This window comes from Rhizobium sp. RHZ01, assembly GCF_014851595.1.
GTDB lineage: Bacteria > Pseudomonadota > Alphaproteobacteria > Rhizobiales > Rhizobiaceae > Rhizobium > Rhizobium altiplani.
Genome location: NZ_JACUZZ010000019.1, coordinates 1 through 113,508 on the forward strand (window position 1 = coordinate 1; position 113,508 = coordinate 113,508).

The 113,508-nt window shown below is 60.5% G+C and carries 105 protein-coding genes, 1 tRNA gene and 2 pseudogenes; 45 read left to right on the forward strand and 63 right to left on the reverse strand.

Annotation, left to right across the window (positions count from 1 at the left end; all coding sequences use genetic code 11):
• Positions 1-49: 49 nt before the first annotated feature.
• Positions 50-126 (forward strand) — tRNA-Met (locus tag IB248_RS19330).
• Positions 127-388: 262 nt separating this feature from the next.
• Here IB248_RS19330 and IB248_RS19335 read toward each other — a convergent pair.
• Positions 389-841 (reverse strand): universal stress protein, encoded by a 453-nt coding sequence (locus IB248_RS19335; RefSeq protein WP_025660092.1) that lies wholly within the window; start codon positions 839-841, stop codon positions 389-391.
• Between the two features lie 315 nt (positions 842-1,156).
• On the opposite strand from IB248_RS19335, the gene IB248_RS19340 reads away from it, so the two are divergent.
• Complete coding sequence (locus IB248_RS19340) at positions 1,157-2,383, forward strand: alpha-D-ribose 1-methylphosphonate 5-triphosphate diphosphatase (protein ID WP_018857246.1); 1,227 nt, start codon at positions 1,157-1,159, stop codon at positions 2,381-2,383.
• 87 nt (positions 2,384-2,470) lie between these two features.
• On the opposite strand, the gene IB248_RS19345 is transcribed toward IB248_RS19340, so the two are convergent.
• A complete protein-coding gene (locus IB248_RS19345; RefSeq protein ID WP_192241548.1) occupies positions 2,471-3,481 on the reverse strand; it encodes a LacI family DNA-binding transcriptional regulator in 1,011 nt (336 codons plus the stop codon).
• Between the two features lie 216 nt (positions 3,482-3,697).
• Between IB248_RS19345 and IB248_RS19350 the strand changes: the two genes are divergently transcribed.
• From IB248_RS19350 to IB248_RS19365, 4 genes are all read left to right on the forward strand, one after another.
• Entirely contained in the window at positions 3,698-5,299 is a 1,602-nt protein-coding gene (locus IB248_RS19350; protein ID WP_169682229.1) for a sugar ABC transporter ATP-binding protein, read from the forward strand.
• Positions 5,296-6,621 (forward strand): ABC transporter permease, encoded by a 1,326-nt coding sequence (locus IB248_RS19355; RefSeq protein ID WP_018857248.1) that lies wholly within the window; start codon positions 5,296-5,298, stop codon positions 6,619-6,621. Before IB248_RS19350 ends, IB248_RS19355 begins: the two co-directional genes overlap by 4 nt.
• A complete protein-coding gene (locus IB248_RS19360) occupies positions 6,608-7,576 on the forward strand; it encodes a substrate-binding domain-containing protein (RefSeq protein ID WP_018113584.1) in 969 nt (322 codons plus the stop codon). Before IB248_RS19355 ends, IB248_RS19360 begins: the two co-directional genes overlap by 14 nt.
• A gap of 484 nt (positions 7,577-8,060) precedes the next feature.
• Positions 8,061-10,340 carry a CDC48 family AAA ATPase gene (locus IB248_RS19365; protein ID WP_192241549.1) on the forward strand — a complete coding sequence of 760 codons (2,280 nt, stop codon included), beginning with the start codon at positions 8,061-8,063 and terminating at the stop codon, positions 10,338-10,340.
• Between the two features lie 144 nt (positions 10,341-10,484).
• Here IB248_RS19365 and IB248_RS19370 read toward each other — a convergent pair whose 3' ends face one another.
• Entirely contained in the window at positions 10,485-12,245 is a 1,761-nt protein-coding gene (locus tag IB248_RS19370; protein WP_018857250.1) for an adenylate/guanylate cyclase domain-containing protein, read from the reverse strand.
• A gap of 142 nt (positions 12,246-12,387) precedes the next feature.
• Complete coding sequence (locus IB248_RS19375) at positions 12,388-12,726, reverse strand: putative quinol monooxygenase (RefSeq protein WP_018857251.1); 339 nt, start codon at positions 12,724-12,726, stop codon at positions 12,388-12,390.
• A gap of 245 nt (positions 12,727-12,971) precedes the next feature.
• Between IB248_RS19375 and IB248_RS19380 the strand changes: the two genes are divergently transcribed.
• Positions 12,972-14,720, forward strand: coding sequence for a tetratricopeptide repeat protein (locus IB248_RS19380; RefSeq protein WP_018857252.1), 1,749 nt, complete (start codon positions 12,972-12,974; stop codon positions 14,718-14,720).
• Positions 14,721-14,829: 109 nt separating this feature from the next.
• The gene (locus IB248_RS19385; protein WP_245267952.1) at positions 14,830-15,288 is read left to right on the forward strand and encodes a MarR family transcriptional regulator; all 459 of its coding nucleotides are present in this window, start codon (positions 14,830-14,832) and stop codon (positions 15,286-15,288) included.
• A 139-nt stretch (positions 15,289-15,427) separates the two neighbouring features.
• On the opposite strand, the gene IB248_RS19390 is transcribed toward IB248_RS19385, so the two are convergent.
• Positions 15,428-16,369: an alpha/beta hydrolase gene (locus IB248_RS19390; protein WP_018857254.1), complete on the reverse strand. Its 942-nt coding sequence runs from the start codon at positions 16,367-16,369 to the stop codon at positions 15,428-15,430.
• Positions 16,370-16,761: 392 nt separating this feature from the next.
• Between IB248_RS19390 and IB248_RS19395 the strand changes: the two genes are divergently transcribed.
• Together IB248_RS19395 and IB248_RS19400 are read left to right on the forward strand one after the other, a co-directional pair.
• On the forward strand, positions 16,762-17,157 hold the full coding sequence (locus tag IB248_RS19395; RefSeq protein ID WP_018857255.1) for a cupin domain-containing protein: 396 nt from the start codon (positions 16,762-16,764) through the stop codon (positions 17,155-17,157).
• A gap of 24 nt (positions 17,158-17,181) precedes the next feature.
• The gene (locus IB248_RS19400; RefSeq protein WP_192241550.1) at positions 17,182-18,498 is read left to right on the forward strand and encodes an epoxide hydrolase family protein; all 1,317 of its coding nucleotides are present in this window, start codon (positions 17,182-17,184) and stop codon (positions 18,496-18,498) included.
• 59 nt (positions 18,499-18,557) lie between these two features.
• Here the strand turns inward: IB248_RS19400 and IB248_RS19405 are convergent.
• The 10 genes and pseudogenes from IB248_RS19405 to IB248_RS19450 form a co-directional block, all read right to left on the reverse strand.
• A pseudogene (locus IB248_RS19405) lies at positions 18,558-18,796 on the reverse strand (LysR family transcriptional regulator); the annotation flags it as partial.
• A 70-nt stretch (positions 18,797-18,866) separates the two neighbouring features.
• Positions 18,867-19,637, reverse strand: a complete 771-nt coding sequence (locus IB248_RS19410) for an ABC transporter ATP-binding protein (RefSeq protein WP_018857258.1) — start codon at positions 19,635-19,637, stop codon at positions 18,867-18,869.
• A gap of 12 nt (positions 19,638-19,649) precedes the next feature.
• Positions 19,650-20,654 carry an ABC transporter substrate-binding protein gene (locus tag IB248_RS19415; RefSeq protein WP_018857259.1) on the reverse strand — a complete coding sequence of 335 codons (1,005 nt, stop codon included), beginning with the start codon at positions 20,652-20,654 and terminating at the stop codon, positions 19,650-19,652.
• Positions 20,655-20,704: 50 nt separating this feature from the next.
• On the reverse strand, positions 20,705-21,550 hold the full coding sequence (locus tag IB248_RS19420) for an ABC transporter permease (RefSeq protein WP_018857260.1): 846 nt from the start codon (positions 21,548-21,550) through the stop codon (positions 20,705-20,707).
• A gap of 26 nt (positions 21,551-21,576) precedes the next feature.
• A complete protein-coding gene (locus IB248_RS19425; RefSeq protein WP_018857261.1) occupies positions 21,577-22,923 on the reverse strand; it encodes an LLM class flavin-dependent oxidoreductase in 1,347 nt (448 codons plus the stop codon).
• Between the two features lie 402 nt (positions 22,924-23,325).
• Entirely contained in the window at positions 23,326-24,108 is a 783-nt protein-coding gene (locus IB248_RS19430; protein ID WP_018857262.1) for an ABC transporter ATP-binding protein, read from the reverse strand.
• 1 nt (position 24,109) lies between these two features.
• Positions 24,110-24,970 carry an ABC transporter permease gene (locus tag IB248_RS19435; protein ID WP_018117153.1) on the reverse strand — a complete coding sequence of 287 codons (861 nt, stop codon included), beginning with the start codon at positions 24,968-24,970 and terminating at the stop codon, positions 24,110-24,112.
• A 25-nt stretch (positions 24,971-24,995) separates the two neighbouring features.
• Positions 24,996-26,012, reverse strand: a complete 1,017-nt coding sequence (locus tag IB248_RS19440; protein ID WP_018857263.1) for an ABC transporter substrate-binding protein — start codon at positions 26,010-26,012, stop codon at positions 24,996-24,998.
• A gap of 68 nt (positions 26,013-26,080) precedes the next feature.
• On the reverse strand, positions 26,081-27,415 hold the full coding sequence (gene hisD / locus IB248_RS19445) for a histidinol dehydrogenase (RefSeq protein ID WP_018857264.1): 1,335 nt from the start codon (positions 27,413-27,415) through the stop codon (positions 26,081-26,083).
• Positions 27,416-27,775: 360 nt separating this feature from the next.
• The gene (locus IB248_RS19450) at positions 27,776-28,546 is read right to left on the reverse strand and encodes a glucose 1-dehydrogenase (protein WP_018117156.1); all 771 of its coding nucleotides are present in this window, start codon (positions 28,544-28,546) and stop codon (positions 27,776-27,778) included.
• 217 nt (positions 28,547-28,763) lie between these two features.
• On the opposite strand from IB248_RS19450, the gene IB248_RS19455 reads away from it, so the two are divergent.
• Positions 28,764-29,246: a BON domain-containing protein gene (locus tag IB248_RS19455; RefSeq protein ID WP_018857266.1), complete on the forward strand. Its 483-nt coding sequence runs from the start codon at positions 28,764-28,766 to the stop codon at positions 29,244-29,246.
• Positions 29,247-29,367: 121 nt separating this feature from the next.
• On the opposite strand, the gene IB248_RS19460 is transcribed toward IB248_RS19455, so the two are convergent.
• From IB248_RS19460 to IB248_RS19495, 8 genes are read right to left on the reverse strand one after another with little or no spacing between them, the layout of a single operon-like run.
• Positions 29,368-30,300: a dihydrodipicolinate synthase family protein gene (locus IB248_RS19460; protein WP_113471484.1), complete on the reverse strand. Its 933-nt coding sequence runs from the start codon at positions 30,298-30,300 to the stop codon at positions 29,368-29,370.
• Complete coding sequence (locus tag IB248_RS19465; RefSeq protein ID WP_018117159.1) at positions 30,297-31,265, reverse strand: ABC transporter ATP-binding protein; 969 nt, start codon at positions 31,263-31,265, stop codon at positions 30,297-30,299. The genes IB248_RS19460 and IB248_RS19465 overlap by 4 nt, the downstream gene beginning before the upstream one ends.
• Positions 31,266-32,279, reverse strand: a complete 1,014-nt coding sequence (locus tag IB248_RS19470; RefSeq protein ID WP_037089755.1) for an ABC transporter ATP-binding protein — start codon at positions 32,277-32,279, stop codon at positions 31,266-31,268.
• Between the two features lie 5 nt (positions 32,280-32,284).
• The gene (locus tag IB248_RS19475; protein ID WP_018857268.1) at positions 32,285-33,205 is read right to left on the reverse strand and encodes a dihydrodipicolinate synthase family protein; all 921 of its coding nucleotides are present in this window, start codon (positions 33,203-33,205) and stop codon (positions 32,285-32,287) included.
• A 20-nt stretch (positions 33,206-33,225) separates the two neighbouring features.
• Positions 33,226-34,101 (reverse strand): ABC transporter permease, encoded by an 876-nt coding sequence (locus tag IB248_RS19480; protein WP_018857269.1) that lies wholly within the window; start codon positions 34,099-34,101, stop codon positions 33,226-33,228.
• Between the two features lie 2 nt (positions 34,102-34,103).
• Positions 34,104-35,063: an ABC transporter permease gene (locus IB248_RS19485; protein ID WP_026371800.1), complete on the reverse strand. Its 960-nt coding sequence runs from the start codon at positions 35,061-35,063 to the stop codon at positions 34,104-34,106.
• Between the two features lie 57 nt (positions 35,064-35,120).
• Positions 35,121-36,704 carry an ABC transporter substrate-binding protein gene (locus IB248_RS19490; RefSeq protein ID WP_018857271.1) on the reverse strand — a complete coding sequence of 528 codons (1,584 nt, stop codon included), beginning with the start codon at positions 36,702-36,704 and terminating at the stop codon, positions 35,121-35,123.
• Positions 36,701-37,432, reverse strand: a complete 732-nt coding sequence (locus IB248_RS19495; RefSeq protein ID WP_026371801.1) for a FadR/GntR family transcriptional regulator — start codon at positions 37,430-37,432, stop codon at positions 36,701-36,703. The genes IB248_RS19490 and IB248_RS19495 overlap by 4 nt, the downstream gene beginning before the upstream one ends.
• Positions 37,433-37,902: 470 nt before the next feature.
• On the opposite strand from IB248_RS19495, the gene katG reads away from it, so the two are divergent.
• Positions 37,903-40,083: a catalase/peroxidase HPI gene (katG, locus tag IB248_RS19500; RefSeq protein ID WP_192241551.1), complete on the forward strand. Its 2,181-nt coding sequence runs from the start codon at positions 37,903-37,905 to the stop codon at positions 40,081-40,083.
• A gap of 115 nt (positions 40,084-40,198) precedes the next feature.
• Here the strand turns inward: katG and IB248_RS19505 are convergent.
• The 3 genes and pseudogenes from IB248_RS19505 to IB248_RS19515 form a co-directional block, all read right to left on the reverse strand.
• Positions 40,199-40,315: pseudogene (locus IB248_RS19505) on the reverse strand (DUF3175 domain-containing protein); the annotation flags it as partial.
• A gap of 753 nt (positions 40,316-41,068) precedes the next feature.
• Positions 41,069-41,428, reverse strand: a complete 360-nt coding sequence (locus IB248_RS19510; protein ID WP_018857276.1) for an RT0821/Lpp0805 family surface protein — start codon at positions 41,426-41,428, stop codon at positions 41,069-41,071.
• Between the two features lie 260 nt (positions 41,429-41,688).
• Positions 41,689-42,582 (reverse strand): LysR substrate-binding domain-containing protein, encoded by an 894-nt coding sequence (locus IB248_RS19515; protein WP_025660063.1) that lies wholly within the window; start codon positions 42,580-42,582, stop codon positions 41,689-41,691.
• A gap of 129 nt (positions 42,583-42,711) precedes the next feature.
• Between IB248_RS19515 and IB248_RS19520 the strand changes: the two genes are divergently transcribed.
• Positions 42,712-43,416, forward strand: a complete 705-nt coding sequence (locus IB248_RS19520; protein WP_018857278.1) for an SDR family oxidoreductase — start codon at positions 42,712-42,714, stop codon at positions 43,414-43,416.
• Between the two features lie 60 nt (positions 43,417-43,476).
• Here IB248_RS19520 and IB248_RS19525 read toward each other — a convergent pair whose 3' ends face one another.
• From IB248_RS19525 to IB248_RS19545, 5 genes are all read right to left on the reverse strand, one after another.
• Complete coding sequence (locus IB248_RS19525; RefSeq protein ID WP_018857279.1) at positions 43,477-44,265, reverse strand: DUF481 domain-containing protein; 789 nt, start codon at positions 44,263-44,265, stop codon at positions 43,477-43,479.
• Positions 44,266-44,468: 203 nt separating this feature from the next.
• Positions 44,469-45,926 (reverse strand): CHAD domain-containing protein, encoded by a 1,458-nt coding sequence (locus tag IB248_RS19530; protein ID WP_192241552.1) that lies wholly within the window; start codon positions 45,924-45,926, stop codon positions 44,469-44,471.
• Between the two features lie 234 nt (positions 45,927-46,160).
• Positions 46,161-47,039, reverse strand: coding sequence for an aldo/keto reductase (locus IB248_RS19535; RefSeq protein ID WP_169682244.1), 879 nt, complete (start codon positions 47,037-47,039; stop codon positions 46,161-46,163).
• Positions 47,040-47,111: 72 nt separating this feature from the next.
• Entirely contained in the window at positions 47,112-47,393 is a 282-nt protein-coding gene (locus IB248_RS19540) for a hypothetical protein (RefSeq protein WP_192241553.1), read from the reverse strand.
• A 5-nt stretch (positions 47,394-47,398) separates the two neighbouring features.
• Entirely contained in the window at positions 47,399-48,196 is a 798-nt protein-coding gene (locus tag IB248_RS19545) for a thioredoxin family protein (protein WP_018117176.1), read from the reverse strand.
• A gap of 121 nt (positions 48,197-48,317) precedes the next feature.
• On the opposite strand from IB248_RS19545, the gene IB248_RS19550 reads away from it, so the two are divergent.
• Both IB248_RS19550 and IB248_RS19555 read left to right on the forward strand, forming a co-directional pair.
• Positions 48,318-49,538 carry a helix-turn-helix domain-containing protein gene (locus IB248_RS19550; RefSeq protein WP_192241554.1) on the forward strand — a complete coding sequence of 407 codons (1,221 nt, stop codon included), beginning with the start codon at positions 48,318-48,320 and terminating at the stop codon, positions 49,536-49,538.
• Positions 49,539-49,547: 9 nt separating this feature from the next.
• Positions 49,548-50,180: a PQQ-binding-like beta-propeller repeat protein gene (locus tag IB248_RS19555; RefSeq protein WP_018857285.1), complete on the forward strand. Its 633-nt coding sequence runs from the start codon at positions 49,548-49,550 to the stop codon at positions 50,178-50,180.
• A 59-nt stretch (positions 50,181-50,239) separates the two neighbouring features.
• On the opposite strand, the gene IB248_RS19560 is transcribed toward IB248_RS19555, so the two are convergent.
• The 4 genes from IB248_RS19560 to IB248_RS19575 are packed head-to-tail and all read right to left on the reverse strand — an operon-like array spanning position 50,240 to position 53,914.
• A complete protein-coding gene (locus IB248_RS19560; protein ID WP_018117179.1) occupies positions 50,240-51,388 on the reverse strand; it encodes an ABC transporter permease in 1,149 nt (382 codons plus the stop codon).
• A complete protein-coding gene (locus tag IB248_RS19565) occupies positions 51,385-52,335 on the reverse strand; it encodes an ABC transporter ATP-binding protein (RefSeq protein ID WP_018857286.1) in 951 nt (316 codons plus the stop codon). The genes IB248_RS19560 and IB248_RS19565 overlap by 4 nt, the downstream gene beginning before the upstream one ends.
• Positions 52,332-53,297: an HlyD family efflux transporter periplasmic adaptor subunit gene (locus IB248_RS19570; RefSeq protein ID WP_018857287.1), complete on the reverse strand. Its 966-nt coding sequence runs from the start codon at positions 53,295-53,297 to the stop codon at positions 52,332-52,334. Before IB248_RS19570 ends, IB248_RS19565 begins: the two co-directional genes overlap by 4 nt.
• The gene (locus IB248_RS19575) at positions 53,294-53,914 is read right to left on the reverse strand and encodes a TetR/AcrR family transcriptional regulator (RefSeq protein WP_018857288.1); all 621 of its coding nucleotides are present in this window, start codon (positions 53,912-53,914) and stop codon (positions 53,294-53,296) included. Before IB248_RS19575 ends, IB248_RS19570 begins: the two co-directional genes overlap by 4 nt.
• A 303-nt stretch (positions 53,915-54,217) precedes the next feature.
• Between IB248_RS19575 and IB248_RS19580 the strand changes: the two genes are divergently transcribed.
• Positions 54,218-54,940 carry a 3-keto-5-aminohexanoate cleavage protein gene (locus IB248_RS19580; protein WP_018857289.1) on the forward strand — a complete coding sequence of 241 codons (723 nt, stop codon included), beginning with the start codon at positions 54,218-54,220 and terminating at the stop codon, positions 54,938-54,940.
• A 28-nt stretch (positions 54,941-54,968) separates the two neighbouring features.
• Here IB248_RS19580 and IB248_RS19585 read toward each other — a convergent pair whose 3' ends face one another.
• Complete coding sequence (locus tag IB248_RS19585; RefSeq protein WP_018857290.1) at positions 54,969-55,229, reverse strand: YMGG-like glycine zipper-containing protein; 261 nt, start codon at positions 55,227-55,229, stop codon at positions 54,969-54,971.
• A gap of 188 nt (positions 55,230-55,417) precedes the next feature.
• Here IB248_RS19585 and IB248_RS19590 point away from each other — a divergent pair, with 188 nt between their 5' ends.
• Positions 55,418-55,717 (forward strand): DUF2934 domain-containing protein, encoded by a 300-nt coding sequence (locus IB248_RS19590; protein ID WP_018857291.1) that lies wholly within the window; start codon positions 55,418-55,420, stop codon positions 55,715-55,717.
• A gap of 134 nt (positions 55,718-55,851) precedes the next feature.
• On the opposite strand, the gene IB248_RS19595 is transcribed toward IB248_RS19590, so the two are convergent.
• The 4 genes from IB248_RS19595 to IB248_RS19610 all read right to left on the reverse strand — a co-directional run bounded on the left by IB248_RS19595 (position 55,852) and on the right by IB248_RS19610 (position 56,922).
• Positions 55,852-56,109, reverse strand: coding sequence for a DUF982 domain-containing protein (locus IB248_RS19595; protein ID WP_018117187.1), 258 nt, complete (start codon positions 56,107-56,109; stop codon positions 55,852-55,854).
• 139 nt (positions 56,110-56,248) lie between these two features.
• Positions 56,249-56,443 (reverse strand): hypothetical protein, encoded by a 195-nt coding sequence (locus tag IB248_RS19600; protein ID WP_018117188.1) that lies wholly within the window; start codon positions 56,441-56,443, stop codon positions 56,249-56,251.
• Between the two features lie 59 nt (positions 56,444-56,502).
• The gene (gene rpsU / locus IB248_RS19605; protein ID WP_018857293.1) at positions 56,503-56,739 is read right to left on the reverse strand and encodes a 30S ribosomal protein S21; all 237 of its coding nucleotides are present in this window, start codon (positions 56,737-56,739) and stop codon (positions 56,503-56,505) included.
• 33 nt (positions 56,740-56,772) lie between these two features.
• Positions 56,773-56,922: a hypothetical protein gene (locus IB248_RS19610; RefSeq protein WP_167354905.1), complete on the reverse strand. Its 150-nt coding sequence runs from the start codon at positions 56,920-56,922 to the stop codon at positions 56,773-56,775.
• An 825-nt stretch (positions 56,923-57,747) separates the two neighbouring features.
• On the opposite strand from IB248_RS19610, the gene IB248_RS19615 reads away from it, so the two are divergent.
• Positions 57,748-58,785, forward strand: a complete 1,038-nt coding sequence (locus tag IB248_RS19615; RefSeq protein WP_113471296.1) for a DUF3095 family protein — start codon at positions 57,748-57,750, stop codon at positions 58,783-58,785.
• 130 nt (positions 58,786-58,915) lie between these two features.
• Here IB248_RS19615 and IB248_RS19620 read toward each other — a convergent pair whose 3' ends face one another.
• Positions 58,916-59,389 carry a VOC family protein gene (locus tag IB248_RS19620; RefSeq protein ID WP_018857296.1) on the reverse strand — a complete coding sequence of 158 codons (474 nt, stop codon included), beginning with the start codon at positions 59,387-59,389 and terminating at the stop codon, positions 58,916-58,918.
• A 202-nt stretch (positions 59,390-59,591) separates the two neighbouring features.
• Positions 59,592-60,098: a MarR family transcriptional regulator gene (locus tag IB248_RS19625; RefSeq protein ID WP_018857297.1), complete on the reverse strand. Its 507-nt coding sequence runs from the start codon at positions 60,096-60,098 to the stop codon at positions 59,592-59,594.
• 153 nt (positions 60,099-60,251) lie between these two features.
• On the opposite strand from IB248_RS19625, the gene IB248_RS19630 reads away from it, so the two are divergent.
• The 7 genes from IB248_RS19630 (at position 60,252) to fabI (ending at position 67,380) form a co-directional block, all read left to right on the forward strand.
• On the forward strand, positions 60,252-60,647 hold the full coding sequence (locus IB248_RS19630; protein WP_018857298.1) for an organic hydroperoxide resistance protein: 396 nt from the start codon (positions 60,252-60,254) through the stop codon (positions 60,645-60,647).
• Positions 60,648-60,754: 107 nt separating this feature from the next.
• Positions 60,755-61,237, forward strand: a complete 483-nt coding sequence (gene msrB / locus IB248_RS19635) for a peptide-methionine (R)-S-oxide reductase MsrB (RefSeq protein WP_018857299.1) — start codon at positions 60,755-60,757, stop codon at positions 61,235-61,237.
• A 182-nt stretch (positions 61,238-61,419) separates the two neighbouring features.
• On the forward strand, positions 61,420-61,752 hold the full coding sequence (locus IB248_RS19640; protein WP_018117196.1) for a hypothetical protein: 333 nt from the start codon (positions 61,420-61,422) through the stop codon (positions 61,750-61,752).
• A gap of 380 nt (positions 61,753-62,132) precedes the next feature.
• Positions 62,133-64,382 (forward strand): DUF3141 domain-containing protein, encoded by a 2,250-nt coding sequence (locus IB248_RS19645; RefSeq protein ID WP_192241555.1) that lies wholly within the window; start codon positions 62,133-62,135, stop codon positions 64,380-64,382.
• A 31-nt stretch (positions 64,383-64,413) separates the two neighbouring features.
• Positions 64,414-65,382 carry a phosphate acetyltransferase gene (locus IB248_RS19650; RefSeq protein WP_245267953.1) on the forward strand — a complete coding sequence of 323 codons (969 nt, stop codon included), beginning with the start codon at positions 64,414-64,416 and terminating at the stop codon, positions 65,380-65,382.
• 4 nt (positions 65,383-65,386) lie between these two features.
• On the forward strand, positions 65,387-66,559 hold the full coding sequence (locus IB248_RS19655; protein WP_018857302.1) for an acetate/propionate family kinase: 1,173 nt from the start codon (positions 65,387-65,389) through the stop codon (positions 66,557-66,559).
• 38 nt (positions 66,560-66,597) lie between these two features.
• Positions 66,598-67,380 (forward strand): enoyl-ACP reductase FabI, encoded by a 783-nt coding sequence (fabI, locus tag IB248_RS19660; protein ID WP_018857303.1) that lies wholly within the window; start codon positions 66,598-66,600, stop codon positions 67,378-67,380.
• 101 nt (positions 67,381-67,481) lie between these two features.
• Here fabI and IB248_RS19665 read toward each other — a convergent pair whose 3' ends face one another.
• From IB248_RS19665 to IB248_RS19675, 3 genes are all read right to left on the reverse strand, one after another.
• Positions 67,482-67,721: a 4-oxalocrotonate tautomerase family protein gene (locus tag IB248_RS19665; protein ID WP_018117200.1), complete on the reverse strand. Its 240-nt coding sequence runs from the start codon at positions 67,719-67,721 to the stop codon at positions 67,482-67,484.
• Positions 67,722-67,801: 80 nt separating this feature from the next.
• Positions 67,802-68,515, reverse strand: a complete 714-nt coding sequence (locus IB248_RS19670) for an SDR family oxidoreductase (RefSeq protein WP_018857304.1) — start codon at positions 68,513-68,515, stop codon at positions 67,802-67,804.
• A 140-nt stretch (positions 68,516-68,655) separates the two neighbouring features.
• Positions 68,656-69,588, reverse strand: a complete 933-nt coding sequence (locus tag IB248_RS19675) for a LysR family transcriptional regulator (protein ID WP_018117202.1) — start codon at positions 69,586-69,588, stop codon at positions 68,656-68,658.
• 336 nt (positions 69,589-69,924) lie between these two features.
• Here IB248_RS19675 and IB248_RS19680 point away from each other — a divergent pair, with 336 nt between their 5' ends.
• From IB248_RS19680 to IB248_RS19705, 6 genes are all read left to right on the forward strand, one after another.
• Positions 69,925-71,691 carry a cytochrome c biogenesis protein DipZ gene (locus IB248_RS19680; protein WP_018857305.1) on the forward strand — a complete coding sequence of 589 codons (1,767 nt, stop codon included), beginning with the start codon at positions 69,925-69,927 and terminating at the stop codon, positions 71,689-71,691.
• A gap of 12 nt (positions 71,692-71,703) precedes the next feature.
• Positions 71,704-72,444: a peptide-methionine (S)-S-oxide reductase MsrA gene (msrA, locus tag IB248_RS19685; RefSeq protein ID WP_113471277.1), complete on the forward strand. Its 741-nt coding sequence runs from the start codon at positions 71,704-71,706 to the stop codon at positions 72,442-72,444.
• A gap of 217 nt (positions 72,445-72,661) precedes the next feature.
• On the forward strand, positions 72,662-72,871 hold the full coding sequence (locus IB248_RS19690; RefSeq protein ID WP_018857307.1) for a hypothetical protein: 210 nt from the start codon (positions 72,662-72,664) through the stop codon (positions 72,869-72,871).
• Positions 72,872-72,882: 11 nt separating this feature from the next.
• Entirely contained in the window at positions 72,883-73,515 is a 633-nt protein-coding gene (maiA, locus tag IB248_RS19695; protein WP_018857308.1) for a maleylacetoacetate isomerase, read from the forward strand.
• Between the two features lie 364 nt (positions 73,516-73,879).
• A complete protein-coding gene (locus tag IB248_RS19700; protein WP_018857309.1) occupies positions 73,880-74,932 on the forward strand; it encodes an alpha/beta hydrolase in 1,053 nt (350 codons plus the stop codon).
• A gap of 336 nt (positions 74,933-75,268) precedes the next feature.
• Positions 75,269-75,685 carry an Ohr family peroxiredoxin gene (locus IB248_RS19705; RefSeq protein WP_018117208.1) on the forward strand — a complete coding sequence of 139 codons (417 nt, stop codon included), beginning with the start codon at positions 75,269-75,271 and terminating at the stop codon, positions 75,683-75,685.
• A gap of 107 nt (positions 75,686-75,792) precedes the next feature.
• On the opposite strand, the gene IB248_RS19710 is transcribed toward IB248_RS19705, so the two are convergent.
• Entirely contained in the window at positions 75,793-77,127 is a 1,335-nt protein-coding gene (locus IB248_RS19710; RefSeq protein ID WP_113471278.1) for a HAMP domain-containing sensor histidine kinase, read from the reverse strand.
• Positions 77,127-77,864, reverse strand: a complete 738-nt coding sequence (locus IB248_RS19715; protein ID WP_018117210.1) for a response regulator — start codon at positions 77,862-77,864, stop codon at positions 77,127-77,129. Before IB248_RS19715 ends, IB248_RS19710 begins: the two co-directional genes overlap by 1 nt.
• Before the next feature lie 450 nt (positions 77,865-78,314).
• On the opposite strand from IB248_RS19715, the gene IB248_RS19720 reads away from it, so the two are divergent.
• The 3 genes from IB248_RS19720 to IB248_RS19730 all read left to right on the forward strand — a co-directional run bounded on the left by IB248_RS19720 (position 78,315) and on the right by IB248_RS19730 (position 81,584).
• Positions 78,315-78,602 carry a hypothetical protein gene (locus IB248_RS19720; protein WP_018117211.1) on the forward strand — a complete coding sequence of 96 codons (288 nt, stop codon included), beginning with the start codon at positions 78,315-78,317 and terminating at the stop codon, positions 78,600-78,602.
• A 354-nt stretch (positions 78,603-78,956) separates the two neighbouring features.
• Positions 78,957-79,925: a DMT family transporter gene (locus IB248_RS19725; protein WP_192241566.1), complete on the forward strand. Its 969-nt coding sequence runs from the start codon at positions 78,957-78,959 to the stop codon at positions 79,923-79,925.
• Between the two features lie 324 nt (positions 79,926-80,249).
• Entirely contained in the window at positions 80,250-81,584 is a 1,335-nt protein-coding gene (locus IB248_RS19730; protein WP_018857312.1) for a solute carrier family 23 protein, read from the forward strand.
• 193 nt (positions 81,585-81,777) lie between these two features.
• On the opposite strand, the gene IB248_RS19735 is transcribed toward IB248_RS19730, so the two are convergent.
• From IB248_RS19735 to IB248_RS19745, 3 genes are all read right to left on the reverse strand, one after another.
• Positions 81,778-82,569: an SDR family oxidoreductase gene (locus IB248_RS19735; protein WP_018857314.1), complete on the reverse strand. Its 792-nt coding sequence runs from the start codon at positions 82,567-82,569 to the stop codon at positions 81,778-81,780.
• A gap of 332 nt (positions 82,570-82,901) precedes the next feature.
• On the reverse strand, positions 82,902-84,407 hold the full coding sequence (locus IB248_RS19740; protein WP_192241556.1) for an acetyl-CoA hydrolase/transferase family protein: 1,506 nt from the start codon (positions 84,405-84,407) through the stop codon (positions 82,902-82,904).
• Positions 84,408-84,511: 104 nt separating this feature from the next.
• Complete coding sequence (locus IB248_RS19745) at positions 84,512-85,417, reverse strand: universal stress protein (RefSeq protein ID WP_018857316.1); 906 nt, start codon at positions 85,415-85,417, stop codon at positions 84,512-84,514.
• Between the two features lie 242 nt (positions 85,418-85,659).
• On the opposite strand from IB248_RS19745, the gene IB248_RS19750 reads away from it, so the two are divergent.
• Complete coding sequence (locus IB248_RS19750) at positions 85,660-86,688, forward strand: CorA family divalent cation transporter (protein WP_025660036.1); 1,029 nt, start codon at positions 85,660-85,662, stop codon at positions 86,686-86,688.
• 52 nt (positions 86,689-86,740) lie between these two features.
• Here the strand turns inward: IB248_RS19750 and IB248_RS19755 are convergent, their stop codons facing one another.
• Positions 86,741-87,367, reverse strand: coding sequence for a hypothetical protein (locus IB248_RS19755; protein WP_018857318.1), 627 nt, complete (start codon positions 87,365-87,367; stop codon positions 86,741-86,743).
• Positions 87,368-87,651: 284 nt separating this feature from the next.
• Between IB248_RS19755 and IB248_RS19760 the strand changes: the two genes are divergently transcribed.
• Positions 87,652-88,146 carry an Rrf2 family transcriptional regulator gene (locus IB248_RS19760; RefSeq protein WP_018117220.1) on the forward strand — a complete coding sequence of 165 codons (495 nt, stop codon included), beginning with the start codon at positions 87,652-87,654 and terminating at the stop codon, positions 88,144-88,146.
• Positions 88,147-88,311: 165 nt separating this feature from the next.
• Here IB248_RS19760 and IB248_RS19765 read toward each other — a convergent pair whose 3' ends face one another.
• Together IB248_RS19765 and IB248_RS19770 are read right to left on the reverse strand one after the other, a co-directional pair.
• Complete coding sequence (locus IB248_RS19765; protein ID WP_018857319.1) at positions 88,312-89,352, reverse strand: porin; 1,041 nt, start codon at positions 89,350-89,352, stop codon at positions 88,312-88,314.
• A gap of 362 nt (positions 89,353-89,714) precedes the next feature.
• Positions 89,715-90,812, reverse strand: a complete 1,098-nt coding sequence (locus IB248_RS19770) for an NAD/NADP transhydrogenase subunit alpha (RefSeq protein ID WP_192241557.1) — start codon at positions 90,810-90,812, stop codon at positions 89,715-89,717.
• Positions 90,813-91,087: 275 nt separating this feature from the next.
• Between IB248_RS19770 and IB248_RS19775 the strand changes: the two genes are divergently transcribed.
• From IB248_RS19775 to IB248_RS19785, 3 genes are all read left to right on the forward strand, one after another.
• Positions 91,088-93,139, forward strand: coding sequence for an NAD(+) synthase (locus IB248_RS19775; RefSeq protein ID WP_018857321.1), 2,052 nt, complete (start codon positions 91,088-91,090; stop codon positions 93,137-93,139).
• Positions 93,140-93,212: 73 nt separating this feature from the next.
• Positions 93,213-93,422, forward strand: coding sequence for a hypothetical protein (locus IB248_RS19780; RefSeq protein WP_018857322.1), 210 nt, complete (start codon positions 93,213-93,215; stop codon positions 93,420-93,422).
• 49 nt (positions 93,423-93,471) lie between these two features.
• The gene (locus tag IB248_RS19785; RefSeq protein WP_246779277.1) at positions 93,472-93,642 is read left to right on the forward strand and encodes a hypothetical protein; all 171 of its coding nucleotides are present in this window, start codon (positions 93,472-93,474) and stop codon (positions 93,640-93,642) included.
• Positions 93,643-93,741: 99 nt separating this feature from the next.
• Here the strand turns inward: IB248_RS19785 and IB248_RS19790 are convergent, their stop codons facing one another.
• On the reverse strand, positions 93,742-94,644 hold the full coding sequence (locus IB248_RS19790) for a LysR family transcriptional regulator (protein WP_025660030.1): 903 nt from the start codon (positions 94,642-94,644) through the stop codon (positions 93,742-93,744).
• Positions 94,645-94,780: 136 nt separating this feature from the next.
• On the opposite strand from IB248_RS19790, the gene IB248_RS19795 reads away from it, so the two are divergent.
• The 4 genes from IB248_RS19795 to IB248_RS19810 all read left to right on the forward strand — a co-directional run bounded on the left by IB248_RS19795 (position 94,781) and on the right by IB248_RS19810 (position 99,501).
• On the forward strand, positions 94,781-95,947 hold the full coding sequence (locus IB248_RS19795; protein ID WP_018857325.1) for an HlyD family secretion protein: 1,167 nt from the start codon (positions 94,781-94,783) through the stop codon (positions 95,945-95,947).
• A 113-nt stretch (positions 95,948-96,060) separates the two neighbouring features.
• Positions 96,061-97,680, forward strand: coding sequence for an MDR family MFS transporter (locus tag IB248_RS19800; protein WP_018857326.1), 1,620 nt, complete (start codon positions 96,061-96,063; stop codon positions 97,678-97,680).
• A gap of 30 nt (positions 97,681-97,710) precedes the next feature.
• The gene (locus IB248_RS19805; protein WP_018117229.1) at positions 97,711-98,952 is read left to right on the forward strand and encodes an adenylate/guanylate cyclase domain-containing protein; all 1,242 of its coding nucleotides are present in this window, start codon (positions 97,711-97,713) and stop codon (positions 98,950-98,952) included.
• Between the two features lie 84 nt (positions 98,953-99,036).
• Positions 99,037-99,501, forward strand: a complete 465-nt coding sequence (locus IB248_RS19810) for an Rrf2 family transcriptional regulator (RefSeq protein ID WP_018117230.1) — start codon at positions 99,037-99,039, stop codon at positions 99,499-99,501.
• A gap of 6 nt (positions 99,502-99,507) precedes the next feature.
• Here the strand turns inward: IB248_RS19810 and IB248_RS19815 are convergent, their stop codons facing one another.
• The gene (locus IB248_RS19815; RefSeq protein ID WP_169682259.1) at positions 99,508-100,608 is read right to left on the reverse strand and encodes a monooxygenase; all 1,101 of its coding nucleotides are present in this window, start codon (positions 100,606-100,608) and stop codon (positions 99,508-99,510) included.
• 158 nt (positions 100,609-100,766) lie between these two features.
• Here IB248_RS19815 and IB248_RS19820 point away from each other — a divergent pair, with 158 nt between their 5' ends.
• On the forward strand, positions 100,767-101,504 hold the full coding sequence (locus tag IB248_RS19820) for a metallophosphoesterase (RefSeq protein ID WP_018857328.1): 738 nt from the start codon (positions 100,767-100,769) through the stop codon (positions 101,502-101,504).
• Here IB248_RS19820 and IB248_RS19825 read toward each other — a convergent pair whose 3' ends face one another.
• The 6 genes from IB248_RS19825 to IB248_RS19855 form a co-directional block, all read right to left on the reverse strand.
• Positions 101,505-103,856, reverse strand: coding sequence for a polysaccharide biosynthesis tyrosine autokinase (locus tag IB248_RS19825; RefSeq protein ID WP_018857329.1), 2,352 nt, complete (start codon positions 103,854-103,856; stop codon positions 101,505-101,507). It abuts the gene before it with no gap.
• Between the two features lie 4 nt (positions 103,857-103,860).
• Positions 103,861-104,868: a glycosyltransferase family 2 protein gene (locus tag IB248_RS19830; protein WP_113471282.1), complete on the reverse strand. Its 1,008-nt coding sequence runs from the start codon at positions 104,866-104,868 to the stop codon at positions 103,861-103,863.
• Positions 104,865-105,791 (reverse strand): glycosyltransferase family 2 protein, encoded by a 927-nt coding sequence (locus IB248_RS19835; RefSeq protein WP_281419722.1) that lies wholly within the window; start codon positions 105,789-105,791, stop codon positions 104,865-104,867. Before IB248_RS19835 ends, IB248_RS19830 begins: the two co-directional genes overlap by 4 nt.
• Positions 105,788-106,786 carry a glycosyltransferase family 2 protein gene (locus tag IB248_RS19840; RefSeq protein ID WP_026371804.1) on the reverse strand — a complete coding sequence of 333 codons (999 nt, stop codon included), beginning with the start codon at positions 106,784-106,786 and terminating at the stop codon, positions 105,788-105,790. Before IB248_RS19840 ends, IB248_RS19835 begins: the two co-directional genes overlap by 4 nt.
• A gap of 1,247 nt (positions 106,787-108,033) precedes the next feature.
• Entirely contained in the window at positions 108,034-108,828 is a 795-nt protein-coding gene (locus tag IB248_RS19850; protein ID WP_018857333.1) for a glycoside hydrolase family 16 protein, read from the reverse strand.
• Positions 108,829-108,831: 3 nt separating this feature from the next.
• The gene (locus tag IB248_RS19855; RefSeq protein WP_210258301.1) at positions 108,832-109,911 is read right to left on the reverse strand and encodes an acyltransferase; all 1,080 of its coding nucleotides are present in this window, start codon (positions 109,909-109,911) and stop codon (positions 108,832-108,834) included.
• A gap of 589 nt (positions 109,912-110,500) precedes the next feature.
• Between IB248_RS19855 and IB248_RS19860 the strand changes: the two genes are divergently transcribed.
• Positions 110,501-111,460 carry a glycosyltransferase family 2 protein gene (locus tag IB248_RS19860; protein ID WP_192241558.1) on the forward strand — a complete coding sequence of 320 codons (960 nt, stop codon included), beginning with the start codon at positions 110,501-110,503 and terminating at the stop codon, positions 111,458-111,460.
• Between the two features lie 10 nt (positions 111,461-111,470).
• On the opposite strand, the gene IB248_RS19865 is transcribed toward IB248_RS19860, so the two are convergent.
• Together IB248_RS19865 and IB248_RS19870 are read right to left on the reverse strand one after the other, a co-directional pair.
• The gene (locus tag IB248_RS19865) at positions 111,471-112,472 is read right to left on the reverse strand and encodes a glycosyltransferase family 2 protein (RefSeq protein WP_192241559.1); all 1,002 of its coding nucleotides are present in this window, start codon (positions 112,470-112,472) and stop codon (positions 111,471-111,473) included.
• Positions 112,473-112,608: 136 nt separating this feature from the next.
• The gene (locus IB248_RS19870; RefSeq protein ID WP_018117241.1) at positions 112,609-112,875 is read right to left on the reverse strand and encodes an exopolysaccharide production repressor protein; all 267 of its coding nucleotides are present in this window, start codon (positions 112,873-112,875) and stop codon (positions 112,609-112,611) included.
• Positions 112,876-113,508 lie beyond the last annotated feature (633 nt).

Genomic DNA, 113,508 nt, shown 5'->3' on the forward strand with positions numbered 1-113,508 from the left:
GCTTCGCAGTTTACGCACCGTGACAAAACCCAAAGGGTTTTGCACTTGGCGCGGGGTGGAGCAGCCCGGTAGCTCGTCAGGCTCATAACCTGAAGGCCGCAGGTTCAAATCCTGCCCCCGCAACCAAATCTCCCGTGGTGAGCGCTTCCCGGGCGATCTAGCTCGGCGTCTTCCTGACGCGAGCGAATATCCTTATACATCGGATACATAACGTCCGCGCAAGCGCCGAGGAGCTTTCTCTTTTTGGACTCCGTGTCGAGCTCGGCTCCGCAACCTCAGACGCGGTGCCGTCCCCGATTTCGCTCGCCGATGACCGAGATTTGGAGCCAGCCGCGCTGGTCGGTTTCGGCGCAGGCCCCGCGGGACACCGCTTCCCAGAAGTGACGACTTACCGGACCACCAAGACAGGCACCGGGCTGCTCGCGAGGACTTCCGATGTCTGGCTCCCGAGCACCAGCTTTCTTAAACCCCTACGGCCGTGTGATGCCATGACGATCAAATCGCAGTCGAGAGCCTTGGCCTCCTCAACAATCGCTTCGGCCGGATAAGCCTGCGGGATATGGACAGTGTTCGCCTGCACGCCGAGCTTTTCTGCTGCTCTCTTGACCCCAGCCAGCACTCTCTCGGCTGTTTCCTTTTGACCGGCTTCATACTGGGCCATCTCTGTCGGCCCGGGAATATAGGCGCCGGCAATCCCGGCATGCGCGTAGACAGGGAACCGCTCTGTTGCCATGATTATCGTCACGCGGGCCTTGAGGCTGCTTGCAAGCGACAGCCCATGATCGACACCCTTCTGCGCTACTTCCGATCCATCGGTAGAAATGAGAATATGGTTGTACATACTTGTCGTCTCCCGTCTGGTCCAAGGCATTTGTGCCCACCACGCAAGGTACTATCGTTTCGCAACTAACGATACGGTTGTAGACGGAGAAATCGCCAGAACGGACTGGCGGAGGTTGGCCATCGCGCCACATGCAACGCACCTCCACTGTGGACGGATTACACCGCTGGGGACCTGCGCTACCGTGTCAGTCAACGTATGCCTGTGCACAGCGACATTCTCAAATCTGTCATATCGGCTGGTTCGAAGCGGCGTGGCACTCAGGCCTCCGATGAAACGGGGCTGCTGCACTCTCCTTTTCGTGGAATGACACCAATGCAGAACAATTCGGCAGTGATTATCGAGGGCGCGACCGTCATTTTTGGCGACCGTCTGGAGCCCGCTTCCGTGCGCATCGAAGACGGCCGGATCATGGCGGTCGACGGTGCACGCGACGGAGCGGACATTGTGGATGGACGCGGCTCTCTCCTCGCTCCGGCTTTTGTGGACATTCATGGCGATGCCTTCGAGCGGCAGATCATGCCGCGGCCGGGGACGATGCTCCCCGTCGCTCCTGCGCTGCTCGAAACAGACCGTCAGCTTGCCGCCAATGGGATAGCGACTGCCTACCACGCCCTGACGCTGAGCTGGGAGCCGGGGCTTCGATCTGTGGAAAACGGTTACGCCGTCGTCCGCGCTCTCGACGCACTCGGCCCGCGTCTAACGGTGGACAATCGTGTCCAGCTCCGTTGGGAAACCTTCTGCTTCGAGGCGATCGAGCTTATTCGCGAGGCGCTCGCCGGACCGCGCCTGCCGTCGATTGCCTTCAACGACCACACATCAATGGCAATGCTGCATCCCTCGATACCGTTGCAGGAGCGGCCGTTTGACCTCGATCCGGCCTTCCCGGCAGTCGACCCCGAAACGCCTGCGTTCGCGGAGAAGATGGCGGAACGCGCCAAGCGGGCCAAGATCCCGGTGTCTGACATGGTCGCGCTCGTCAGGAACATGTGGGATCGCCGTCCGCAAGTACCAGCCGCGATTGAAGAGGTGGCGACCCTCGGCCAGGCCGCCGGCGCACCGATGCTGTCGCATGACGATAGCCAGATTGAAACGCGCGACTTCTTCCGCGTCCGTGGCGCACGGATCAGTGAGTTCCCGACGAACAAGCGGGTGGCGCGGGCCGCCCGTGAGGCTGGTGACTTCATCGTCTTTGGCGCGCCGAACGCCACGCGCGGCGGTAGCCACATTGTTTCGATCGGTGCCGCCGATATGATTCGCGAGGGTCTCTGCGATATTCTCGCCTCGGACTATTATTATCCTGCGATGCTGCTTGGCCTGGCCAGGCTCAAGGCCGATGGCGTGGCACCGGTCCACGCGCTCTGGCCGCTCGTATCCGGCAATCCGGCGCGTGCGTCGGGGCTCTTCGATCGCGGCGTGATCGAAGTCGGAAAGCGGGCGGACCTCATATTGGTCGATTGGCCAGAGGGCGGCGCCCCCGTGGTTCGGCGCACCTGGGTCGCCGGCCGGGAAGCCTATTGCGCGGCGCCGATGGGCTGGTGACGAGTAGAGAAGCGGGCGAGCAACTGATGCAGAGCTAGAACGAGGCCCGTCGGGAGCTCCGCTCGTCCGCCCATCTCGCGCAAATCTTTAACCTCCGTCAGCTGCAGAGAAAGGCCGGCAGGACGAGCGGATCGTCAAGCGGCCCGAAAGTACGATCTGCCGGGGAGGGCGGTCGGAGCGATTGGCAAGGCGGTCGAGAATGAGCTGGGCTGCGTGTTCACCGATGGCCTGTACCGGCTGGGCGATGGTCGTCAGGTTCGGCTGGAAAACATCCGCCCAGGGAAAATCGTCGAAGCTCGACACCGAGATGTCATCGGGACAACGCAGCCCCATGTCCCGGATCGCCTTCATCACGCCGATGACCATCAGGTTGTTTGCCGAGAAAATGGCGCTCGGCCGTTCCGGCATCACGAGCAACTGCATGGCGGCATTATAGGCGTCTTTCTCGCGAAAGTTTCCGATGCGCACCAATGCGTCGTCCTGGGGAATGCCGGCATTGTCAAGCGCGCCGCGATAGCCGGCCAGCCGGCCGAGGCCGGTGGAGGTATCAAGCGAACCCGAGATGTAGCCGATCCGGCGATGGCCGAGGCCGACAAGATAGTCGATCGCGTCTTGTACCGCGTGCTGGTTGTCGAGGACGACGGCATCCGCCGCGATGCCGTGGCTGATGCGATCGATCAGTACGGTCGGGATACCGGCGCGCTGGAGGACGCGCTCAAGCGCATGGTCGTCGCCAGCCGGCGCAATGATCAGGCCGTCCACCATCCTGTCCAGGAGAAGCGAAATCTGCTCCTCCTGTTGCACCGGATCTTCGTCTGTGCAGCAGAGCATCACAGCGTAACCGGCGCGATGCAGCACATCCTGGATGACGGCGACGACATCCGTGAAGAACGGGTTGGTGATATCGGCGATGACGAGCCCGATCGTCTTGGTGGCGCCCGTCTTCAGGCTTCGGGCAATGGCGTTGCGTTTATAGCCGATGGCCGCAATCGCATTTTCGATTCTGCCACGCAGTTCGGAACTGACCGGCGCGGTACCATTGACGACCGCCGAGACCGTGGCAACCGAGACGCCTGCCGTCGCAGCGACGTCTAGCATGGTCGGCTGGGATTTTCGTCTTTTGGAAGAAATCCGGTCCATAATTCAAAACGTTTAGATCGATGCGTTGTCCAACATGTTACGAAAATGGCAAGTTCTTAGCAAGATCAAAGCGTTGGAGGGCGACTGATCTCTTGACAGATTCGAAACGTTTAGATTAGCTTCTACTGTCGCTTACAGCCGCGAGACAAAGATGGAAGGGAGGCCGTCATTGTCATGCAGGAAGAAGTGGGCCATTTGTCTTCGCGCGCCGACGCGCCACCTTCGTCCACCGCGCCTGTGCTGGAAGCGGTCGACGTCTCGAAGTCGTTTGGCGGAATTGCCGCGCTCAATCATGTGAAATTTGATCTGTTCGCCGGTGAGATCCACTCGCTGATGGGCGAGAACGGCGCCGGCAAATCGACCCTGATGAAAATCCTGTCCGGTGTCTACGCCGACTATGATGGCGCCGTCATCATCGACCAGGCTCCGGTTCACTTCGCGACGGTGCGCGACGCAGAGGTTGCCGGTGTCGCCATCATCCACCAGGAACTCAATCTCGTCCCTGAGCTGTCGATTGCCGACAATATCTTCCTAGGCAGGGAGCCCTTGATCGCCGGGTTGTTTGTCGATCGCCGGAAAAGCATGAATGCCGCCCGGACCCTGCTCACGCGGCTCGGCATCGATCTTGATCCCGAAGCACGGGTGTCGTCGCTCAGGATCGGCGAACAGCAGCTGGTCGAGATCGCAAAGGCGCTGTCGCTCGACGCCCGGATGCTCATCATGGACGAGCCGACATCGGCGCTGTCACCGAATGAATGCAAGCGGCTTTTCACGATCATGCGCCAGCTCGCATCGGAAGGGGTGGGCATCATCTACATCTCGCACCGGATCGACGAGGTAATGCAACTCAGCGATCGCGTCACGGTGTTCCGGGACGGCCGGCACGTCTGGACCAGGCCGAAGTCGGAGATCGATGAAGACATGGTCATCGCCGGCATGGTTGGCCGCAATCTCAGCCGTGCCGAAACCATCAGGCACGAAGCGACCGCCGTTGGCGGTGCAGTCCTGTCGGTGAGAAATCTGTCATTGTCCGTGGCCAACCGGCACGGCTGGAAGCAGGTCCTGACCGGCGTCAATTTCGAGGTCGCCTCAGGTGAAGTCCTTGGCATCGGCGGCCTGCTCGGGGCCGGGCGTACCGAGATCCTGCAGGCGATAACGGGCGCCAGCAACGGGGAGGCCGGCGGTGAGATTCTGATCGACGGGCAGCCGGTCACGATCCGCTCGCCGACGGACGCGCGCCGACTGGGCATTGCCTTCGTCACTGAGGACCGCAAGATGCAGGGACTTCACCTGCACGATACGATCACGGAGAATGTCGCGCTACCGCTCGTCAGCCGAATGGCGCGCTTCGGCCTGCGCGACTTTGCGGCGGAAGCGGCGGTTGCCGCCGACGCCATCAAGACGTTGGGTATTCGGGCCTCGGGCATTGAACAGGTCGCGGCAACGCTTTCCGGCGGAAACCAGCAGAAGGTCGTGATCGGCAAGTGCCTCGCCACGACGCCGCGCATCTTGCTGCTCGACGAGCCGACCCGCGGCATCGATGTGGGGGCAAAGAGCGACATCTACGACCTGATCTTCCGCCTGGCCGAAGCAGGTATGTCGATCGTCGTCGTGAGTTCGGAAATGCCGGAACTCCTGCATCTTTCCGACCGCATCCTCGTCATGTCCGAAGGACACCAGACCGGTATCCTGAACCGCGCGATCGCGACGGAGGAGCGGATCATGCAATTGGCGGCACCGCGATCCGGCAACAGGCAGGAGAAGGCATCCGCATGAATGTGATAAAGCTTGTTTCCCGCACGAAACTGTACTGGGGCCTGATCGCGATTTTCCTGATCGGTGTCGCCTGGTCGCCGGTGACGTCGTCGGGCAGGAACATATTTCTTTCCAGCGGCAACCTGCTCGACGTGCTGCGTCAGGTCTCGACGACGGGGCTTATCGCGACCGGCATGACGGCCGTCATCATCACCGGCGGCATCGACCTGTCGGTCGGTTCGTTGATGGCAATCTGCAGCGTCGTCTGTGCCATGTTGTTGACGGTTCCGGGGGACACACCGGCCTTCCTGCTCGGCGTGCCGTCGGTGCTGCTTGCCGCCCTCGTCATCGGGGCCGCCGTGACCCGGTTCATCTTCTCCAATCTTGAAAAGAGCCGCACTGGCTTCAGCCATAGCCGCGACCTGACGCTCGACCGCACGCGGGGCATCTATGTCCCGGCGCTGGTCGGTATCGCCCTCTGCACCGTGCTGCTCTTCTATATCGTGCCGCAGAGCGAAACCAAGTTCGGTGTGCTCGGCGTGCTGCTCGTCGTACCGGCCGTCGGCCTTCTGTTTGGCGCCATCAACGGCATCATCATCGTCGTCGGCCGCCTGCAGCCCTTCATCGTCACCCTGGCGATGATGGTGACTGCGCTCGGCATCGCTCGGCTGACGGCGGGTCAGAACAATGCGGTCCTGCCGGTTTACACCGGGTCGAACGCCACGGCCGATTTCGATATCCTCCGCTCGCTGGTCTTCGGCATCATTCCCATGCCCGGTATCTTTTTCATTGCGGCGATTGCGATTTATGCGGTCGTGCTGAAGTTCACTCCGTTCGGCCGCTTCGTTTATGCGATCGGCGGCAACGAGGAGGCGGCGCGGCTTTCAGGCATCGACAGCGGACGGGTCAAGATCGTCACCTATGCCGTCTCCGGCCTGCTCGCGGGCATCGCCGCGATCCTCTACGTTGCGCAGTATCGCCAGGGCAAGCCCGATGCCGGGGCTGGGCTGGAGCTCGACGCCATCGCCGCGGTGGTCATCGGCGGCACGAGCCTGATGGGGGGACGCGGCAGCCTTGCCGGCACCTTCTGCGGCGTGCTGATCTTCGGGCTGCTGTCGAATATCCTGCAGCTCCACAACATCAATTCCAACCTTCAGCTGGTGCTGAAGGGACTGATCATCATCGGCACCGTGCTCGTTCAGGAGCGCAATGCCCGCGATATTCTGGCGCGGTTGCGGCTGACACTGCCGCGGCCCGCGAGATCGGAGGCGTCCGGGGAGGAGCGTCCGCGCAAGGAGACCATGTCTCTCAACACTGGAGGAAACGGAAATGAAACGTCGTGACATGTTGAAGTTCGCGGTCGTCACTACCGCGCTTTTCACCACTACATCCCTTTTCGCTACGCATGGCGCGCTGGCGCAAGACAAGAAGTGGCGCATCGGGTTCTCCCAGGCGACCACGATCGAGCCCTGGCGGGCGCAGTTCAACAAGGACATCATCGCGGAAGCCGCAAAGCATCCCGAAGTCGAGCTGATCATCACCGACGGTGAGGACAAGACTGAAAAGCAGGTTGCGGATGTCGAAAACCTGATCCGCCAGGAAGTCAATGCGCTGCTGATCTCGCCGAAGGAATCCGCTGGCCTCACCGGCGTCGTCCAGCAGGCGATCGACGCCAAGATTCCGGTCTTCGTCTTGGATCGCAACGTCGAAACCGACAAGTACGTCCAGTTCGTCGGCGGCGACAACAAGCTGATCGGTCGGGCTGCGGGGGAATATGCCGTTGAACTTCTCGGCGGGCCCGGTAAGGCGCAGGGCAATGTCGTCGAGATCTGGGGCGGCATGGGAACCCAGCCGGCACACGACCGGCACGACGGCTTCCACGAATTTACCGACAAGGAGCCGGGCATCAAGAACCTGCTCGACCAGCAGTCGGGCGACTGGAAGCAGGACCAGGCCTACAACATCATGGCCACCGCGCTCCGCAACAATGAGAAGATCGACCTCGTCTATGGCCACAACGATCCGATGGCCTATGGCGCCTACCTCGCTGCCAAGGATGCCGGACGTGAGAAGGACATCAAATTCATCGGCATCGATGCGCTTCCCGGAGAAGGCGTGACCTGGGTGAACAATGGTGAACTCAGTGCGACCTTCCTCTATGCAACGCCGGGCGCGGAAGGCCTGCGTCAGGCGATCAAGTATCTCGGCGGAGAAAAAGTCGAAAAGAATGTCGTCTTGCCGACGCTCAAGGTGACAAAGGAAAATGCAGGCCAGATCATGAAGGACAACGGCCTCTAACTCAGCGTAAACCTGACAGTAAAGAAGGGTCGGCTATCCCAGCCGGCCCTTTTTGTGTCCATACGGGTCCGCACCTGTTCGACGGTCAGTCCGGTCCGCTAAACCACTGTAGTAGTCGGCGGCATCCGCGCATTCGTCGATAGCCTGGCGGAATAACGGGCTTGGGGAGAGCTTGGATGGCTGCCTGGGGGCGAAGGCTGCGTAAAACTCGAGGGGATTGTGAAGCTTCCGAGGTTTGCGGCTTTCCACCGAGGCTCAACCGGTGGACCACTGGAGCACTTTGTCCAACCGTGAAACGGTCGCTCACCTATACCTCTGTATAATTCGCTCCATCACGCGTTTCGAATATCAGTAGGCGGATCCGTCGTGTCGGCGGCAAGGAAGCGCAAGTCTTTTTACGTGTTCGCATGAAAACCGCTTGTCTTTTCCGTAAGCTCTCTAGCTGTCAGCGCAGCGTTTCATCACAAGCGATTTTGGAGGTATCATGTCTGTCCCCGACGATCAGATCCTCACGCTGCAGGTTGCCAATATGCCACCGCAGGATACGGGAGCGAGCATCGCCCGCGTCTCCACGAAGGCGATGACCAAGCTCGGCGTACGAGAAGGCGAGCTTATTGAGCTCATCGGCAAGCGGCATACGGCCGCGATCGCGATGGGCCCCTATTCCGATGATGAGGGCCTGAACCTGATCAGGCTCGACGGCCTTCAGCGCGTAAATGCAGGCGCAACAAGCGGCGACCATATCGAAGTTCGCAAGGCGGAGGTCAGGCCGGCGACGAAGGTTGTCCTCGCGCCGGCGCAGAAGAACCTGGTGTTGCAGGGACCGGGTGAAGCTTTGCAGCGCACGTTTCTTCACCGCCCAATGGTGGCCGGCGACGTTGTATCGACCTCAGTCCAGCAACGCGTAAGAGATCCCCGCGCTGCGGACCCGCTGCTACGGAGCGTACTCGATCTTCCCGCCTACGGTCTGCAGGAAATCAGGCTCGTCGTTGTCTCGACACAGCCGAGAGGCATCGTCCAGATGAACGAGCAGACGGTTGTCGAATTGCGTTCGCAGTTTGAGGAACCGAAGGAAGCACGCCGAGCTGACGTAACGTACGACGATATCGGCGGACTCGGCACCTCTGTCGAGCAAGTCCGCGAGATGGTGGAGCTGCCACTGCGCCATCCCGAGTTGTTTCAGCGCCTCGGCATCGAACCGCCAAAGGGCGTGCTTCTCTATGGCCCCCCGGGCACCGGCAAGACGCTGTTGGCCCGTGCTGTCGCCAATGAGACGGAAGCCAACTTCTACCACATCGCCGGTCCCGAGATCATGGGCAGCCGCTACGGGGAGTCCGAGGAACGTTTGCGGCAGGTCTTTCAGGAAGCCTCGCAGAATGCGCCATCAATCATCTTCATCGACGAAATCGACTCCATCGCGCCAAAGCGCGAGCAGGTGACCGGAGAAGTCGAACGGCGAATTGTCGCCCAGTTGCTAACCCTTATGGATGGGCTGGAGCCGAGGCAGAATATTGTTGTCATCGGCGCGACGAACAGGCGAGACGCGATTGACGAGGCGCTCCGCCGTCCCGGGCGTTTCGACCGCGAAATCGTCATTGGCGTACCGGACCAGCGCGGCCGGCGCGAGGTGCTCGCGATCCACACCAGGGGCATGCCACTCGCCGAGAACACCGATCTCGATGAGATCGCGAGGACGACCTACGGCTTTGTCGGAGCGGATCTCGGTGCGTTGGTTCGCGAAGCGGCGATGGATGCGCTGCGCCGTGTTCTTCCCGATATCAATCTGAAGCAGGGTATCCCAACCGAGATCCTTGAAAAGCTCACGGTCTCTCAGGACGATTTCACGTCCGCCATGAAGCGCATTCAACCTTCCGCGTTGCGCGAAATCATGATCCAGGAGCCGAACGTCCGTTGGGACGATGTCGGAGGTTTGGACGAAGCGCAGATGAGACTGAAGGAAGGGGTGGAACTGCCGCTCAGGTCACCGCAGTCCTTTAGGCAGATGGGCATTCGCCCTGCAAAGGGATTTCTCTTGTTTGGACCTCCTGGGACCGGGAAGACACTGTTGGCAAAGGCCGTGGCGCGCGAAGCCGAAGCGAACTTCGTGGCAACCAAATCGTCCGATCTGCTTTCGAAATGGTACGGCGAGTCCGAGCAGCAGGTTTCGCGGCTCTTCGAACGCGCACGACAGGTTGCCCCGACCGTCATCTTCATCGATGAAATCGACTCGCTGGCCCCCGTCCGCGGCGGCGGGCTGGGTGAGCCGGCGGTGACCGAGCGGGTCGTCAACACGCTACTGGCCGAAATGGATGGGTTGGAAGACATGCAGGGCGTCGTCGTGATGGCAGCGACCAATCGGCCGAATTTGCTCGATCCGGCACTGCTGCGACCGGGGCGCTTTGACGAACTGGTCTATGTTCCCGTGCCGGATGCAAAAGCGCGGCGGAAGATCCTTGGCATCCATACGAAGAAGATGCCGCTCGCCGACGATGTTGATCTCGATGAACTCGCCGACAAGACGGAGCGGTTTACAGGGGCAGATCTCGAAGACCTGACACGGCGAGCAGGGCTGATTGCACTGCGTCAGTCTCTGACTGCGTCGACGGTGACAAAGGAGAATTTCGCCATGGCCCTGCAGGAGGTTCGACCGTCGGTCACGGCAGAAGCCGAACGGGAGTATGAGGAGATGCTGCGCACGCTCCGCCAGGAAAATCCGCAGCGCATGCAGATCGGCTTCACGCCCCTCAGGCAGGCTGGAGAGTAGGGGCGCCAGATTAAGTAGTGATCGACCGTGGCGGCTCTGCCGGTCCAGTGCGGGGCGGCCGGGCTTCCGCGCTCCATGCTGAGCCAGGTGAAGCTCCGTGACGCCACCTGTTCTGCGCCGCGTGGGTGGCTGATCGGCCGTTCGTCATCTCAGCAAAGTTGATTTCTTGCGGGGTGTAGGCTTCCGCGGCTTTGGCGGCAGGCCGGCATCGCAGTTCCGCTCGATCAGGGCTTCGGTGACGGACTCGTCGGCATAGGTCTCCTGCATCCGGATGTATATCGCAGACAGGCCCGGATCGAGGGAAAGCGCTTGCCGAACCAAGAGTTCAGCCTTTCCGCTGTTGCCGCAGGCCATGCTAGCCGCGATCTGATAAAGCAACGTCCGCCTGGTCTGAAACGGTAGTGTCAGGGCGACGCGCATCATGTCTTCGAAGCGGTCCAGCGCGTAGAGGGCCGCCACCCGCTCTTCAGTGATCCAGACCGGCAGAAAGGGATCGAGTGTCTCGGCACGATCAAGCATTCCAAGGGCGTGCTCAGCCTCTCCGACATAGACATAGAACGCGGCGCTGCGGCCGAGAATATAGGCGTCGTTCGGAGCGAGTTCCTTGGCGCGTATGTGATGGTAACGCGCCGAGGCGAAGTCGCCCGATTTCATCTTGATCGCGCCCATGATGCGATGGGCTTCCGGGTCGGTCGGGTCGAGTGCAAGCGCATGCGCAACCTGCTTTTCGGCCTCATGAAGGTCAAAGCTTGGCAAGTTGCTCCACGAGCAGACGTGCATGGCGAAGGGGCGGCCGAAACCGGGATCAGCGGTCATTGACCGCTCGAACCAGGTCATGGCTTCGTGTATGTGGGTGTCCGAAACGCCAACCAAGCGATGATGGTCCAGTCCCCGTAGGTAATACTCATAGGCCGTCATGTTCTCCGGGCGCTTTAGCCGCGCGGCCGCAAGTTCCGACTGCTCGACCCGTCCGGACACGGTTGCTGCGACACGCGCGATGATTTCATCCATGACATCAAGCAGTTCGCGAAACGGACGCGTTATGCGATCGGACCAGATGACGAGACCCTCTCCGGTTTCCGTCAGCGAGATGTTGACCCTGAGGTCGTCGCCCGCTTGCCGGATCGAGCCGCTGACGACGTAGCCGACGCCGAGAAGGCGGCCGATCTCGACCGGGTCTTTGGTCGTCAGTGCGGTCGCGGCCGAACGGGAACTGACAAACAACCCCTTCAGCCGGCTCAGTTCAAGAGTCAGGTCGTCGGTGATGCCGTCCGCCAGGAAGGATTGATCCGCAATGGCGCCGGGCGCAATGTCGAACCGCGCCACGGCGATCGAGTTTGTCCGGGGAGGCTGTGCAGCATTGGGAGAGGATCGTGTTGGAGCGAACTGATAGAGGTGGCGGTCCACCAGTTCAGTAACCCGGTAAATCCGTATCGGCTCGAAAATTCCTTTCAGTCGACGTTCGCCGATGTCTTCAAATCCACAAGGCGAGACCCGACGGACCTGGTCGTAAAGCACCCCCGAAACCTCGATTGCGCCAGGTGGCGCAGACGCCTCAATTCGCGCGGCTATGTTCACGCCATCGCCGCGCAAGTCCGAGCCCACGACGACGACATCCGCGACATGCAGGCCGAAACGCATGTCGCCGCCACTCGAGCCAGGAAGGGCAGCGATCTCGGCGCGCGCCTCGATGGCGGCCCTAAGCGCATTGACTGGGCTGCCGAACTCGGCGAGCAGGGCATCGCCCGCGGTGCCGAAGACGCGGCCATCATGGCGCTGGATGACCATGCGAACAGTGTCGAGGACAGCGTCAATCCGGGTGATCGCTCCTTCCTCGTCCGTTTCCATCGCAGGGGTGGAGCCGACGAAATCTCCGACCATGATCGTGGCCAGCTTGCGCTGCATTCTCGATCCCTCCCGCCACAAAAGCACGTGGTGACAATGTAGCACATCAACAGGCTTGGGTGTTTTACGATTGCCAACGACAGCGGCGGGTGCGAACGGTGCTGTGGGAGCACGCACATCGACGTGCAAGCTGCCTGCAGGACTAAGGACGATAGGGGCCCGGCGGATTTGCGATGAAATCGAGATCATAACGTGCGACTTCATCCGAGACCGTCTCGATCAAACTCAATCTTGCCAGGAGCCGCCGCACATCGGCCTGCATCGCGATCATGTGCGGGGTTCGCCTATGGAACTCGTGTGCCTCCGCATCGCGAAAGCCTTCGATCAGAACCACCACGTCGTCTTCATCCTTGTGCCGATGATACTCAAAAAACACACAGCCTGGCTCAGCGCGCGTGGACACAACATGCGGCTCCATAGCGGCAAGGAACGCCTCTCGCATTCCCTGCTTGCAGGTGAGCCAACCCGTTATGAGTTTCATATGGGCACCTCGAATTTCTGTATCACTCGCCCTGACACGGAGGCTACTAGCATTCGACGTGGGTGCAGACCTCAAGGTCCATGTCCAGGTTGTAACTTATAGAGCAGGCTGCTTCTGGCGCGAAGTGGACACCGTCCGCCACGGGGCGAGCGAAGACGAATTCTTGAGCGCGCCAGGAAGTGTCTCGACATTGCGTATATGCTAATCTGAGTGGCCATTGGCTGACTTGATGGGGGTGGGCGACAATGAAGCAACGGCTTTCTGTCATCATGGCCTCTGACGTGGTCGGCTATAGTCGACTGATGGGGATCGACGAGAAAGGCACACTTTCCGCTCTAAAATTGCACCGACACGAACTTTGGGACGTGAAAATCGCGTTGTATCAGGGCCATACAATCAAGCTTGTTGGCGATGGGATGCTGACGGAGTTTCAGACTGCTGAAGAGGCGGTCCTGTGCGCGATCGAGATCCAATCGGAGATGCAGAAACGCAATGCGCGTGTCCCCGGCGATCGCAGGATAGAATTTCGGATCGGTATAAATATCGGCGACCTTATCTTCGAGGACGACGATGTTTACGGCGATGGCGTGAACGTTGCAGCTCGCATTGAGAATGTCGCGAAACCGGGAGGCATAGCGATATCCGCATCGGTGCGCGACACCTTAGGCAAGCGTCTGGGCATCCGCTTCGAAGATGTGGGCGAGCACGCACTGAAGAACATCGAGCGGCCAATTCGCATCTTCAACATCATCGTCGACGACGGTGCAGAAGGGGCGAATCCTGAGTTTATTGCGACACCCAAGCCTGCCGTGCAGTCGGTCGGAACGCGCCTTGGGCCGGAGTTTTCGCCGAACAGAACATTGCTGTACGTTTCGAAGTTCTCAAATCTCAGCGGCGATCCAGACCAGGATTATTTCGCGGCGGGATTAACAGAAGATGTCGCGGCAGGTTTGGCGCGGTTCTCCAGGCTGATCGTTGTCGCTCAACAACCGCCCTCAGAGCAACAGCACGCCGAGTCAATCCCGCACTACGTCCTCGAGGGGAGCGTGAGGCGACTTGGCAATCGTGTCAGGGTGAGTGCCAACCTCATCAATGTTTCGGGTGAACGAATCTGGGCGGAAAAATACGACTTCGACCTTATCGACATCTTTCACATTCAGGACGAGCTGTCCCGCTCCATACCGGCCGCGCTGAGCGTCAAGATAGAAGAGGCGGAGCGTCAACGCGCCCTGAGCAAGCCTGTTACATCGCTGAAAGCCTACGATCTGTATTTGCGGGGCCGGCATCTTCATCAGGGCTCGAGCCAAGAGGATGTGCGACTTGCGCGGGAAATGTATCTCGCCGCGATAGCCGATGATCCGGAGTTTCCGCGGCCTTACATCGGGTTGGCCTGGATCGAGCTTCGGAAGCTGAAATGGAACGAAATCGTTGAAATCGATACCGCGCTTGCGACCGCATCGGCCCTGCTAAGCAAAGCCCTGAAGCTAAACCCGATCGACGCTGATACCCACTGGGCTCTTGGCGTCGTTCACCTTTGGAGGGGAGAGGCCGAGCGAGCCGTAGCCTGCTATGAGCGTGCCCGAGAACTGGCTCCCAGCAACTGTGACCTCCTCGCCGAATATTGCGATGCCCTTGGTTATCTTGGGCGCCTTGACGATGCCGTTAGGATGGGAGAGCTTGCCGTTCGCCTCAATCCGAGCCGCCCCGACTGGTATCTCTGGGATATCGCCGCAGCCAAATTTCTTTCGGGAAAATATTTGGAGGCACTGTCCCTTCTGGAGAAAATGGCCGAGCTTGGGCCCGCCTATCGCCTGCTTGCAGCGACCTACGCCCAACTGGGGCGGCTTGAAGAGGCGCGCCAGGCCGCGCGCGAACTTCTGAAGGTCAATCCTGACTTCTCGATCGAGCGTTACAGTTCGCGTGCACCCTATCTCGATAAGACGCTCATGGCCAAATACATCGAAGGCCTACGACTAGCGGGTCTGCCGGAGTAGGTTGGCGATCTGAAAGTCTAATGGACATGTCGACAAAGCAGCTCAATTGACGAAATGTTGCATATGCACTACAAAACGAGATCCGATTGAATGCTGGGGCGAGATGGCCATGGATCGACGTGATTCCAACTCTGATATCGTCAGCGAGGTCGTATCCGGGTGCTTGATGACGAGGAGCAGGCGCATCTCCCGGGTGATTACAAACATCTATGATCAGGAATTGCGTGACTACGGCCTCAATGCATCGCAGTTCTCGATGTTGATCATGATTGCAAAACTGGGTGGTGCTAGCCGCGCCGAGATCGGCCGCGCAAACTTTCAGGATCGGACGACCTTGACCCGCAGTCTTGCACCGCTTCTTGCAGAAGGTTGGATCGAAGAGCTTCCGACGGATGGCGGCCGCAGTAGACCGGTCGTCATTTCGGATTCTGGAAAAAAGCTCCTCAATGACGCCGCGCCTGCCTGGCGCGAGGCGCAGCGGAAAGCCAGCCAGCTCGTTGGCGATGTTGGTGCAAAAGCCATCATTGGCGTTGCCGAGAGTCTTCCGAGAGTAGACGAGCAGAAGTGAAGACGATCTCGGCGCCTCGGTTCCTTAACTTTCTCAACGTGAAGCAAAGCCTCGGCGACGCCGTTGATCCCAGTCCTGCACGATAGCCTTTGCGCTCATCGGGCAGGGCCGTTGTCTTACAGACCACGCTTCGTCGGCGCTACTTCGCCGCCCGTATTTCAGCGACAGTATTCTGAGGTTTCTGGAGGTGCGGGTAGTGGCCGATACCCGGCAAAACAGTCATGGGCGCACCGGTTCGCCGCGCAAATTCCTCTCCCATCTCTTTCTTGATGTAGAGGTCCTTTTCGCCCCAGACGAGTTTGACGGGAGTCTTGAGTTCACCGAGGTGCTCTTCGAGATAGTCCTGGTCGCGCGTGAAGTGCGAGTAGTATTGGTAGAACGCGTCAGCGGACGTGATGTCGCCGTGCCCCCATCCCTCCGTCATGTCCTTCAGCACCTCGGCCGGAAGGTCGAACTGTTCCTCGGGTGGCAGGCCGCGGCGATAGGCGTTTGCGAGGATTTCCGCGCTCGTCCCGTTCATGTGGATACGGGTTTTGGATGCCGCCGGCTCGCTCTTGAGGTTCTGGAGGCTCTTGTACATGTATTCGGGCCTGTTGAACGGAGCGAAGTCTCCGACGACGATGTTCTTGGCGATATCAGGTTCCTCAATCGCTGCCAGCAATGCGGGAAGCGATCCGATATCGGTCGCGTAAATTGTCAGCCTTGAGCGATCGACATGCGCAGACTTGATGTAGGCTCTCAGAATGTCGGCATAGTCTCGTGGCGAATACGAGAACGTCGCGACTGCGGGTCGCGATGACATTCCGTAGCCTGGCCAATCGATAGCATGGACTTCGTAGTCCCGCGCAAGTGCGTTCGCGATATCCTTCCAGACGAGTAGCGTCTCCGGAAATCCGTGGAGGAAGAGAACAGTCCCCTTAGGCGCGGCGCTGTGGGCGACCATGCGTCGAAGCGTGATGTCGGGGGCTACCTCTATGTATCCGATCTCGGCATGGATGCTGCTGGGAGAAGCGCCGGCTGAACCAGCCGATGCCGCGCTCAGCATGAGCGAGGAAAGGAGGGGTATCGAGTGTTTCAACATTTCAAGGCTCCTTCGTGTGTTGTTGCTCGCCTCTGGAGGCGACGATAGTGATTGCGGAAGCTTGGCGAGACCGTCGCCAACCAGTTCCGTACCAATTTGCCTGTATGTTGCGTACGCAACAGAATGTTTGTTCTAGAATGATGATATTGTACAGGAGAGACCGTTGGGCTCATTCCCTGTAAGGCATAATGATGCATATGCAACATATCGTCAAGCCACGCAGAATCTGCGGCGGACGATTTTGTATTGCATTGTATCCAGACCCTCGGTTGGCTTGGTTCCGATACATTTGCGACCGGCATCAGAAATATCCGGGATACCGAACGGTCCGATTTTGGCTCGGAAGCATGGGGCATTGGTTGCGCCTGCTAGTGCCAACGAAGGAGCAATCCATGAACGCACGGTTTATCGTCTCCGCGGCTCTTGTCGCTGCCGCCGTCATCTACCAGCCCGCGCAGGCCCAGCAGCCCGAAATTCAGCGGACCGATCTGGTGAAGGAGGACATCAGCGTCGCCGGCAAGGAAGTCGTCCAGGTGCGCGTCGACTTCAATCCCGGCGCTTTCGCAGTGAATCATAGACATCCTGGCGAGGAAGTTGCCTACGTTCTCGAAGGGACACTCGAATACAAGCTAGAGGGCAGGGAAGCCCTGACGCTCAAAGCTGGCGAGACCCTGTTCATCCCCGATGGCGTTGTCCATTCCGCGCGCAACGTCGGCGAAGGCAAGGCTTCGGAATTGGCGACATACATCGTCACCAAGAATGCGAAGCTCCTTGAGACCGTGAAATAGTCCGACAAAGGAGGAGGATACGTCATGACAGCAAGTGCCAAGGTAGAAGCCATCGACCTTTCTCGTCGGACGCTGTTGTTCGGGGGAACGGCTATCGCCCTGTCGACCGCGGTGTTGCCGTCGCTTGCGAAAGCGGCAGAAACCAGAATGGCGAAACCGGGCTGGAACGGCGAAATTCGCCCTTTCAAGGCCGAGGTTCCTGAAGCGGAATTGATTGACCTGCGGCGGCGGCTCGCCGCCACGCGCTGGCCTGACGGTGAGACCGTCACAGATCGATCCCAAGGCGTCCAGCCGGAAAAGCTGCGCGGTCTCGTCGAATACTGGCAGACCGGCTACGACTGGCGCAACGCCGAGAGGAGGCTGAATGCCTTTCCGCAGTTCCTGGCGAACATCGACGGGCTTGATATTCATTTCATTCACGTGCGTTCCCCGCACGAGAACGCGCTGCCGTTGATCATGACGCATGGTTGGCCGGGCTCAGTGTTCGAACTCCTCAATGTGATTGGCCCGCTAACCGATCCAACGACGCACGGAGGCAAGGCCGAAGACGCCTTCCACCTCGTGCTGCCGTCCATCCCGGGCTTCGGTTTTTCGGAGAAGCCGAACACGACCGGATGGAACCCCCAGCGCATCGCGAGCGCTTGGGACGTGCTCATGAAGCGTCTAGGTTACAAAAGCTACGTCTCCCAAGGCGGTGACTGGGGCGCGATCATTTCCGATGCCCTTGGCCGGCGGGCACCGGAAGGCCTACTCGGCATTCACGTCAACCGGATCGAGCGGGGCACCACCTTTCCGCCGGACGCTGCCCAGGCGCTCAAGAACGGCGCCCCGGCCCCCGCGACTCTTTCTCCCGACGAGAAGAAGATCTTCGACGATGCCAGGGATTTTCTGAATAATGGCTTCGGGTACGCCGCCATCATGAATACGCGTCCGGAAACTGTCGGTTACGGTATTGCGGACTCTCCAGTCGGCCTAGCTGCCTGGCTCTATGACAAGATCGCAGACTGGGTCTTCACGCGCGGTGAACCTGAAAAGGCTCTGACAAAGGACATGATCCTCGACAACATCACCCTCTACTGGCTGACGAACACCGGGCCTTCGAGCGGACGCATCTACTGGGAGAACACGGTCTCAGGCGCGAAGCTTACGGCGATTCAGGTGCCCGTCGGCGTGACTGTTTTCCCCGGCGAGGTCTACAAGCCCCCGAAGGAATGGCTCTCCCGCGCCTATCCCAAGCTGGTCTACTATAACCGCGCCTCGAAGGGAGGCCACTTCGCCGCCTGGGAGGAACCGAAACTGTTCAGCGAAGAGATCAGGGCGGCATTTCGGAGTTTGCGATAAGGTGTTGTCGATCGTTGAGGGACGCCGTCGCGGAATAGAACGGCCGGCACCCGCCTTCATCAATGTTTGACGAGGTCCTCCGACCGCGCGATCTTGAAGAAGGCGTTGACTGGCTTGGCTCCGGTTCGCTCCTTGAGACAGATCAGGGCCTCGTCCATAAGCATGTCGTCGGCCCCCACGATTTCCAAAGGAACAAAGCATCGGCCCCGTCCAAACTCGGCCCGGGAAACAAACCAACACAGCCGCCGGCCGCAACGATCTCGCGAACAGCCTCCCGACCCTCGGCCTCGATCGTGGGCGGACGGCGTTCGCCGCACGGTCGCTGATCTGCTGGATAACGTTCTTCTGTTTGTGTTCCAGGCCCGCGGTCAGTGCAGCCCGAACTCGTTCAAGAGTTGCTCGCGGAACTTGACGAAACGCGCCTCGCTCCGGTTACGTGGGCGTGGCAGGTCGATGTCGATCTCGCGTGTGCGGCCGCCTTTCTCCTTGGCGAGAATGAGGACCCGGTCGGCAAGGTAGACGGCCTCCTCGAGATCGTGGGTTACCAGGATCATGGTGACCTTTTCCTCCCGCCAGATGCGCGCCAGCTCTTCCTGCATCGTGATCTTGGTCATGGCATCAAGCGCGCCGAAGGGCTCGTCGAGAAGCAGAATTTCCGGTTTCACCGCTAGCGCCCTTGCGATGCCGACACGCTGCGCCATGCCTCCCGAGAGCTGGGCCGGCAGCGCCTCGGTGAAATCGCCGAGACCGACGAGTTCCACGTAGTGTCGGGCGCGATCCCGAGCCTCTGCTTTTCGCAATCCGCGGTTTTCCAGCGGAAAGGCGACGTTGTCGAGCACGCTCAGCCAAGGGAGAAGCCGTGGCTCCTGAAAGATCACGGCACGATCGGTGCCCACACCATGGACCGGCTGACCGTCGATCAATACCTCGCCTCGGTCGGCCTCTTCGAGGCCGGCGAGAACCCTGAGCAGGGTCGTCTTGCCGGAGCCAGAGGCTCCGACAATAGCCAGACTCTCACCGGCGCGAATCTGGTTATTGACCGCTTGGAGCACATTGAGATGGCGCCCGTTGATCGAGAAGGATTTGGAAAGGTTCCGGATCGTCACCTCTCCACGCGTGGCAAGTTCAGCGAGTGCCATCTGTCTGCTTCCTCAATTCGCGGCGACGGCGAAGTTCGCCGGATCGTAAAGAATATCCTCGGCCTTCAGCTGTCCCGGCTGCAGGACGCCGCCGCGGGCGAGGATGTCGATCCAGAATTGCAAGTCGCGTGGAACGGCCTTGCCGCCCTCGCGCACGCCGTAACCGGTGAAATACTGCGCGATATCAGGGTTCTCGTTGCGCGAGGCAAGAACCTTGGCGATGACAGCTTTCGTTTCCTCGGGATGGAGGCGGGCATATTCGAGCGCGGCCTGCGACTTCTCGACGAAGGTCTTGGCGGCGGCCGGATGCTGCTTGATCCAGTCGCGGCGCAGCACGACAAAGCCGCCGGCGATTTCGCCGAGAACATCCGTGTCACCGAAAACCTTCTGAAGGGGGCCGTTCTTCAGGGCGGCGCCTTCAAAAGTCTTCTGCCAATAGCCGAAAGCCGAAATGTCGACCTGCTTTGAGCGCAGGACCTGTTCCAGCTGCGGGCCGGGCACGACCACGAGCTTGGCGGCGTTTTCCGGCAGGCCGACGGAGTGGAGCGCCTCGCGTACGGTATAGTCGAGGTGGGCGCCAAGCGTGTTGACAGCGATCGTCTTGCCGGCGAGATCCTTGATGGATTTGATCGGGTTGCCTTCAAGCGTGTAGAAAATGCTCTCGGTGGTCTTGTTGATGCCGTTCGACGCATAGGCGGCGACGAAATCATTGCCGCCAGCAATCGAGTTCAGGACGGCGGCCGTCGCCGCGCTGCCGAGTTCGACGTCGCCGGAAGCCAGCGCGAAGAGCGAGGCAGGCCCGCCCTGGGCATAGCCGACATTCTTGAAGGTGATGCCCGTATCCTTGAAATAGCCGAGTGCTTCGGCAAGCTCGTGACCGGAAAGGCCGCCTTGGCTTGCGAGATAGCGAATGGTGACCTGCTCGGGCTCGGCTGCGAAGACGGTGCCAGCCGTGCCCGCGAGGAGAAGGCTAGCGGCGGCGGCCATGCGGCCGAAGGAGCGACGGGAAATCTGCATGTTAGTCTCCGTGGAAAGTTTGGAGTGGAAGGGCTGAGATATGCGGATGATCAGTTCTTGACCTTGGACCAGCGGCAGAGCCGGGCCTGCAGGGTCTCCAGAATGAAATTCGCCGACAGACCGAGGAGGGCGAGCAAAAGGATGGCGGCGAACATCAATGGAATCTGGAAGTTGTATTGGGCGTTCATCACCTGAAAGCCGATGCCGGAATTGGCGCCGATCATTTCGGCGGCGATGAGCAGCAGAAGTGCGGTCGTGGCGCTGAGTCGAAGGCCCACGAAGATTTGCGGCAGGGCCGCCGGCAAAACCACACGGCGGAAGACGGTGAGCGGCTTGGTGCCATAGACGCGTGCCATCTCGATCAACTTCGGATCCACCTGCTTCACGCCGCCGATGGTGGCGAGCAGGATCGGGAAGAGCGTCGCCCAGAAGATCACGAAGATCTTCGAGGTTTCGCCGAGACCGAGCAGCAGGATGAAGACCGGATAAAGCGCGAGCGCCGAGGTCTGGCGGAACAGTTGCAGGATGGGATCGAGGCTGCGCTCGATGATCCGGATATGCCCCATGAACAGGCCGAGCGGAATGCCGACGCCGACTGCCGCGCCAAAGGCTGTGCCCGCGCGCTGCAGGCTGATGAGAATGTCGCCGGAGAAGGTGCCGACGGTAACGCCGTTCCAGAGGGCCCGCAAAATCGCGCCCAGCGGCGGCAACACAGCCGGATTAGTCCAGCCGAGCGACGGTGCGATCTCCCAAAAGAGCGCAAAGACAATCAGCAGACCATAGCGCGACAGGAAATTGCGCAAGAATGCCAGGGCCTCCCGCACCGGCTTCTGCCGCCAGAAAGAGGTGATGTTATAGCTCTGCAGGGCGATCTGCTGTTCCGTATCCAGGGCCATGGCCAGTGCTCCTTTTGCGGTTTCGCTTATTCGGCGGCTTCGGTGTAGGCGGCACTCCACCTCGTGTGGGGAAATGGCAGCCCGAGATTTTCGCGCAGCGTCTTGCCTTCATAAGCAGTCCGGAACAGCCCGCGGCGCTGCAGTTCGGGAATGACGAGATCCACGAAATCGTTGAGGCCGGTAGGCAGCCAGGGCGGCAGGATATTGAAGCCGTCCGCAGCCTCGTTCTCGAACCATTCCTGCAGCGTATCGGCGACTTGTTCGGCCGAGCCGACGATCGTGAAATGGCCGCGCGCGGACGCGATCCATTGATAGAGCTGGCGAATAGAAAAATCGTTGTCGTCCGCGATGCGGCGGATCAGCTCCTGCCGGCTCTTCATCCCCTCTGTCGGCGGCGCCAGCGGCAGCGGACCATCGAGATCGCAGCCGGCAAGGTCGAGTTCGCCACCGGTCAGCGCGTTGATCAGCGCCAGTCCGTCCTCCTCCACAATCAGGCTCGTCAGTCGCTCGTATTTTTCACGCGCCTCGGCCTCTGTCCGGCCGACGAAAGGCGAGACACCAGGCATGATCAGGACATGGGACGGATCGCGGCCGAAGGCGCGGGCACGGTTCTTGACATCCCGGTAGAATTCCCGCGCGCTTTCGAGCTTCTGATGTGCCGTGAAGATGACTTCGGCGGTCGCCGCCGCAAGTCCGCGCCCGTCATCGGATTGTCCGGCCTGCACGATCACCGGATGTCCCTGTTGCGAACGCGGAACATTGAGCGGCCCCTCGACGGAAAAGTGCTCGCCGCGATGATTGGTGCGATGCACCTTGTCAACATCGAAATAGACACCGCTTTCGCGGTCGCGGATAAAGGCGTCATCCTCGAAACTTTCCCAAAGCTTCTTCACCACCGCGAGATGCTCTTCGGCCCGGCGGTAGCGTGCGGCATGAGGGATTTGCTTGTCGAGGTTGAAATTCCGTGCCGCGGCTTCGGTTGCGGTGGTCACCACGTTCCATCCGGCGCGCCCGCCGGAGATCAGGTCGAGCGAAGCGAATTTGCGGGCGACCGAATAGGGTTCCTCGTAAGTGGTTGACGCCGTCGCTATGAAACCGAGATTTTCGGTGAAGGGCGCCAGGGCTGAAAACAGCGTGACGGGCTCGAACCCGGCTACCTTTGCATTGCCGCCTTCGATGCCGCCGCCGAAAGCCACCGCCAGCCCGTCCGCCAGGAAATAGGCATCGAAAAGACCACGTTCGGCCGCCTGCGCAAGCTCGATGTGAAACTTCAGGCTCGTCGCCCCGTCGAGCGGCTGATCCGGATGACGCCAGGACGCAATGTGCTGCCCGCCACCGGGAAGGAATGCACCAAGCTTGATCTGTCGCGTCATTTTCAATCTCCCGTTGCTGCTTCACGCTGCTGCCGGACGGGCAGGCGGGCAAGTCGGGAAAGACTGGCACATAGTATATAGATTACATAGATTTTATTTTTTCGTGTGTGCGGTCATAGGGTGAAAGATTTTTCCTCGGAAGGCTCCCTGCAATGGTTTTCCACTACCACGCGCTCCTGCCGTCAGACGAGAAGTTGGAAGGAGGCAGTTGTCTCGCATTGCGCTGACACGTCGCCGACATTGATCGGTCGCCGATTAGGCGAAGACGCCGAGAGGTCTGGAACCGATACGCCGCGCCAAAGAGGGTTCATCGGCGATTGGAGCCGCGCGGGTAAGGACGGCGGGCCCTGACCCTGCTGGTTCGTCCCCCGTCCGATGCTCGACAAAGCACCGCGAACGAGATCAGTGGCCGTCGTCCTGTTGTGATCCGGCGCGGATGGCGGCGAGCACGTCCTTCTGCAGGGCGATGAAGTCCGGCGTGGCGATCATGTCCTGATGCCGTGGCCGGGCGAGGCCGACGTGGAAGGTCGCGTTGATGCGGCCGGGATTGATGCTCATGGCGACGATCCGGTCCGAAAGGTAGACGGCCTCCTCGACGTCGTGGGTGACGAAGAGCACGGTCAGGCGGTGCTCTTCCCAGATCTGGGTCAGAAGCTCCTGCATCTGGTGGCGGGTGAGGGCATCGAGTGCGCCGAACGGCTCGTCCATCAGCAGCATCTTGGGCCGATAAGACAAGGCCCTAGCGATCGCCACGCGCTGCTTCATGCCGCCGGAGAGTTCGGAGGGAAAGCTGTCGGCGAAGCGACCGAGTTTCACCAACTCGATATGGTGGCGCGCGACGTCGCGGCACTCCGCACCCGTGAGCCCCGCGGCGCTCAGCGCGAATTCCACGTTCTGCTGCGCCGTCAGCCAGGGCAGAAGCGTATAGGATTGGAAGACGACCCCGCGGTCGAGGCCCGGTCCGACGATCGGCACCCCGTCCGTCAGGAGCACGCCGTCGTCGAAGCCCTGCAGGCCCGCGACGATCGACAGGAGCGTGCTCTTGCCGCAGCCGGACGCGCCAACCAGTGAGACGAATTCGTTATCGGCCAGTTCCAGGTCGATGTCGCTCAGTGCGTGCATGCGGTTCTTCTTCGAACCGTACCACTTGTTGAGGGACTGTAGCTTCAGTTTCGGCTCGCTCATCTCAATGCCTCGACGCATAACGGAAGAGGACGCGCTCCAGCGCCTTCATGCTCTGGTCGGTGATCAGGCCGAGCACGCCAAGCAGAAGGATGTAGCCGATGATCGTCTGCGTCTGGAAATAGCGTTGCGAGACGACGATGCGGTATCCCAGCCCCGACGTGGCGGCGACCAGTTCCGCGAGCACCAGCCAGGTCCAAGCCCAGCCGAGGCTGATGCGCAGCGTATCCCAGATGCCGGGCAGCGACGAGGGCAGCACGATGCGTGTCAGAATGCGCGTTTCCGAGAGGCCGAGCGTGCGCCCGAGCCCGACGAAATCGGGCGGCACGCGCTTGACGCAGTCCATCACCATCAGCACCTGCTGGAAGAAGGTGCCGATCCAGATGATCACGAATTTCTGAATATCGCCGGTGCCGGCCCACAGGATGGTCAGCGGCACGAAGGCTACGACCGGCATGTAGCGCACGAAATCGACGAAGGGTTCGATCGCCGCTTCCCAGGTCTTGAAGCAGCCGATCATGATGCCGATCGGAATCGCCATCGCCGAGGCGAGCGCGAAGCCGACCGCCATACGGTAAAGGCTGACGCCGGCGTCGCTTAAGAGCGTACCGTCCAGCGCCAGTTCCACCATCTTGGAAAGAACAGCGCCAGGGTGCGGCAGGAAGATCGGCTTGACCCAGCCCGTCCCCGTCGCCGCCCACCACAACGCAAAGAGCAGCACAAAGACGCAGACTGCAATCGCCACGAACGCGTGCGCGCCGAGCGGATCGCCGATGCGGAAGGCGCTCGGCGGTCGGCCGACGCCCGCGCGCGGTTGCGCTCGGGAGCCGCCCTTGGATGTGGAGGAGGCTTCGGGAGCAGACATGGCTTATCCGTTTCTTGAAGCGCCGCTACTTGTTGGCAGCGTCGACGAAGGAGGGATCAATGATCTTCTCGGCCGATACGTCGGCGGTCAGAATGCCAGCCTGCTTGGCCGCCTTGAGCACGTCGCCGAAGGTCCTGCTGGTGAAGTCGCCGGCAAAGGCCTTTGCTGCTTCAGCGGTCGAGTAATACTGCACGCCGTCGAAGGCGGTCGCGAGATCTTCCGGCGAGGCGCCGACTGCCTTGGCGATGATCGTCCGGTCTTCCGCCGTGTTGGCCTTGTAGTCGGCGAGCGCGGCGTCCCAGGCCTTCAGCATCGCCAGTACTTGGCCTGGCTTCGACTTCAGCACTTCCTCGCGCACCACGAAGACGTCCGAGACGAGGCCCGGATCCTTGCCGGCCTCGAAGAGCATCTTGATGTTCTTGTCCTGGGCGCGGGCGGCGGAGATATAGGGCTCGTAGGTGACGGCAACGGGGACGCGGCCGGCAATCAGCGCCGAGCCCGCATCGGCGGCCGGCATCGGCACGCGGGTGATGTCATCGATGGTGAGGCCGTGGCTGGCCAGCGCGTAGTTGAGGAGGATGTCGCTCGTCGTTCCTTCTTCGAAGGCGATGTTCTTGCCCTTCAGGTCTTCCACGCTCTTGATGTCACCGCCGGCGAGGATCGCGTCGGCCGAGAGGCTGAAATCGAGGAGCGAGACGATCTTGACAGGCAGGCCTGCGGCGACCATCGCCATGGCGGTGTGGGTGGCGATGTTGGCCGCATCAAGCTGGCCGCTCGCCAGCGCTGCGTTGATGTCCTTGTCCTCGGTGAAATTGACGATCTGGACGTCTTCGAGGTTCTGCTTCTTGAAGAGATCCTTGGCGGCTGCCACGTGCCACTGGCCGTAGCCGAGCCAGGGCTCGATGCCGAGCTTGAAGCTGCCCGCCTCCGGCTTGGCTGGAATGTCGGCCGCACCGGCAGGCAGCGCCTGCGTCAGCAGCCCGACGAGGCCGACGGCGAAGGCGAGGCGAGAGAATTGGTGTCTGATGGATTGGTCTGTCATGGTTACCCTCTCTTTGTCCTTTGAGTTGTTGATTTAGGCATAATCGGCAACGCCACTGCTATCTATCTTCAGCGTTCGCCATCCCTTCGCAGATAGGCGTCGCGGACCGGCGAGACCGCGTGGGCATGCGAGGAGAAGCCCTCGTAGACGGCGAGCCGGTGGGCATGTTGGGCAAACTCAGGATATGCCGGCGCCGTGACGTAGCCGATCGAACTGCGCTTGACGAAATCGGTGACCGAGAGCGGCCCGAAGGTGCGCGCCCAGCGGCTCGTGGGCAACACGGCGTTCGGCCCCAGGCAGAAGTTGGCAATGCTGACAGGCGTGTGGAGGCCGAGCAGTATTTCGGCGGCCTCGGTGATATGGCCGAGATGGGCGAAGGCGTCGCGCGACAGGATTTCCAGGTGCTCGGGCGCGAAGGCGTTCACGACTTCGTAGCTCTCTTCGAGCGACGAAGTCAGCACGATGCCGCCGCAGGTGCCCGAGAGGACCGTCCGGGAAAAGGCGACGCGCTGTTCGGTCATCCGCGCCCAATGCTGCGGCAGGGCCGCGAGCGCCTCTTCCGCGACGCGGCGACTGTGGGTGACGAGATAGGCGGAGGAGTCCGGCCCATGCTCGGCCTCGATCAAGAGATCGAGTGCCGCAAGGCCGCCATGCACGGTATCGTCGGCGAAGATCATGGCTTCCGAGGGGCCGGCGGGCAGGCCGGTGTCGATGACGCCGGCAAGGCTGCGCTTGGCCGCGACCACCCAAGGGCTGCCGGGACCGACGATCTTGAGCGCCGGCTTGATCGTCTCCGTGCCGTAAGCGACGGCCGCAACCGCCTGTGCGCCGCCGACCTTGTAGACCGTTTCGACGCCGGCAAGGCGGGCGGCCACCAGCGTTGCCGCGTCCACCGTGCCATCAGGTGCCGGTGGCGTGACGATGGCAAGCTCGGGAACACCTGCGACCACGGCCGGCACCGAAGTCATCATCGTCACTGACGGAAACGAGCCCTTGCCGCGCGGCACGTAGAGTGCCACGGACCGGATCGGCGTAAACCGGTCACCGGCAAAGGCCCCGTTCCGGATTTCCTTCAGCGACATGGCCGGCGGCTTCTGCTCCTCGTGGAAGGAGCGGATGTTCTGGATGCTGAACTTGATAGAGTCGATGACAGCGTCATCGACGAGCTTGAAGGCGGCGTCGAACTCGGCTTCGCTGACCTTGATGCGATCCTCGGAGATGTCGGCCTTGTCGAGCTCCCGCCCGAAGCGCGCCACCGCGCGGTCGCCTTCAGCGCGCACCGCCTCAAGGATCGGCCGCACCTTTTCGATGAAACCAGAAATATCGGTCTCAGATCGGCGCAGGAGATTGGCTTTCGCCTCCGCACTCAGCTTGGCATAGTCGTAAAAGGAAACGTCGCTCATTGCAGGTGCCCTCGTTTGCGCCGGAAACGGCGCGGATAGTCCTCGCACGGTTTTGCGCTCATGCGGTCTCTGCGCTTCACCGTAGCCGTTATGTACGTACCTCTCGCCATCGGCGCCTTCAACGCCTTTTTCGCACAGCTGCGAGGTGTTCCATGATCGTCGCCGCAGCCGCCTTGCCCTTCGCACCGGTTTGGCCTCCACGGCACTAACATGCGAAAACACTTATGCAAAAGGCTGCTGCCGGCATTGCCAGGAAGGTAGTCCGATCCTGGGCGGCGGCGCCCGCTACTCATTAGCCGAGCAAGCCGCGTACCGGTTCAGATAGGGTCGGCCGTAGGGCTGAGTTCTGCGGAAGATCTCTCAGATTGACGCAAGGAAACCGCCGTCGACTGGAAGGCAGTGGCCGGTGATGTAGGCGGACGCGTCGCTGGCGAGGAAAATCACGGCGCCGCCGATGTCGGCGGCTTCGCCGAAGCGGCGTTGCGGGATCCGATCCAGCATGCGCGCCTGCCAGGCCTCGTCACGATAGAAGTCCTCCGTCATCGCGGTACGGAAATAACCGGGCGCGATCGCGTTGACGCGGATGTTCATTCCCGCCCACTCCGTGGCCAGCGCCCGCGTCATCCCGAGCAGTCCGGATTTCGATGCCCCGTAGGGCACCGCGGTCGGAATGCCGACGAAGGAAGTTAGTGAGCAGAGATTGACGATGCTGCCGCCCGAGACTTGCCGCGCCATCTGCCGGGCCGTCGCTTGTGCCCAGAAGAAGGAGCCCTTGAGGTTGGTGTCGATGATCCGGTCCCAGAGCTCGCCATGGACATCCAGCGACGGGGACACCTGCTCGACGCCGGCGTTGTTGACCAGAATGTCGATATGGCCGGCCGAATCCTCAAAGGCTGACAGGGTCGTTTCGATCGACGCGAGGTCGGTCACGTCCTGGGCCGCAATATAACAGCGCCTGCCGCGCGCCTCGATGCGCGCTCTGGTCTCAGCAAGGGCAGCTTCCTCGCGCGCCGTCACACACAGATCCGCGCCTGCATCGGAAAGCGCCAGCGCGATCGCCTGGCCGAGCCCACGGCTGGCACCGGTCACGACGGCGATACGGCCCTCAAGGCTGAAAGATGATACGGACATTGCTGCTCCCTTCGCAAACGGCGCTCTGCGTCGTCCGGCTCAACGCGCCGAAGCAGCCTGTGAAAACGGCGCCATGCAATCACCTTTTCGCCGCCATATCTAGTGCGATGCGATCAGCGTGCCATTGTGTCCCGCCGGCATTGAGCGCCGGACCCGGTCCTGAACAATCTCGGGACCGATGAGTTTCTTCAAGACAGCGCAACCGATGGAGATCATCATGCCCGGGAAGGACAAGGAACTGTCGCGTGAAGAAGACTATCGCGATCTCGAAGAGCGCAATATCGATGAAGGCTGGCCTTATGCCGATAAGGGGCCAAAAGGAGCCGCTTCGGCAAATCGCGCCTATGGTTCAGATGACTCCGGCCGAGACGACAATAGTGGCTTCCGGGTGGACGGTGTGGACGAGGATGGCAATGAGAATCCTCTCAAGGATTCGCTGCGCCCAGGTATGATCGATCGCGACGACAGCGGTGAACTGGAAGCGAAGGTGACTGAGAACCTCGAGAACATCCCTGACCTTGATATCGACAGTATTGACGTTCACGCGGACGGCCATACCGTGACCCTTGAGGGACAAGTCGAAACGATAGGAATGGCACGCAAGGTTGAACTCGCGGTACTCGCTGTCGATGGCGTGCGGCATGTCCGGAACAACATCGAGACAATAGCGGCTGACTCGCATATTCCGACTGACGATTGACGAAATGGCACGGCGAGATCCAGACGGTCGAGCGCTTGCGCTCTTCCGTCAGATACATTGGCGCCACAGTGCGTAGGGTCCGCGAAATCCGTCCGGTCCTTGAAGTTGGATCTTCGCATGCTCAACGGAAGAGTTCGGGCAACTCCGCTCGGGCGATCGCTCGGAGCCGGTCTGCCTCGGCTTTCTCGATGGAGCGGTATGGCCAGCGCAGCTCCGTTCCGACGGGGCCCCAGCCGCCGATTGCGCAGAGCAGTTTGTCGAGCGCGGCATTCGAATAGCCGTAAGTTTGGCGGAATGGAACGATGTGGCTGTCCATGAACGCGCAAATCCGCTTCTCGATGGCCAGCGCCGCGTCGATGTCTTCTGCCATCAAATCGGTCCACCACTGGGCGCCGCGCGGGCTGAGACAGGCCACGTTGGAAAAGGCGCCGGCGGCAACGCCGTGTTTCATGCCGGTCGCGAGGTGATGGCCGGGAATGAAAAGTGCGAACTCGTCAAGGTATTCGCGGGCAGCGGCATACCAAGCGGCATCGCCATCGGCGAGCTTGATGCCGACGACGGCAGGCAACGGGCGGCAGATGGCAGCCAGATCGCGCGGCGACAGTGCCCGCTTGGCATGTGGGGGATTGTAGAGGATCAGGGGGATTGCCTCTGCCTCATTCGCCGCGCGTTTCAGGAAATCGATTGCCTCAACATCCGTGACCGGCCACCAGTCCGGCAGAATGACCTGGATCGCCAGCGGCTTCAGAGCGGATGCGCGTGCAACACGCGACAGAGCGATGTGCGGATCGGGCTGGCAAGCGCCGATCACGAAGGGCATGCCGGCACTCGTGCAACGCTCCGCGAGGGTGATCTGGATCCTCTCGAACTCGGCGTCGGTCTGATTGTGGAACTCGCCAGCCGTACCGTTCGAATAGATGCCATCGACCCCCGCTTCGATCAGGATGTCGATCTCTTCGCCGAGTGCCGCGAAATCGATCGCGTCGTTCCCCATGAGCGGCAGGAGAAGGCTCGCCCAATTGCCGGCGATCGAATGTCGTCTCTGCGTCGTCAAGGCATGGCTCCCAAAGGTATGTCGTCGCGAATGCACGCCTTGAGATGCCCCGGCGCGACTTCCCGCAACTCCGGAACGGCCTGGCTGCAGGCTTCGATTGCGTGCGGACAGCGGGTGCGGAAAACACAGCCGCTCGGAGGATTGGCGGGGCTTGGAATTTCACCCCTCAGCACCTGCCGGTCGCGTTTGGCGCCGACATCCGTGGAGGGAATGGCGGAGAGAAGCGCGCGCGTATAGGGATGCTGCGGCCGGGCATAGAGATCGCTGCTCGTCGCGATTTCCATGATGCGACCGAGATAGAGGACGATCACCCGGTCACAGATGTACTCCACGACGGCCAGGTCGTGCGAGATGAACAGCATGGTCAGCCCGAGCCGCTGCTGCAGATCGCGCAGCAGGTTTATGACCTGCGCCTGAATGGAAACGTCGAGCGCCGACACCGGCTCGTCGGCGACAATCAGTTCCGGGGCCAGGGTCAGCGCTCGCGCAATGCCGATGCGCTGGCGCTGGCCGCCCGAGAACTCGTGCGCGTAGCGATTGATCGCTTCTGCCGGCAAGTCGACCTGTTCGAGAGCCACACGGGCGCGTTCGAGCCGTTCCTTGCGGGTTCCGATGCGCTGGATTTTCAGGCCCTCGGTCAGGATTTCACCGATGGTCATGCGCGGCGAGAGACTGGCGAAGGGATCCTGGAAGATATACTGCATGCGCGGACGCATGCGTCGCATCGCCGTGGATGAAAGGCCGGTCAGTTCGACGCCATCGAAGCGGACGTTGCCAGATGACGGCTCGACCAGGCGAAGGACAGAGCGGCCGATTGTCGTTTTTCCACTGCCGGATTCGCCGACGAGCCCTACGACTTCACCCTTACCGATGTCGAAGGAAATGTCCTTCAGGATTGTCAGCTGCGTACCGTGGGATGCGTAGCTTTTCGACAGGTCGCGAACGGAAAGCAAAGGCTCGGTCATCTAAATCTCCCGCCAGCGAATGCATCGGCTCTTATGAAGCGGTCCGACGGCTTCGAGTGCCGGAACCGCTTTCCCGCAGGCCTCGATTGCAAATTGGCAGCGCGGTGCGAAGGCGCAGCCGGAAGGCATGTTCATGAGGCTCGGAACGACACCGGGGATGGCCGCGAGCTTTTCGCCCGACTGTTTCATCCGGGTCGCATCGCCAGGCCGGGGCATCGAGGCGAGGAGGCCCTTCGTGTACGGGTGCTTTGGATTGTTGAAGACCTCGCCGACCGGGCCTTCCTCGACGATGCGGCCGGTATACATGACGGCGACGCGATGGGCGATCTGGGCGACGACGCCGAGATTGTGCGTGACGAACAGTATGGCCATGCCGCGCTCGCGCTGGAGCTTCAGCAACAGGTCCAGGATCTGCGCCTGGATCGTCACGTCAAGTGCGGTGGTCGGCTCATCCGCAATCAGCAAGGTTGGATCGCAGGCAAGCGCCATGGCGATCGTCGCACGTTGACGCATGCCGCCGGACAGCTCGTGCGGATACTGGCCAGCCCGACGTTTGGCGTCTGGAATCCCGACGCTCTCCAGCAGCGAAATCGCGTTGGCCATCGCGACTCTCCGGCTTGCTCCGCGATGAATGCGAATGGGCTCGGAGATCTGGTCGCCAATCGTATAGACGGGATTGAGACTGGACATCGGCTCCTGGAAGACCATGCCGATGTCGTCGCCGCGAATGTCGCGCATCTCGTCTTCCGTCAGCGAAACCAGATTACACCCGGATCCGTCCTTTCGGCGCAGCCGGATGCTGCCTGCCGCTATCGACCCGATGTTGCGGGTCAGAAGTCGCATGACGGAAAGGCTGGTTACCGATTTGCCCGAACCCGATTCTCCCACCAAGGCCACGGTCTCTCCCGCGCCGACGGTCAGGTCGACGTCGTTGACAGCTGTGACATCGCCTCCGCGAATGCGGAAGATGGTCTTGAGGCCCTGAATGGCGAGGATCGGTTCGGTTGACTGCATGGAGATCACCCGCGAAGCAGACCGGTTGCACGCAGGATCTCGTTGATCCTCGCTGTTTCAGCTTCGTCGAGCGCTGCTCGCGGGCGCGGCATGACGGCGTTGTCGATGATGCCGAGGCTCTTCATCGCGGTCTTGAAGCCACCGATGCCGGAGGCGCCGCCGCTGACGCGGCCCTGGGCAACCCAGACGATTTCGAAGAGCCGGCAAAGCCGTTCCTGCTCCTTGCGTGCGGCGACCCAGTCGCCACGCTGGGCGGCATCCCACAGGCGCACGTAACCATGCGGATCGACGTTGGCGATGCCAGGGACTACGCCGTGGGCGCCCATCAGCAGGGCGTTGTCGACGACAATCTCCGAGCCGGTCATCAGGAACACGTCCGGCTGATCGGCAAGATCGAGCAGGGCATAGCGGAAGTTGCCGTCATCGCCGCTCGAATCCTTGAGGCCGATGATCGTGCCTTCTCTTGCCAAAGTCACCGTCGTCTGGCGCTGCAGCTTGACGTGAACGCAGACCGGAATGTCGTAGGCGACGAGCGGTACGTCGACGGCGTCGCGGATAAAGCGGAAATGGTCGAGGATCTCGGCTTGGCTGGTGACAGTATAGAAAGGCGCGGTGGCAACGACGGCGTCGGCGCCGGCACGCTTGGCAACGTCAGCGTGATGAATGACGCGATCTGTTGTCGGATCGATGACGCCGACGATCAGGGGCACGCGGCCATTCACCACCTTTGCCGAATGCTCGATGATCTCGCGGCGGGTCTTGTCATCGTGGAAAATTACTTCGCTTGTCGAGCCGAGCACGAAAACACCGTGACAGCCGCCCTCGATGAGGTGCTCCAGGACCCGCGTGTAGGACGGATAGTCGACCGTGAAATCCGCATTGAGTGGCGTCACGACCGGAGGAATTACACCTTTGAATTTCGTCATTGTCTCTTTCTTTCGGATGATCAGTTTAGTTCAGCACGAGGGTCAAAAGCGTCCCGAAGACCGTCGCCGATGAAGTTGATGGCAAGCACGGCAAGGATGAGCGCCCCACCCGGGAACAGCCATTGCCAGGGATATTGTTCGAGGACCGCCGTCGACCGGGCAGCATTCAGCATGTTGCCCCAGCTTGCGGCCGGCGGGGCGATGCCGAGGCCAAGGAAGGAAAGTCCGGCTTCAAGCAGGATGGCGTTGGCAATCTGCAAAGTCGCGTAGACAACAAGGATATCGATCGAATTCGGCAAGCCATGCCGGAAGAGGAGATGCGGCAGGCCGGCGCCCATTCCCCGAGCGGCGATGACAAAGTCACGCTCACGGAGTTCCAGAAGCCGTGCACGCACCATTCGCGCCAGAAGTGGCCAGGACAGCAACGAGATGACGAGTACCGTCGGCCAGATGCCCGTGCCGGCGATGGAGGCGAGCACGAGGAGAAAAATCACCGGCGGCAACGTCATCACGAGGTCGACGAACCGCATGCCCACGGCGTCGGCCCAGCGGCCGCCAAGGGCTGAGACAGCACCGAAGAGAAAGCCGATGACGGCCGACAGCAGCGTCGACGCAATAGCGACGAGGAGCGAGATGCGGCCGCCTTCCATGACGCGGGCAAACACATCGCGCCCGACGCCATCGGTACCGAACCAATGTTTCAGGCTTGGGCCCGAGTTCATCGCCAACAGGTCGATGTCGTTCGGCTTGAAGCTCCACCAAAGGGGATAGGTGAGGATCATTGCCAGGACAGGAACAGCCAGGCAGACACCGAAAACGGCGGCGCGGTTGATCAGGAAGCGGTCGAGTGCACGGGCGAGGGGGCCGGGACTGCGGCTAGGGGTTCTGGCCAGCATAGTTACGCCACCTTGATGCGCGGATCGATCACCGCGTAGGTGATATCCGTTAGAAGGTTCACGACGATCACGCAGGCTCCGATAATGAGCGTCGCGCCCATGATGACCGGGTAGTCGCGGGTCTCGACGGAATCGACCAGCAGCAGGCCCATACCCGGCCAGTTGAAGACGCTCTCGATGAAGATTGCGCCGCCGATGGCAAGGCCGATGGTCGAGCCGATGAGCGTAACGACAGGCAGCAGCGCATTGCGCAAGGCATGCTTGACGATCACCCAGAACTCGACGACACCCTTCGCCCGCGCCGTACGAACATAATCCTGATTGAGCACTTCAAGCAGGGAGGCGCGCATATAGCGCATGATCAGAGCCGCTTGAGCGACCGCAAGAAGAGATGCAGGCAGGATCAGGTGATGCACCAGATCGAGGATCGAGAAGGCCTCGCCAGGCGTCAGCATGCCGCCGGATGGCATCCATTTGAGCCGCACCGCGAAGACGTAAAGTCCGATCAACGCGCTAAGGAAAGCCGGGCTGGAAATGCCTGTGAGGGCAAGTACCGAAAACGAGAGGTCGGCGAAGGAGTTGCGCCGTACGGCGCTGACGATGCCGGTGGCGATGCCGACGATGATCGAGATGACGAGAGCCGTTCCCATCAATAGGACGGTGGGGCCGATCCGCGACAAGACGAGGCCGAGCACCGACTGATCCATCCGCTTGATCGAGTAGCCGAGATTGCCGGCCAAGGCCTGCTGCAACCAGGCCAGATATTGTACGGGCAGCGGCTGGTCGAGACCGAGCCTGCTGCGCAGCTCGGCCAAATCAGCTGGCGACATGGGAATATTCGGATCGATATAGGCGTCGATCGGATCGCCAGGGGTGAGGCGCAGCAGAAGGAAAATCAGCATGCTCAAGGCAAGCAGCATGCCTATCCCAATCGCCAGGCGCCGGAGACTGTATCTCAGCATTGCAACTCCGTCCTGAAAGGGTGGCAGATGCCACCCCCTCGTACCAATGGGCGGTCTTTACTCGGCGATCGACCAGCGCTGCGGATCGGCCTGGTAGGGACCGCCTCCGGGAGCGGGAGTCCAGACGAAATCCTTGACCTTGGTGGAGACGACGCCATAGCGGTTTGCCACCCAGAGCGTGCCCCACGGGAGCTGGCTGTTCATGACCTTGCAGACCTGCTGATAGCGCCCGTCGCGCTTTGCCGCGTCTGGCTCGCCGAGGGCGGCATCGAGCGCGGCCGTCAGATCGGGCATCCGGGCGCGAACGACGTTCGGGCCGGCCGGCGGGATCTGCTTTTCGTTTAGCCCGACATTGATGCTGCCGGCGTCCGGTCCGTTTTGCAGGCCGGCATAAACCAGCTGAAACTGCGAAATATCCGCGTCCGGCTTCAGGACGATGCTGTTATAGGTCGGCGCATCGACGGCACGTGGCACGACGTTAATGCCGACCTGCGCCAGCATCGCCTGAACGGCGGCCAGCACATTGGTCGCCAAGGGCGTCGTGTAGTAGGTCAGGAGCGTGATCGGCTTGCCGCCGTTGATCTGGTCCCAGCCAGCTTCCTTCAGGAGCGCTTTTGCCTTTTCCGGATCATAAGCATAGGGATCGATGTCCTTCGGAACGAGCTGGTCAGCGACATAGGCGCAATTGGCCGGCTTCGCAGCACCGCCGTAGAGACTCTGGATGATTGCGTCACGGTTGATGGCGCGCATCACCGCCTGACGAACACGCAAATCCTTCCAGATCGGTGATTCATGATTGAATCCCAGATAGTTGACGACGAAGGAATTGCCTTCGATCACGCGGAAAGACTTGTCTTCCTTGAATGTTGGGACCTCATTGGAATCGACATAGGTGAACTGGATTTCGCCGGCGCGAAGAGCGGCGATCGCCGCCGCCGGATCGGCGAAGTAGCGATTGATGATCTTCTCCAGGGCCGGCTTCCCGCCGCGGTAGTCCGTGTTGGCGGCGAGTTCGACATACTGGTCGTTGACATACTTGGTGAACTTGAATGCGCCGGTGCCGATCGGTGACGTCGACCACCATGGGTTCTTGGCGAGCTGGTCGGCCGGTATTGCGGCGAGCGCATGCTCGGGCAGCATCATGACCTTGGTGAGCGTATCCATGAGGCTTGCAGATGGGGCGCTGAGTTTGAGAACAAGCGTGTGCTCATCGGGAGCTTCGACGGATGAAACCGGCGTCAGGCGGGCCGCGAGAACGGAGCCGGTCTTGGCGTTCTTGGCAAGCTCCATCGTGAACTTGGCGTCCTTGGCGGTAAACGGCTTTCCGTCGTGCCACTTCGCGTCGACGAGCTTGAACATGTAGGTCAGCTGGTCGGGGCTCACTTCATAGGACGATGCAAGAACGCCGACCGGCTTCTGCAGCTTCGCATCGTAAGTCACGAGCGGCTCGAAATAGATGCTGAGCCATGTGAAGCCGGCGGTGGCTGCAAGCGGATTGAAATTGCCTTGGAATCCGCCAGGCCCGACGTCGAAGCCGCCCGACAGGGTTGCGGCTTGCGCCGGGCGGGTGAGGCCTGACGCGACTGTTGTTGCCATCATCGCGGCGATTGCGATCGCCGAAAGTCGGGACAGAGTGTTCATTGCGTTCCTCCCACATTTGAACTTGTCTTGTTGTTTGTGATTACCTGCGCGATGCCTTCGTAGTGGCGGTCGAGGCGGCGGCGAGCCTCCTCCAGGTCCCGGGCTTCGACGGCATCGACGATGGCGGCGTGATCCCGCCAGGTGGCCATCGGGTCGACGTTATCGAGATTGACGAAATCCGAGGCCTTGTAGAAAGCGAGCCAGAACACGTCGATTAGCCGGCTCAGCGTTTCGTTCTCCTGGCAGCGGAAGAGCAGACGATGAAATAGCTGGTCGTCCTCGGCGAAGGATTCACCGCGCTCGGCGTGCGCTTTCATGCGGTTGACGGTGGCGCGGAGCTCGGCAATGTCGTCCTTGCTGATCGTCTCCAAGGTCTTGCCGATCAGGCCGACTTCGAGCGTCCGGCGGATCTCGATCACTTCCTCAATCTGGCGAAGCGCCCCGCCAAGGCCATAGGCAAGGTTGTCGAGCAGCGGCTCGAACGAGAAGGCCTTCACGAAGATTCCGACGCCGCGGCGCGATTCCAGGACGCCCAGGGATTCCAGCGCCTTGATGCCCTCTCGCAGGGAGTTGCGGCTGACGCCGAGTTGGGTCGCAAGTTCGCTCTCTGCCGGCAAAAGGGTTCCGGGCTTCAGGCCATTGTCATTGATGTAAGCACGCAGGCTCTCCTGCACGGACACATGCAGCAGGGGGGCTCTTGTCAAAGGCTTCATGGTCTTTAGGGGCATGCCGGGTCTCGCTGCAGAAATTCCAGATGCCGAGATACATATCCACTTGTAGGATATCTGTCAAATGAACATGTCAACGAAGGCGCCGTAGGGAGGTTTGTCGTAGGGTTCGGCAAAGAGGCTTGGTACTTGGTCTTCCGCCCGTGGCCTTGCCGCCCGCTCGGGGGGGCTGGCCGAGGGATTGGAGCCAGGATCTCCTTGTTTCCCCATCTCTGCCACACAAGTTCAGCAAATCCTGCGGGGAGCGTAATCCATCCAACTCATAGGTTTTGGTTATCGTAACGATCAGTAAATCCAACTTAGAATTATCGCCATTTTCCGATATGAAGGAGGAAAGGGAGGATGTATGTCGATCGGTGTACCCTTGGCTTGAGTGCTGAACCTCATTTGGAAACGGCGCAGCGCCGTTGACTGGTTTGGCAGATCCCCCTTTAGACGGCAGAAAATTCAAGGTAATCAAGGAGAACGTTATGGACCAGAAAACCGACAGCGCGGGCAAATGTCCTGTTGCGCATGGCAATACGCCCCGTGGTCGATCCAACCGCGACTGGTGGCCGGACCGGCTGGACGTTCAGATCCTTCACCAGCATTCCGACCTGTCCGATCCGATGGGGACGGCGTTCAACTATGCCGAGGAATTCAAGACGCTCGACCTCGATGAGGTGAAGAAGGACCTTCATGCGCTGATGACCGATTCGCAGGACTGGTGGCCGGCCGACTTCGGTCATTACGGCGGCCTGTTCATCCGCATGGCATGGCATAGCGCAGGCACGTACCGCATCACTGATGGCCGCGGCGGCGCCGGTGCCGGTCAGCAGCGTTTCGCGCCACTGAACAGCTGGCCTGACAATGCCAACCTCGATAAGGCCCGCCGCCTGCTGTGGCCGATCAAGCAGAAATACGGCAACAAGATCTCCTGGGCCGACCTGTTGATCCTGACGGGCAACGTTGCACTGGAATCCATGGGCTTCAAGACTTTCGGTTTCGCCGGCGGCCGCGCGGACGTATGGGAACCCGAGGAACTCTTCTGGGGTCCTGAGGGAACCTGGCTGGGCGATGAGCGCTACAGCGGCGAGCGTGAACTCTCTGAACCGCTTGGCGCCGTGCAGATGGGCCTCATCTACGTCAATCCCGAAGGCCCGAACGGCAACCCCGATCCGGTCGCGGCTGCCCACGACATCCGCGAAACCTTCGCCCGTATGGCCATGAACGACGAAGAGACGGTGGCGCTGATCGCCGGCGGTCACACCTTCGGCAAGACGCATGGTGCCGGCGATCCTTCGTTGATCGGCGCGGAGCCGGAAGGCGGTGCGATCGAGGAGCAGGGCCTCGGCTGGAAGAGCACCTTCGGTACCGGCGTCGGCAAGGACGCCATCACCGGCGGTCCTGAAGTGACCTGGACGCAGACGCCGACTCAGTGGAGCAATTACTTCTTCGAGAATCTGTTCGGCTTCGAGTGGGAGCTGACGCAGAGCCCGGCCGGTGCGAAGCAGTGGAAGGCCAAGAATGCCGAAGCTTCCATTCCTGATGCTTTTGATGCGTCGAAAAAGCAGCTTCCCACAATGCTGACCACGGACCTGTCGCTGCGCTTCGATCCTGTATACGAGAAGATCTCGCGCCGCTTCCTCGAAAATCCTGATCAGTTCGCGGATGCCTTCGCGCGCGCCTGGTTCAAGTTGACCCACCGCGACATGGGTCCGAAGGTCCGTTACCTCGGTCCGGAAGTCCCGGCGGAAGACCTCATCTGGCAGGATGTCATTCCGGCCGTCGACCACAAGCTTGTCGACGATGCTGACATCGCCGCGCTGAAGGAGAAGGTTCTTTTGACCGGCTTGTCCGTGCAGGAGCTCGTCTCGACCGCCTGGGCTTCTGCCTCGAGCTTCCGCGGCTCCGACAAGCGCGGCGGCGCCAACGGTGCGCGCATCCGGCTTGCGCCTCAGAAGGACTGGGAAGCGAACCAGCCGGCGCAGCTCGCCAAGGTGCTCGGTGTCCTCGAAGCTATCCACAAGGACTTCAATGCCGCCCAGACCGGTGGCAAGAAGATCTCGCTCGCCGACCTGATCGTTCTCGCCGGCGCTGCCGGTGTCGAGAAGGCGGCAAAGGCTGGCGGTCATGACGTCACCGTGCCGTTCACGCCTGGTCGCATGGATGCCTCGCAGGAACAGACCGACGTGGCGTCCTTCGCCGCGCTGAAGCCGCGTGCTGACGGTTTCCGCAACTATGTCGGCGGCCGGCAGTTCATGAAGCCGGAAGAGGCCCTTGTCGATCGCGCCCAACTGCTGAGGCTGACCGCGCCGGAAATGACCGTTCTCGTTGGCGGACTGCGCGTGCTGAAGGCTGGTCAGCCCGAGCATGGCGTCTTCACGTCTCGTCCCGAGGCGCTGACGAACGACTTCTTCGTCAATCTCCTCGACATGGGCACCCAGTGGTCCCCGGTTGCGGGTAAGGAAGGCGTTTACGAGGGACGCGACCGCAAGACGAACGAACTTAAGTGGACCGGCACCCGCGTCGACCTGATCTTCGGCTCGCACTCGCAGCTCCGCGCCTTTGCAGAAGTCTACGGCCAGTCCGATGCGAAGAAGAAGTTCGTCAAGGACTTCGTCGCAGCCTGGAACAAGGTGATGAACGCCGATCGTTTCGATCTGGCCTGATCGATAAAATATTGGTGGGCGCGGCGGTAAGCCGCGTCCATGCATCCGTCCTCATTGTCACCGCGCTCGGCTGTGGTGAAGGTCTCGGTCGCCGGTTGAGCAGCTTTCTGCTTTCTCATCCCTTGGGCTTCCGCCCGAAATCCTTGCGAAGCTCGTCCTTCGCCTTCTCCAGCTTTGTTCGCTGTGCCTTGGAGAGTTGCTGACCTGCACGGTTGATATAGAAATTCAGCATCAGCCGTTGTGACGCCGGTTCCTCGATGCAGGACGGCACCGCCGCCAATGAGCCACGCCCGTTAGCACGCCAAGTGCGAAGCGTAGAACGTCTATGACGACGTGACGGTGCTGAAGCGCTCGCACCAGAAAATCACCGAAAGGTAGGCCGCTTTACCGCCAATGAGGTACGTGCAGTCAATGCGCGGTTGTGGTTTTATGGGGCCGGCCAGATGCGGCCGCTTGTATTGCGTCTCGGGCCCGTCAGGCATTCTGGCGGGCCCATGCAATTTGTGGCGCTTGCCGAATTGGACGGGTGCACGCGCGGAACATCAAGCGTTTCGAACGGCTCTCCAACAATCCAATGATGGAGATGCGTATTTCTCTTGCCTTATCCGCATTGCTGTTGGTCTGGCTGTTTGCGCCTTGCGGCGCACAATCGCTTCCCGACCAGGCCGGTCCGTCGCTCGGACAGTCGAGCTCCACCCAGGCACAAGAGGAGATCACCAATCCAGGCGGATTTGGTCGAGCGCCCGCAGGCAAGGCAGTTGACCGTGCAACCACGCAAAGCACGATCAAGCCTCGCGGTGAGATCTCAGATCAAATCCACGCGTAAGCCGGTCATCAGTCCGTAGGGACTGCATCCGCTAGGTGTTCGAGGCAGAGATCCCGGCGTGTCGTCGACCGCCGGCAATGGCTCACAAGAACAAGGTTGGGTCTGTTCGGCTAGCGGGCGGCGCTTGATTTGGCCACGCGAGGACGCGTGGCATTCCGGCTATCGCGCGGGTCCGAGCTTCCAATCCGAGTCGCCAGACGGACAGGCGAGACCCTTGAATCGGGTTTCTCCCTCCAGCGTCCGCTGGGTCGTTACAAAGGCGCGGCATGAACTTTCAGGATCAACGCCAATTTCTTCGATCACCCCCACACTTCCCGTCGACGGGTTCGCCCAGGCAAGGGGGTTCACTCCGACCGCGCCGCGACTGACCGTATCTGCGATGACCGCCTGATCCGTCTTCGCAGGCGTCGGACTCGACTGCGGGATCGCGGTGGTTTCCAAGGGTTCTACCTTGGTGCATCCCGCCAACAGCAAGGCCGCGAGGGCCAATTGCATCACGCCTATGTTCTTTCGCGTCATCTAGACTTTCCGATGATAGTTCTCCCGCATCGTAGCGTGCAATTCTGACAGCTACCTGAGGAACTACTATAGAAATGGGCGCAGTGCCAGCCAGTTCCGTTCATTCCGACGCATTGCTTGTGAGTTCCACCGACTGCGCGCCTGCCCCAAGTCGGCGTTCAACGATGCTGCCCGGCCATCCCGACCCGCCGGGTGACCTTCTAGTCCGTTGATTGCGGATTCACGGCCCCGCGGGTGCCGGTTGATCGTCGTCTGGCCTATCAGTTCTGGCGCGCAGCGTCCGCGAGCCAGCTTTTTACGGCAGCCACGGATGCCGCATGACGGGGCTTTCGTGGCGAGATGACGTAGAAATCCGACCCAGCGGTAAGTTCGGTTGGCAACACACGGAGAAGGCGGCCCGACGCAATGTCCTCGTCCACAAAAAACGTGCTCGTCAGAGCAAGGCCCTGGCCAGCAATCGCGGCCTCAATCGCCAGGGAGGTCTGATTAAACCGAATATTCTTGGCGGTCGCCGGCGCTCCGTTCGGAAACGCCAATTCCAGAAACTGCGGCCAGAGATCGTGGCCATCGTGAAGGCGCGGGTAGCGCGAGAAATTGTCCTCTTGGTCGGGGAAGCCGAGCTTCTCCACCAGTAGCGGGCTGCCGACGGCAATAATCACGTGATCGAACAGCAGCTCCGCATTCAAGTTCGGTCCGAAGGGTGGCCGGCCATGACGGACGGCGAGATCCACCGCATCGGTTTGGAAATTGGCAATGCGATCACTCGCCAAGATGCGCAGATCAATGTTGGGGTGAGCCGCGGTAAAATCCGGCAGGCGAGGGATCAGCCATTTCGAGGCGAATGTCGGCGTCACGCTGATTGTCAGGTGAAGCGGTTCTGGTTTCAATGTCTCGGTTGCCTCCGAGATCAGCTCGAAAGCACGGCGGATGTTGGTCACATAGCTCTGGCCAGCCTCCGTCAACGCCAGCGTTCGCGGAAGCCTGTCGAACAGCTTCAGGCCCAACTCTGCTTCCAAGCCCCGTATCTGTTGGGCGACAGCACCCTGGGTGACCCCGATTTCCTCGGCTGCCAGGCGAAAGTTCAGGTGCCGTGTGACGACCTCGAACATGCGAAGGCCATTAAGCGAGGGAAGACGTCTAATACCTTCTGCCATTCAATAGATTTTCTACTGCTTTCTGAGAACGAAACTGGCTCGCACCGATGCCACACGAGTGATATCACGCTTTGCAGGCAACTGTAGACCGCAATTGCATGCGGGTCCTCTTTAAGGCAGGAGAGTATGATGTCAGTAGAAAAGGTAGCGGTGATCACGGCCGGCGGCAGCGGAATGGGCGCCGCCGCGGCGAAGCGTCTTGCAGCCGATGGGTTCAAGGTGGCGATCCTATCATCGTCGGGGAAGGGCGAAGAGCTTGCAAAGGCGCTGGGGGGCGTCGGCGTCACCGGCTCCAACCAATCAAATGACGATCTCCGCAAGCTCGTTGATCTCGCGATCTCCACTTGGGGACGCATCGACGTGCTCGTGAACAGCGCCGGCCACGGTCCGCGCGCGCCCATCCTCGACATATCGGACGAGGACTGGCACCGGGGCATGGAGGTCTACCTTCTGAACGTCATCCGTCCGACACGGCTGGTGACGCCGCACATGCAGAAGCAGAAGGCCGGCGCGATCATCAACATTTCGACCGCATGGGCGTTTGAGCCGAGCCCGATGTTCCCGACGTCGGCCGTGTTCCGCGCCGGGCTGGCGTCCTTCACCAAGATATTCGCCGACACCTATGCCGCCGACAATATCCGCATGAACAACGTTCTTCCGGGCTGGATTGACAGCCTGCCGGCGACGGAGGAGCGCCGCGACAGCGTTCCGATGAAGCGTTATGGCACGAGCGAGGAAATCGCCGCGACGGTTGCGTTCCTTGCATCGACCGGTGCAGCCTACATGACGGGGCAGAATATTCGCGTTGACGGCGGACTAACCCGTTCGGTTTGATGCCGGCGGGCACTGCCCCGGGGTGAAAGGCCTCCGGGGCGGTATATCAGGAAACGGCGATTAGAAGCGGATGATCGCTCCGAAAATCGGGCCGTGCTCGATCACGTCGTAGGTGAAGCCATCGTTGCTGTAGTTGACGCCGAGGGCGCGGTAACCGGCAACCGCCGAGACGGTGTCGTTGAACTTATAGCCAATGCCCGCCAGCACGTCCCAGTCCAGGTCGGCACCTCCGCCGCCGATCATGCCCCAGCCGGTGAGATAGACCGTGTCGGTCAGCGAGTAGTTGCCTTTGATGCCCGCGACCCCGTCCACCCAATTGGCGCTATCGGTCCGCGACACGTTGCCGATGAGGCCACCGCTTAGCCCTATCGTTGTTTCGGCATGCCAGTATCTGGCACCGGCAACCACATCCAAGCGAGTCTTCGGATCTTCGTAGACGGTGTATCCGACGCCCAACAGTGCGCTGAATGTGACTGACTTGACATCGACCTCGTCAGCGACGACGCCCCGCGGTGTTGCCGCATCCGTCGTTATGCGAGCATAGATTATGTCAGTGAAGACGCTGAACCGGTCATAGCGGGCGTCACCGGCTGCCATGAAGGCAAAGTCCAGATCCTTCAAGATGTCGCTGAAATTCTGATTGATGTCGACGGTCGGGAGGCCGAACACCTGAGTCTTGCCGTCGAGGCCCGCAACCCAGAAGTAGGGTGCAAAGGAAAACGTCCAGCCATTCGGTTGCACGGCCTGAGGTTGTGGCGCCGTGGCGGGCAGGAGATCTGCTGCATGCGTGGGTGTGACGAACGCCATTGCGGCAGCGGCGCATGCGATCAGTGAAATCCTGCTATTCATGATGAACCTGTCCCCTCTCGCGTTCAGGTCACAATAGCCCCGATTCATCGACCTGAACTGATATCGCAGATTGCACTAACTCTCGCCGTCCGCAAAGTGCTTATATTCTGTTCCTGATATCTCACATGAGAAGAGTACGCTCGGCGCCAGGCGATCTCGGCACGCGGCGTGGGAGAGCATCCCGGCAGCGCGGAGCGGCTGCTTCATCCCCGCCAGAACCTTTTTCGCTCCATCAGTTCGTCCAACGACGATTGAGCGGCGGTGATCAGTTTTTCGCTGTTGCCAGCGACCATCAGGGATTCGACGCCGGGATGTGATTCCAGCTCCAAATTGTGAATGACAGTCGGCGCGGTTACCATGTCGTTCAGGAGACCGAGTTCGTCCTGCAATTTCTCCATCGCTTGGATGAACTTTTCGTACCGTCGCTCGGCCTGCTTGCTGGAGAACAGGGACCTTAGGAATTCGCTCGCATATCTAAACTTCTTTGCCGCCTTGCGGGTTTCGTGCCGATGCTCATCGTCGGCTTCGACCAGAGATTTGCCGCGTTTTTTCAGTTTCTTGCGTTGACGGTCAAGGATGTCGATTGCGAAATCGACCACCGGTCCGTTCCGAATCTCTGCCGTTTCCACCAGCGCGAGATACTCTCCGCAATGCAGCCACTCGTTAAGGTCCAGCATAAAGGCTTCGGCACGCGAGCTGAAAAGCGCGTTCAGCACCTGCTCATAGGCGCTGTCGCGTGCTTCGAGCAAACGACTTTTTACGTCGCTGTTTCCAACCCTGGCAATCAGTACATCGATGTTGCGTGCCTCTCCGAGAACGCCCGCCAGCCACTTCAACTCTTCCTTCAACCGCTGAGATTCGGCGTCGACCAGGATCACCTTGTAGAGCGAGAAGGCAGATCGCAGCCGCCTGAGTGCCACGCGGGCCTGATGAAGTGCCGATGGGTTCGGGCGATTTATGACGATCGATTCGTTCAGCCGGAACTGCCGGAAACATGCTTCAGCAATGACCTGGAACGAGGCCGAGACCCGCAGGTCGCGGTCGAGATGCACGGGTTCCGCCTTGTATGCCGTTTGTTGCTCGCGGAGCAGGCGGTATCCTCTCTCCGCTTTCGAAGCGACACCGAAACGGATCGGGACAAGCGCCTCGATTCTGCGGGCAAGGGTGAACAGCGTATATGGCTTGCCGTCCTTCAGTTCCAGCTCCAATTCCCGGATCTGCATCTCGCGATCGCCGGCAACGATCGAGCCCATGTCAAGGGCAACTTCAATCTGGCTCCCGTCCTGATCGACGTTCCAACGATGTCGCTTTACCAGGGTGGAAAACTGCCGGACGAGAGTGCCGTCCTCGATATCAAGTTCGGACCTCAGCGGGGTCGTGTAATCGATCACAGGTGTGTTGTCCGTGAGCGGCGTTTCCCACTCGGAGCGCGCAAAGATGGCTCTGTTCGGTCCCGCAGCCTTGACCGTTTGGACGTGCGCTTCGCCAACCGTACGGATTCGCAGAGAATAGCCGCCCTCCCATGCCTGGCGGTCGGGCGTGTCGAAATAAATGGAGGTCATGGAATCGACAGAGATCGGGCTTCCCAGCAAGCCGGATCCCAGCAATGTGTCCACCGCGTCGGCGCTCAGTTCAAGTTTCAGTTCTGTTTCTGTTGCCAATTACCTCTCCGCTCGGTTGCACAGTCCTAAGTGGAGGCAACTCTTTCACGATATAGAGCGGTGGCATCGGGATAAAACGTCCTGATGACAAAAACCTGAGCGGGAATGCAACCGCAGCGATCTTTCACAAGAAAAGCGATCGCTGCTCGTTGCGGTACCCCGTCCGACTATAAGAGGCAGGTGAGGAACCACCTCGTGCGTCGGTTGGACATGCTACTAGAGGCCAGGTCGGCGCTAGGAGCCGGATTGGCGAGCCGCTGTGTCCAGCGCTATAAAATCCGCTTCATCGAGAGCGATGCTTGCCGCCTCTACGTTTTCCTCAAGATGCTTTACCTTGGAGGTTCCCGGTATCGGCAACATCACAGGGCTGCGTTTGAGCACCCACGCCAGAGCAATCTGGCTTGGCGTCGCGTCGTACCTCTTGGCCAATCTGTCGAGGATGGACCCTGGACGGGCAAGCTCGCCTGCGGCCAGCGGGTACCACGGTATGAAGCCAATGCCCTCGCGCTCGCAGTAGTCAAGCACGTCCTCGCTGGCGCGATCGACGAGGTTGTAGCGGTTCTGGACCGTCGCGACGGGAAAGACCTTTCGGGCGGCCTTTATGTCTTCAACCGAAACTTCGCTTAGGCCGGCATGGGCAATGATGTCCTGATCCAGGAGCATCTTGACCGCGCCGAATTGCTCGTCGCGAGGAACCTTCGGGTCTATGCGATGCAATTGCCACAAATCGATCCGGTCGACACGGAGTTTCTTGAGGCTGCCTTTCGCGCGCTCGAGAAGATAGTCCGGCCGCCCGTTTGGCGTCCAGAGATCCGGTCCTTCGCGGGTCAGCCCTGCCTTGGTCGCGATCAGCAGCCCCTTGTAAGGATGCAGCGCTTCGCTGATGAGTTCTTCCGAAACGTCGGGGCCGTAGGAATCTGCCGTGTCTATGAAGTTGACCGCGATCTCGGGCAGGCGACGCAGGGTTGCCAGTGCTCCGGCCTTGTCCGCAGGCGGTCCCCATATGCCGGGTCCGGTAATGCGCATGGCGCCGAAGCCGAGACGGTTGATCGCGATGCTACCGATCGAAAATTGGCCCGATGCAGCCGCTGAGATCGTGGAATTGCCTGGCACTGATCTTCTCCCGATTGCCTGTTAGGTGGATTTGCTCGGGCCTTAAGTGGAGCGGGCAGGGAGCAATGCAAGTCAGGACTGTTCAGACTTGACCGTGCGCCCGGAGATCAGACGCAGCCACGGCGGCAGGTGGAAAGCGCACATCAGCAGGTACATCATGGCCATGCCATCCAAGGGAAAGACATCCTGCATTGCGGAGCAGATTGTCTCTGCTCCGCCGCTTGCCATGGTGACAACCGCCATGATGGCGAAGGTGGGCGCTGCCGCAATACACAGCCAGTCGGCGATGTTTGCTGCATTGTCGGCCGGCTTCTCGACCGATGCGCTGCGCCTTGTCTGGTCGGAGGAAAGCATCGGCTCTACCTCCGGCCGTATTCGTCATGATGCCGCCACCAGATACCTTGCTCATTGCGGCCGAAGGGCGCGCGGTCGAGCCATTGATACACGCCCCAAATACCGTCCAGGCCGCGGGCATAGCTGGAGTAGGTGTGGTAGACCACGCCGTCCTCGAGCACGAAGGCGCTGAGGCCCGGCCTGTCGCGCGTATAGGTGGCGATGTCGGTTCCAGTCATCGCGGCGATCTGGCCGACCGGGGTCTCGCTGCCGCGCAACTTCCATTCCTGTACGGTTTCGCTCTCCTGCGGCCCCGGTGCAGGCGGTTCACGCCGGTAGTTATATTCTATCCCGCCTTCGCGCTGTTGCTGCTGGCTAAACAAAACGCTGAAGTCGAGGTTGAAATCGCTACCGAAGGAAGAGGCCCAGTCGAAGGTCCATCCCATCCGCTCTTTGAAGGCCTGTAGTTTGGGAAGCAGCGCGCGGGAAACGGCGGTGAAGGCGACGTCATGGTTCTCGAGGTGAACGACAACGCCGTTGAAGCCGTCCGCGATCGAGGAGCAAGAGGGGCATCCGGCTGTATAGTCAGGACCGAACATGAAGTGGTAGATGAGCAGTTGCGAGCGGCCCTTGAAAAGGTCGGCCAGCGAAGCGCTGCCGCTGTCGGTCTCGAACCTGTAGTCCTTGTCGATCCGTACCCACGGCAGTTCCTGACGGCGTTGTGCCAGCATGTCGCTGCGACGGGTCAGTTCCTTCTCTTCTGCGAGCAGGTCGAGCCGCGCCGCAAGCCATTCTTCGCGTGTGCCTGTCATGTGCATCGTCATCATACTTCTCCTCTTGGTGCCTGTTGACGTAGCATGCCGCTCCTTGCGGCTGCTTGGTGATCGTGAGCAGACTAGGACCGCAGTGGGCGAGGGTGGGAGTTACAAGTTTGACGGGATTTCGATGGACTCGATGATCATCGCCGCGGCGAGGCTGCTTGCGACAGGCGATCTTCTCGGTGCGCTGAAGAGGGTGGCGCTGCGGAATGACGCGCCCGCGCTCGCCCTTCGCGGCATCGCGATGGCCCAGCTCGGGGATCTCGCGAGGGCAAAGGTCCTGCTGAAGACGGCTGCCCGTGCGTTTGGGCCAAGGGAGCCGGTCGCACGGGCGCGCTGTCTCGTCGCCGAGGCGGAAATCGCTCTGGTCTCGCGCGATCTAACCTGGCCTGCCAAGACACTCAGCTCCGCGCGGGAAGTGCTCGAAGCGCATGATGACCGCTTGAACGCCGCACATGCGCGACATCTCGAAGCCAGGCGGTCGCTGCTCATCGGCCATCTCGACGAAGCCGAACGGCTGCTCGCCGGGGTCGATCCAACACCGCTCCCGCCGCCCTTGCGAACGGCGAACGAGCTTGTCGTCGCAGGGATCGCCATCCGCCGGCTCCAGACGGGCGTTGCGCGCGCGGCACTGCTCCGGGCGGAAAATGCGGCGAGGGAGGCGGGAATCCCCGCGCTTCGTGCGGAGGTCGAAGGGGTCTCCGAGGTTCTGAAGGCGCCGGCGGCGCGACTGACCAGCCGCGGCGAGGAGCGGTTGCTGCTGCTGCAAGAAGTCGAGACAGTCCTGTCGTCCGGCACGCTTGTCGTCGACGCGTGCCGCTACGTCGTGCGGGAGGGCGACGCGTTCGTGTCGCTGACAACGCGCCCGGTCTTGTTCGCGCTCGCCCGTGCACTGGCGGAGAGTTGGCCGGCGGATGTATCGAGGAACGCGCTCGTTGCCCGTGCATTCAGGGCGAAGGATGCCGATGAATCGCATCGCGCCAGGTTGCGCGTCGAAATCGGGCGGCTGCGCGGCGAGCTTCACCGCATAGCAGATATCAAGGCAACCAAGGACGGCTTTGTGCTCGCGCCGCGGCGTGCCGACCAGGTGGTCATCCTGGCTCCACCGGTCGAGGAGCAGCATGGTGAGATCCTTGCTTTTTTGGCCGATGGGGAGGCCTGGTCGAGTTCGGCGCTGGCAATCGCGATTGGTGCGAGCGCGCGCACCGTGCAACGCGCGCTTGATGCCCTCGCTGAAACGGGCAAGGTGCAGTTTTTCGGACGAGGACCAGCACGCCGCTGGACTATCCCGTCACTACCGGGATTCCCGTCAACTTTGTTACTCCCAGGTCCACTGCCCAACGACTAGGATAAGCCCATGAAACACTCCCAAGCTGAAATCCTTCGTGAATATGGCCCCTTTCCAGATGTGAAGCAGGTGGGCGGCGTGACCTTTGACGGTCGGAATGTCTGGTTCGCGTCCGGCGACAGGCTGAATGCCCTCGATCCCGATGTCGGTGAGGTCGTGAATACGATCGCCGTTGCGGCACACGCCGGAACGGCTTTCGATGGGCGCTATCTTTTCCAGATTGCCGAGGACAGGATCCAGAAGATCGACCCGAAGACGGGCGAGATAGTCTCGACGATTCCGGCCCCCGGCAATGGCGGTGATTCCGGGCTCGCCTGGGCGGAGGGAACGCTTTGGGTCGGAGAGTATCGCGGCCGGAAGATCCATCAGATTGATCCCGAAACCGGCGCTGTCCTTCGCAGTATCGAGTCCAACCGTTTTGTTACCGGGGTGACCTGGATCGGCGATGAGCTCTGGCATGCCACCTGGGAGGGCGACGAAAGCGATATCAGGCACATTGAACCAGAGACCGGGCAGGTCCTGGAACGGGTCGAGATGCCGGCTGGTATCGGTGTATCGGGACTTGAGTCCGATGGCGCGGACCGGCTGTTTTGCGGCGGTGGAAACAGCGGCAAGATCCGGGCCGTCCGCCGGCCGAAATAGTCAGACCGTGCTCGCGCATGTGCGCGGTCGGCGCGGGAAACCGCGAGTTCGGCCTGTGACTAGTCCAATGTCCTGCGGAAGCGGCGCACGGCGATGAACATGGCGACCGCCATCAGGCAGGCCAGGGCAGTGGTGTCGTAGGCAAGGGTCTGGATGCTGGCGCCCTTCAGCATGATTGCCCTGACGATCCGGATATAGTGGGTCAGCGGTAGTGCCTCACCGATCCATTGCGCCCATTGCGGCATGCCGGCGAACGGAAACATGAACCCAGACAGCAGGATATTCGGCAGGAAGAACATCATCGCCATCTGCATCGCCTGCAGCTGATTGGCCGCAATCGTCGAGAAGGTGTAGCCGATCGACAGATTGGTGATGACGAAGAGCGCGGTTGCGGCCGCGAGCGAAGCCGGGCTGCCGAGGATTGGAACGCCGAACACAAACAGGCCGGCCGTGATAATGAGCAGCGACTGGATGAGGCCGATCAGCACATAGGGCGCGATCTTGCCCAGCATGATTTCCAGCGGCTTGATCGGCATGGAAAGCAGGTTTTCCATGGTGCCGCGTTCCAATTCCCGGGTGACCGAAAGAGCCGTGAAGATCAGCAGCGTCATCGTCAGGATCGTGCCGAGCAAGCCGGGCACGATATTCAAAGTCGACGAACCGGCCGGATTGTAGCGCCGGTGCTGGACGATCGAGAATGCGGGCCTGGTCGGCTCGGAGAACTCGACCTGGCGGTCATTGGCGAGCGCCGACGTCACGATGCCTGATAGCGCACCCAGCGCCGAGCTCGATGCGACCGGATCGGTGGCATCGGCCGCGACCAGTAGCGAGGGCGTGTCGCCGCGCCGAAGCGAGCGTTCGAACCCTTCCGGAATTTCCACGACGAACAAAGCCCTGCCGGATTCCAGAAGCGAATCCATGTCTTCGGCTCGGGTAACGACAGAGCGGATCTGGAAGAAATCGGTGTTCTCGAGGGCGGCCAAAATAGATCGGCCGACATCCGTGTTCTCGCGCATCAACACAGCGGTCGGCAGATTGTGCGGCGTCGTGTTGATCGCAAAGCCGAACAAGAACAACTGCATGATCGGCAAGGCGACCATCGTCGCCAACGTTATGCGGTCGCGGGTCATCTGGATGAATTCCTTGATGGTCATCGCCCAGAAGCGCCCGAATGAGATGCCGTTGCGGTTTGCCGGTCGCGTCGTCATTGGAAATTATCCTCCGCGCGACGCATCAGGTCGATGAAGGCATCTTCCAACGTCGCTTCACCCTTTTGCCACTTGAGGTCGGGCCGTTCGCGATAAGGCGCGATTGCCTTTTCGAGCGCCTTCGGATCGCGGCCGGCAACATGCAGGCTGGTCCCAAACGGTGCCATCATGTCGATGCCCGGCACATTCTCAAGTTCGGACTGGAGACGATGCACCTCGGGCCCGGAGACGGTCCATGTCACGAGGCCGGTGCCGGCAATCACCTCGTCCACCGTTCCCTGCGCCAGCAGTTTGCCGTAGGCGATATAGGCGATCTCGTGGCAGCGCTCGGCCTCGTCCATGTAGTGGGTGGAGACCAGGACAGAGAGGCCGTCAGCGGCGAGGGCGTGGATCTCGTTCCAGAAGTCGCGGCGGGCTTTGGGGTCGACACCGGCGGTCGGCTCATCGAGGAGGAGTAGCGCCGGTTCGGGCAGGATACAGGCGCCGAGCGCGAGACGCTGTTTCCAGCCGCCCGAGAGCTCCCCCGCAAGCTGCTGTTCGCGGCCCTTCAGGCCAAGGCGGTCTATGGCGGCGCTTGCCTTGCCGCGGGCATCGGCCAGACCGTAGACGCGGGCGACGAACTCGAGGTTTTCCCGGATCGACAGATCCTGATAAAGCGAAAACTTCTGAGTCATGTAGCCGACACGGCGGCGAATACGATCGCTCTCGGTCAGGATGTCGAAGCCAAGACATGTGCCATTGCCGCTGTCTGGCGTCAGCAGACCACAGAGCATACGGATTGTCGTGGTCTTGCCGGAACCGTTGGGGCCAAGAAAGCCGTGGATGCGGCCCTTCTTGACCGTCATCGACACGTCATCGACCACCTTTCGGCTGCCGAAACTCTTGGTGAGGTGATGGACGTCGATGACGGTCTCCGGAGCATCGACGGCGATGGCTGTGTCGCTCATGGTCGCGCTCCCGCGGTGACATCCACCGGCTGGCCAGGACGCAGCGCCGTGGGATCGGTCGGGATCGCCTCGACGCGGTAGACGAGTTTGGCACGCTCATCGAGGCTGTAGATTACCGGCGGCGTGTATTCGGCGTTCTTTGAGATGAAGCTGATCGTCGCGTCGGTCGGCTGGCACGCGCTGCATGCAACGCGGATCGGCTGGCCCAGCGAGAAAAGCGCAAGCTCGGTTTCGGGTACGAAGAAGCGGACACGGATGTTCTCCGGCGGCAGGAGCGCCACGATCGGCCGGCCGGCAGGGACGACCTCACCCGCGCGATAGTAGATGGTCTCGATACTGCCTGTTGCCGGCGCCGAGACGAAGCGACGGGAGAGCGCGGCTTCCGCAGCGGCGAGATCGGCCTTTGCGACCGCGACTGCTTCCCTCGACTGGCGCAGCGTTTCGATGCGGGCAGGCAGGTTGGCGAGCGTGATCTGGCCGCGGACATTATCGAGGACGGCACGGTTGGCGGCTTCGGTGGCCGTCGCCGTATCGAGGTCCGCCTTTGTCGCGGTGCCGCGCTGGACCAGCACCCGGGTGCGGTCGAGCTCCTGTGCGGCAAGCTCCAGCCGGGCGATCGCCTCACGTTCGCTCGCGCGCAGTACATCGATCTCTTCCGGTCGCTTTTGCGCGGCCTCGGCGAGTTCCAGTTCTGCCTGCAGGCGCGCCAGCGAAGCGCGTGCGGAGCCGACGGCTGCCTCCTCGCTCCGCGAATCCAGGCTGAAGAGCGGCGAACCGGGCGCAGTCGCCTGGCCTTCGACGACGTCGAGCTTGACCAGCCGCCCGCCGGTGTCGGCGCCGATGAAAAGTGTGTCGGCCTCGACCCACCCCTGGTAGGCACGTTGAGACCTGTCAGAAAACAGGAGGGGCAGAGCGGCAAGTGCCGCGGCGGCCACGAGAGCGACGGTAAGGATTCGTCTCATATCGCGCCTCCTTGGGGCACGAAGAGCGTGTCGAGGAATGTGTCGAATAGCTTCTGCGCGTGGAGGTGCTCGTAGCCTTCGAAGAGCGTCGCCCAGACGATCGACATCAAAGCAGGCGCCATAACCAGTTGCGGAACGTCTGCGACGGCGGGATTGCGCAGTTCACCGCGTGCGGCGGCGCGGGCAAGCACGATCCGCAGGATCGCTAGACCCTTGGTGATGATCTCGCGGTAATAGAATTCGGTCACGACAGGGAACATCGGTCCTTCCGCGAGGATCAACCGCAGAAGGTGCCGGCGCTCTGTCTCCAAAACCTCGCGTTTGAAGATGGAATAGAACATCGCAACGGCGGCCCGCGCCGGGATCGCATCCTTCTCAACCATGCCGCCGACCTCGCCGAGGATCGGCGAGGCGATGCCGGAGACGAGATCGATGAACAGCCGCTCCTTGTCGGGAAAATGCAAGTACACCGTGCCCTTGGCGATGCCCGCCCGCGCCGCGACGTCCTCCATGCGGGTCGCCGCGAAACCGCGCTCCGCAAAGCAGGCGAAGGCGGCGGCGAGGATCTCGGCGCGGCGCTGCTCGGGGTCTCGTTTCTCCCGCTTTCTCTCTGCCATTCTCTTGCATCCAATTATGACTGACTGGACAGTCATTAACGCAACGTGCGCTTTTTCGCAAGCCGAGTCCGATGTGAAGCGGCCCTACGATGATGACGACGAACGGACATTCCGCGCTAAGGGGGCGAGGGCCTCATGATGGGGCGTCCTCACTCCAGACCGTCAACCGGTAGCGTCTTCGGAACGTGGCCATCGTCTCCTCACGACGGAGATGCGGATCGTCGACGACGGATCGCGTTTGTTGCCATTTCTCGTCAGCAGGTATCAACTGCGCCAGGCAGACACGAAAGAGGTTCAATTTCCATGATCGTTCAGGCCTGTATCAACGGCGCGCGGCCAATCGACTATCATCCGCAATTGCCTGTCACGGTTGAAGCAATCGCACGGGATGCCGCCGCCGTGGTCGCTGCCGGTGCCGCGGAACTCCACATTCATCCGCGTGCCGTTGACGGGAAGGAAAGTCTCGGCGCTGTTGATGAGACCATTGCTGCGGTTCGGGGCTCCTGTCCGGGTTCGTTTCTCGGCATATCCACCGGTGCCTGGATTGAAGGCGACGCGCACCGCACCCTTGAGGCCATTCGTTGCTGGAGTGTCCTGCCCGACTATGCGTCGGTGAACCTCTCGGAGGACGATGCCCCCGCCGTCATGGCATTGCTCCGCGATAAGGGAGTTGGGATTGAAGTCGGGTTGGCGTCAGTCGCGGATGCGGAGCGGTACATCGGACTTGAAGCCCATGAGCGCGTTTTGCGCATCCTCATCGAACTTGACAACGAACAGGACCTGAGGGGCGCTTTCGATGTCGCGGAGGGGATCGTCGGCACGCTACAGCGTGGGAATGTGCAGCGGTCCGTCCTGATGCATGGCTTCGACGCGACCGTCTGGCCGTTTGTCCGGCTGGCGAAGGAACGACGCTATTCCACCCGCGTCGGCCTGGAAGATGGAAAGCTCCTTCCCAGCGGGATGATCGCCGCGAACAATGCCGAGCTTGTCGCGGCGGCCGTCGAGATCTTTAGCAGCGAGAGCTGATCCTCGAGCCCGTGCCGCGAGCGCCAGCTCAACGCGGGCAGCTGGCGATGTATCGCCGACCGTAACGGTCACGGAAGTAGCACTGACCAGGCCGCCCAGCGACGTTGCCAATGACCGCGCCAGTGGCACCGCCGATCGCTGCGCCCACGGCGGCACCGCGCACGTTGCCGGTCGCCACGCCACCGATGACCGCGCCGGAGGCTGCACCAATTCCCGCGCCTTGCTCGGTGGGCGTGCATCCGGCAATCGTGGCCCCTGCCAGAAGCAGCAAAATCGACGTGCGTTTCATCTCGCTTTCCTTCCTGTTCGATTTAATTCGCGCGAGGGTAGATAGAGGGATTTCGGAAAAGACAATTGTTGCTTTTAGTTCGCCGCCAAGCCTGCTTCGTTCGATCAATCGACCGCTGGTATCTCCATTGCCTATTGGACCGCTTGCTCCAATTAAGATTGGGTTTCAACCAAAAGCAGGGTCCCATCATGAACGAGCGTGAAGAGAAAATCCGTCGTCGTGCTTATGAAATCTGGGAGCAGGAGGGGCGCCCGCACGGCCAGGATATGAAACACTGGCTACAGGCGTTCAAGGAATTCGGCCAGCAGGCAGACAATGCAAGCAAGCCGACGGCCAAGGCCAAATCCGCCAAGCCGCGCGCCGCGCCGAAACCCGCTGCCGACAAGCCTACGGCGAAGAAGACAAAGGCGGCCGCGATCGCGATAACGGCTGCGCCCGGAGACAAGCCCCGTCGCACGCGTTCTCCAAAGTCCGTCACGACACACTAATCGTCAGCGCCTTCCCCGCCCGGGCCAACGTGGTTTGACACAGGGCGTTCGGATGTCGGGCGCAGCTGTTGGACTTTGCGCAACTGGGCGGCGAAGACGACCGTGATCATCAGCGGCCTTCGCCTCGGAGCAAGTCACGCCAAAACCTTGGCCTCGACCGCGGCTGCGACAAAGGCATCTCTGGCGGCTTCCAGGTGTGCAAGGTGGTTCATGGCTTCCACGCACCGACGCTTCGCCGCCTCAACGTGCATGCTGCTTTGGAGTGGCCACCTGTGCTCCAGATAGTCAACAGCTTCAGCCGGACCATGAATATGTTCAGAGGGGCGCGTTCCAATCCGGATAGCCACCGGTGCGGCCCACCTTGGTTCGGTTGCATGGCTGATCGTGTTCATGATGAACCTCCTCTCTGCCAACAAACGATAAGCGGGATGTAGGTGTTCGCGGGAGCCGTTCAACACCTATCCCGCCCTCAAGACGATGCCTCGACAACATATTGATGCGAGGCTGTTTCGGCAGCCAACTCGACGCGAGTCAGTGGACACTTGGCAGTCTTGCCGATACGGCGAAGTCCTCCGCCACAAGTTCGCTGATTGCGATCAGAACCTCTTCAGCGGTAAAGCCGGATGCTATCGTCGTTCGGATCAGATCCTGAAGATCCGGCTCGATCACCTCCCGGCAGTCTTCGAGTCGTTCGTCCGAAACAGTCAAGCTATGCAGTTCTTCCATAATCGACCCTTTCTTGGGGTGGAATGCCGCCGAGGACTCCCGGCGGTCATCTTATAAAGTTATCGGCCCGATGAGCGGCGCTTGGGCGAGGCCAGGAGACCTTCGCGCTGCAACTTCTTGCGGTTGGCCTTGCGTTGTCTGGCGATCGCCTGTGCTCGTTCGCGCACGCGTCGCTCCGATGGCTTCTCGTAAGCCCGGCGTTCCTTCATTTCGCGGAAAACACCCTCGCGCTGCATCTTCTTTTTCAATGCGCGCATGGCCTGTTCGACGTTGTTGTCTCTGACAATGACCTGCATCTTTTTCTCCTTGTTGTTGCGATTGAGTGCCTCTCAGCCAAGCTGCTCGGCGATCAGCTCCTGCAGCTCACGACGGGTGAGAAGGCAGGGGTAAGGTTTCCAGTTCTTGTCCGGGCGGCGAGCGGCGTCATCGCGCTCGCGCGGACTCGCCGCTGGGGCGGCGGCGGTAATGGGTTTGTTCAATTGAAGTCCTTTGCCGCACTGGCGGCATGCTCGACATGGCGACCTTTGTTTCCATCACGCAGACCGGAGGAAACGCAGTGAGATGGGACGCACGATGCGTCGACCATGTCAGGTTCGAATTTTTCGGGTGACCGCCATAAGATGGGAACGCGAGCGATGCGTTGCAAGGCTTCGTTGCGTCATACGCCCGTCGCCTACGCCGTCGACGCTGCTTGCTCTATGTTGCGGGCGACATTGCGGCCAAACTCTGAGAGGGCGTCTCTAAGCGTCGGTCCGCTGAGATTTTGGTTGGGATTTTGGCGAGGTCACCGCAAAACAGACGATGTGAGTTTTGCAGTGACCTCTTGATGACTAGGAAATGTAATCATCCAAGCACATGCTACCTGAAGTATGGAAATAGGGAATTTATCACATACGGTAATCCACACAGAACTTTGGGAGCTGTCACCTGTTTCGCGGATGTCCGCTATGAACCTTTCGGGGAATGCCGGGCTCGAATGGTGATCCGCCGTTCGTAGCCGACCCCAATTCGGATGATGCTCTTTCCGCTGCGGGTCAGGATGTCCCAGGTCCGAATTTTCGAAGAAAGCCGCGGCGACTGTCTCGGTCCTACTGGCGCCGAGTGATCTTCGCAATTTTCCGCGACGCATACATCGCATCCGATTAAATCGCAAATGTATTGACCTCGCGATCCTGTTTGTGTACTTAAAGCGCATCCGAGTTATTCGTGTACGAAGTAAATCAACAGAAAGGGACTTTGCTATGAGGCAAGGGAAAAGGTTCATGGAGCCAGCCGACGATGCCGTGCAAACCGATGAACGCGCGATGGGCGGCCAACACCCAAACGCGCCCCAGGCCTATAGTGAGTTTTCGCGAGTGCTTGACCCGTCTATCTATGAGGCGCTGCCCGACGATTGGCTGGTCGGCATAACAGACGTCGTCGGTTCGACGTCCGCGATCAAGTCCGGGCGCTATGAAGACGTCAACTATGCCGGCGCATCGGTGATTGCCGCGGTTGGGAATGCCTGGGGCGACTTTGATTTCCCCTTTGTGTTTCGCGGAGACGGTGCGGCATTCGCGCTGCCACCGCAGGGGATCATGACCGCGACATCAGCGTTGCGGCAGGTTGTCGCCTTTGCCAAGACCAATCTCAACCTTGCTCTCCGGGCCGGCCACCTGTCCGTGGGCGAGATACGTGCCAACGGACGCGACGTGCGCGTCGCGCGCTACGCCGCCTCTGAAGACGCGACTTACGCGATGTTTGCCGGCGGCGGTCTCAAGTGGGCAGAGCGGCAAATCAAGAACGGCCGATATCTGGTGAAGCCAGGCAGCTACACAACCGAGCCCGATCTGACCGGCCTGAGCTGCGATTGGGAGCCGTTTCCGAGCCAGAGGGGCGAGATCCTGTCGCTACTGGTCGAGCCATCCGAGGGCCGGAGCCCCGAAGCCTTCGCGGCATTGGCGAAGTGCGTGCTTTCCGTTCTCGACGCCGGCACGCGGCAAGCCCATCCCCTGTCGCGGGATACCGCCATCACCAAGGACAGGGCGAGGTCGGTCAACCTCGAAACCTGGTTGGCGGTCGCCTCCAACTCAGACTTCCGCAAATTTGACGATGGCCTGCGTCTAACGTTGGATTGCACACGCGAACAGATTGAAGCGGTCGAAGCCATCCTGGTTGCAGCAAAGGCGCGGGGTGAGGTCAACTTCGGACTGCATCGCCAATCTCACGCGCTCATGACCTGCTTCGTGCCTTCGGGCAAACCAGATTCGCATCTGCACTTTCTGGACGGCATGGGTGGCGGATACGCCAAGGCGGCCGAGATGATGGAGGCAAATGAGCTTCCGATGGTGTCAGCTCGCTAGGGTAAACGCTGCCCGACGCGCGTCCCATTCAGGAGAATTGCCGGCGTACTGCCACTGCAGCCCCTAACCGTGGCTGCGCGCTAGATGGACGTTCGGGCGGAGAGAGGATGTGGCGCGCCGCGCTGGCACCTCAACCACGCCGGGCGGCTTCGATCACCGCAACGTCAATCTTCTTCATGGTCATCATCGCATCAAAAGCACGCTTTGCCTGATCACCGCCTGCCGCAAGCGCGTCGGTCAGGATGCGCGGTATGATCTGCCAGGACACACCCCACTTGTCCTTGCACCAGCCACACTCGCTCTCTTGACCGCCATTGCCGACAATGGCGTTCCAATAGCGGTCGGTCTCCGCCTGATCCTCCGTTGCGATCTGAAATGAGAAGGCTTCGGTCTGCTTGAATACTGGACCGCCATTCAAGGCGATGCACGGAATGCCCGCAACCGTGAATTCGACAACCAATACATCTCCCTGCTTGCCGTCTGGATAGTCTCCAGGTGCGCGAATGACGGCGTCCACTGCGCTATCGGGAAAAGTTTCGGCGTAAAACCGGGCGGCAGCCTCACCATCTTTGTCGTACCACAGGCAGATCGTGTTCTTTGCCATTGCGCGGGTCCTTTCGGTCTCCGTTTCGGATCTCCTTCCTCAGATAAGGGGCAACCCGTCTTTCTCCACCCTATGCAGGCGATTTCACGCGCGCAGTTGCCAAGCGCCATGCCAATCGCCGGGATGGAAGTTCTCCTTGGTGGCATCTGCACCTGAGGCGGCGGAGCGCCGAATACATCGACGCTCACGGGCGCAGTAGAGATCAATCCTTTGCCGATCCGTCCTGCGTTGCCTTCAGGAGGTTGTTGCGCAGGCGTACCACGGATTTCTGCACGACTGGGAAGTCCTCTCCGAGGCCGGTCGCATCGACCAGTGGCGCGCCGGGATCCGCAGCGACAAGGTCGCGTCCAGCCGCCGTCAGGCTCAATCGTACCTGCCGCTCATCAGCGGGATCGCGTTTGCGGCGGATATAGCCCAGAGATTCAAGTTTTTTGAGCATGGGGGTCAGCGTGTTCGATTCCAGGAATAGCTTTTCGCCCAGTGTTCCGACCGTCTGGTCGTCTTTATCGGAGAGGGCAACCAGCGCGATGTATTGAGTGTAGGTCAGGTTCAGCTGGTCCAGGATCGGCTTGTACGCACGGCCGAAGGCCAGGTTTGCGGAATAGACCGCGAAGCATAGGAAGTTCGAAAGCTTGTTGTTCTTGCTGTCGGCCTCGCCGGAAACGGGCGCCTCTGTCTCCAGGGTTTTGGCGGTTTTGGATGCGGACATGGGAGATCCTACTCGGTTGCTTTTCGCTTCTCTCTATATAAATCGCATCCGATTAAATCGCAATGGTATTGACGACACCTTTCGAGCAACATATTTAGATCGTATTCGATTAAAGCGGATGCGAATGAAAAGCTGACCCGAAAGGATTTTACGATGACTGAGAAGCTCCTCTTTACCGGCAAGACCCATAACAAGGGTGGTCGCGACGGTTTCACACGCAGCAGCGATGGCGAGCTGGATCTTCGCCTGTCGCAGCCGCACCCGGCTGCCGAACGCCTTTTTGGCGCCGCATGGTCTGCTTGTTTCATTGGCGCCATCGAGCTCGCTGCAGCCCAGAGAAAGATCAAGCTGCCCGTCGAGCCCGAGATCGACACGGAAATCGATCTGAACGCCGACGGCGGATCCTTTTTTCTGCGCGCGCGGCTCAACGTCAGCCTGCAGGGCATCGACCGAGATGTCGCAGAGGAACTGATCCACGCAGCGCACGAGATCTGCCCGTACTCCAAGGCAACGCGCGGCAATATCGACGTGGCGCTCAATCTCATCTGAACGGATGAAGAACGCGCCCGGCGCAGCGCTACATCGGCGCCGGCCCTGCTGAGGTAAACTCATGTGACGTTCCGGCAATCCGCCGGAGCACCCAAGGAGAAACAGGAATGCGTGATGTCGTCGAATTGCAGTTCGATCTCACCCCTCCCACACAAGAACAGATGCAGCAGCTTGTGGCGGATCTCAGTGAGGACGACCGTCATCTGCTCTTGGAACATGGCGAGGAGGCGCCGTTTTGTGGCGTCTTCCTCCACGAGCGACGCGAGGGGCTCTATACTTGCCGCCTCTGCGGTCTTCCCCTGTTCAAGGCCGTTTCCAAATTCGAAAGCGGGACAGGCTGGCCGAGCTTCACTGCGCCTGCCGCCAAGGATCACCTGCGGCGCATTCGCGATACCCGCTACGGCATGGTCAGAACAGAGATCGTTTGCGCACGCTGCGGCGCGCATCAGGGGCACGTCTTTCTCGACGGCCCGCCTCCGACAGGCGAGCGCTTCTGCATAAATTCAGGGTCGCTCGAGTTCACGCCGAAAGGGCAGCCGCTCCCTGACAAGCTTGGACGCGGTCGTCCCGAGGGCGAGCTTGCGCGGTAGTTGCGGGTTCGATAACTCAGACGATCGGCGCCAGCGTTAGGCGGTTATTAACGCTGGCGCACGACTTCACCTTCATTTGCGAGCAAATGGAGCGCGGGTCCGCCCACTGGTGATTGCGCTATGCGCAGGTCCGTCTATCTTGGCCCTGAGTGCTCAAGCGCAGTGCAACCGGGGCAGGGATCATGAAAGCCGCCTTCCACAAGACCTTGATGATCCTCGTCGCTTTAGCGCCGTCGGTGGCCTCAGCTCAGTCAGGCGGCTGGCAATCCGACGGCAGAGGGACGAGCACCTGGCAAGTGTCGCCATCGGAAGGCACCTGCAACGTCAGCCAAGCGCAAAACAGGGCACGGCGAGCAGGTATCCGTCGGACTGACCTGGTCTATCGCGACGAGAACGTCGTGACGCTGAGAGGGCTGACCGAGTGGGGTGAACGCCGCGATATCACCTTTGCCAACATTCGAGGATGTCCTGAGATCGGCTTTCAGGATCTGCAACCGAGCCAACCCAGGCGCTGAGGTTAACCACGACCGTTGACCGGACGCCGGTCCCTCGAGGTAATTGAGCGCGACGGTTCCTCAGGCTGGGTAACGCTGTAGCCATGCTGCCAGCCTATAAAATGCTTGTGACCTGATGTTGGGGCAGCAAATAATCTTCGTGACGCGCTGCGGTCGTTTTGCACGTCGCTCCATCGCGGTCTCGCCCGACCTGCGTCGAATTCCGTATGCTACCGTAAAATACGTTGGTGCCGTGGACCGAATGGACTTATGCTGCATGTGCGAACAAAGCGCATGAATGACGGTGCGGTTAACTATTCACAGTGCAGACGCAGATCGCGAATACACTCCGAGCATAAGTCTTTGACCTCTCGCCGAGAGGGTGAACGAGGAGATTTGGCATGCGGTACCCTTCGTATCTTCCGACAGCTGATTTCGCCACTCACTTCGGTCCTGCGGGCTTCTTTTTCGACTATGCCATGGATGCCACGCAGCGCAGCGTGCTGTTCTGGGATGTCATGCGAAAGCGCGGCAACCAATATCGGGCTCACGCCGAAGCGACGGCGCCGCATGTACTGAGCTTCACGCCGGAGATCGTCATTGATGGACGTTCCCTCCCGAGACCCGTCAACTACGCGCTGGTTCGGATCGTCCCGCCCAAGGGGATCGAGGTTGACGACACGCGCCGGCCGTTCGTTGTCGTCGATCCGAGAGCCGGACACGGGCCCGGCATCGGCGGCTTCAAGGCGGACAGCGAGATCGGTGTCGCGCTCAAGGCTGGGCATCCTTGCTATTTCATCGGCTTCCTCCCACAGCCAGTGCCGGGGCAGACGATCGAAGACATTGCGCAGGCCGAGGCTGCTTTTCTTGTAAAGGTGATTTCCCTGCATCCTCAGGCGGACGCCAAGCCCTGTGTGATTGGAAATTGCCAGGCCGGATGGGCCGTCATGATGCTGGCCGCCATGCGCCCGGAACTGTTCGGCTCGGTCATCATTGCCGGCGCGCCGCTGTCCTATTGGGCCGGCGAACGCGGCAAATACCCGATGCGCTACTCGGGTGGGTTGCTCGGCGGCAGCTGGCTGACGGCGCTTACCAGCGACCTCGGACACGGGCAGTTCGACGGCGTATGGCTGGTGCAGAATTTCGAGAACCAGAACCCGGCCAACACGCTCTGGACCAAGCAGTACAACCTCTACTCCAAGATCGACACCGAGGCGCCGCGCTATCTCGGCTTCGAAGAGTGGTGGGGCGGGCACGTCAGCCTGAATGCCGAAGAGATCCAATTCATCGTGGACGAGCTCTTCGTCGGCAATAATCTGGCGGCGGGCCGCATAAAGACATCGAATGGCGAGGCGATCGACCTACGCAATATTCGCGCGCCGATCGTCGTCTTCTGCTCGAAAGGGGACAACATCACGCCGCCCGCGCAGGCGCTCGGCTGGGTGCTGGACCTCTACGACGATGTGAACGAGATACGTTCGCACGGGCAGACGATCGTCTACACGGTACATGAAACGATCGGCCATCTCGGGATCTTCGTGTCTGCGAGCGTTGCCCGCAAGGAGCACGGCGAGTTCTCCAGCAATATCGACCTGATCGATGCGCTGCCGCCCGGTCTCTACGAAGCGACCTTCGAAGCAAGGACAGACGAGACCATCGGCGGAGACCTGGTCGAGGGCGATTGGATCATGCGATGCGAGGCAAGAACGCTCGACGATATCCGTGAGCTCGGTTGCAATGACGCCGAGGACGATCGCCGCTTTGCGACCGTCGCAAAGGTCTCGGACATCAACCTGTCGCTCTACAAGACGTTCCTCCAGCCTTTCGTCCGCGCCATGGTGCCCGACTGGGCGGCGGAACAATTGCGGGCAACGCACCCGCTGCGGCTGCAATATGAGCTCTTCTCCGACGTTAATCCCTGGATGGCGCCGATTGCGGATCTCGCTGTCGAGGTGGCGGACGAACGTCGTCCGGTTCCTGCGGACAATCCGTTTCTGGCCATGGAGCAGGCCGTCTCGCGCCAGATGGTAGCGGGGCTGGACGCCTGGCGCGAGGGGATGGAGGCGCTGAGTGAGGCGACCTTTCTCACTGTTTATGGGTCTCCGCTGCTGCAGGCGGCTGTCGGTATCGATCCGTCCGATGCAACGCCACATCGGCGCGCGGCCAAGACCGGCATGCATGTCCAGATGCTCAAGGCGAGGATCGAGGAACTCAAGGCGCAAATCGGCAACGGCGGGCTTCGGGAGGGCATGGCGCGCAGCCTGCTTTACGTCGCGATGGCGAGTGGCGCAGCCGATGAGCGTGGCTTTGCCGCCATCCGCCGGATGCGGCGCGCCGAGGACGGAATGCCGGCAATGACGCTCAGCGAATTCAAGGCGTTAATCCGCGATCAGTTCTTCATGCTGCTGATCGATGAGGAAGACGCCGTGAACGCGATCCCCCGCCTGCTGCCGGCGGAGGAGGGCGGTCGCCGCCAAGCATTGGATTCGCTTCGGCAGGTTCTGAATGCGCGGGGTCCGCTTTCGGAAGAAGCCGAGAAGCGGTGGCAGAGGATCATCGGGCTCTTCGACGTTGGCAGCGAGACCGTCGCCGAGCCCGTAACGCCGCCGATGAAGCCCACCCCGGTCAAGGCTGTCAGACGCGGGGCTTGAACCCGGTCTTTTCAACATGGAGCAGACGCAGATGCCGGATCTGAACAACGCCAGGGAAGAAGCCGAGAGTCATGAGAAATACGAGCGGCTGATCGCTAAAGCAAAGCAGGTTCCGCGGATGCGAACGGTCGTCGTCCATCCTTGCGATGAGACGTCGCTGCGCGGCGCTGTCGAAGCAGCCGAGGTCGGGCTGATGCATCCGATCCTTGTCGGGCCGGTGGAAAAGGTGCGTGCGGTCGCAAAATCGCACGGCCTCGATATCTCGCCGTTCGAACTGATCGACACGCCGCACAGCGACGCGGCCGCGGCAAAGGCAGTGGAAATCATCCGCGAAGGCGGTGCTGAACTGCTGATGAAGGGCAGCCTGCACACGGACGAGCTCATGCGGGCCGTGACCTCATCAGCCACAGGACTGAGGACAGCGCGGCGGATCAGCCATGTCTTCGTCATGGACGTCCCGCATCATGCGGAAACGCTCTTCATCACCGACGCAGCCATCAACATCGCGCCGGATCTCGACGCCAAGCGGGACATTATCCAGAACGCCATCGACCTTTTCACGCAGATCGGCCTTGGCACGCCGCGGGTGGCGATCCTTTCGGCCGTCGAGACGGTCACGTCGAAGATCCCTTCGACAATCGACGCCGCCGCGCTCTGCAAGATGGCCGAGCGCGGACAGATTACCGGCGGTATTCTCGACGGACCGCTTGCCTTCGACAATGCAATCGACCCGGAAGCGGCGAGGATAAAGGGTATCCACTCTCCGGTTGCCGGCCACGCCGAAATCCTCGTCGTTCCCAATCTGGAAGCCGGCAACATGTTGGCGAAGAACCTCACCTTCCTGGCAAGGGCAGATGCAGCTGGCATCGTGCTCGGTGCGCGCGTGCCGATCATCCTGACATCGCGGGCAGATTCGGTGCGGGCCCGTCTTGCCTCTTGCGCCGTCGGCGTCTTGCTTGCCGATGCGCGCCGCCGCACGGCACCGATACAGGGTGGTTGAGGCCATGGACACCATCCTCGTCGTGAATGCCGGTTCGTCCAGCCTGAAGTTCGAGGTATTTTCGGTCGCGGACTCGTTGGAGCGGCTGATCAAGGGGCAGATGGAGGGGATCGGCACCGCGCCGCACCTGACCGTCAAGAGCGCCGGCGGCGAGCGGCTGGAGAACGAAAATCATCCACCCGAAACCGTTCCCGATCTGCCGGCGGCGATGCGGCTGGTGGGGGAGTGGTTGCGTCAGAGGCAGCAGGGCCGGTTGGTTGCTGTCGGCCACCGGGTTGTTCATGGCGGTCCGAACCATTCACGTCCAGCGCGCATCAATGAGGAGTTGCTCCGCGAATTGGAGCAATACACGCCGCTGGCGCCCTTGCACCAGCCCAACAACCTCGCGCCGATCCGTGTGTTGCTGGAACGCCAGCCGCAGCTTGCACAGGTCGCCTGCTTCGACACCGCCTTTCATCGCGGCCATGACCCAATGACGGACCACTATGCCATTCCGGCGCACTATTTCGACGAGGGTATCCGGCGCTATGGTTTTCACGGGCTGTCCTACGAATATGTGGCCGGACGCCTGGCCGAGATCGCGCCTGACGTTGGCAACGGACGGGTCATCGTCGCGCATCTCGGGAGCGGCGCATCCATGTGCGCGCTGTATAAGGGGCTAAGCGTCGAGAGCACGCTCGGATTCACGGCGCTCGACGGGTTGCCGATGGGCACGCGATGCGGGCAGATCGATCCTGGTGTACTTCTCTACCTGCTCCAGCAGCATGGAATGACGGCACCGCAGTTGCAGGATCTCCTCTACAAGGAGTCGGGCTTCAAGGGGCTTTCCGGCATCAGCAACGACGTGCGCGACCTGCTTGCCAGCGACGACGCCGGCGCGAGGCTCGCGCTCGACCATTTCGTGCATCGCATCGGCCTCAATGCCGGCGCGCTGGTTGCGGCCCTCGGCGGGCTGGACGCCTTCGTGTTTACGGCGGGTGTCGGTGAAAATTCAGCGGTGATGCGCGCCCGGATTGCCAAAAAACTTGGCTGGCTTGGAGCGTCGCTCGACCCAGCACGAAACGAGGCCAGTGAGTTGCTCGTCTCGAGCGACGACAGCAAGGTCGCTCTTTATGTGGTGCCGACCGACGAGGAACTGATGATCGCACGGCATACGTTCGCGCTTATCGCTGCATAGGCGCCTGCCACACCTATTGAGCTGAAGAGAGGGCTGACATGATTCCCGAGGTAAAGGCCAAGCTTCTCGAAGGAAAGCGCGGACTGGTGGTCGGCATTGCCAATGACCAGTCGATTGCCTGGGGTTGCGCAAGGTCATTTCGCGCCTTGGGCGCGGAGCTTGCAGTGACCTATCTCAACGACAAGGCCAGGCCTCATGTCGAGCCACTGGCCGAGGCGCTGAAAGCGCCGATCTTCATGCCGCTCGACGTCGCGGTCCCGGGACAATTGGAGGCGGTGTTCGACCGCGTCGCGGAGCAATGGGGCGAACTCGATTTTCTCGTGCATTCGATCGCCTTTTCGCCGAAGGATACGCTGCAGGGACGCGTCGTGGATGTGCCGCAGGAGGGGTTTTTGAAGACGATGGACATTTCCTGCTGGTCGTTCATTCGCATGGCGCATCTTGCCGAACCGCTGATGAAACGCGGCGGCAGCCTGTTCACGATGACCTACTACGGCAGCCAGATGGTCGTGAAGAACTACAACGTCATGGGGGTCGCCAAGGCGGCGCTGGAAAGCGCCGTTCGGTACATTGCCGCGGAACTCGGACCCAAAGGCATCCGCGTGCATGCGATCTCGCCGGGCCCGCTGGCAACGCGGGCAGCCTCGGGCATTCCCGAGTTCGACGAACTCCTGAACAAGGCCCAGGAAACGGCCCCGGCGCGCAGCCTCGTATCGATTGACGATGTCGGCATGGCGACTGCCTTCTTGGCGCATGACGCGGCGCGATTGATGACGGGCGATACCATCTACATCGATGGCGGCTATCACATCATAGATTGATCCCGACAAGGGGTGGCGCCATCGGAAGTATCGTCGCTAAAACAAGCCGAACCCGACGCTCAGAGTGCGAGCGACGGGTTCGGTCGAGGTTTCGGAGAGTGTCAGGATTTGGCTGCCGCGGCGCGCTGTTTGCGGTATTGCACGGTCGGCAGACCGCCCCAGCCCCAATTGTCGAGATCGACTTCTTCGATCACCACATAGGTCGATTCAAGCGGCTTGTTGAGGACGTCGAGCAGAACCTGGCTGACGCCCTCGATGATTGCGGCCTTCTCTTCGGCCGTGACCGAATTGCGATCAGGCGTGGTTCCTTCGCGGGTAACCTGTACAGTGACGATAGGCATTTCCGTCTCCAATGAAAGAGGGTTGGTTGCGTCATTGACGGCAGTCGCGCTGTTGCAGCGCAGCCTCTCCATAGTGCTGGCTACCAGCGGCCTGCGTTCGAGCCGCCGTCGACATGGAGAATCTCGCCGGTGATGAAGCCCGCGGTCTCCAGATAGAGAACGGCGTCGACGACATCGCGAATGTCGCCCATGCGGCCGACCGGATTCAGCCCGGCCAGTGCCGAGTGCTTTTCAACCGCATGCATCGGCGTCTTGATAATCCCTGGAGAAACCGCGTTTACACGAATGCCGCTCTTCGAGAACTCCATCGCCAGCGACCGGGTGGCCGCGTTCAGACCGCCCTTGGTCAGGGAAGCAAGCACAGAGGGCACGCCAGCGATTGGCTGGTCGACGAGGCTGGTGGTAATGTTGACGATGTGCCCCGAACCGTGCTTCAGCATCTCCGTGGCGGCGCGCTGGGTGATGTGGAAGAAACCAGCCACATTGACACCGAGGTTATGGTCGTAGTCTTCCTGGGTCATTTCGACGAACGGCTTGGCCAGGAAAACGCCTGCATTGTTCACCAGTGTGTCGATGCGGCCGAAGCGCTCGAGCGTTTCGCGCACGATCCGCTCCGCGGTCTCCGGTTTGCCGATATCGCCTGCGACGTCAATAATGTCCGCATCGACGCTGGGCTTGATCGACCGGGAGGTGGCGACGACGCGATAGTTCCGGTCGCGGTAGGCCCGCACCAATTCTGCGCCGATGCCTTGCGATGCGCCGGTGATGATGGCGACCTTCTGTTGCGTGCTCATGATGTGATCCTTTCAATTGCCGCGGCCGTTTCAGATGAGGCCGCCCTCCGCCCTCGGCGTTGGTGCAATTTATTTAGATCCATTCGACATTTGAGAGAATTGTCGCTGTTCGGACAACAATCAACCGAATGTCGGCATAATCAGGCGAGAGTGCCTGCTGCCGCTGCCATATTCGCGAATTCGGAACGGAGGCGAGGTGTCGCGAAATCGACAAAGGCGCGAACCTTCGGTACCGACATCCGGCCCTGCGGCGCGAGCAGGTGCACCGGAAGTGGCGGGTGTTCGGCGTCGGCGAGCACGATCTTCAGGCGTTCATCGCGCACATAAGATGCCACATGGTAGGAGTAGAGCCTCGTCAAGCCGCCGCCTGCAGCAGCGGATGCCGCTGCTGCACGAACGCTGTTGACGATGCAGCGCGGTGTGAAGTGAACCGTGCGCGGAATGGACGAGCCCTTCGCCGGCGTGAAGCTCCAGGAATCCAGGCCGAAGTTGCTGAACGCGACAATCTGATGTTTCGCCAGGTCGGCGGGTTCGACGATACGAGGATGGTTGGCCAGATAGCGAGGGGAGGCGACGACGACGCGTCGCACGTCGCCACCGAGACGGGTGGAGACATGCGAGGAGTCCGGCAGGTGACCAATGCGCACGGTAAGGTCGACGCCCTCATCAACCAGGTTCACCAACCGATCCAGCATAAGAAACCGGACAGAGACCGTCGGGTGAAGTTCGAGGAAGTCGTCCACTATGGGGCGCAACACCTCTTCTCCCAGGATCGGCGGCGCCGAAATTGTCAGCGTTCCGCGCGGTGCCGCGCGCTCGCCGCCGGCAAGCATGTCGGCTTCCTCGAGATCCACCAGCACACGCCGACAGGCCGCCGCATACCGTTGACCTGCCTCGCTCAGCTTCAGCGTCCGGGTCGTCCGGTGGAGCAGTTCGACACCGACATGCGCCTCCAGGAAGCTCAGAGCGCGGCTGACTGCCGTTGGCGATCGTTTGAGATTACGGGCGGCTCCGGCGAGACTGCCCTCGTCAATTGCCGTCACAAACACCTTCATTGCGTCGATGCGATCCATTCTGCCGCCTCGCGGAATAGTGATTGTTCGGCGGCGAGTATTCACCCGAAGCCGGTGGGAAGTAAATACGCATGGGCCGGGAGCAACTGGCTTCTGGTAAGTATACCAATCCAAGTGGCGCAAGGAGATTGGCAGCGGGAAGTGACTACCGCCATTTGGCAATTGGCGCGGGCCAAGTTGGGCGGCTTTCGCCGTTGATCGGCGGCTGCTGAGGTCGCTTGCATTCTGATACAATTCGGGGGGAATGCGACACATCCGGGATACTTCGGACCGGTCCTATGCAGGCACCATCAACGACCAGTGTGTGAGCATCGGTCAACTGCAGGGGATGACGACATGATCCTATTCCTGATTGCTTATCTCGCAGGGGCGCTGACCATCGTCAGCCCTTGCATTCTCCCGGTCCTGCCATTCGTCCTGTCGCGGGCAGGTCAGCCGTTTACACGAAGCATCCTGCCGATGTTACTCGGTATGATCGTGACCTTTGCCGGCGTGGCAACGCTTGCTGCGGTCGGCGGAAGCTGGGCTGTGCATGCCAACGAAATTGGTCGATACGCTGCCGTCGCCCTGATCGCCGGCTTTGGCGTGACGCTGCTTTCGCCGCGTATCGCCGCGGTGGTAACGCGGCCCGCGGTGGCCCTGGGCAGCCGCCTGTCACAGCAGGCGAGCGGCAAGAAGGGGAGCGTGGGCACGTCCTTCCTTCTCGGCGTCGCAACCGGCCTTCTCTGGGCGCCCTGCGCCGGTCCGATCCTCGGGCTCGTCCTGACTGGCGCCGCACTGCAAGGGGCAAACGTTCAGACGACGCTCCTGCTGACGGCCTACGCTGCGGGTGCTGCTACCTCGCTAGCAATGGCTGTCCTTGCCGGGGAGAAGGTCTTTGCCGCGATGAAGCGATCGCTCGGCATTGGGGAACGTCTGCGGCAGGCGCTTGGCATCGCCGTGCTGGCCGGTGTCACGGCAATTGCGCTCGGGCTCGATACCGGCCTGTTGTCGCGCCTTTCCTATGCGAGTAGTACCCGCATCGAGCAGTCGTTGCTCGACAGGCTGCATAACGCAAGCGATACGGCCGGAAAGCCGTCGGGCAGTGCGATGCAGCTCGCCGCGAACGATGCGCGCAAGGGATACCAAAGCGATCTGCCTGTGCTCGGCCGCTTCGTGTCGCTTGACGGTGCCGTGGAATGGTTGAATTCGAAGCCGCTTACGGCTGAAGAATTGCGCGGCAAGGTCGTTCTGGTCGATTTCTGGACCTACTCCTGCATCAACTGCATCCGGACGATCCCCTACGTTCGGGCCTGGGCAGAGAAGTACCGGGATCAGGGCCTCGTCGTAATCGGAGTCCATTCGCCCGAATTTGCCTTCGAGAAGCGTGTTGATAACGTCCGTCAGGCGATCGACAAGTTCCAGATTGGCTATCCCGTTGCGATCGACAACGACTTCAAGATCTGGCGGTCATTCGCCAACAACTACTGGCCCGCCCACTACTTCATCGATGCCAAGGGCCAGATCCGGCACACCCAGTTCGGCGAGGGAGACTACGAACAGTCCGAACGGGTGATCCAGGACTTGCTGGCGGAAGCCGCTGGAAGCAAGAAGGTCGACGCAGCTACCGTCACGCTCGATGCCAAGGGCGCCGAGGCGGCGCCCGACTTCGCGCAGCTGCAATCCGGCGAATCCTATATCGGCTACCTCCGCGCCGCCAACTTCATCTCACCGGAAGGCGTCGGAGCAGACGCTGCACGCGACTATACGGTGGGAAAGCCCGATCTCAACGAATGGGGTCTGACAGGCAAGTGGACCGTGGGCGGTGAGCAGGCCTCGCTGGATCAGGCCGGCGGCGGCATCACCTATCGGTTCAGCGCACGGGATTTGCACCTCGTGCTTGGGCCAGGCGCTGACGGCAAGAAGATCCGCTTTCAGGTGAAGGTGGATGGCGTGGCGCCCGGCGCGGACCACGGTTCGGATATCGACGCTGAGGGAAACGGTACCGTTTCGGAAACCCGGCTCTATCAACTGGTGCGACAATCGGGAGAGGTTCGGGAACGGACGTTCGAGATCCGCTTCCTCGATCCTGGTGTCGAGGCATTCGTCTTTACCTTCGGATGAAAGGGCAGAACAATGAAAAATCGACGGAAAGACCCTTCGGCCTCATTCCGCGCCATTGCACGCCTCGGCCTTGTGGCGCTGGCGGTGATCGGTGGCGGCGGCGTGGCGCTGAGTTTGAATGGCGGTTCGAAGCCCGAGGAAGCCAAGCACGTTCCTCCGGCTCTGCATGACGTGGCAGCGACGCCCGGAAAGCAATCGCTGGTGCTTGCCGGCGGTTGCTTCTGGGGCGTCCAAGGTGCGTTTCAGCACGTTGCCGGCGTCGTGAGTGCCACGGCGGGGTATGCCGGCGGAAGTGCCTCGACCGCAACCTACGAGATGACCGAGACAGGGCAGACCGGTCATGCTGAAGCCGTGGAGATCGTCTACAATCCGAAGCAAGTCACCTACGGCCAGTTGCTGCAGATCTTCTTCTCTGTGGTTCACGATCCGACACAGGTGGATCAGCAAGGGCCTGACGTCGGCAAGCAATATAGGTCGGCGATCTTTCCGCTGAACGACGAGCAGGCCAAGGTCGCCTCCGACTACATCGCGCAACTCGGCAAGGAAGGCGCGTTCGGTCGCCCGATTGCGACGTCGATCGAAGTTGGGAAAACGTTCTATCGCGCCGAGGCCTATCATCAGGACTACGTCTACAACAATCCCAGCCAGCCCTATGTCTACATCTACGAGCAGCCGAAGATCGAAGCTCTGAAGCGGCTTTTCCCGGAGCAGTATCGCGAGCGACCAGTGCTCGTCGCGGACCAGTCACGCTGACGCTAGCCGCGCGACGCGGCGCGTGGCCAGGAATGGTCAATACAGATCGGATCGGGTTCCGCCCGATCCCGAGCCTTACACAGAGGTACAGTTCTCAGCACATTCGAACACATTCACGATACGCGCTGCCGTCACGCTGAATTCAACCCGCTGACGAGCAATCTGAGTTTTTCGGCCGCTGGCCCGAACAGACCGAGCAATCGAGGAGAAAGAAAAAATGCGCATACTGGTCATCACTTATGCCGTGCTTGCGTTGGCAGCTGTGCCATGCGCCTGGGATAGCGCTCCGGGCGAGCCGCCCCCGATCGCGGCACTGTTCTCGCTGTTGTCGCCGGCGGCGGATGCCGGCTCGCAGGAGCCCGCGCAGATTGCAAAGGCTTCCTTCGTGACGTCTGATAACCTATTGCTCCAACACGCGAACTATTGAGGAAATCAACAATGAAACTCTTCCAGGACAAGATCTCGTCGGCTGCGTCCCGTGTCAGGATCGCACTTGCGCTGAAGGGTCTGGACGTCGAGCGCGAGGCGATCGGAATTCTTGGGCCGGATGCACTCAACCGGAAGCCGGAGTATCTGCAACTCAATCCGCAGGGGCTCGTTCCGGCTTTGCTGACGGATGAAGGCGTATTGCTGACGCAGTCTCTCGCCATCATCGAATATCTCGACGAGCGTTACCCCGAACCTCCACTCCTGCCCGGCAAGCTTGAAGATCGCGCCTTTGCGCGGACCGTCGCCCTGGCGATCGCCGCGGATATCCATCCGCTTCTTCCGCCCCGGGTGGCCGCGCACCTGGGAACGATCGGCGTCAAGGCCGAGGACATCGCGGAATGGAGCCGCCACTGGATCCGTGTCGGCCTGACGGCAGTGGAAGAATTGCTCGCGCGGCGGCAGACAGGTCAGTATGTAGCCGGCGATGCGCCGTCGATGGCCGACATCTGCCTCTTCCCACAGGCGATCAATGCGGAGCGGACTGGGCTTCCGCTCGACCAGTGGCCCCGAATTGCAGCGGTTGTCGCCAGGCTTCGAGAGATCCCCGCCTTTGCCGACAATGGTCCGGCGCCCCGAAGCTGAGATCCTTGCTGTTCAACCAGTACCGCTGCCGGATTCTTAGCCTTGATGGCTCGCAGTGCGGCCGAATGCCGCGCCGCTTGATTGTCGCCACATCGGGTCGTCCGCACAGGGAATCTAGGATATTCAACCGCTGGGTGCTTCAGCCCTCGAGGTCGGGTCACGCGTTGGCCCGGCCTTGCTGATTTTCGCGCGCGTGAGTTGTTGTAGGTTGTGCTGGGAGCGGACAAAAGCAGTGCAATGTATACCAATGTATCTCTCAACAAACGTATCTACATTGGGTTTCAATTCCAGCCAGCGGACACACAAACGATACACATCGATCATGCTTAATATCGGTGTCTTTAACAAAGTCTGGAGAGTAGCGATGGCAGAGGAAGTCAATCAACAACGGCGGCGGTTCATGGGCGTGGCGGCACTGACCGTCGCAGCCGCACAATTAGGGGGCATCGGGACGAGCCTTGCCCAGGCGGCGACGCCGGCTGCTGCCCGCATTCCTGCCATCGCGCCAGGCACCAACACGTCGTTCGGCACAATCAAGCAGATCGATGCAGGCATGCTTAACGTCGGCTACGCCGAACTTGGAGCGAGCGACGCGCCTCCGGTCATTCTCCTGCATGGCTGGCCCTATGACATCCACACCTATGTCGACGTCGCGCCACTGCTGGCCGCCGCCGGCTATCGCGTCATCGTGCCTTATCTGCGTGGCTACGGCACTACGCGTTTCCTCTCCGACAAGACGATGCGCAACGGTCAGCAGGCTGCGATTGCTGCCGATATCGTGGCGTTCATGGATGTCCTGAAGATCGAGAAGGCGCTGATCGCCGGTTGCGACTGGGGCGCTCGGACGGCCGACATCATCGCGGCGCTTTGGCCGCAGCGCTGCAAGGCCCTGGTTTCCGTCAGCGGTTACCTCATTGGCAGCCAGGAAGCCAACAAGGCGCCGCTACCGCCGAAGGCGGAGCTAGCCTGGTGGTATCAGTTCTACTTCGCGACCGAACGCGGTCGCAAAGGCTATGAGCAATACCGGAGCGAGTTTGCCAAGCTCATCTGGCAACTCGCGTCCCCCAAGTGGAATTTCGACGACGCAACCTTCAACCGCAGCGCCGCCGCCTTTGAAAATCCCGATCACGTCGACATCACCATTCACAACTACCGCTGGCGTATCAGTGCGGCCAAGGGCGAGCGGAAGTATGACAAGTTCGAAGCACAGCTTGCCAAGTTCCCGTTTATCGGCGTGCCGACAATTACGTTAGAAGGTGACGCCAATGGTGCGCCTCATCCGCAGCCGGAGGCCTATGCCAAGAAGTTCTCGGGCAAGTATGAGCATCGGCTGATCACCGGCGGCATTGGTCACAATCTGCCGCAAGAAGCGCCTCAAGCCTTTGCACAGGCCGTGGTCGACGTCGACCGGTTCTGATCGCTCTACCGGTGGATAGCCGCGGCTTTTCCGGTTTGGCCTTTGGAATTCTGAACCTGGCGGAGAGCGTTTTCGGCGTTCACGCCGGGTTTTTTCATGGGTACGCGTGTGAAGCGATCTCATCAGTCGCAATCTGCGTCCGGCAATTGGTTGAGATATCGGCCTTTCGCCTGTGGTTCGTATCGCAGTGTATCGGCCCCACGTCTGTGGGGGAGTTGGTTACATTTCAGCGTGACGGCGAAACATTCCAGACACGTGCGGAGCGCCATCTGTGTTCGACCGCAAGCGAGGCAATCGGGCCTCGGCGGCGTCCATTTCGTCGAAAGGAAGAACAGTATGAGTGAGAACCAGAAAGTCATCTACACTGGTAAGACACACACGACCGGCGGCCGCGATGGAGCATCGCACAGCTCCGACGGTCGCCTTGACGTCAAGCTGTCCTCGCCGGGCAGCACGGGGCAGGGGACGAACCCCGAGCAGCTTTTTGCCGCCGGCTGGTCGGCCTGCTTCATTGGCGCAATGGGCTTTGCCGCCGGCAGCCTGAAGGTCGCGCTTCCGGCCAACCTTGCGGTTGATACCGAGGTGGACCTTTGCAGCAGCACCGGCGGCTACTCTCTTCAGGCACGCCTCAACGTCAGCCTGCCGGGCATTGATCAGGAAACTGCGCGGGCCATTGTCGACGCGGCACACCAGACCTGCCCGTATTCCAAGGCAACACGCGGCAATATCAACGTCACCATAAACCTCGTCTGACGAGATAAGAAAAACGGTCCTCCCCGTCAGATCGGGTGTGTGATGTTGAGGAGCGGCAGCCGTCACGGCTGCCGCTCTTTTTATTGGAGAGTGTGCCCGGCGGCGGGTTAAGCCGCGGTTTTGTTGATGGCGATTTCCGCCACGAGGCCACCGCCGTCGCGGTTGCGCAGCGTCAGCGACCCACCGATTGCCGCGGCCAGCTGCACGGCAATAGCAAGGCCAAGTCCGGTTCCGCCGGTGTCGCGATTGCGCGACTGTTCCAGCCGGAAGAAAGGCTTGAGGACGGCTTCCAACTGATCATCCGGAATGCCGGGGCCGTGATCGAGCACGCTGATCACGATGCCCTCATCGGAGCGGCGTTTCACCTCGATCTCGGCGCTGCCGCCGAACTTCAGTGCATTGTCGATGAGGTTGGTCAAAACGCGCCTCAAGGCATGCGGCCGCGTCATGATCGCGCCGCCGCTCATCTCCTTGATAGCAACGGCCTTGCCGGTGTCCTGGTAGTCGTAGACAAGGCTCTCGATGAACGAGGACAGGTCGATGCGCGAAGGTTTTTCGACATTGCCGTGGGCGCTACGAGCATAGGCGACGCCTTCCTTGACGAGACGTTCGATCTCGCCGAGATCCTGCATCAACTTGTCCCGATCGCCGAAATCCTCGGCCATTTCTGCCCGGAGCTTCATGCGCGTGATCGGCGTCTGCAGATCATGCGATATGGCTGCAAGTATCTGGACGCGCTCCTCTAGATATTGAGCGATGCGCTCGCGCATTGCGTTGAAGGCGGTTGCGGCATAGGCGACTTCGCTTGGTCCCGTCTCACTCAGGCGAAGGGCCTTCACGTTCGGATCAAGTGTGTCAGCCGCTTTTGCGAGATTGACGAGAGGACGAATGGCCTGACGCACGGCAAACCAGCTGCAGAGGACCAACAAAGCCAGTTGCGCGGCGAGTACATAGGGCAGCCAGTCGGCGAGGGGCATAATGCCCGCGGGATTGACGTCTATCGTCAGGGGCGTTCCATCGCTGAGGGCGAGATGCGCCTGAAGGCGGAAATTCGGACCGGGGATGGTTTCGACCGTGATCGGAAATTTCGGCCCGATCGCCGCCCGTACCTTGGCGGCAAATTCGGTGCCGCGTGCATCGAGCGCCGGTTTTCCTGGCAGGCCCGGCCCCAGAACAAACCTGTAGCTTCCCCGGTCAAGGCGATCGAGCCAGTCGGCGCGCTCGTCTGGCGGGAGGCGATCGAGGATGGCGATCGAGGTCGAAACATCGTTTTCGAGGGTGTTGAACATCACCGATCTGGCGGCCGTGTAGCGCTCGAAAAACAGCACGGTGAACGACATGGCATGGGCGACCGCCAGGCCCGCAAGCAGAATAAGAAATAGCCGCGCTCCGAGGGTGCGCGGCCACAGACGAAATCCATTCAGAAGGGCGTGCGTCGCCATCAGCGGGCCTCGGTGATCTCGATCGGCATGGAGAAGACATAGCCTTCGCTGCGGACGGTCTTGATGTAGGTCGGTTCGCGGGCATCGTCGCCAAGCCGCTGGCGGACACGGCTGACCAGAAGGTCGATCGAGCGGTCGAAAAGCTCGGCGTCGCGGCCCTGTGTCAGGTTGAGAAGCTGATCGCGGTTCAGCACCCGTTGGGGGTGGTCGATAAAGACGCGCAGAAGGCGATATTCGGCGCCGCTGAGTGCGATGACCGTTCCGTCGGAATCGACAAGATGGCGTGCTGTCGTATCGAGCTTCCACTTGCCGAAGCTCAGCAGTTGGCCGGCTTCCGACACCTGCAGATTGGGTGGCAGCATGCGGGTACGCCGGAGCACGGCCTTGATGCGCGCCAACAATTCGCGTGCCGAAAATGGTTTGGCCAGGTAGTCGTCTGCGCCCATCTCGAGACCGATGATGCGATCCATCTCGTCGGTGCGCGCTGTCAGCATGACGATCGGAACGGCCTTGTGTCGTCCGGCCCGCAACTCGCGGCTCAGAACGAGGCCATCGTCGCCGGGCATCATGACATCGAGGATGATGAGATCGACCGAGTTCGCGTCGAGGAATGCGCGCATTTGCCGGCCGTCGGCGACGGCGGTGACACGCAGGCCGTTTTTCTTCAGGTAGCTCGACACGAGCTCCCTGATTTCGCGATCGTCATCGACGATCAGGATGTGGTCGATGTGCTCCATCGCGCGATCTCCATTATTGCACTGCTAGCGACGCCCCTGATGTATCCGCCGTATGTTTACGGCCTGCGGGCTTGCATGTCTCTGTATCCAACGGATCTTTGGATACATTGCGATACAATGTCCACACCTTGAATTCCTCCGATAAGTCATGGAAATCGTTTTGTTCATTCCGATGGCATTGGGCCGGCAGCTGTCCGGTGACAAGCTGCTCGCGGCGCGCCGTTCGCATTGAGATGGCGGTCACGCCAGGGCGAACATTTCCGCGGTTCTGGGTGCGAGGGGCGCATTGCGCCTATGCAGCAGCAGAGCAAACAATCTGGATCGCTCAGGCCTTAGGCAGCCTCAAGCGTCCGATCGCTTTCTGCGACAAACACATCGAGAAATAAGGTACACCATTGATCGGCGGTGACTACATGTGCGAGAATCTGACTATAACCTGGGGGCCTGAGGATGATCCAAATAGTAGCGGCGGCGATGATGGCAGTTCTTGTTGCGGGTTGCGCGGTCACGTCGGTTTCCTATTCGGGGGAAGGATATGCGCCTATTCCCGGCAGCATAACCTATGGCGGCCAGCCTCGAACGAAGCTGACAAAGGCGCCGATCGGCTCTTCGTTCCCCCATACGTTCACGGATCAGACGGGGCGTGAGGTCGAGGAGATCTATGTCATCCAGCCCGATCGAACTCTGCTTATAGTCCAGCGACACTATCGGCCGTTCTTGGCCTGGAGCAGAAGGTAAGGCAGGGCTGAGAGCCCATGCCCCGATCGACCCTCGGGAAAACTTTGAGGTTCGTTTGGCGAATCCGGCTGGCTGCAGAAGATCAATCACGTCCGGATCGCGCCAGATAAGTCAATTTGCCCTTCGTCATGGAATGCGTCGGCACCTCGGCACCCGCGACCTAAGGTACATTCCGGTACAAATCGACGCTCAACAAACACACGCCGTATACATTCGGCCGCTCTAATCCGACGCGATGTTGGGCAAGTCCAACGCGCGCGCAAACGCTCGGTTGCTCAACGCCGATTTTGGAAGATCGTCGACAGGGCAGCAGCCAAGGATGTACCGGTGTTTGGAAGACCAGAGGGCAGGACGATGGAAAAAGGCTTCTACATAGGCGTACTTGCCGCACTCTTCGCGGCTTTTGCCTTTTCGCTCAACTTCGTTGTGCCCTTCATAATTGGTGGCTATTCGACCTTTGATTTTGCCCTTGTCCGCCATGTAGCCTCCGCATTGGTCGGCTTGTGCGTTCTGTTTTCGAATAAGGGGGCGGTACAATATCTCACGCTCCGAAACGTGCTTTCCACGATCTGGCTCTCCTTCATTGGCTATGTCGGTTACTTCCTGACGGTAACGGGAGCCGCCATTTTTGCGGGGCCAGTAATTGCTCCCGCCTTTCTTGGTCTGGTTCCAATCGCTCTGATGGTCATCGGCAATCAACGGCAGGCATCATTGCCATGGCGGTTTCTGCTGATGCCCCTCATGTTGGTCCTGGTCGGTCTAATGTTGGTCAATGGTACGGTATTCACGGCCGAAGGATTGGATTCTGTCCGTTCATTCTGGATCGGCGTTCCATTGGCGCTTGCAGCGGTCGCGTTGTGGGTCTGGTTCGCGATTTCCAACCAGGCCGCACTGGCCGCCCGGCCTGACATGCCATCTGGTGTGTGGTCCGCTCTTATTCTCGTCGGTGGAGGCGTCTTGATGCTTGCCTTCTACCCGGCCGGAGCTGCAATGGGTCTCTTCCAGCTTCCCAAGCTCGGCTTCGGCTGGCATTCCGCCGGCTCGCTCTATGTTTGGGGCGTATCGTTCGCACTACTGGCAACGGTATGCGGCGTGTGGGCCTGGAACATTGCCTCAAGAAACTTGCCTGTCGCACTGGCCGCGCAATTGATCGTTTCGGAAACCGCGTTTGGTGTCATCGGCGGGCTGGCAGTCCATGTGCGATGGCCGAGCGCTGTAGAAACCGCAGGAGTCGCCATTCTTATTGCTGGGGTAGTCCTGTCAGTCCGGATCTTCTACGAAACACAGTTTCGACCGGGCAATCCGGTGCTGGCATCGGAATGAGTGCTCTGCCGCCAGGTGGTCGACGCTCGCCCAAAAGACAGCTTCGGCCGGGATGCACCGCAAGCGGTCATTCGGCCGACAGGTATTGTCCGACAGCTTATTCCTCGCCTGAATCATTCAGCGGGTCGATGTTGTGGGAAAGTGTTCCGACCCCATGACAGCGGCGGCCGATATCAGTATCGAAGCATCGGGTAAGCCGGTACAAGAAGTCTAAGCCTAGCGACGGTTGAGTATTCGGATGACCGATAACTCTATTTAGCGCCTCCGACCCATCTCAAAATTCTTCAAGGTCGCTTGGCGAAATCGAACGGAACGGGGCGAGCGATGCGCGACACAAATGGCTATTTTCCGCGTTGGCGGCTGAAGACGGAGGGGCGCATTCTGCCCGACGAGCGGCTGCCCACAGGGCAGACGATGGTGCTGGGCCTCCAGCATGTCGTGGCAATGTTTGGCTCAACGGTGCTTGCTCCGATAATCATGGGTTTCGACCCCAACGTCTCGATTCTGTTTTCCGGCCTTTCGACGTTGATTTTCTTTGTCGCCGTAGGCGGGCGCGTGCCGAGCTATCTCGGCTCGTCCTTCGCCTTCATCGGTCCCGTTCTTGCTGCAACGGGGGCGGTCGCCGGGGCACCCAACCCGAACATCGCGCTGGCGCTCGGTGGCATCATCGCCGCGGGGGCGATTTATGCGCTGATCGGCGTCGCGGTCGCGCTCGCCGGTCATCGCTGGATTGAACGGCTAATGCCACCAGTCCTCACCGGCGCAATCGTCGCCGCAATCGGGCTTGTGCTCGCGCCGATCGCCATATCCAGCGCCTCGGGCATTGGCCCTGCCAACCCTGAGGGCGACCAGCTCTCGCGCTGGGTCGCAATTCTGACGTTCGCCGCCGTCGGCCTGGTCGCGGTCTACGCGCCGGGCATTGCCCGCCGCCTGCCGATTCTTCTCGGCGGCGCGCTCGCCTATCTCGCCTATTTCTTTGTCGCGAACGGTTTGGGCCACGGCGCGCCGATCAATTTTTCCGGCGTCGCGGCGGCCCCTTGGTTCGGTTGGCCTCACTTCACGGCGCCGGTCTTTTCCGGCTCCGCGATCACGCTGATCGCCCCAGTCGTCGTTATCCTCATTGCCGAAAATCTTGGGCACATCAAAGCAATCGGGGCAATGACGGGGCGCAATCTCGACCCCTATCTCGGCCGCGCCTTCATCGGCGACGGTATCGCGACCATGGTTTCGGGTGCCTTCGGCGGTACCGGCATGACGACCTATGCCGAAAACATGGGGGTGATGGCGGTAACGCGCATCTTCTCCACGCTCGTCTTCCTCGTTGCGGCCGCGGTCGCCATCCTGCTCGGGTTCTCGCCGAAATTCGGCGCCCTTATCCAGACGATCCCCGGACCTGTTATCGGCGGGCTTTCGATCGTCGTTTTCGGTCTCATCGCGGCGACTGCAGGCCGCATATGGGTCGAGAACAAGGTCGACTTCGCCGAGCCGCGCAACCTCATCACGGTTGGCGTCGCGCTTGTGCTGGGTGCTGGCAACTTCAAGCTCGCGGTCGGGGGATTTACGCTTGACGGAATTGGTACCGCGACGATCGGAGCGATTATCCTCTACCACGCACTCGGATGGGCGAACCTGCCCAAGGGGTCAGACCAGAACGCTTAGCGCCCGTCGCCATCGCGCGGGACGAGTTCCCGCGCCTTTGCGTCCTGCTCTGCGCTCTGCCGGCTGCCACGAGGCAGCCATCGGAGGCGCGGCACGCAGAGATCAACGACCATGGAGTCGCGGTTCACCGGCGTGAGAGCTGCTCTTCCCGAGTAGTGGCTCCAGGCCGGTCGAACCCGGCAAAAGTCTGCTGTCAGAGAGTGTCGATGACCCCACCGTCCACGCGAACGGACGCGCCCGTGGTCGCGGAAGCGAACGGCGACGCAAGATAGGTCACCAAGTTGGCGACTTCCTCGACGGTGGCGGCACGTTGAATGATCGAGCTGCTGCGATGCTGCTTGACGAAGGCGGCAGCGACCTCCTCCAGCGGCAGTCCGGTTCTAGCTTGCTCTTCGGCAAGCATCGTTTCTACGCCTTCGGAAAGCGTGGGCCCAGGGAGGACGGAGTTCACTGTGATGCCCGTGCCGGCCATGCGCTTGGCGAGACCACGGGCAACCGCGATGTCGGCGGTCTTGCTGACGCCATAGTGGATCATCTCGACCGGAATGTTGAAACCGGATTCGGAGGCCAGGAATATCACGCGGCCCCAGTTTAACTTCTGCATGCCTGGGAGATAGGCGCGGGAGAGCCTGACGGTGGACATGACGTTGACCTGCCAGTGTCGATCCCAGACCTCGTCCTCGGCGTCGAAAAAGTCGATTGGCTGGAAGATGCCCGCGTTGTTAATCAGGATGTCTACCTGAGGAATTTGGGCGACAAGCGCTGCACACCCCTCGGCGGTTGAGAGGTCGGCGGCAGCAGACTTGACTTTGCCACCGGGACCTTCGCTCTTGAGCCGTGCGGCGGCCTTTGCGGTTTTGTCTTCGGACCGGCCGTTGACAACGACATCCGCTCCAGCCCTTGAAAGCTGGCGGGCAATTGCGTAGCCGATGCCTTCCGTTGATCCTGTGACCAGCGCCCTCTTACCAGTAAGATCAATTTGCATTTTCCGCTCCCGTCGAGGTTGGATGACGAAACGTATAGTCAGTTCTGCAGTCTCGCAACGGTCTGACCGCCGAGGATCCGGCGATCTTTCACACAACATCGTCAGTCAGCACGAATGCGGCAACCTCCGGACCGAGGAGAAATCAGACCTTACGGCGTCGATCGCTTCATAAAGGGCGGCCGGCGAATTCTCTCCTGCCAACACCCGATTCAACGGCAACACCCATCGCGGAACGGAACGCGTCCGCTTGGGGCGATCATTGGCAACTGACGGCTTTGCGCAGACAGCGGCCACCAGCGTACAACAATGGCTTGGATGGCAACCTGGCTCCGTCACAACATCGAGCCGGTATCGATAAAGCGCTGGTGCCACGACAAGGCTTCCTTCGGCAAGGTTGGGGTTTGTAAACCGTAAGAGCCGGCAAGCGCGCGCTCGAAATAGTCAAGAAGAGCGGGCCGGTAGGTGGGATGGGAACAGTTGTCGATGATCGTCCGCGCGCGTTGCTTCGGCGAAAGCCCGCGCAGATCCGCAAGGCCCTGTTCCGTCACCAGCACCTGGACGTCCTGGTTGATGTGATCGACACGACTTGCCTGCGGCACAATCGCAGAAATCTTGCTGCCCTTGGCAGTCGATGGAGTCATGAAAATGGAGATATAGGCATTGCGCGCAAAATCCCCGGAGCCGCCGATACCGTTCTGGATGCGCGAGCCCATGATGTGGGTCGAGTTAACATTGCCGTAGATATCAGCCTCGATCAGGCCATTCATCGCAAGACAGCCAAGACGGCGGATCAGTTCGGGATGATTGCTGATCTCCTGCGGCCGCAGCACCATCCTGTCACGATAGGTTGGCATGTTCTCGTTAAGACGACGTGCCGCCTCCGGGCTGAGTGAGAAGGCGGTCGCGGAAGCCATCCTGAGCTTACCGGCATCGAGCAGGTCGAGCATGCCGTCCTGGATGACCTCGGTAAATGCCGTCATGTTCTCGAAAGGGCTGTCGATCAAGCCAGTCAGCACGGCATTGGCGATATTGCCGACGCCGGACTGGATTGGCAGAAGCGAAGCCTGCAAACGCCCCTTGGCAACTTCGTGACCGAAGAATTCCAGCAGGTGGCCGGCAATGGCCTTGGCGGCGTCGTCCGGCGGCGTAAAGGGCAAGTTGCGATCCGGCGCATCGGTCTCGACAATAGCGACGATCTTGTCGGGATCGCAGCGGAACGCCGTTTCGCCGATCCGGTCATCCGGCCGAACCAACGGTATCGGGACCCGGTGCGGCGGCAGTGCCGTGCCATAATAGATGTCGTGCATGCCTTCGAGCGCCGGACTCTGCCAACGATTGACCTCGAGTATGACCTTCTCTGCGCGGTCGAGCCAGGTCTTGTTGTTGCCGACCGAGGAGGACGGAATAAGCGAGCCATCGGCGCGAATGCCGGAGACTTCGACAATCGCGGTATCAAGGGGGCCGAGAAAGCCCTGCCAGGCCATGGGCGCGACCTGAGAAAGATGCATATCGAAGTATTCCATTTCGCCTCGGTTGATCTTTTCGCGGGCGTATGGATCAGAGTTGTAGGGCAGTCGAAACTCGATGCCGTTCACTCGGGCGAGCGCGCCGTCGAGTTCGGGACCGGTGGAGGCGCCGGTCCAGACACGAAGATGGAAAGGATTGCCCGCCGCATGCTCTGCTTCGATCTTGGCCGCAAGTGCAAGCGGTACTGATTTCGGATAACCCGATCCGGTAAAGCCGCTCATCCCCACCGTCGAGCCGCTGGTTATCAGCGATGCCGCGTCCTCGGCCGTCATGATCCGTGAACGCAAATTTTCATTGAATATTCGGGACATATTCGCCTCCTAGCTGTCTGCGTGAACAGGCGGTTTGACCCGCACGAAGCGTTCCGCGCCTTGTCGCGCGCGGCGTCGATCAAGCGCCGGTCTAGTCGGCTCCATCAATGGCTCATAAGTAGAGGAATAGTGGCATGGGACAGCAGGCGATAGGTGACGCGGCCGAGAAGCAGCTCGAGCAGATAACCGTGCTTGAACGCACCGATCAGAATGCAGGTGGCGTTCGTCGACGTGCCAAAGTCGAGGATGGTGTTGCCGACCGAGCGGCCCGATGACGAGGTAACGACAATCTCGGCATCCAGCCCCAGCTGATGGCAGATTTCCCTGGCCGACTTCTCGTAGTGCCTGTTCGGTTTGTCATCGACGCAGAGCACCGTGATGCGGTTGGCGGCGGCAAGCCAGGGCCTTGCGGCGACCATTGTCCGTCGTGCGTGGTCATGCGGCTTCCAGCCAACGAGGACGTGGTCCAGCAGGTGCCCCCGATAGCCACTGGCTGGGGGGACCAGCACCAGCTTGCCTTCATGAAAGAGGACATCGTGAAAGGCATCACGAGCGTCGAGATTGCCTCTGTAGGGCGTTACGACAAGCGATGCATTCCGGCAGACAGTGCTGACGCAGCGGCGCAGATCGCCCTGGCAATCGCCGAGCATCAGGTCTTGCCGGTGAGGCGCATGCAATTTCCACTCCTCGAACAGCTGCCTGACGTGTTCGTACCGCTCGTGCGTCGAACCTTCCTCCAGGTCGCGCATCATTTGCAGTTCGATTTCCTCGGCGGATACGAGCATCGACAGTGGATCGGCACCGATGTGCACGGCGGCAATGTTGTCCTGCACGGCATCGGCCGCGTCGTCGGCCAGATCGAGGCAGGTTTGTGCCGAGGCTGGATCGGGCAGCAGCACGACAATATCGGCATGGCTGGTGAGATCACGAACGTTGCGTGGAGCGGCACCATCGTGAGATGCGCTGAAGCCTTGTGACCAGTTGCGGTCGTCGGTGGTTGTCGTGATCAATCTGGCCCTCCTTCATGGATCGGCCCGCACGGTTGCACTGGAATAATACGCTAATCTGACCGGCGTTGAAATCGCCTTGGCAGAGGAAGGCGACCTATTTTAAGCACCGAAGCCGGTGGCTGCCGAATCCCGGTGCCGATTCCGCCGGTCTTGCGCCTTAATCGCGACCTGCTAGAATCTCCGGTGCCAAGCTTTTGTGTCGGCTGCATTTTTTGGTTCCCTCTAGCTATATGCGGGGCGCGATGGAGACGGCAGTTACCTCTAAGCTGACCTATGGCGCGGAGCCGGGATTACGCTTCGCCTTGCTCTTGGACGGGTGTGGCGGCTGCACGCAGTTGGACATTGCCCGGGCGCAAATGTGGAAGCCGGAAGATGGGATCATCTGGCTGCACCTCGAGCGCGACCATGCGGCGGCGGCCAATTGGGTCAACCGGGAAAGCGGTCTCGATAGCTTCGTGACCGAAGCTCTTCTCGAAGAGGAAACACGGCCTCGCGTCGAGCCAGTCAACGATGGCCTGCTGATCATCCTTCGCGGCGTCTGTGCGACTGCGCCGGACGAAGCGTCGGAAAAGCAGACCGACATCGATCTCGTGCCGCTCCATATGTGGGTCGATGCGAACAAGGTGATTTCGCTGCGGGACAGCGGTCACTACATTACCGCCCTTCGCGACATTCGCCAGGCGCTCCAGAAAGGCAAGGGCCCGCTACGCACCGGTGACCTGCTGGCGTTGATCGGCGACAAGCTTGTGCGCGACCTGGAGCCAGTGCTCGACTCCATGGACGAGGAGGTGGACGAGCTTGACGAGATGATCTTTCACGGCGAGGCAGGCCAAGTGCGCGAACGCCTCAAGCTGCTGCGTCGGCGTTCCGTCCAGCTTCGCCGCTATCTGGCGCCGCAGCGCGATGCGTTGAACCGCATCGAGCATGATGATGCGCCATGGCTGCTGGAGCGCGACAAGCTGCGGATGCGCGAGGTGATCGACAAGCTGATGCGCTTCATCGAGTACCTCGATGCCATCCGCGACCGTACGGGTATTCTGCACGACGACCTTTCGACGGTGATCAGCGAGCGCATCGCGCGCAATTCCAACCGGCTGGCGGCGCTGGCGGCGTTGCTACTGCCTCCGAGTGTCGTGGCCGGCTTGTTCGGAATGAATGTCGGAGGCATTCCGGGGGTCAACGACACCTGGGCTTTCATCATCATTGTCGTATTCGTGACGATCACATCCGTTGCGACGCTCTGGGTGCTTCGGCGTATCGGCTGGCTTTAGAGCACGGCATCGTCCCAGACTACGAGCCTTGAATGCGCTGTCCTCTATGCGATCAATTCGCTGCGAAGCAGTAGAACAGGCCGTCGCCACCAGTCCCATTGAAGGCTTTGACGGTGCAGCCGCCGCGTGTCGGGTGCGAGGAGTTCCACGACTTCGCTTGGGCGGAGTCATCAAGGCCTGTTCGGTCGCTGTGGCCGACGATCGCGACACCTTCAGCGCCGCCCATCGTCCAGTTGCCGCATGTCTCCGGCGCCGCAGTGCCATCGGCTTTCGAACCGGTGAGCATGTCGTGCCGGTTCGGCGTGTCGCCTCGGCCGTTGATGATTTCGCCCTTCTCATTGAGCGCGGTCTGCTTGGTCAGGTTGTTCTTGTCGCTGTGCAGAGAGGCCACGTCGTCGGCGATCTTTTCGCCTTTGGCGTTATACCAGGGCCCAGAGCCAATGCGGTCCTTTGCATTTTCGGCGTCGGTGGAAAGATAGGCTTTCCAGGTCTTGCCCGTCGAGCCAGCGGCCGTGGCAAGCGTGTTGCAATAGGCGTCCGCACCGGCGAGACCACCGAGATCGCCACCCTTGCCTGGATTTACACTGGTCACGAAGAAACTCATGGCGGTGTCCTGAGCATGGACCCCGACCGCTGAAAAGGCCAAAGCGGCCGCGATATAGGCAAACCTGCGTCTCATGGCGTCTCTCCCCGGTTGAAATTTCTAGCGGAAGGAAGCGTATTGCAGGTAAGTCTCGGCGTAAAATCGAAATCACGTGATGGGACCTCGGGAGGAGTCTGAAGGGTGCGGCCCCCGCGGCCCGGCTTTTGGCTCATTTCGCAGTACACATCGTACGGTGGTCGTACACGCGCCTGTCGAGGTTTCAGTCAAGTTGGCGTGATTTCAACCACGCGTTCTTGACAATGAGTTTTAGCGGTAAATATCTGTGCTCTCCGGCTTCCGACGCAAGGCCTCAGCTCAGTATGATCGACACGCGCTTTTCGACCGCTTTACAGATTGTCATCAGCGTTGCCGTCAATGAAGAGGCCAATCTCCGCACCACGAGCCAATCACTTGCGCAAGGGCTCGATACAAGCGCAAGCTTTGTCCGCAAGCTGTTGCTTCCGCTCAATGAGAACGGAATTCTTGCTACCTCCCAGGGCGGCAAGGGGGGCATTCGTTTGGCACGACCACGTGACCAGATTTTGCTCAGCCAGATCTATGCCGCCGTGACCGGTGACAAGAAGATCTGGGCGACTCGGCACGATATTCCGCATGAGGGACTCGTGGGTGAGAATATCGGCGACCTTTCGGAGTTTCTGTGTGATCGAGCGGAGCAGGCTGTCGTCGACATGCTTGGTTCGGTGACCATCGAGGACAGTGTGGCGGAGCTGCGTCGACTCGAGGCCGAGAAATCTGCCGGACATCAGCACTCGGCGGATGCTAGCCTCGTGCGCGATCGCCACCCCGCCGAATAATTTCATCCTTAAACTGGAAAGGGGCGGCCGGGCAGGGAACCCGTGCCACCCCTCCTAACTGATCGGAGGTCAATCTGATCAGAACTCTTAAAGCGCGGCGCCGCGCTGCCTTTCCCCGTGACTTTAGCAACGGAGAGAGGCGGAAACGCGGCGCCGCTTTTTTAGTTAGAATGCGCGCTGGAGGCGGAAGAAGCCCGTCGTGACGTCGTCAGCCTTGTCCGAGTCGAAGTAATTGACGGTTGCCTTGGCGTAGAGGTTGTCGACGATCTGATAATCAACTGTGACACCGACCTTCCAGGCGTCGTTGTTGTCGTCGAAGTCGCCCGCGACGATGCCGTAGTTGCCGTAGTACTGAGCGGCCGGGGTGATCTTCAGCTTGTCGGTCGCCTTGATGGCGTACTCAGCCGCGACAACCCATTCGGCGGTCTGATAGTAGGAGTTCGGGCCGCTGGAGTAGATCGCTGCGAGGCCGAGGGTGCCCGGGCCGACGGCAACGGTACCCATGGCGCGAACGGCACCTTCTTCGTTATCTGTGTCGTAGCCGGCCGTGATCTGGTAGCTGAAGATGCCAGCCTTGCCGCCGATGCCGACTGCTACGCCGACGTTGTTCGGGTTTTCACCAGCGCTGAAGTAGCCGTCTTCCAGCTCGTCAACGCTGATGCCAGCGTAGAAGTTTTCAGCTTCGTACTGATAACGGATGGAGTTGTGTAGCGTGACCTTGCTGCCGATGTCGTCCGTTTCGCCCGAGAGACCATCGTCCCACCAGCTGTAGAACAGACCGGCGCGGAAGCCAGCGATGTCGATGTAAGCGGAGTCAAGCAAAGATGCCTGCGACTTAGAGTTGTCGGCATTCGTCTGCAGGACGATAACACCGGTGAGCGGGCCGTATTCGGTGTCGCTCTTGGCGGTGAACTGGACCTGACCACGGGTGTAGGCATCCCAGTCGGAGTCATTCGCAACATAGGTACCGTTGCCAGTGGTTGCGCTGGCATTCGGGCCGGCGTTAACCTGGAAACGGATGTAACCGCTGATCTTCAGGCAGGTTTCGGTGCCCGGGATGTAGAAGTAGCCGCTGCCGTAAGCGTCGCAAACGCGGACGTATTCAACTGGTTCCGGCTCAGCAGCAACGATGGCGTCAGCAGCCTGGGCGCTCGTAAAGGCAGCCAGGGCCGCCGCCGAGCTCATAAGGATCATCTTAATGTTCATTCTCAGTCCAATCTTTTGTCGATTGGGCACAGGTCATCACTGCCGAAACCGGCTCTACCTACCCCAAATTGTTTCGTACAAGCCCTTGCGGGAAACGCGGTACGTCCGCAGCGCCAAATTACATTTCCCGTTAAATGTATCAATAATAGATACAGTCAAAAATTGGGTTTTGCTGCAAAGCGAAATCGGGGTGTTGCGCAATCGCAACTGTCACTTTCTGCGCAAGAAGAGGGTTGCTAATGCAACCTGTAACAGTTTGTTATTCAAAGGGTTTTTTATATGGATGTCATCCGGATAATATTGTTGCATCGCAGCATTTGCATCGCCCTGCGGCTCATCCTTTTGTCAACGCTGGGCCTGAATCACGATGACGCGCGCGTCGTTTTGGCCACTTCTTTCAGCAGCGCGGCAGCGGTGGGATCGGATGGATCGAGCCTAAGAACACCATCCGTGTTGATCAGGTGTTCCAGCAGGTTTCTCACACCCTCACTGAATTGCCGGCTCGCTTCGGCAGCCTCGTGGCTCGCAAGTGTCGTGGAGCCGATGATCCGCACGCCGAAGACGTTGATGACTTCGTCGGCTCGCGTCAGTGCGCAATTTCCGCCGTTTTCTGCGGCAAGGTCGACAATGACCGTTCCTGGACTCAGCCGCGAAAGCATGTCTTCGTCGAGGAGGAGAGGGGCAGTTTGACCGGGTATCACGGCGTTTGTGGTGATCAATTGCATCTTCGAGAGGGGATCCGAAAGCTCTCGGCGAAGCCGTGCCAGTTGTTGCTCCGGCAATGCGCGGGGAAAGGGCATCGGAGCTAGGGTCGTGCCGAGAAATCTGGCCCCGAGCCGTTCGATCTTGTCCTGCGAATCCTTGGCAAGGCCAAAGCCATGAGTCAGTGCGCCGAGGCGACGGGCGGTCGCCAATGCCTGCAGGCTTGCAGCATCGCCGCCCAAGGCAGCCATTCTCACCGGCCGCACGAAGCTGCCGTCCACCATCAACATTGGGTGCGAAATGCCGAACTGCCTGGCGGCCTCAAGGACGGCGGCGTGGCCGGTGATTGCCGCTTGTCTCGATGAGATGTCGGCGCCCTTGACCCCCTGCACACAGGAGAGGCGGGCGATGTCGAGGTGGAGCGGTCGCGCTCCGCTGGGAAGACGGGTGGCCAGGGGTGCGTGCGAACCAAGGAAAACGAGGGTCGCGGTCGCTGGAAATACCCGCGTGGTTGCCGGCTGCCGCACGCTCACGAATATGTCCGAGGAGGGCACCATATCAGCGAACTCGGCCGGTTCGCCGCCGGCGACGACATAGGCCTCATCAACGTGGCCCGCGCCGACACCGCAACCGCGCTCGAAACGAACCGACACACGCTTGGAAAGCCGCCGCACGTCCTCCGGCGTCAACGCAACGCGACGCTCACCGGGATGTGTTTCCCGAAGCAGCCCGGCGCGGACGCGGATAAAGTTGGACATTGATCGCTCTGGAAGAGGGTAAATCGAAGTGTGCGCGCGAGCGATATAGGCTGTCTCTTCCATAGTTTTATGACAGTTTGGTAATTTTATTCAGGGCAGTGATGTTGATTTTCACATTGTCACAACTGTCGATAAGCCATTCATTTTAAACGATACTATTTACCGCTTGCATGAGCGATGTCGAATAAGATTGCCGGGTGGGCGAGATCAGGTTTTGCCCGGAGGCATTTGGATGTAATGGTCAGTCATAAGGCGCGTGACTGCTGGAGGCATTGGTGAATTTCTATTCGGTTTACGATCAAGGTTTTGTCCGTGTCGCGGCCTGCACCCCGAATTGCGAGATCGGCGATCCCGATTTCAACGCGCAGGCAACGTTGGAACTGGCGCGGCAGGGACACGCCGAAGGTGTTGGCCTCATGGTGTTCCCCGAACTCGGGATTTCCAGCTACGCGATCGACGACCTTTTGGGGCAGGATGCGCTTCTCAGGGGTGTGGATGCTGCAATCGGCGATATCGTCCGGGCAAGTCGCGACCTGACGCCGGTACTTCTTGTCGGCGCGCCGCTGCAGAGTGGCGGTCGGCTCTATAACTGCGCGGTCGCCATTCACGCTGGTCGTATTCTCGGCGTCGTTCCGAAGATGCATCTCCCGAACTATCGCGAATTCTACGAGAAGCGCTGGTTCGCGTCGGGACGAGACGTACGAGGCGAGAGCATTCGTGCCGCCGGCGAGGTGGTGCCATTCGGCACGGATCTCGTCTTCGCCGCCGAGGACATGGATGATTTCATCTTCCATATCGAGATCTGCGAAGACCTCTGGGCTCCGGCGCCGCCGAGCGATTTCGGCGCGTTGGCCGGCGCATTGATTCTCGCAAATCTCTCGGCCAGCAACATAACGGTCGGAAAGGCTGAGACCCGCAAGCTTTTGTGCTCGGCACAATCGGCGCGCAGCTTGTCGGCTTATGTCTATTCGGCGGCCGGCCCCGGCGAATCGACGACGGACCTCGCCTGGGACGGCCAGGCCTGCATCTATGAGCTCGGCAGCCTGCTTGCCGAAACCGACCGCTTCCCAATTTCGTCGCAAATGTGCGTTGCGGACATCGATGTCGAGAGACTGCGGCTGGAGCGGCTGCGAACGGGCACGTTCAATGATGCGGCGATGCTCACTCTTACCGCCGGTCGCGAATTCCGGCGAGTAGGGTTCCAGTTCAAGAAGCCGAAGGGCGACATTGGCCTTAAACGCCATGTTGCGCGCTTCCCCTTCGTGCCGGCTGACGAAAGCCGCCTCGATCTGGATTGCTATGAGACGTTCAACATCCAGGTGCAGGGACTGATGAAGCGGCTGCGCTCGACCGGCATCAAGCGGCTTTGCATTGGCATTTCGGGTGGGCTCGATTCCACCCATGCGCTACTCGTCGCGGCGCGTGCCTTCGACCAGCTCGGCTGGCCGCGCTCGGATATTCTTTGCTTCACCATGCCGGGATTTGCGACGGGCGACGCCACCAAGTCGAACGCCTGGGCCTTGATGCGCAGCATGGGCGTCACGGCGGAGGAGGTCGATATCAGGCCGTTAGCGCTACAGTTGCTAAAGGATCTGAAGCATCCCTTCGCAGGCGGCGAGCCGTTCTACGATACGACCTTCGAAAACGTTCAGGCCGGCCTGCGCACGGACTTCCTGTTCCGTGCGGCAAACCAGCGAAACGCGCTGGTGCTGGGAACCGGAGACCTGTCGGAAATCGGCCTCGGCTGGTCGACCTACGGCGTTGGCGACCAGATGAGCCACTACAACGTCAACGCATCGGTGCCCAAGACCTTGATCCAGCACCTGATCCGCTGGGTGATCCGCTCAGGGGATTTCAACGAGGAAGCCAATGCGACATTGGAAAGCGTTCTTGGCACGCTGATTTCGCCGGAACTGGTGCCTGCCGATGAAAATGGCGTCATGCAGAGCACGGAGGACAAGATCGGCCCATACGATCTGCACGACTTCGCACTCTACTACACGACTCGTTTCGGGCTTCGCCCGTCGAAAATCGCCTTCCTTGCCTACAATGCCTGGCGGGACGCCGAGGTCGGCGTCTGGCCGCCGCATTTCCCCGCCGACAAGCGCCGCAGTTTCGATCTGCCTGTCATCAAGCACTGGATGGAGGTCTTCCTCTTTCGGTTCTTCACGATCAGCCAGTTCAAGCGGTCGGCATCGCCGAACGGCCCGAAGGTGACGTCGGGTGGTTCCCTGTCTCCCCGCGGAGATTGGCGCGCGCCGTCGGACGGCAACGCCCGGATATGGCTCAAGGAATTGAAAGCGAACGTTCCGGATGTAAAGGCGTAGGCAGAGATGCCTTGCAAAAGCCATGCATCGCGCCAGATGTGGCCCAGGAGCACTCTGAGGTAGCGGTAAGAACGTGACAGATGAAGCTTGTCCATCCGAGGATCTTCCCCGTTACGAAATCCGTCAGGAGCCGCGTGGCAGGTGGACGATCGTCGATACCTTGACGTCCTTGCCGGCGGCAACGGACGGAAGGGATTTCGTCGGCCTTAGCAAGAGGGACGCGGAGGACATCGCCCGCGAACTGAACCTCGCCGTTGCCGAAGGACGGGATCCTCTGATCTGATCTCTTGGAACTTGGCGAACGCCGCCGGCGTTTCGTTGCCAGAGGTGCAATGATGACCGCCAATGACAACAGGCCGGACAATCATTCCAGCGATCGGCAAACTGCTTACGAAGCGCAGGAAACGGCGCTGTCCCGAGAAGGGCGCAGCCTGTCCGCCTGGGCGTTGCTGGGCGCTGTCGCCTTCGTGGTTGCCGCGGTCCTCTTGGCGTTCAGCGTTTGAACGGGCGGTGGCACCAGCCCTGCACCGAGAGCACCGGCAGGGGCAAGCAGCCCCAGCACCGCACCGCCGCCGACGCAGAACACGAACTGACCAAGGCCCTCACGTCATCCATTTCCGGTGCTCCGCGAAGCGCTCCGCGAGGAGGTCGATGAACAGGCGAACTTTCGTCGGCAAGTGGTTGCGGTTCGGATAGATGGCATTGATGCTGAACTCGACGGCGCGATAGTCGCGCATGACCCGGACAAATCGTCCGGAGGCGATGTCATCAAACACAACGAAACTTGGTGCCAGGAATATGCCCTGGCCCGTCGTCGTGAGGTGCCGCAGGGTCTCGGCACTGTTGGATACGACGTTGCCGCCAATCTTCACACTCATCTGGGCGCCATCTGCATCTTCGAAGCGCCATTCGTCTCCGTAGGGGTAATACGTATATTGGAGGCAGTTGTGATTTGCCAAATCCGCCGGGACCTGTGGCGCCGGATGGTTCTCAAGGTAGTTCGGCGAGCAGACCAGGATATGGCGCCATGGCGTCAACTTCCTGACAACAAGGCTCGAATCCGGTGGCGGCACGGTGCGGATCACGAGGTCGTAACCTTCCTCGACCATATCGATCATCCTCTCCCCAACACTCAGGTCGAGCGCGATCGAGGGATATAGCTCAAGATACTCGCTGACGACGGGCAGCAGGAAGCGGACGATGGCCGCGCTGGTATAGACCTTGAGCGTGCCGCGCGGTGTCGAGCTCATTGCACCGGCCGTGCTGTCGGCTTCCTCGAGATCGGCAAGTATCTGAGCCGAGCGTTCGTAGTAGTACTTGCCGGTTTCCGTGAGGCTGACCTTGCGCGTGGTGCGGTTGAGCAACCTGACGCCCAGCCTGTCCTCGAGGGACTGCACGTGGTTGCCGACCATCGTCACCGACATGTTGAGACGGCGCGCGGCCGCTGAAAAGCCGCCGCACTCCACCACGCGACCAAAGACTGTGAGGCTCGTCAGCCGATCCATTGCACCCCCTAGATTATCCGCTCTGAGTTGATGATCCTTCCCGATTTAAGCAGATTATCAGATCGCGCGTAACGACGCATTGTCTGTCTCATCGAATTTAGCCTCGCCTGACGAGGCAAACCACTGGAGAAGGACAATGGTCGAATTACCCCGCAAGGAAGCCTTCGAGGCGGCCGGCGAGCCCGAGGTTGCAAGGGTCACCGAAGCCCCGGCTGCACCGGCAGCGGACGTTGCCTCTGCCGTCGAAGCCAAAGGCAAGAAGGGTCGCAAGCTCGTTAAGCGGACGATCTTGGCTGCCGCGTTTCTTGCCGGTGCCGCCTTTGTGGCGGACTACGGCCATCACTATTGGACGGTTGGCCGTTTCATCGAATCCACTGATGATGCCTATGTGAAGGCCGACTATACGACCGTTGCACCGAAGGTCTCGGGCTATGTCGCCGCAGTCCTTGTCGGTGATAACGATGCAGTCAAGGCTGGGCAGGTGCTCGCCAAGATCGACGATCGCGACCATCAGGCCGCATTGTCCCAGGTCAAGGCCGACGTCAAGGCCGCAACTGCAGCCATCACAAATCTCGATGCGCAGATCGAACTGCAGCAGTCGATCATCGGCCAGGCCAGGGCGACGATCGATGCATCACTGGCGACGCTGGATTTTGCTCGCTCCGATGCGGCCCGTTCGCAACGGCTGATCACCAATGGTGCCGGTACGCAGTCGCGGGCGGAACAGAGCCAATCACTTCGCGATCAGGCGCAGGCGGCACTTGAACGGGATCGGGCCGCGCTGGTCGCCGCGGAAAAGAAGGTGCCCGTTCTTCAGACACAGCGCGAGCAGGCTGTCGCGCAGCGTGAGCGCGCCGCCGCCGCCCAGCATCAGGCTGAACTTAACCTTTCCTATACACAGATCATCGCTCCGGTCGACGGCACCGTCGGCGCCCGCACCATTCGAGTCGGACAGTTCGTAACCTCGGGGACGCAGTTGATGGCGGTCGTGCCGCTGCATTCCGTCTATGTCGTCGCCAACTTCAAGGAAACACAGCTCACTCATGTACGCGCCGGGCAGCCTGTCGAGGTCAAGGTGGACAGTTTCCCCGACGTGGAAATCAAGGGCCATGTCGACAGTATTTCACCAGCGAGCGGGCTGGAGTTCTCACTGCTACCCCCTGACAATGCGACCGGCAACTTCACCAAGATCGTCCAGCGCATCCCGGTAAAGATCGTCATCGACGACGAGAAAGTGAGCGGTTTGCTTCGCGCCGGAATGTCCGTCGAGCCTGAGATCGATACCAAAGCGGCCGTCAGGTAGGTGGTACCGGGAAGGATTATCCAGCCTGACTGGATGATCCTTCCCTCCTTTCCCGAATTATCAGCCGAACCTCGTCATGAGATTGTTTCCGCATAGCCGGAAGGAGAGACGTCATGGCTACACTTCAGATCGTCGCCAACAATTCCAGCCCGCGTCCAGTGGACGCTGCGGCTCCGAAGCCCGCAGCTGCGATGAGCGCCTTTCGCATGTGGAGCGCCGTCGTCGGTTCGACGCTCGGCGCGTTCATGGCCGTCCTCAATATCCAGATCGTCAACGCTTCGCTCGCGGATATCCAGGGTGCGATCGGCGCGGGCAAGGACGACGGTGGCTGGATTTCGACCTCCTACCTGATTGCGGAGATCGTGGTCATCCCTCTCAGCGGTTGGCTTGCTCAGGTCTTTTCCGTCCGCAAGTATCTCCTGACCAACGCCATTTTGTTCCTGCTATTTTCCGTCGCCTGTGCTTTCGCGGCGAACCTCCAGCAGATGATCGTGCTGCGCGCCGTTCAGGGCTTTGCGGGCGGCGTGCTGATCCCCATGGCGTTCACCATCATCATCACGCTTCTGCCGAAGCCCAAGCAGCCGATCGGTCTGGCCCTCTTTGCCCTCTCGGCGACCTTTGCTCCTGCCATCGGGCCTACCATCGGCGGATATCTGACCGAGAACTACGGCTGGGAGTTCATCTTCTACGTCAATCTGGTTCCCGGTTTGCTCATGGTGGGAATGCTCTGGGCGTCGCTCGATCGCGCTCCGATGAAACTCGGTCTGCTCGCCAAGGGCGATTGGCCGGGCATCATCACCATGGCAATCGGCCTTGCCGCCCTGCAGACGGTGTTGGAAGAGGGGAACAAGGAGGACTGGTTCGGATCGGATTTCATCGTCCGCCTGTCGATCATCGCTGTCGTGTCGTTGACGCTGTTCCTCATTATCGAGCTGAAGACCGCCCATCCGCTGCTAAACCTCAGGCTCCTCGTCCGTCGCAACTTCGGCTTCGGGATTGTGGCGAACGTCCTGCTTGGGATCGCCCTTTATGGCTCTGCCTTCGTTCTTCCAATCTATCTGTCGCGCATCCAGGGCTACAATTCCGAGCAGATCGGCATGGTCCTCGCCTGGACGGGCATTCCGCAGCTGCTGTTGATCCCGCTGGTGCCCCGCCTGATGAAGCGTTTTGACGTTCGCTTACTGATCGCCTTCGGTTTTGCGCTGTTTGCCGCTTCGAATTTCATGAATGTCTACATGACCGCCGACTATGCGAGTGACCAGCTCTTCTGGCCAAACGTCATCCGCGCCGTCGGGCAGGCGCTTGTCTTCGCGCCGCTCTCGGCCGTCGCAACAGCGGGCATCGAACAGGAAAATGCAGGTTCCGCATCCGCGCTCTTCAACATGATGCGTAACCTCGGAGGCGCCGTCGGCATCGCAAGCCTGCAGACCTTTCTGAGCAAGCGCGAGCAATTCCATTCGAATATCCTGACGAATTCGATCTCGGTCTTCGAAGAAGCCACTCGGGATCGTGTAGCGAAACTGACCGCCTACTTCATGAGTCACGGTGTCAGCGATCAGGCCGTTGCCACCAACAAGGCCGTCGTCGCCATCGCGCTCAAGCTGCGCAAGCAGGCCAACATCATGGCCTTCAGCGACACATTCTTCGTGCTCGGTGCTGCATTGCTCGTCGCACTGCTCGCAACGCTGCTGCTGAAGAAGCCGGGTCATCTGTCCGGGGGCGGCGCTCACTAGCGCCTCACTCCGCCACCAGGGAGAAACGCCATGAACCGCATCCTCCAAATCGAAACCGAGACCCGCCCCTCAAAGACAGATCGCGTAGCAGGCAATACAAACTCACTGCTGTCGTTGATCGAGTGGCTCTCCGGCGATGAATGCCATGCGCTCGATGAGCCCGGCCTGATCTCCACCCTCGGCCGCCGCCTACTGGCACTCGGACTGCCTATCGATCGCATGACGCTTCATCTCATGACGCTTCATCCGGAACTGATTGGCCGTACGCTTGCCTGGGCTCCGGGCGATCCGGTCGAGATCCACGATCGCGAACACAGCGCGCGCCAGACCTTTGCCAGCAGTCCTTTGCGCAAGGTCATGGACAGCCGCGAGCCGCTGGTTGTCGGGCTGGGTGACAGCATGCACGGCCGCTGGCAGGATATCGATATCTTTGCAGGCCGTGGCCTCGTGCAATTGATGATCGCGCCTCTTTGCAATGCCGACGGGCCGGTGAGCGCGGCTGCCTTCGGGACCCGGCGGCCCGGCGGCTTTACACCTGCCGAAATCCAGGCTCTCGAGCGGATCCTCCCGGCGTTGCGCAACACCTGCGAATTGCGGGTGATGCGTCAAGTCGAACTCAGCCTGCTCGACACCTATATCGGTCCGCTCACAGCGCAGCGCATCCTTGCCGGGCGAGTCCGGCAGGGCGAGATCGAGTCCATTGAGGCGGCTCTTCTGCTTTGCGATCTGCGCGGGTTCACGGAGATATCCAACAGGCTGCCAAGCAACAGCGTGCTCGAGTTGCTCAACGCCTATTTCGACAAGGTCATTCCCGCCATCACGCGCGAAGGCGGCGAAGTTCTGAAATTTATGGGCGATGCCGTCCTTGCGTTCTTTCCTGGCTATGATCCGGCCCGCAGTAGCGCTTCGGCATTGATCGCCGCCAAGGACATTCTGCGTGAGATCGATAAATTCGAGTTCGGCGATATCGCTCTCAACGTCGGGATCGCCCTGCACCATGGCGAAGTCAGCTACGGCAATATCGGATCCGGTCGCCGCCTCGATTTCACGTTGATCGGTCCCGACGTGAATCTGGTCAGCCGCATCCAAACGGCATGCGGAGATCTTCGCGTCCCGCTCCTGATGTCCGATGCATTCCGGTGCGAGGCTCAGGCCGAGGCCGTCTCGGTGGGCTGGCACGCGCTCAAGGGCTTCTCGGAGAAGGTCGAGCTCTTTCGCCTTCCGGAGTCGTTCCCGGGGCGAGCAGAAGGCGAATATAAACTATATAAATAATAGCTATTTGTTGTGTGTTCACGGTTTTGGCGTTATTTGCTGAATAATGGGGATGGAGAGTACGGGGGCGTAAGGCAACAAGAAATGCTGACGAAAAAGGGAAAGTATGGGCTGAAGGCGCTGGTTGACTTGGCGCGGCTTGCGCCGGGGGAAACCGCCTTCATCAATGACGTTGCTTCGCGCAACAACATTCCGAAGAAATTCCTGGATACGATTCTTCTCGAATTGCGAAATGTCGGCATTCTTCGGTCGAAAAAGGGCCCCGGTGGCGGGTACTCGCTGTCGCGTCCGGCGTCTGAAATTCGCATTGGCCACGTCATCCGCACGCTTGACGGGCCTTTGGCGCCTATTCGCTGTGCGAGCCGTACAGCTTACGAAGCCTGCGACGACTGTTCCGATCCCGAAAACTGTCAGGTGCGGCGCTCCATGACTGAGGTCCGCGATGCGATCGCAGACATTCTTGACAATATGACGCTTGAGCAGTTCGTCGCGTCGGGCAGCAAGCTGGACGATGCGGACGAGGAAGTCGCTATCTCGGTTGCCAACTAAGCAGCATCAGCTACCGCCAAAATAATGCTCTGCTGCCGCCCGGTAAAGATCGTCGTCGGCCGCATCATTCGCGCGAATTCGCGCATTTCTCCAATGTCGATCGAGATTCCGGCCGATGCTTGTCGCGCCGGAGCCCGACAGCTCGAACAGTGCGTTGGCGACTTCCAGGGCCGTCCTGCTTGCCATGATCTTGGCAGCTGAAGCGGAGAAGAACGCGAGTTCGACCGCGCCGGTCGATGGGCCGACCTGGGAAAAATCGAGTTTGTTGCCGGCGCTTTCCAGGAGCGCTGCAGTCGCCTGCACGGAAAGGGCAAGCTTGCCGATGCTGGCTGAGAGCGGCGCCTCCCGGAGGTTGGCGAGCGCGGCCCGGGCAATGCCGAGGTCCGTGCCTGCATGGAGTAGGGCGGCCAGCGCCGAACTGGTCGAGTGGCGTTGCCGTTGATTGTCCGTCTCTTCGGCGTTCCCGGTGACACCTTGGGCGACAGCGGTTCCGGCGCCATTCGTCCGTTGCCCGAAACCATCCCAGTCGTCGATGATCTGCAGGCCCGCGGCTTCGCGGGGAAGGTAGAAGCGAACCGATTGCCCTTGCGTGTCAGTCGCTTCGACAGCGATCCAATCGGCAAAGAGGATGCCGGGCGCACGCAAGCTCCGGCCGCTTAATTGATAATGGAGGCCGGAGGGAACAGCCGCACCGGCTTCGGGAAAATCTGCTGCGACGAAATGATCGCCGGCAAGGACGTGAGCGAAGAAGAGTGCCTTTCGCTCTTCATTCTGTTCACTCCGGAGTTCCTCGAGCACCGTGAAATGGCGTTCGAGGCACTCCCCGATGGAAGAATCGCCTTCAGCGATTATGGCAACGATCTCGCCGAGAAGCGCATTGCCGACGTCCAGCCCCTCGTTCTCAGGCGGCACGGTCACGGCCGTCAGTCCCGACTGGAAAAGGGCGTCGAGCTCCGCGCGAGGAAACACCCGGTTGATGTCACGCTCGCTCGCCTGCAGCGCAAAGTCCGCGGCAAGGCGGCGCGCGGTGGCTATCGCCTCTTCCTCGGTTTCGATACGGTGCGCGGCTGGTCTTGTCCGGTCTTGAAACCGCGATACGGTTCCCATCGCTTCTCCTATCAGTTGCGCCTCTAGGATTGCTGGATCGCGGGTGCAATGATAAGGCGCGTTTTTCTACGAATGCACGAGCGATTGAATTTTATTGTCGCTTGATTGCACTAATGCGAAGCGTGCGACGCTTCGCTGTCCGCAATGAGAGGTTCAACATGCCTTCAACAGTCCATGAGCGGCTGAAACTGGATCCCGGCGACATTCCGATCTACGCCATCGGTGACATTCATGGCAGGTACGACCTGCTGCTGAAGGCGGAGCAGGCCATCATTGACGACGCTGCCGTGATCCCGGGGCGCAAGCTTATCATCACGCTCGGTGACTACATTGATCGCGGCCCCTCTTCGGCACAGGTGATCTCGCACCTGATGATGCCTCCAGCGGCGAATTTCGACCGCATCTGCCTGACCGGGAACCACGAGACCACGATGCTCGACTATCTCGACGGTCTGGTTTCCTTCTCGGATTGGATGCGGATGGGGTCGGATGCGCTGCTACGCTCCTACGGGCTCGATCCGGAACAACTGCCGCTGGTTTTTCCGAACGCCGCCAAGCTCGTGGGCTACATCAAGCAGTCAATACCGAAGCCGCACATAGATTTCCTGCGATCCCTGCCGATCTTCGTCGACACGCCGAATGTTCTGTTCGTTCATGCCGGCATCGATCCGATGCTGCCGATCGATGCGCAAAGCGACGAGGATCTCGTTTTCATCCGCCATCGCTTTTTCGAGAGCAGCCGGCCGCTGCCGAAAGTGATCGTTCATGGCCATACGCCGAACGATGAGCCCGAGGTCCTGCCGATGAGGCTCAACCTTGATACAGGCGCCTTCCACAGCGGCAGACTTACGGTTGCCAGACTGTGGAGAGGGCGCGTGCATCTCTTCCAGACGTGATCAGGCGCCGGCTTCTGCGGGCTCCCGCTTCCTTGACGTCTCTTCGGTGTAGTAGCTCACATATTTGTGGCGGTAGCGTTCAGTGCCGCCGAAGTTGGTGAACTTGCCGAGTTCCGTCATGTCGGTCTTGTTGAGGATCACACCCAGAATCTTCGACTTGATCTGCGGCTCGGAATTCAGAAGGTCGCGCACGACTGATGTCGGTGTCGAGCCCCATTCGGTCACAAACAGGAAGCCGTCTACCTGCGGAGCAAACGCCTTGGCGTCGATGACAGGGCCGAGCGGTGCAAGGTCGACCACGATGTAGTCGAACATCTTGCGGGCATTTTCCATCAGATTGAACATGCCCTGCGAAGCAAGCAGTTCGCTCGTGTGCATAAGGTGATCGTTCGGCAGAACCGGCAGGATCGCGAGCTTCGTTATCGGATCGATCTTGACGGCACTCGCCCACGGAACCTCACCGAGGACTGCTTCGACAAGACCCTGTTGCGGTGGGTTCCGCAGCATACGGGTCAGGCCCGGATTGCGCAGGTCGGCGTCAATCAGCAGCGTGCGCTTGCCGCTGGAGGCGAGAAGTGCTGCGAAATTGGCCGCCGTGGTCGACTTGCCTTCTCCCGGCATCGCCGAGACGACTCCGATGACGCGGTCCGACTTGCCCAGGAACATGACGTCGCTTGCAAGCTTCGCGTTGCGCAGCGTTTCGGCGAAGACCGAGCGTGGCGCCTCGAGGACGACGCGCATGATGCGTTCGAAGGTTGCATCCGACTCTGCTTCGGCGGCTTCGACCGGCGGATTGGTGCGCGGCCGGAAGATCTTACCCTCCCGCGGCGCCTTGCCGATGAGCGGCAGGTAGCCGAGGAACTTGAGGCCAAGGATCGTCCTGACATCGCCTTCGACACGGAAGAACCGTTCACGGAATTCCTGGAACGCCGTAAGTCCACCCCCGGCCATCAGGCCGAGAACGATGGCGAGGCCAAGCGTCATGGTCTTTTTCGGGCTGGACGGCGATGCCGGCACGCCGGCTTCAGAGATGACGCGAGCCTTGGCGATCGGGAAGGACTGTTGCTGCGAGGCTTCCTCGTATTTGCCGAGGTAGGATTCATAAAGGGTCTTCAGGGCGGTCGCGCGCTGCTCGAGATCGTTGAGTTGGACGAGCGACCTGTCGGCCTCCGAATTCTTGCCAGTCAGGTGTTCGATGTTCTGGCGGAGCGAGGCCTCGCGTACGCGCGCGACTTCGGATTCGTTGTGGTAGCTGGCCGTCAGTTGCTGCAGTTCCTGATAGATCTGGCGGGTCAGGTCCTGCTTTTCGGCACGCAAAGCGACGGCCTGCGGATGGTCTTCCCCGAAGTTGGTTGTAACCTCCTGCTCGCGCTTGTTCACCGCGGCGTAACGCGTGCGCAAATCCTTGATCACGGTATTATCCGCTTGGCCTGACGAGATCGCGGCGTTGTTCACAGCGCTCTCCGGACCAAGGTCGATGATCGATTTGAACTGGCTGTAGCGGGCCGACGCGCTGGCACTGTCTGCCTGGGCGACGATCAGTTGCTTGTTCAGGTCGGCAAGCTGCTGTTCCGACATCAGTTCGCCATTGGCCGACGTGAGGCCGTTGTCGGACTTGAACTTCGCGACATCGAGGGCAGCCTGCTGCGACCGCTCGCGAAGATCCGCAAGGCGCTGCTGCAGCCACACCGAGGCGCTTTCCGTGGCGTCGAAGTTGGCGTTCAGCTGATCGTTCAGGTAGGCGGTGGCGTACGCCTTGGTGATCCGTTGTGCCAGAAGCTTGTCGGTCGAACGGAAGGAAACCGCGAGAACGGAGCTGCGATTGACCCGCGATACCGCCACGGCCTCCTGCAGCAGGGCGGCCGCCTTCTGGCGGCGGCCGTTGCGCGCATCGTCTTCCGTTACCGGCGGACCGCCGGGCGCCAAGGCGCTGACGATCAGCTTCACGCCGGACTTGACTAGCTCAACTGGCGACTTCGAAGGGTCAAGGATTGTCGAATTGTCCTGAAGTTTCTCGGCATCGACGACGCGAAGCGCAAGTTCGTTCGACTTGAGAATTTCGACGGCGCTGGCGATCTGCATGTCGACCTGCTGCGAGCTGGCGGCCGGCGTCGGATCCTGCGCGTATTTCGCGATGTCGTCATCGAGCAGGATCTGCGTCATCGACGTATATTGCGGGGTCGCAAGGAGCAGAAAGATGACGGCGAGCGTCACGGTTGCGGCAACGCAGAGCGCGATTGATCCGGCGCGCCGGATCAGGATGGCAATCAGGCGATCGATGTCGATGAAAGAATCGGAATCGTCGGCCGCTTTGGGCAGAGTGCTGTGCAAGGTCAGGTTCCGTTGGTTCATGGCTCTATCCTTTGCGGGAGCGGGTCACGCCATCGATGGCTGTAAGGTCGGTCCGAGGGCTTACCAAGTGGCGAAGCGGCGCGAGTGCGCGATTGATCCGAATGGCGATTGGCATCCTCAGATGGGCCAACGCCGACGGATTGCTCCAGGCCGTCTTGATCGCTCCGGAGATCGACCGGTCTTTGATGTTCTGTACGAGGATGAGGAATGCGCGGCCCCGGCGGAGGCTTTGTTCGCGAAACTCCTGTGCGGCCGCCGCCTCCGCATCCAGCGTGTGATCTCGAAGGAAGGCCTTATCACCCTCGATCATGGCATCGATGTGATGAAGGGCAAGAACGCGTGAAATCGATCCCTCACGAATCTGATAGTCGTAGCCAGGGATTGGCTCGATCACGCAACGCCCACCAAGCGCCATGGCCGAGGCGAGAAACAGATAGTCCTCACCGACCTTGAGGGCTTCGTTGAAGCGAAGTCCATGCTGTTCGATAAAGGCGCGCTGAAAGATCGGCTTGAGATAACCAAAGTTATGCGTTGTCTGAAAAAGGGCATTCGATCGTATGAATATCGGAAGCGTCAGCTCAGGTGTCTCGGCCAACGACTGCTGGATAAACATCGTCTCCGGCGGCGTGCCGTCGGCGCGAATGACACGGAGATTGTCGACGGCAATCTGGGCACCGGCATTCTCTGCGCGCTTGATCATGCGCTGCAAACGCTGCGGCTCGACCGTGTCGTCGGAGTCGAGCACTGCAAGCCACCGGCCGGTTGCAGCCGACAACGCGGCATTGCGCGCTGCCGCCGGCCCACCATTGCGCCCAAGCGCCAGGAGCTTCACGCCCCTGTTCGCGTAACTTTGCGCAATGGTTCTCGTCTCGTCCGTTGAGCAGTCATCGGCGACGATCACCTCAACCGACACGCCCTCTTGTGCAAGGGCGCTGTCGATCGCCTTGGCGAGCGTCTCCTCGGCATTGTAGGCAGCGACGATGAAGCTGACGTCGGGCTGGGTTTGCGTCATGCAGCCTCCGCCGTTCCATACTGACGAATCTCACGAACGCCGAGCAGGCCACTCACCACGCCGGCATGCATGAGGCCGCGAAGGGCGTAGCGATACCGCAGAACCGGAGAAAAGACGCAGGCAAGCGCCGCGCCGTAGCAGAAGGCCGCCTTGGCTGCCGCCAGGCTGATCTGCTTTAGCCGCTGCGGGCCAGCGTTCTTTTCCTGGAGCAGCCGCCCATGCGTCTGGCCGAAGCGGAAGCGGCGCTTGGCAAGCCAGGACAGGCCAGCGCGGCTTTCGGTCACCGGTTCATAAACATAGGCCTCGGGTGCAAAGGCAATCCCGCCGCCATCGGCATGCATGTGGCTGAAGAACTCCGTGTCCTCGCCGCCGGTGCGCCCAAGTGCAAGGTTGAAGCGGCGCCCGACCACATGGGGCGAATCGAGGCGAAGAAGGACGTTGCAGGTGTAACCGGTGCGGATTTCACCGCAGACCCATACGGGCAGGGTCGAGTGGAAGTCGCCCTCGCGCATCCAGTTCGGCGCCGTGGACGAGTAGACGCTGCGGACGGGGCCAAGCACCGCATCCGCCTTGGTCTTCCTGGCAACGGCAAGCAATTCCACTAGCCATTCCTCGCTGGCATCCTCATCATCGTCGATGAAGGCAAGGAAATCGCCCGTCGCATTTTCCAGGCATGCATTGCGGGCAATCGAAATGTTCGATGCCGGGCAGTGCACATAGGCAATTTCATGCGGAATGGTCGGACGAAGCGCATCGACCCGTTCCTTGGCGCTCGGAACCTTGTCGTTGTCGGCGACGATGATCCGCAGCGTTGCTCCATCGGGCACCGCGAGGACCGCAAGCGAAAGCAGCGCTTGGTCAAGCGAAGCGCGGCGGTAAGTGCAAATGCCGATATCGATCTGCAGGGGGGGCATGTCGTTCATGAAGAGACCTTTCTGCCGCGGAAGCTCAGAAGCTCCATCCAGAAACCGGCAGACCAGGCGAAGTGCATCACCATTGCCGAAACAGCGGCAAGCGGGCCGTATGGATTCTTGTGGCCGATGGCCATCCAGAAGCCGTAGCCGACGCATGCGACGGCCCAGAGGCTGAATGGGATAACGGCCGCCCAGTTCAGAACGGCAAGAAATGCGCCGATAAAGACCGGAACGACGAGAAGCGGGAGCATCTGCCGAAGATTGGGCATGCTGCCATGCTTCAGGATGTTCTTCGCGCGACCTCTGCCATAGCCAAGATATTGGCGGAACAACGTCGAAATGGTCGAGCGCGGATAGTAGGTCATTCGCGTCTTGTCGGTCATCCAGATGCCGAAGCCCGCCTGCTTCAGGCGGTAGTCGAGCTCCGCATCCTCGTTGTGGCTGAAGGTTTCATCGTAGCCGCCGACCGCGTCGAAGGCCGCGATGCGCATCAGCGCGTGATGGCCGTGATTGGTCCAATGCCCCTTGGCGCCCTCGCGATGCTTGGAACCGCCATTCCCGAGTTTGGAATTCTGAGCAAAGGCAGTTGCCTTCTGGAAGACGCCGAAGCCGACCGTTTCCATGGCGACCACGACGGAGTCCGCCTGGGTGAGCACGGCCTCCTGAACGAGGCGTCGGCAGTAATCGGCGGGGTAATCGCCGTGTGCGTCGATCCGGATCAGGTAGTCGTAGTCACGGCCGAAGGTCTGAACCGCGAGATTGACCGCCGCACTCTGGATCCGTCGGGGATTGTGCAAGAGCACGATCCGCGGATCGGCAGCGCTGATGCGAGCGACGATGTCGCGTGTCGCATCCGTGCTGCCGCCGTCGGCGACGACGATCCGGGCATCCATGTGATCGATTTCGAGGCTCAATTTGGCGAGCAACGCCTCGATATGCTTCTCTTCGTTCAGGCAGGGAATGATGATGAGACTGGAGACGCTGGCACCGACATCAGGCTTCATGGTTGTCCACCCTTCTGGAGACACGCTTGTTGGAATGATTGCGCCGGCACCGCCCCTCTCTGCGGTTGCCGGGACAAGGCGGGAAAGGCTTGCGACGAGGGCCGCGCAATCGCTGCGGTCGGCAAGCCAGATCTTGCGATCCTTGGCGGCGACGGCCTCGCTCAATGCGCGGTGCCGCTCGCCTGTCATGGTTTCGAACAACTCTGCGAGCTGCGAAACGTTGGCTTCGGAAAGCTCTAGGCCGATGTCGCGTGACTGGAGGAAGCGCGCGGTCTCCGTGCCTTCGAGGGCAATCGGCACGGCGCCATACAGGCATCCCTCATAGAGCCGGTTCGGCAGGAGCCAGCTCGAATTGAGGCCGTCCTCGAAGAAATCGATCGCCCAGGAGAAATGGACGTCGTCGTAGATCGCCCGCAAATCCTCGGGATTGCGATAGGGGCCTTCGAAACGAAGATAGGGCTCGTCGCGCACGAAGGCATCGAAATCCTCGAACTCCGAGTAGGCGGGGCGACCACGCAGAACGATCTCGACCTTGCCTTCCATGCGGCGCGAGAATTCGGCAAGAAGGCCGAGCGACTTGCGGCAGCGAAGCGCACCGAACCAGCCGATCTTCCACGGCTCGCCCGGTTGCTTCAGGGGACGGCCAAATGCCGGCTCGATAGCGGCTTCGTCAAGGGCGATGACCTTGTTCTCGATCAGAAGCATCTCGGCTTTGACGCCGGAGCGAGGATTGAAATAGTTCTCGATGAAAGCCGGAGAGCTGGTCAGAATGAGCTTGGCATTCCTGCCGAAATGCGCCTCTGCGCGGCGGATCGCCTTGCCGACCACGTCGTCGCGCAGCAGAAGGCGATGGATATCCAGGCATTCGTAGACAACGGGAACGCTGCCACCGAAAAGCGTGTTGGCTTTGTGCGCGACGGCCAGTGCCTCCAGATTGCGGCCGATGATGAGATCGGGCTTCTCTACGTTCTTCAACAGAGCCTTGAGGCCGGTCATCGCCTTTGCGACGGCGCTCATGCGCTGCGCAAATTTGGCATCGGCCGTGCGTCCAAGCTCGATCGGCGTGACGCCATGCACTTCCGCAAGCCGGTTCTCGCCGCGGCGGAAACCGGCAAGCACGACCTCGGCGCCGCCCTCGCGCAGCATCAGCACCCGCCGTCTGACGGCCGGATCTGCCAGGTCGTGCACGAGGTAGAGCACTTTGAGCATCGACGTTCCTTTTGCTGTATGGGCTTGGCCCGCGCTGGTCAGTTGAGCGTGCATGCGATCGATTCAGGGAACTGGCACTTGTCGCCGAGCGCGGTGAAGGCCACGCGGTCAACGCTGAGAGTGGTTGGCTTCGTGTAGTTGAAGCGCCCCATCCAGTTCGAAAGTGTGTCGGAACCCCATAGGCTGAAGAAGATCTTCTGCGGGTTGGACGGTATCTTCGACGGATCAGTAACGTCCTGAACAAGCTTGCCGTTCAGGTAGTAACGCAGTCGATCCTTTTCCCAGATAAAGGCATAGTCATTGAAGCCCTCATCGGCTTTGTTGCCAACCGGAACGAGTTTCTCGTTGCCACCCTTGGCCTGCACATACTGGTTCACCTGCACCTCGCCGGTGTTCTTGCCCAGCACTTCGAAGTCGATCTCATCGTGCTTCTGCTTGTCGGCTGGACCGATATAGGTGAAGAAAGCGGAGTTCAGCCCCGAGCCTGTTCCAGCCTTGATGCGGGCTTCGTAGGTGCCGTAGCTGTAACGCTTGGTCGTCTGGATCTCACCACACAAGTAGTTGCGGTCGTTCGATTTTCCGTCGGCGAACGAAAGCTGAAGGGCGCCGTCCTCGGCCTTCGCGTTGTTCTTCGACCAGGTGCAATTCTGGTGGGCGCCGTTGTTCCAGCCGTCAGAAACGTACCAGAAGCCATGGTTGATCTTGTCGAAATCGTCGACGAAGGACTTTCCGGATGCCTGCTGTGCTGAAGCCGGCAGCGCTGAAGCGCAGGCTGCCGTAATGGCGATCAGGCCGAGGCAAAGTTTTCGCGCATGGGCGATTTGGGTCGTCATGTGTCACCTTTGCTGTGTAGCAAGTTCGGGGGAGACGTCGTGCGGCGACGTCGGTTTTGCGGACCGTTTGGTTCTGCCACCCGTCAGGATTGCGTAGAGCCGCGGAAAATTCTTCCGGCAGAGCCCGTTCGAGAACGTGAGAAACGGAAACAGCAGCGCGAAAGACAGAACGAAGAAGAGCGGGTAGAAGCTCAGGTCCGACTTGCCCCATAGGATCCAGAAAAAGACGAGTAGCGGATAGTGGGCGCAGAAGATCCAGAAGCTCAGGCTTCCCGTTTTCGCGAGCCGTTGGCCGAGTTGCGTCTTGATCAGCGGCGCCGATAGCAGCCAGAAGCCAAGAGCGCCGACGATTGCTAGCGCGTTGCGAAACAATTGCACCCAGTCCGGCAAGGACGGGCCCGTGAAGAAGATCGCCGTTGCGAGGAGCGCCGAGGCGGCGAGCAAGAGAAAGACGCCAACCGGCGCAAAGCGATCGAGAGCCTTCAAGTCGAACTGCTGCAGGGCAATGAAGATGCCGAGACTGAAGCTGAAGAGGATCGAGCGCTTGAGAACGATGTAGATCGACAGCTCCGGAATCAGCGCGATCACCAGCAAGGCGGTCAACGTCAAAATCGGCGCACGGCTGATCAGCCACGCGAGGATCGGTGAAAGCAGGATGCAGACGAAGAGATCGCGGAGGAAGTAGAGCGGCACATTGTCAGGAAAATTCTCCACTGCCAGCACTTGCGTCATGAGATCGCGGCCGGACGCGTTCAGCGGATCAGGCAGATAGCCGTCACCGATGCCGACACTGGTCGCCAGAATGATCGCTGCAATGAACGCGCAGTTCCAGAGCAGGAATGGCAGGAACACCGTCTGCACTTTCGTGCGCACGGTTTTCCTGTAGCTGAAGTTTTCCTGTCCGCCGCGAAACAGCAGATAGCCCGAGATCGCGCTCAGGCAGGGAACGCCGACGCGAAAGAGCGCCTCCGTCAGGAAAACCCGAATCCAGTCAAATGCGCCGTAGGTCCCGTCGTAGGGACTGCTGGCGGCATCGAACGGTATGTGAACAAACACAATGCCCGAAATGAGCACGATGCGCATCAGATTGATCCGCGACGATACATTCGCATCAACATTCACGTTATCAGTCACCCCTTTTGGGCCGCACCTCCCCTTGCGACCGTTTTCAATCAGAGCAGACTCGAGCCCGCGCCGAGAAAGCTACGGCGGATTCCCGGAAGAAAATATGGCACTGCAGCAAAAAGTGATCGGCGGTCCCACTTCGTAACAGTCGTTCTGTCCTGGCTCAGTATGGGAAAACGCCTACGCAGGGGTCTGCCGAATCGAGCTCAACGTCAACGTGAGCAGTGCATTTCATAACATGATGATATTCATCAATTTCTGGGTTCTTTATGCGCCGCGGGGCCTGAAAGTTTTTGTTGACTAGTGAACGATTGTTACAACGCGAGGCTGACGAATTGCTCCGATCGTGGCCGAATTGCGGCTTGGGACTGAACGGCCGTTTCGTTCCGATACAGTTTGGGACGACCCGCTCAGATCACCCGCTTTGACAAACTTCGGCCGAAATGAACGTCATCATTTTGCAGTGCAGCAGACTTGCTGCGCTTTCATTCACCCCTAGATGCGTCAGGGGCGGAAAACATCACTTCGCGTATCTCAAGGAGAGCGTATGGCGACCTTCACGATCATCATCCCCTTCTACCAGCGTCAGGACGGCATTCTCAGCCGCGCCCTGGCGTCGGTCTTCTCGCAAAGCTTCAAGGATGTTGATGTCATCGTCGTCGACGACCAGTCGCCACGCTCTCCGGATGCGGACCTAGCGTCGCTGTCGGAGGAGGATAGGGCGCGTGTCACGGTGATCGCCCAGCCGAATGCCGGACCGGGCGGTGCCCGGAACACGGGACTCGATCATGTGCCGGAGGCGACGCGATATGTTGCCTTTCTCGACTCCGACGATGTCTGGACGCCCGATCATTTGGCCAATGCAGCCAAGGCGATGGAGGCTTTCGGTGGCGACTGCTACTGGGCGTCCATCGAAGGGGGCGAGGAGTTCGACTACCATTTTGGTATCACCGCTCTCGAGAAAGAGGAGGGGGCGCGGCGTCTCCTGAGCAAGCCGCTAATCCTCGACGTGCCTGACCTCGCGGGCGTCATGCTGAAGAACTGGGCCTTCCTGCACATGTCCTGCATGGTCATCGGCCAGCCGCTGTTCGAGAAGGTTCGTTTCGACGCGGCCCTGCGCTTGGCGGCCGAGGACGTTCTGTTCTTTTGCGATTGCATCATCGCCGCGAAACAGGTGCTGCTCTGCGGCGAGCCTGGGGCGCTGCGCGGCGAGGGCATCAACATCTTCCACGGTGTCGACAACGCCTCGCCGGAGTTTCTCAAGCAGCAGTTCATCACCTGGATGGCGCTCGACCAGCTGGAGAGCCGCTTCTCTCGCCGACCGCGGGAGGTGGAGACGATCAAGGAGCACAAGAACACCGCCCGAAAGCAGGCGATCTGGAGCCAGATCGGCCTTCTGCGTCGCCGCAAGAAGCCGGATTTCCGGCTGCTCGCACGCTGGGCGGCACGCGATCCCCGATTGCTTCAGAGCGCGCTGCAGCTGGCGGCGGCCAAGTTTTCCAGATAGTCGAACCCGGCTACTTGGCTGGGGCGCTCAGAAGATATCGCAAGCCATCGCCTTGCGCGGTGACGGAAACGCCACCCGGATTTCGCAGGCGCTCGGTCTTGTCCATCAGGATGCCCGTCGCAATGGGCGGGAAGGCGGTTGGATGCGTTGCGATATAGGCGATGGCCGCCAGTGGGCCCGATTGTGATTTGATGTCGAGGAACCGCCGCAGCTCATATTTGCCGCGCACGTGCCGCTCGTGCCGACGCACAGCCTCGGCGGCCTCAGGCGGCAATCTTGACGATGCCAGCAGCACGCGATCGGCCTCGTAGAGGCGACGAAGATCTTCGGTGCGGTGTCGACCGCTGAGCGAATTTCCGCGCACGACCGCCCCGTAGCCGCAGCTGTGGATCACCTTGTAGCGCGCGCCGAGCGCCAGCGCCCTGATGTAGAGGTCGTAATCCTCTCCAAGCCGCATCTCCTCACGGTAACGCAGGCCATGCTTGTCCAGGAAGGCGCGTCGCATGATCGGCTTAAGGAAGCCAATCTCGCCGCGCCGAACGCCACGCTTGGAAATGTTGCCGTCGACAAAGGTGGGCAGGTCGAGGAAGAGCGGGCTTGCGGCAAATTGCTGTAGGCGCTGGGGCGCCTGGCTTGCTGTATCGGCATCGACAAAGGCGATGTTGTCGGCAACGAACTCCCAGTCGTCCTCCACAAGCATCTGGCGAAAGCGGCCCTCGAAGAAGAAGTCGTCCGCATCGAGGATTGCGATCAGGGGTGCCGAAGAGATGTCGATGGCGTGGTTGCGGGCGGCAGAGGGGCCCTTGTTCTGATCGAATCTGACGACATTCAGCTTTCCGCTGGTGTCGTCCGCACGTCTCGCGGCCCCTGCCGTGCCGTCGCTGGAGCCGTCATCGACGACCACCACTTCGGTCACTTCGGGCTCCCGAAGCGCCGATCTCACGGCGGTTTCTATCGTGTCCGCCGCGTTCTTGGCTGCGATGATGACGCAAATGCTTGCCGTTTCTGCCACGCGTAGCCTCCGTTGTTTTCGCTCAACAACTAGGACGTCAAAGTGTGGCGGACAACGGGCGGCCGTTCAAATGATGTTACGGGGCGAGGATGCCTTCCATGCCGGACAGGCACGACCGCGGTACGAATTGCGATGCTTAGCGATTGAACGGCTCAGAGCCCTTGAAGGGCGACACAGGCATTTTTTCCGCTTCTTCGCGCTTTACGGCGGGGCGAATCGTGCGGCTCCTGGATTCCTTCCAGACAAGGTAAAGCACGCCGCCAAAGTAGCCGGCCTGAAGCAGGACGGCGCAAATTGCGGTCTTGATCGCGGTGCCAGCGAGGGAACCGCTCAGCCAATACGTCGCCACAGCAAATACGGCCAATGCGCCGAGCATGCTGAAGATAACGCGAGGTGCATACATCTGTTGCCTCCTCCATCGGAGCTTCTTCAACGAACAATTATCGAAGACGAAAGCGCCACCGGGATCCTTCCTAGGATAATGTTTTACAGGACTTCCTGTTTCAACTGAAGGTCTGGAGACGTTTTTTGCGCCTGCGAAATGCGTAGTACAGCGACGATCTTAAAGGTTTCTTCCGGCTATTGGTAAAAATGCCACGCGCTGTCACCCTTCGCGGGCTTTTGCGAAAGATGATTAAAGAAGATTACGTCGATCTTTGGTTGCGCCTAATTTGGCAATACACGTAAGCATTAGTGCCACAATGTCGGTCACAACGGGTGCGTTGGAGGGGTTGTGCGTTCAACTTTTATTACAAAGTTTTTAATTTTAATCGGTTTGCTAGTGCAGTGCAAAACTGATGGTGCAATGCAATAGAGAACTCTTTCGACAAATAGAATCCATTGCTTTGCGAGAAGCCGCCAGTGCAAACCACCAATTGCTCCCACCATGCCGGAACGACCTAGACTTCAGTATCTTTGGCTCCGATAGCAATGGCCCAGACTTTTATTGGTACACGCATAGATTATTTCGAGATCGCCAGAGAATTGTATGACTATTTCAGCGGATTCTTAAAAACAAAAAATCTGAACGGCGGCC

Excerpts from the sequence above, each read along its gene's own strand:
- IB248_RS19335 (WP_025660092.1), bottom strand. The coding sequence starts at position 841 with ATGTACAACCATATTCTCATTTCTACCGATGGATCGGAAGTAGCGCAG.
- IB248_RS19340 (WP_018857246.1), top strand. The coding sequence starts at position 1,157 with ATGCAGAACAATTCGGCAGTGATTATCGAGGGCGCGACCGTCATTTTT.
- IB248_RS19345 (WP_192241548.1), bottom strand. The coding sequence starts at position 3,481 with ATGCTAGACGTCGCTGCGACGGCAGGCGTCTCGGTTGCCACGGTCTCG.
- IB248_RS19350 (WP_169682229.1), top strand. The coding sequence starts at position 3,698 with ATGCAGGAAGAAGTGGGCCATTTGTCTTCGCGCGCCGACGCGCCACCT.
- IB248_RS19355 (WP_018857248.1), top strand. The coding sequence starts at position 5,296 with ATGAATGTGATAAAGCTTGTTTCCCGCACGAAACTGTACTGGGGCCTG.
- IB248_RS19360 (WP_018113584.1), top strand. The coding sequence starts at position 6,608 with ATGAAACGTCGTGACATGTTGAAGTTCGCGGTCGTCACTACCGCGCTT.
- IB248_RS19365 (WP_192241549.1), top strand. The coding sequence starts at position 8,061 with ATGTCTGTCCCCGACGATCAGATCCTCACGCTGCAGGTTGCCAATATG.
- IB248_RS19370 (WP_018857250.1), bottom strand. The coding sequence starts at position 12,245 with ATGCAGCGCAAGCTGGCCACGATCATGGTCGGAGATTTCGTCGGCTCC.
- IB248_RS19375 (WP_018857251.1), bottom strand. The coding sequence starts at position 12,726 with ATGAAACTCATAACGGGTTGGCTCACCTGCAAGCAGGGAATGCGAGAG.
- IB248_RS19380 (WP_018857252.1), top strand. The coding sequence starts at position 12,972 with ATGAAGCAACGGCTTTCTGTCATCATGGCCTCTGACGTGGTCGGCTAT.
- IB248_RS19385 (WP_245267952.1), top strand. The coding sequence starts at position 14,830 with ATGGATCGACGTGATTCCAACTCTGATATCGTCAGCGAGGTCGTATCC.
- IB248_RS19390 (WP_018857254.1), bottom strand. The coding sequence starts at position 16,369 with ATGTTGAAACACTCGATACCCCTCCTTTCCTCGCTCATGCTGAGCGCG.
- IB248_RS19395 (WP_018857255.1), top strand. The coding sequence starts at position 16,762 with ATGAACGCACGGTTTATCGTCTCCGCGGCTCTTGTCGCTGCCGCCGTC.
- IB248_RS19400 (WP_192241550.1), top strand. The coding sequence starts at position 17,182 with ATGACAGCAAGTGCCAAGGTAGAAGCCATCGACCTTTCTCGTCGGACG.
- IB248_RS19410 (WP_018857258.1), bottom strand. The coding sequence starts at position 19,637 with ATGGCACTCGCTGAACTTGCCACGCGTGGAGAGGTGACGATCCGGAAC.
- IB248_RS19415 (WP_018857259.1), bottom strand. The coding sequence starts at position 20,654 with ATGCAGATTTCCCGTCGCTCCTTCGGCCGCATGGCCGCCGCCGCTAGC.
- IB248_RS19420 (WP_018857260.1), bottom strand. The coding sequence starts at position 21,550 with ATGGCCCTGGATACGGAACAGCAGATCGCCCTGCAGAGCTATAACATC.
- IB248_RS19425 (WP_018857261.1), bottom strand. The coding sequence starts at position 22,923 with ATGACGCGACAGATCAAGCTTGGTGCATTCCTTCCCGGTGGCGGGCAG.
- IB248_RS19430 (WP_018857262.1), bottom strand. The coding sequence starts at position 24,108 with ATGAGCGAGCCGAAACTGAAGCTACAGTCCCTCAACAAGTGGTACGGT.
- IB248_RS19435 (WP_018117153.1), bottom strand. The coding sequence starts at position 24,970 with ATGTCTGCTCCCGAAGCCTCCTCCACATCCAAGGGCGGCTCCCGAGCG.
- IB248_RS19440 (WP_018857263.1), bottom strand. The coding sequence starts at position 26,012 with ATGACAGACCAATCCATCAGACACCAATTCTCTCGCCTCGCCTTCGCC.
- hisD (WP_018857264.1), bottom strand. The coding sequence starts at position 27,415 with ATGAGCGACGTTTCCTTTTACGACTATGCCAAGCTGAGTGCGGAGGCG.
- IB248_RS19450 (WP_018117156.1), bottom strand. The coding sequence starts at position 28,546 with ATGTCCGTATCATCTTTCAGCCTTGAGGGCCGTATCGCCGTCGTGACC.
- IB248_RS19455 (WP_018857266.1), top strand. The coding sequence starts at position 28,764 with ATGCCCGGGAAGGACAAGGAACTGTCGCGTGAAGAAGACTATCGCGAT.
- IB248_RS19465 (WP_018117159.1), bottom strand. The coding sequence starts at position 31,265 with ATGACCGAGCCTTTGCTTTCCGTTCGCGACCTGTCGAAAAGCTACGCA.
- IB248_RS19470 (WP_037089755.1), bottom strand. The coding sequence starts at position 32,279 with ATGCAGTCAACCGAACCGATCCTCGCCATTCAGGGCCTCAAGACCATC.
- IB248_RS19475 (WP_018857268.1), bottom strand. The coding sequence starts at position 33,205 with ATGACGAAATTCAAAGGTGTAATTCCTCCGGTCGTGACGCCACTCAAT.
- IB248_RS19480 (WP_018857269.1), bottom strand. The coding sequence starts at position 34,101 with ATGCTGGCCAGAACCCCTAGCCGCAGTCCCGGCCCCCTCGCCCGTGCA.
- IB248_RS19485 (WP_026371800.1), bottom strand. The coding sequence starts at position 35,063 with ATGCTGAGATACAGTCTCCGGCGCCTGGCGATTGGGATAGGCATGCTG.
- IB248_RS19490 (WP_018857271.1), bottom strand. The coding sequence starts at position 36,704 with ATGAACACTCTGTCCCGACTTTCGGCGATCGCAATCGCCGCGATGATG.
- IB248_RS19495 (WP_026371801.1), bottom strand. The coding sequence starts at position 37,432 with ATGCCCCTAAAGACCATGAAGCCTTTGACAAGAGCCCCCCTGCTGCAT.
- katG (WP_192241551.1), top strand. The coding sequence starts at position 37,903 with ATGGACCAGAAAACCGACAGCGCGGGCAAATGTCCTGTTGCGCATGGC.
- IB248_RS19510 (WP_018857276.1), bottom strand. The coding sequence starts at position 41,428 with ATGACGCGAAAGAACATAGGCGTGATGCAATTGGCCCTCGCGGCCTTG.
- IB248_RS19515 (WP_025660063.1), bottom strand. The coding sequence starts at position 42,582 with ATGGCAGAAGGTATTAGACGTCTTCCCTCGCTTAATGGCCTTCGCATG.
- IB248_RS19520 (WP_018857278.1), top strand. The coding sequence starts at position 42,712 with ATGTCAGTAGAAAAGGTAGCGGTGATCACGGCCGGCGGCAGCGGAATG.
- IB248_RS19525 (WP_018857279.1), bottom strand. The coding sequence starts at position 44,265 with ATGAATAGCAGGATTTCACTGATCGCATGCGCCGCTGCCGCAATGGCG.
- IB248_RS19540 (WP_192241553.1), bottom strand. The coding sequence starts at position 47,393 with ATGCTTTCCTCCGACCAGACAAGGCGCAGCGCATCGGTCGAGAAGCCG.
- IB248_RS19545 (WP_018117176.1), bottom strand. The coding sequence starts at position 48,196 with ATGACGATGCACATGACAGGCACACGCGAAGAATGGCTTGCGGCGCGG.
- IB248_RS19550 (WP_192241554.1), top strand. The coding sequence starts at position 48,318 with ATGGACTCGATGATCATCGCCGCGGCGAGGCTGCTTGCGACAGGCGAT.
- IB248_RS19555 (WP_018857285.1), top strand. The coding sequence starts at position 49,548 with ATGAAACACTCCCAAGCTGAAATCCTTCGTGAATATGGCCCCTTTCCA.
- IB248_RS19560 (WP_018117179.1), bottom strand. The coding sequence starts at position 51,388 with ATGACGACGCGACCGGCAAACCGCAACGGCATCTCATTCGGGCGCTTC.
- IB248_RS19565 (WP_018857286.1), bottom strand. The coding sequence starts at position 52,335 with ATGAGCGACACAGCCATCGCCGTCGATGCTCCGGAGACCGTCATCGAC.
- IB248_RS19570 (WP_018857287.1), bottom strand. The coding sequence starts at position 53,297 with ATGAGACGAATCCTTACCGTCGCTCTCGTGGCCGCCGCGGCACTTGCC.
- IB248_RS19575 (WP_018857288.1), bottom strand. The coding sequence starts at position 53,914 with ATGGCAGAGAGAAAGCGGGAGAAACGAGACCCCGAGCAGCGCCGCGCC.
- IB248_RS19580 (WP_018857289.1), top strand. The coding sequence starts at position 54,218 with ATGATCGTTCAGGCCTGTATCAACGGCGCGCGGCCAATCGACTATCAT.
- IB248_RS19585 (WP_018857290.1), bottom strand. The coding sequence starts at position 55,229 with ATGAAACGCACGTCGATTTTGCTGCTTCTGGCAGGGGCCACGATTGCC.
- IB248_RS19590 (WP_018857291.1), top strand. The coding sequence starts at position 55,418 with ATGAACGAGCGTGAAGAGAAAATCCGTCGTCGTGCTTATGAAATCTGG.
- IB248_RS19595 (WP_018117187.1), bottom strand. The coding sequence starts at position 56,109 with ATGAACACGATCAGCCATGCAACCGAACCAAGGTGGGCCGCACCGGTG.
- IB248_RS19600 (WP_018117188.1), bottom strand. The coding sequence starts at position 56,443 with ATGGAAGAACTGCATAGCTTGACTGTTTCGGACGAACGACTCGAAGAC.
- rpsU (WP_018857293.1), bottom strand. The coding sequence starts at position 56,739 with ATGCAGGTCATTGTCAGAGACAACAACGTCGAACAGGCCATGCGCGCA.
- IB248_RS19615 (WP_113471296.1), top strand. The coding sequence starts at position 57,748 with ATGGGCGGCCAACACCCAAACGCGCCCCAGGCCTATAGTGAGTTTTCG.
- IB248_RS19620 (WP_018857296.1), bottom strand. The coding sequence starts at position 59,389 with ATGGCAAAGAACACGATCTGCCTGTGGTACGACAAAGATGGTGAGGCT.
- IB248_RS19625 (WP_018857297.1), bottom strand. The coding sequence starts at position 60,098 with ATGTCCGCATCCAAAACCGCCAAAACCCTGGAGACAGAGGCGCCCGTT.
- IB248_RS19630 (WP_018857298.1), top strand. The coding sequence starts at position 60,252 with ATGACTGAGAAGCTCCTCTTTACCGGCAAGACCCATAACAAGGGTGGT.
- msrB (WP_018857299.1), top strand. The coding sequence starts at position 60,755 with ATGCGTGATGTCGTCGAATTGCAGTTCGATCTCACCCCTCCCACACAA.
- IB248_RS19640 (WP_018117196.1), top strand. The coding sequence starts at position 61,420 with ATGAAAGCCGCCTTCCACAAGACCTTGATGATCCTCGTCGCTTTAGCG.
- IB248_RS19645 (WP_192241555.1), top strand. The coding sequence starts at position 62,133 with ATGCGGTACCCTTCGTATCTTCCGACAGCTGATTTCGCCACTCACTTC.
- IB248_RS19650 (WP_245267953.1), top strand. The coding sequence starts at position 64,414 with ATGCCGGATCTGAACAACGCCAGGGAAGAAGCCGAGAGTCATGAGAAA.
- IB248_RS19655 (WP_018857302.1), top strand. The coding sequence starts at position 65,387 with ATGGACACCATCCTCGTCGTGAATGCCGGTTCGTCCAGCCTGAAGTTC.
- fabI (WP_018857303.1), top strand. The coding sequence starts at position 66,598 with ATGATTCCCGAGGTAAAGGCCAAGCTTCTCGAAGGAAAGCGCGGACTG.
- IB248_RS19665 (WP_018117200.1), bottom strand. The coding sequence starts at position 67,721 with ATGCCTATCGTCACTGTACAGGTTACCCGCGAAGGAACCACGCCTGAT.
- IB248_RS19670 (WP_018857304.1), bottom strand. The coding sequence starts at position 68,515 with ATGAGCACGCAACAGAAGGTCGCCATCATCACCGGCGCATCGCAAGGC.
- IB248_RS19675 (WP_018117202.1), bottom strand. The coding sequence starts at position 69,588 with ATGGATCGCATCGACGCAATGAAGGTGTTTGTGACGGCAATTGACGAG.
- IB248_RS19680 (WP_018857305.1), top strand. The coding sequence starts at position 69,925 with ATGATCCTATTCCTGATTGCTTATCTCGCAGGGGCGCTGACCATCGTC.
- msrA (WP_113471277.1), top strand. The coding sequence starts at position 71,704 with ATGAAAAATCGACGGAAAGACCCTTCGGCCTCATTCCGCGCCATTGCA.
- IB248_RS19690 (WP_018857307.1), top strand. The coding sequence starts at position 72,662 with ATGCGCATACTGGTCATCACTTATGCCGTGCTTGCGTTGGCAGCTGTG.
- maiA (WP_018857308.1), top strand. The coding sequence starts at position 72,883 with ATGAAACTCTTCCAGGACAAGATCTCGTCGGCTGCGTCCCGTGTCAGG.
- IB248_RS19700 (WP_018857309.1), top strand. The coding sequence starts at position 73,880 with ATGGCAGAGGAAGTCAATCAACAACGGCGGCGGTTCATGGGCGTGGCG.
- IB248_RS19705 (WP_018117208.1), top strand. The coding sequence starts at position 75,269 with ATGAGTGAGAACCAGAAAGTCATCTACACTGGTAAGACACACACGACC.
- IB248_RS19710 (WP_113471278.1), bottom strand. The coding sequence starts at position 77,127 with ATGGCGACGCACGCCCTTCTGAATGGATTTCGTCTGTGGCCGCGCACC.
- IB248_RS19715 (WP_018117210.1), bottom strand. The coding sequence starts at position 77,864 with ATGGAGCACATCGACCACATCCTGATCGTCGATGACGATCGCGAAATC.
- IB248_RS19720 (WP_018117211.1), top strand. The coding sequence starts at position 78,315 with ATGATCCAAATAGTAGCGGCGGCGATGATGGCAGTTCTTGTTGCGGGT.
- IB248_RS19725 (WP_192241566.1), top strand. The coding sequence starts at position 78,957 with ATGGAAAAAGGCTTCTACATAGGCGTACTTGCCGCACTCTTCGCGGCT.
- IB248_RS19730 (WP_018857312.1), top strand. The coding sequence starts at position 80,250 with ATGCGCGACACAAATGGCTATTTTCCGCGTTGGCGGCTGAAGACGGAG.
- IB248_RS19735 (WP_018857314.1), bottom strand. The coding sequence starts at position 82,569 with ATGCAAATTGATCTTACTGGTAAGAGGGCGCTGGTCACAGGATCAACG.
- IB248_RS19740 (WP_192241556.1), bottom strand. The coding sequence starts at position 84,407 with ATGTCCCGAATATTCAATGAAAATTTGCGTTCACGGATCATGACGGCC.
- IB248_RS19750 (WP_025660036.1), top strand. The coding sequence starts at position 85,660 with ATGGAGACGGCAGTTACCTCTAAGCTGACCTATGGCGCGGAGCCGGGA.
- IB248_RS19755 (WP_018857318.1), bottom strand. The coding sequence starts at position 87,367 with ATGAGACGCAGGTTTGCCTATATCGCGGCCGCTTTGGCCTTTTCAGCG.
- IB248_RS19760 (WP_018117220.1), top strand. The coding sequence starts at position 87,652 with ATGATCGACACGCGCTTTTCGACCGCTTTACAGATTGTCATCAGCGTT.
- IB248_RS19765 (WP_018857319.1), bottom strand. The coding sequence starts at position 89,352 with ATGAACATTAAGATGATCCTTATGAGCTCGGCGGCGGCCCTGGCTGCC.
- IB248_RS19770 (WP_192241557.1), bottom strand. The coding sequence starts at position 90,812 with ATGTCCAACTTTATCCGCGTCCGCGCCGGGCTGCTTCGGGAAACACAT.
- IB248_RS19785 (WP_246779277.1), top strand. The coding sequence starts at position 93,472 with ATGATGACCGCCAATGACAACAGGCCGGACAATCATTCCAGCGATCGG.
- IB248_RS19790 (WP_025660030.1), bottom strand. The coding sequence starts at position 94,644 with ATGGATCGGCTGACGAGCCTCACAGTCTTTGGTCGCGTGGTGGAGTGC.
- IB248_RS19795 (WP_018857325.1), top strand. The coding sequence starts at position 94,781 with ATGGTCGAATTACCCCGCAAGGAAGCCTTCGAGGCGGCCGGCGAGCCC.
- IB248_RS19800 (WP_018857326.1), top strand. The coding sequence starts at position 96,061 with ATGGCTACACTTCAGATCGTCGCCAACAATTCCAGCCCGCGTCCAGTG.
- IB248_RS19805 (WP_018117229.1), top strand. The coding sequence starts at position 97,711 with ATGAACCGCATCCTCCAAATCGAAACCGAGACCCGCCCCTCAAAGACA.
- IB248_RS19810 (WP_018117230.1), top strand. The coding sequence starts at position 99,037 with ATGCTGACGAAAAAGGGAAAGTATGGGCTGAAGGCGCTGGTTGACTTG.
- IB248_RS19815 (WP_169682259.1), bottom strand. The coding sequence starts at position 100,608 with ATGGGAACCGTATCGCGGTTTCAAGACCGGACAAGACCAGCCGCGCAC.
- IB248_RS19820 (WP_018857328.1), top strand. The coding sequence starts at position 100,767 with ATGCCTTCAACAGTCCATGAGCGGCTGAAACTGGATCCCGGCGACATT.
- IB248_RS19825 (WP_018857329.1), bottom strand. The coding sequence starts at position 103,856 with ATGAACCAACGGAACCTGACCTTGCACAGCACTCTGCCCAAAGCGGCC.
- IB248_RS19830 (WP_113471282.1), bottom strand. The coding sequence starts at position 104,868 with ATGACGCAAACCCAGCCCGACGTCAGCTTCATCGTCGCTGCCTACAAT.
- IB248_RS19835 (WP_281419722.1), bottom strand. The coding sequence starts at position 105,791 with ATGAACGACATGCCCCCCCTGCAGATCGATATCGGCATTTGCACTTAC.
- IB248_RS19840 (WP_026371804.1), bottom strand. The coding sequence starts at position 106,786 with ATGAAGCCTGATGTCGGTGCCAGCGTCTCCAGTCTCATCATCATTCCC.
- IB248_RS19850 (WP_018857333.1), bottom strand. The coding sequence starts at position 108,828 with ATGACGACCCAAATCGCCCATGCGCGAAAACTTTGCCTCGGCCTGATC.
- IB248_RS19855 (WP_210258301.1), bottom strand. The coding sequence starts at position 109,911 with ATGCGCATCGTGCTCATTTCGGGCATTGTGTTTGTTCACATACCGTTC.
- IB248_RS19860 (WP_192241558.1), top strand. The coding sequence starts at position 110,501 with ATGGCGACCTTCACGATCATCATCCCCTTCTACCAGCGTCAGGACGGC.
- IB248_RS19870 (WP_018117241.1), bottom strand. The coding sequence starts at position 112,875 with ATGTATGCACCTCGCGTTATCTTCAGCATGCTCGGCGCATTGGCCGTA.